Source organism: Aminobacter sp. NyZ550 (assembly GCF_025628925.2).
Lineage (GTDB): Bacteria > Pseudomonadota > Alphaproteobacteria > Rhizobiales > Rhizobiaceae > Aminobacter > Aminobacter ciceronei.
Window position 1 is genome coordinate 224,468 of the sequence record NZ_CP114190.1, and the last position, 108,146, is coordinate 332,613.

Consider the following 108,146-nt stretch of genomic DNA (forward strand, 5'->3'; position numbering starts at 1 on the left):
GCCTGGCCGGCCAGGCGCGCAAGTAACTCGTGGTCCAGCGAACCGTCCGGCCTGTTGGCGCCGAGCACGACACCCGCCAGCCCGGCGGCACGCACCGCGTCGATGTCGGCCAGCAGGGTAACAACATCCGCATCGTCAAAGACGAAGGCACCGGGGCGGGTGCGGATCATTGCATAGACCGGGATCGGCGCCTGGGCGGCAAGCGCCATCAGGCCGGGCGACGGCGTGAGGCCGCCGGTTTCGAGCGCCGCGCACAATTCGATGCGGTCGGCACCGCCTTCAATCGCCGCAGCCAGGCTTTGCGGGCTGTCGACGCAGACTTCGAGACGGATTTTCTCAGACATTGGCGAGCTCCTGGAAACCGACGGCTGCGGCGCCGATGAGGCCCGGTTCGGTGGTCAAGGCGGCCTTGACCACCAGCGGGCCTTGCGCACGCCGCAGCGTGCGGCTGCGCACCTGGTTGTCGAGCGCCTCGATCAGCTCGGGCACGTTGGACAGGCCGCCACCAACGGGAACGATGGACGAGCCGATGATGTTCATGGTCAGCGCCAGCGGAACGCCGACGAGCTCGAGATAGATGCCCATGGTGCGGCGCGCCTTCGGCTCCCCTTCGCGCCAGCGGTCGATGACCTCGGTGCTCGACAGCGCGTCACCGCACAGGAAATGATGCAGCTTCTCGACCCCGCGCGCCCCGCCGATGGTGTCGACGCAGCCGACCTGGCCGCAGCCGCAGGTGAAATGCGGGATGTCGACCGGCGGCGTGCCGACCCTTGTGGCAAGCGCCTGGCCGTGGCCCCATTCGCCGGCGTAACCGCCAGCACCGGTGACCAAGCGCCCGTCGATGACCAGGCCACCGCCGACGCCGGTTCCAAGGATGATGCCGAAGACATTGCGATGGCCGCGCCCTGCCCCTTCAGTCGCTTCCGCCATGGCAAAACAGTCAGCATCGTTGGCGATCCACACCGGCAGGCCGATCTCAGCCTCGAGATCGGCGGCGATGATGCGGCCGTCGACGCAAGGGATGTTGGCGCATTTCAGGCTGCCGGAGGCCGGGTCCACGACGCCGGCGATCGAAATGGCGACGCCCCGTGTTGTGCCGCGATCCAGCGCCACGCGTTCGGCAATAACGGCGGCGAAGGCCGCAAAGTCGTCGAGCGGTGTCTTCACCCGATCGATGATCTCGATTTCGCCGGCCGAGCGCGCCCGGGCGCTTTTTATCGTTGAACCGCCAATGTCGAAGCAGGTAAGCATGAAATCAGTTCCCGGATGGATGAATGCTGCGGGACGTCTGGCCACGGCGCCCGAAAATCAAGACCAAAACTCGCAAAGGCACTTATGGACAGTTCGCGCAAACGACGCACCTCGCCGACCATCGCCGATGTCGCCGAGCTGGCCGGCGTGTCGCGCGCGATCGCCTCGCGGGCGCTGTCGAGCGAAAGCCGTCCCGTCTCCGCCGACAAGCGCGCGCGTGTGCTTGAAGCAGCAGACAAGCTCGGCTTCAAGCCCAATCTTCTGGCCCGCAGCCTGACCACCAAGACGGTCAACCTGATTGCCGTCATCGTCAACCACATCCACGACTTCTCCGACCTCGACCTGTTCGACCTGCTGATCAGCGACATCCAGTCGATCGGCAAGCAGGTGATCTTCCTACGCGTCGGCTCGGTCGAGCGCATCGAGGAGTTCCTGCGCAACGGCGTTGCCTATCATGTCGATGCCGCACTGGTGTTTTCCGACTTCGCCGACGCCGAAAGCGTACGCAAGATGTTCCGCAGCGACGACGTTCTGATGCTCAACGGCATGCATGACGGCTCGTCGCCTTCAGTCGTGCCCGATGAAGCGACCGGCATTGCCGGAGCTGTCGCCGACGCCGCCAGCAAGGGCGTTGCCACCGCAGCGCTTGTGACCGGCCGCGTGTCCTCACCGGTCGAGCAGCAGCGCATCGCCAACTACAAGGCCGAGATGGCCAAGCGCGGCATAAGGCTGGTTGCCGAACTGCGCGGTGATTACTCCTACCAGAGCGGCCGCCACGTCGCGCTGTCGCCTGAATGGCCAACGACCGACGCGGTGTTCTGCACCTCGGATGCGATGGCCATGGGCATCATGGACGTCCACCGCGATGCCTTTCCCGGCAACAGGCCAGAGCGCTTCCGCCTCTATGGCTTCGACAATCTGTCGCTGACCGATTTCGAGGCCTACCCGATCTCGTCGATCGGTTATGACAAGAAGACCTATGTCGGCGAAATCCTGCGCTTCCTGGCGACGCCGGAGCAGTTTGGCAACGGCCACGCCGAGGTGACGGTGCCGACCTTCTTCGTGGCAAGGGCAACGTCCTGAATGCAAAACGGGCAGGCTTCCCGCCTGCCCGCTGCCTCAGCCCTGTCTTACCAGAGCGGGGTCAGTGCCGGCGGGTTGGCTGTTTCGCCCCACCACTTCTTGTAGTTGGTCTCATAAGCGCCGCTCTGGATATAGAGCGCATCCTGTTTAATCTGGGTCATAGCCGGCTGCCTTGAAGTAGTTGGCGCATTCTGCGGGGGTGAAGAGTTCGATGACCGATCCGACCGCGTCCCACAGTGCCGCGATCGTTCTCTCGGCCTTTGCGCGCAGCAGAGCCTTGAGCTTCGAGAATGCGTTCTCGATGGGGTTGAAGTCGGGACTGTAGGGCGGCAGGTAGAGCAGTCTCGCGCCGGCAGCCTCGATCGCATCGCCAATGCCGGCAGCCTTGTGAGCGGGCAGATTGTCCATGATGACGACATCGCCGGGCTTGAGCGTCGGGACCAGTACTTGCTCGACATAGGCGAGGAACACGTTGCCGTTCATGGCGCCGTCGTAGACGAAGGGCGCGGTCATGCCTGTCAGCCGCAGCGCTCCGGTGAAGGTGGTGGTCTTCCAGTGGCCATGCGGCACACCGGCACGGCAACGCTCGCCGCGTGGCGCTCTTCCGCGCAGGCGGGCCATCTTGGTCGATAGTCCGGTTTCATCAATGAACACCAACTGCGCCGGCTCGAGGTCGAGTTGGCCGTCGAACCAGGCACGGCGGCGCATCAGGATGTCGGGGCGGTCCTGCTCCAATGCGTGCGCGGACTTTTTTTATACGTCCAGCCGCGCCGGCCAAGCCAGGCGCTCAGCGCGCTGCGGCTGATCCGCACCGACTGTTCCCCCTCCAGGCGAGCCACCATCTCGTTGAGCGTGATGTCCTTGTGCTCCTCGATCATCCCGACGATGAAGCCTTCATGCGCGTCGAGACTGGAAGCGCGGCGGCGGCCCTGCGGCCGCGGCGCCAGTTCGCCGATCTTCGCCCGCGCAATCCAGCGGATCGCACTCGATACGCCCACCCCGAACCGCGCCGCCGCCTTGCGCGCCGACATGCCTTCGTCTGAAGCCTTCAAGACCCGCAACCGAAGATCTCCGCTCAGTGCCTTCCCCATACTCCACCTCCATCGAGATAGATGTTGAATCAGCACCGAACGCGCCCGTCACTTCACAATCGATTCATCGATTGCGGGACGTGCTCTAGTCGGAGACGAACATGTCGATCCAGCGGACGAAGCCCTCGTCGCCCTTGGCGACAGCGATGCCGATCGGGTCGTTGGAGTGCAGGCCCGGTAGCGTCACCAGGTTCTCGTTCTTGGTGGCGAGATAGTCGAGCAGCGAGGAGTCCTCGATGGCCGCGTCGACGCGCTTCTGCTGCAGCAGCAGCACGCCTTCCGGCGAGAAGTTGTCGGTGTAAACGAGCTCGGCCTCAGGCGCTGCCTTCTTGATGAAGGTCTCGCCGGTCGAGCCGCGGCCGACGACGATCTTCTTACCGGCGAGGCCTTCCAGCGAGGTGATGCCGGCGTCCTTCTGGACGATGATGCGCAGGCCGGCGCGGTTGTAAGGGATCGAGAAATCCACCGATTTGGCGCGCTCGAGCGTCGCCGAGGTGTTGGCAACCGCGATGTCGATCTGGCCCGACACCAGCATCGAGATGCGGGCATCGCCCGACACGTCGACGAATTCGACCGGCACGCCGAGCTTCTCGGCGAGCTGGGTGGCAACGTCGACGTCATAGCCGACCGGGTTGTTCTGGGCGTCGCGGAAGCCGATCGGCTCGCCGCCAAGCGACACGCCGATGCGCACGGTGCCGCGCTCGCGGATCTCGTCGATCTTGCCGGCCTGGGCAGCACCGGTGGCCAAAAGGCCCACGGCCAGGGCCATGCCGGCGATTTTCGTGATCAGGTTCTTCATATTCCCTCTCCCTCGGGTTGTTAGGATGTGAACGGTTCGGCGAAGCGATGTTCCGGTTCGGGCAAATCGGTGTCCCAGAACCAGTATTTGATCTGCTCTTCGCAATTCAGGCTGACGACCTTGTGGTTGCCCTTGGCGTCGAGCGCGTGGATGACGACGCCGGCCAAGAAGCCGTCCTTCAGCTCGCGCAGCTCGTCGATGGCAAGGGCTATGGCCTGCTCCAGCGAATGACCGAGGCGCATGGCGAGCACGATGGTGCGCGCGGTGCCGCAGCGCATGGTCATCTCGCCGGTATGGGTGCAAGCGGCGGCGCCGAAACGGCTGTCGGCGTAGAAGCCGGCGCCTGGGATCGGCGAGTCGCCGAGACGGCCGGGATATTTCCACGCCCAGCCCGACGTCGAGGTCACGACATTGAGCCCGCCAAGGCTGTCCTTGGACAGGAATACTGTGGTGTCGCGTACCCGTTCGGGGTCGGTGATGGTGCGGCTGAGCGGCGCGAGCGCGATGTCGGGGAACTTCGCCAGCTCCTCCGGCGACAGTTCCTTTTCGAGCCGCTGCCACCAGACACGCTTGCTGTCTTCGTAGAGCGTTTCGTCGACGCCGAAGCCGATCTCGGTGGCGAAGCGGCGGGCGCCGTCGCCGGTCAGCATGACGTGCGGCAGCCTCTTCATCACCTCATGGGCGAGCGCTGCCACCGGGATGGTGTCGGGCACCGCACCGACCGAGCCCACTTCGCGCGTCGTGCCGTCCATGACGCCGGCGTCGAACTCCATGCGGCCGAGCATGTTCGGCCAGCCGCCGAAGCCGACCGACCGGACCTTGACCTCGCGCTCGACCTCGCTGATGCCGGCAACCATGGCATCGATGCCGTGGCGGCCAGCCTTCAGAAGTTCGACGCTCTTGGAGAAGCCGGGCCAGGCCTCGGAATTGGCAAGCAGGATCATTTCAGTCTTTACGCATCTTGGAGAGGAACTGGGCCACGCGCGGCAGGGCCATGCCCGTGGCGGAGAAGAAATCTTCGGTCGGCAGGTCGGCGATGAGCTGGCCCTTGTCGAGGAAAGCAATGCGCGACGAAATGGAGCGCGCAAACTCGATCTCGTGGGTGACGAAGACCATCGTCGTGCCGCCCTTGGCGAGATTGGCCAGGATCGACAGCACCTCCGACGTCATCTCGGGGTCGAGCGCGCTGGTGACCTCGTCGAGCAGAAGATAGCTCGGCTTCATCGCCAGCGCCCGGCAGATGCCGACGCGCTGACGCTGGCCGCCTGACAGTTGGGAAGGATAGGCGTCGGCACGCTCGGAAAGCCCGACTGAATTCAACAGCTCGCGCGCCTCTGCCTCGGCCTGCTTGCGCGGCACCTTCAGCACCTCGACCGGGGCAAGTGCCACGTTCTGCACCGCAGTCATGTGCGGATAAAGATTGAACAGCTGGAACACGGTACCCGAACGCTTGCGCGCCTCGGCAAGCTCGCGCGGCTTGGAGACGTCAAAATTGTCGACAGTGATCTTGCCGGCGTCGATCTTCTCCAGGCCGTTGATGCAGCGGATCAGCGTCGACTTGCCCGAGCCGGACGAGCCGAGCACCGAGACGACCTCGCCTTGGCGGATCTCGAGGTCGATGCCGTTGAGGACAGTGGCGGCGCCGAAGGATTTGCGCAGGCCGGTGATGCTGATCATTTACAGACCCTTCCAGGCGGTATGGGCGCGAAGCCGCTTCTCGAAGCGCGCGCCGGCATAGGTCACCAGCTTGGCGGTGAGGTAATAGAGCAGGCCTACGGCGGTCCAGACGATGAACGGCTTCAGCGTGCGCAGGTTGAGAATGTTGCCGACCTTGGTCAGATCCATCACGCCGATGACCGAGATCAGCGAGGTGACTTGCAACTGGTTGACCAGAAGGCCGGTCAGCGGCCCGATGGCGAAGGCTGTCGCCTGCGGCGCGATCACCCGGCGCAGGATCTGCCAACGCGTCAGGCCGAAGACCCGCGCGGCCTCGATCTGGTCGCGACCGACCGACTCGATGGCCGAAACGGCGATGACGTAGATGAAGGCGGCACTGTTGCCCGAGAGCGTGATGACGGCGGCTTCGGTCGGCGTGACGTTGATCTTGAGGAACGCCGGCAGGCCAAAGAACACCAGGAACAGTTGCACCAGGACAGGCGAATTCTTGAGCAGCTCGGCGACGAAGGTGACGAGCTGCATCAGCACCGGCACGCGGTAGAAGCGGACCACCGCCCATGCGGTGCCGATGACGAGGCCGATCAGCGTGGTCGAGACGAACAAGGCCAGCGAAACGCCAAGACCCTGCAGCAGCAGAATGATGTCGAACGGCGTGAAATCCCCGTAGCGCATCAGACGGCTCCCTCTTCCTGGTGACGGTTGAGGTAGCGGTGCAGCATGCCGATCAGGATCGAAACGGCATAGGTCAGCGCGGCGTAGGCGACGAGCAGGACAAAATAGACCTCGAACGGACGGAAGGTGTTCGATGCGACGATCTTGGCGGAGCCGGTCAGTTCGTTGAGCGTGATCGTCGACAGGATCGACGAGGTCAGGATCAGGTTGATGAAGACCGAGCCCAAAGGTCTCACCGAGGCGCGCAGGGCAATCGGCAGAATGATCTTGCGGAAGATTGTGATCTTCCTCAGACCGCTGACCTGCGCTGCCTCGATGACGCCCGGGTCGATTGCCAGGATGCCCGAGCGAATGACGTCAGAGGTGAAGGCGCCGCCGGCGATCGACAGCGCGACGACGCCGGTGGTGAAGGCGTCGATGTAGATGCCGATCTCGGGCAGGCCGAAATAGAAGAAGAACAGCTGCACGATGAACGGGATGTTGCGGAAAATGTCGATATAGACGGCAGCCACCCGGTTGAGCAGCGGCGACGCCGAGGTGCGCATCGCGCCAACGACAAGACCCAGCGCCAGCGAGCCGACGACGGCAAGCGTGCAGGCCTGCAACGTCAGCCACGCCCCTTCCAACAGGAAGGGGATATGCTTGGCAAGGATCGACAGGTCGAACTTCAAGCGGCATGTTCCCCAAAAGTGAAACCGGTTTCACTCTGCAAAACGGCTGAAGCGATGTCAACGCCTCGACAGGCTGAGTTGCAGTTTTTTCATCGGGGAACGTCCCGCCGAGAGCCTCGGTTCGCCGCCCCTGCGACCGGCCGGTGGGACAATGTCTCAACTCTTATGTGTTCGGTTTACAATTTGTTAGGGGCGCTGCCTCGTTTGCGACCAATCGTCATTTTAGCAACCGCTCATTAACCGACACACGTCATCCTTTTTCTACGCATCGGGGACTACCACTGTGAAAAGTATCGTCGCGCTGATCGCGCTATCGGCGTCGTTTGCCTGTACGCTTGCTGCCCAGGCCGGAACGACCATGGAGACCAAGGGTAAGGCTTTTGCGCCGCCCGCATTCGCCTCGTTCTGCGGCCGTGAGCCGGGCCTGTGCAGCACATCCGGCGGCAGCAAGGTTGTTGCCTTGCACGCCGACCTCAAGTCCGAGCTCAAGCAGATCAACCGCGCCGTCAATTCGCGCATCAAGGAACGCAACGATATCGGCGATGACTGGCGCGTGCCGGTTTCATCAGGCGATTGCGAGGATTTCGCGATCCTGAAGAAGCGCGAATTGCTGAAGCGCGGCTGGCCCGGTTCGGCGTTGCTTTTGACGGTGGCGCGCTACCGCGGCCAGGGCCACACGGTGCTGACGGTGCGCACCAACGAGGGCGACCTGATCCTGGACAACCTGACCAGTTCGGTCCGCGACTGGTCCAGCACGCCCTACAATTATTTCGCGCGCCAGGCTCAGGGCAACGGCCGAAGCTGGGAACGCATCGGCGGCGCCAAGCCGGTCACCTCAACCGCCGTGGGCGGCTGACCCAACCGAACCTCTCCGCTCTAGCAGGATGGTCGGCTCACCGTGATAGGTGGTCCGGCCGGTCTCGCGGTAGCCGTTCTTCTCGGCGACCCGCAACGACGCACCGTTTGCCGGATCGATGATGCAGACGGTAGGGCCGGCAAAGCGGCTGTCGGCCCAGCGCACGAACGCCGCGACCGTCTCGCTGGCGATGCCCTTGCCGTGCATGTCAGCGACAAAACCCCAGCCGGCCTCAGGGATACCTTCTATCGAAGGCGTGATGTCACGCTTGAGATCGTGGAAACCCGCTTCGCCGATGAAGCGGCCCGTCGCCTTTTCCTCGATCGCCCAGAAACCGTAGCCAATCAGCGACCATGAACCGGCATGACGGAGGAAACGCTGCCAGCTTTCCTCGCGTGTGCGCGGCTTGGCGATGAAGCGCGTGACGACCGGATCGGCCCACATCCCGGCATAGGCATCGAAGTCTTCAAGCCGATGCGGCCGCAGCACCGTTCGCTCGGTCTCGATGACGGGAATGTCGGCAAGGGAAAAGGCGGCCATCGTCGATCTCCATGGACAATGGCAGCGGGTCTAGCACAGATGGCCGGCAGAACAGCAGGCCAGAACCCAGTGACGCTGTCCGCCAGTGGCCAACCTGTCCTAGTCCGAGAAATGGAACGGCCCGGGCTTCCTCGTGGGGTCTTATCCGAAACCGTCCCTGCTTTCAGAACCATGCTCTAACCGTGCCAGGCCATCCGCATATAGACGTCGCCACGATCGAGCTCATCCAGCATCTGGTCGAGCCGCTTGCGGCGGGTCGTCGCCAGCTTGGCGCGATCGATCCAGCCAAGATAATCATTGCGCTGGTAGTCTGGCCGCCCCTCATAGGCGCCGACCAAGCCACGCGAGACGAGCTCGTTGCGGATCCAGTCGGGCATCAGATTGATCTGTCGTGTCAGCGCCATGGTTGAAACGTGTATTTCCTCAGTCTCTTCGTCAATTCGACAAGTGACAGACAGCTGACATTTGCTGACATCTGCCTCGTCATATGCTTGCCCTACGTCCGTTGCTAAGGTGCCGCGGTCGAGTCGCATCACGAGGCACTGATGACTGACCTTATCCTGACCATCATTCACCACCTCCTGGCATTCTCCCTTGCGGGCGTGCTCGCTGCCGAGGTGATACTGGTTCGCCCCGGGCTCGGCCGGCGCAATCTCGCACTGCTCGGACGCATCGACGCGGTCTATGGTGGACTTGCAGCACTGCTGGTGCTCATCGGCGCGTCACGTGTCTATTTCGGACTGAAGGGCTGGGAGTTCTATATCTACAACCCGACCTTCTGGGCCAAGATGGTGGCGTTCGCGGCCGTAGGCCTGCTGTCGATCGCACCCACGATCCGTATCGCGCGCTGGCGTGGCGCCGGCGGTGGCGAGGCTTATGTCGTCCCGGATGCCGAGATTGCCAGGGTGCGCAACTTCCTCAAGGCCGAGATCGCCGTGTTCGCGCTGATCCCGATATTTGCGGCGGCGATGGCGCGCGGCTACTGAGCCGCCACTTCGGCTTCGGCGACCTCGATCGGGTCGATGTCGTCGAGAGGCACCAGCGGCGCCGGTTCGCTGGTCGACTTGTCAGGCGACTTGCAGATATCGGCGATGACGCAACGCCAGCAGTCGGGCTTGCGTGCCTTGCAGACATAACGGCCATGCAGGATCAGCCAGTGATGGGCATGGCGCATGAACTCGTCAGGGATGATCCTGACCAGCGTATCTTCGACCTGCTCGGGCGTCTTGCCAGGCGCCAGACCGATGCGGTTGCCGATGCGCAATATGTGGGTGTCGACGGCCATGGTGTGTTGGCCGAAGGCCATGTTGAGCACGACATTGGCGGTCTTGCGGCCAACGCCGGGCAGCTCGACGAGCTGGCCGCGGTCGTCGGGCACCGCACCACCATGATCACGGATCAGCACCTCGGACAGGGCGATCACGTTCTTGGCCTTGTTGCGCCACAGACCGATGGTGCGGATGTGCTGGCCCACGATTTCCTCCCCCAGTGCCAGCATCTTCTCGGGCGTGTCGGCGATGGCAAACAGCGCGCGCGTCGCCTTGTTGACGCCGGCGTCGGTCGCCTGCGCCGACAGCACCACCGCAACCAAAAGCGTGAACGCGTTGACGTGTTCGAGCTCGCCCTTCGGCTCCGGCCGCTGGACCGAAAAGCGGCGGAAGATCTCGTGCACTTCGGCCGCCGAATAGAGTGAACGGCGGCGCGTGGCGCGCGGTTTGGCTGCGGCACCGGACGTGCGGCCTTTCGGCAGGGCCTTGGCCTTATCTTTAGGCTTGGGGTTTTTCATCGCCCCTCTATAATTGTCAGGCATGAGCGAGACAAACGCCACTTTTGCCGCCGACGAGCCATTCTTCAAAGCGTTGCTTCTGCCGCACCGCTCGCTCGGGCACACCGGATTCATGATCCTGATGGGTACGCTGACCTTTGGCTGCATGGTCACCGGCGCCATATTTCTCAGCCACGGTGCCTGGCCGATCTTCGGCTTCCTCGGCCTCGACGTCGTAGCCCTTTATGTCGCCTTCCGCCTCAATTATCGCGCCGCGCGCGCCCGAGAGGAGGTCAGCGTCTCCCGCACCAGCCTCGACATCCTCAAGACCGCCCCGTCGGGCAAGTCGGAGCAATACCATTTCAATCCGTTCTGGGCGCGATTCGCAGTTTCCCGTCATGACGAGATCGGCATCACCGGCATGGCGGTCGAGACGCGTGACAACAGCGTGGCGATCGGAAGTTTCCTCAACCCCGATGACCGCGAGAGCTTTGCCACGGCCTTTTCGCGGGCTCTTGCAACCGCAAGGAGCAGATGAGCAGGAATCGGGTGGGAAATACCCACAGCCAACGCGACATTGGCGTCCAAGGAGATCAAGCCATGAACGCCCAGACGCAAATGAAACCTGTCGCCACGCTGCAGCACGACATCACGCCGACCGGTTCGGAGTATGAGACTGTGCGCCGGGTAATCGAAAAAATCAGCCTCGACTATCGCGACCAGCCGTCGCTCGAGACGCTGGCCGCCGAGGTCGGCGAGACACCGACAAGCTTGCAGAAGCTGTTCAGCCGTTGGGCCGGCCTGTCGCCGAAAGCCTTCCTGCAGGCGGTGACGCTCGACCACGCCCGCAAGCTGCTCGACGACGGCCTGCCGCTGCTCGAAACCTCATTCGAGGTCGGCATGTCGGGGCCGGGCCGCCTGCACGACCTGTTCGTCACCCATGAGGCGATGTCGCCGGGTGACTACAAGACACGCGGCGCCGGGCTCACCATCCGCTACGGCTTTCACATCTCGCCCTTCGGCGTGGCGCTTGTCATGGTCACCGCCCGCGGCCTCGCCGGCCTGTCCTTCAACGACGCCGGCGAAGAGCGCGCCGCCTTCGCCGACATGTCCGGCCGCTGGCCGAACGCCACCTATGTCGAGGACATGAGTGCGACGGCCCCTTATGCCGCACACATCTTCGACCCGACGCGCTGGCGCCAGGATCAGCCCTTGCGCGTGGTCATGATCGGCTCCGACTTCCAGGTGCGGGTGTGGGAGGCGCTGCTCAAGATCCCGATGGGTCGGGCCTGCAGCTATTCTGCGATCGCCTCGGAAGTTGGCTCGCCCAAGGCAAGCCGGGCGGTTGGCGCTGCCGTCGGAGCCAACCCGCTGTCGTTCGTCGTGCCTTGCCACCGGGCGCTTGGAAAGTCGGGCGCGCTGACCGGCTACCACTGGGGCCTGACACGCAAGCGGGCTATTCTGGGCTGGGAGGCGGGGCAGCTGACCGCTGCGGACGCGAAAACAGCCGTGGCCCGAACAGGTTGATGCACAGACCGGCGATGACAAGGCTGGAAGCCACCAGCTTCCAGTCCTGCAGCGGCTCGCCCAGCAGCACCGCCGAACCGAGGAAACCGAACACCGGCACCAGCAAGGTGAAGGGCGCAACGGTCGAAACCGGATAGCGCGCCAGGAGCCCGCTCCAGGCCGCGAAGCCGAACAGCGTGGAGAGATAGACGATATAGGCGATCGAGCCGACCGACGCCCAGTCGAGCCCGGTGAAGCTGCTGACGAAATGCTCGGGGTCGAGGACCAGCGCCACGACCAGCAGCGGCGGCAAGGCGAAGAGGCTGCCCCAGACGACGAGGCCGAGCACGTTGGGTGCCGTGGCGGCACGCTGCGAAATCTGCTTGGAAACGACGTTGCCGCCGCCCCAGGCAGCAGCCGCTGCGATCAGCAGCAATAATCCGACCATGGTCACGTCACCACCGACATGCAGCCCAACCAGCCCGACGCCGCCAAACGCCAGCGCAGCGCCGGCCAACTGCCAGGGTGTCGGCCGCTCGCCGAGCAGGATCATCGACAGGCCGATGGTGAAGAACACCTGCAACTGCAGGATCAGCGACGACAGCCCCGCACTCATGCCGATCTTCATCCCCGTGAACAGCAAGCCGAACTGCAACGCAAAAATCAGCAGGCCATAGGTAGCGATCATCGACAGCGGCACGTTCGGGCGCTTGATGAAGAAGACCCACGGGAAGGCAGCCAGGAAGAAGCGGGCGACGCCGAGGGCCAGTGGCGACACCTGCTTGAGGCCGATTTTGATGATGGCGAAGTTGACGCCCCAGATCAGAACAATGCTCAGGGCGAGCAGCAGATGGCGCGGGCGCATGCTTCAATTTTCCTGACGCTATCGATCAAATATTTGAATTTATTGACTTTTTATCCTATACGATGATGACCCGGAGGGAAAGACCTGCCCATTGCGCCGGCTTCGGGTTTCATCTCTGATCACGGTCGATCGCACTCGTTGGCGAGAAGTGCGTTGAGGCGGCTGATGGACTATTGGTTGGTGGAGCGGCATGATCCGCAGATTCGGAAGGAACGCCCATGCCTGCAAAATTTGAAAACACGACCAACACACCGAACCTGATCAACGTGCATATCAACGCGTTGGAGCCGGGGAACCTTATTGTTCGTCTTGAGTATGTGACCTCCCAGGATCATATCGAGCGGGTTCGTCGTGGAGAGGCCACGGCTGAGAGTGTGGAACTTCTGATAAAGCCGCACCAGGCACGGAAAATCGCAGAAGGCCTCGTCCGCCAGGCGGACCTGATCGAAGCGTCAAAGCAACCCAGTGGCGGCTCCAAGCAGTAGCACCAATCTGCAAATGATGACGGCCCGCCTCCGGCGGTGACGAAATCGTGTTCTCGTCTTGGCTCCTTGAAGGTATCGAGTTCCAGGCGACGCTTTTCAAGCTCAATCTAATCAGCTGGTTCGCCAATCTTCATTGGTTGGTTGAGCTTGGCCAACTCGCGCCCGCTGCTGTTGGGTCAACTGCGGGCCTGACGCCGCATAAGCTCGTATGCTTGTGCTGCGCGCCATGGCGAGATTATATCAGCCATCGATCATATTGTTTGAAAGAGACTGCGGCAAAATCTCGCCATGCTTAGTCGATGAGCATATTCTTGCTGCTGTGGACCATAGTCACCTCACGGCTGGTTCAACCGTAACGCACAGATACTTGACGGGATGGCCGCTCAATTCGAGCAAATAATTTGCTGCGACAAAACAATTTATGAAATATACTTTCATTCAACACAGCAAACGAGATTGACGCCGTGTCGAAAATCTCGAATTCATGTAGAATAAATTATATGCATACAAACGAACTTTTGGTCAGAGTTTGGCGTTAATATCAAATTAACCATACTGGATCACCGTCGCCTCCAGGACAGATGCATTTTTTTGCGGTCCCGGAGAGCAGAATGAAATACTGCATTCTCACTGCAGGTCTTGCCGTAGCGGCTTACTCTATTGCCCAGCCGGCGCTCGCGGCCACCGGCAACGTCACCTTCAACGGCACTGTCGCGGCAATCTGCACGCTGGTCGTCACCAACGGCAGCGGCACGATGACGGTGAGCCCAGACCTGCAATCGTTGAGCTCGCACAATGCCGGCGGCGTGGCCGGCACTATCACGGCCACCACAACGGGCAATGTCGCGATCAGCATTGGCGCGCCAACTGCAATCACCGTGCCGCCGGCCGATGTCACCCCGATCACCTGGGCGCCGACCTATTCGGTGGCAGGTGCCCATACGGTTGCGGAAACAGGGGCCTCCTCCAACCTGTCGACGCCCGGCGTCGACACCGTCACCGTCCACCTCACCGGCACCAAGACCGGCTCCGACATCTTCGCCGCCGGCAACTATTCGGCCACCGTCACGGTCACATGCCAGTAACGCCTGCGCAGACAGGAAAGACAGGGAGAGCTTGATGCTACGCAGTCTGGCAATTCCATTTCTCGGAATGGGTCTGGCGGCCAGCCCCGCGTCCGCACAGTCTATGTCGCCGATGCGCGGCGAAGTGACGAGTTTCACCGATGCCTTCGCTGTGCGGGTGTTTCCATCCAACCCCTACAACAAGAAGATCCGGATCGATGTCCGGGTCTACGACCAGAACTTCCAGCCGGTCGACGCCAAGATAGCGCCCGACAGTTTCATGCTGGGGGCAGAGGCGTCACGACCGGTCCTCGTGGTCGTGCCGTTCGACGGCAACAATGAGCGTAAAGTGCGTATATGTACGGAAAGTGTGCCATTTCCAAATGAACAGACGCAGATCAAGGCTCAAATATGCGGAAAATTCCTCGGACAGCGGCGTTTCTGACGCTCACGAGCCTCGCCGCATTGACGCCTTGCGCGTCCTGGGCAGAGGACGTCTACAATCTCAACCAGAACCAGAGCGGCTTCTCCTTGCCGGGCGTGACATTGCCGCAAGGCCAGGACGAGGTGCGCGCCGCGGATGGCACGACCTGCCGTTCGGCCGTATCGGGCAGCGGCGCCTATCTCGATGTCGGCGTGATCCAGGGCAACAACCGCGAGAACAACGACATCGCCACTTATGGCCGCGTCGTCATCCCGATCGGGCGCACGCCGAAACGGCTCGACTGCTCCAAACTTTATGAGCTCGAAGTGGCGCGGCTGCAGATGGAGCTGAAGCTGCTCAAGATGGGGCTGGGTGCACCCGGCGGAGGCGATGTCACCGGCTCGGTGCAGCATTCCAAGGCGGGCTGGGCAGACAGCGGCTGGACCGATGGCAAGACGCCGCCACCAAAACAGACGGGGCAGTGACCATGCGCGCCGGCGCTTCTGTCCTGGGGATCTTGAGCCTCTGGCTCACCGCTGCGCCTGCGCAGGCGGCGATCATCGGCACCTGCACCATCAACGTCCAGACAACGGGCACGCTGTCGCCCAATCCGACGATCAATGTCTTCGGCTCCAGCCAGGCCGGGGGCTCGGCCGCCTCGGTGACAGTGACAACCAGCTCGCTATTGTGCTCGATCCTGAACCTGCTCGACTGCTATGGCCTGTCGGCACCCGCCCCGGTCAACTTCCTCTCGGCGCCAAGCGGCGGCGATGCCAACGTGACCTTCGCCTCCACCTACACGGTGGATAGTGTGACTTATGGCGGCAGCACGATCACGCGGGTGTCAAACGGAACCAGGATCATCCCGGTGAACCTGACAGCCACCAAGTCGACCGGCATATTCCCGGCCGGCACCTACCAGGCCCAGGTCGTCTTCCGCTGCGAATGACCAGGCACCATCTGGCAAGCGACCGCGACACAATGTAGTTTCCGGCTGACTTTTCAGGAGACTGCCGTGATCACCGTTGTCGGATCCATCAACCTCGACCTCATCGCAACCGTCGGCCGCCTGCCCGGCCCGGGCGAGACCGTACCCGGCGGCGACTTCAAGTCGGCGCCCGGTGGCAAGGGCGCCAACCAGGCGCTTGCCGCCGCACGCGCGGGCGCTGAGGTGCGCATGGTCGGCGCGGTCGGCAAGGATGCCTTCGCCGGCGAGGCCGTCGCCTTCCTCAAAAGCGGCGGCGTCGACCTTTCCGGCGTGGCCGAGATCCAGGCCGCCACAGGCATCGCATTGATCCTTGTCGGCGGTGACGGCGAGAACATGATCGCGGTGGTGCCGGGGGCCAACGGTTCGGTGGTGCCGGGCGATCTCGCCAAGGCACAGTTCAAGAAGGGCGACATCGTGCTCCTGCAGCACGAGATCCCGCTTGCGACCGTCGACGCGGCGCTTGAGGCGGCACGCAGTGCCGGCGCCGTGACCATACTGAACACCGCCCCCTTCCGCGCCGAGGCGGCAAGCTTCGTCGGCAAGGCCGACTATGTCATAGCCAATGAAACCGAATTCGACCTCTACGCCGAGGCGCTTTCGCTGCCCGCGGGCGAACGGCCGGAGCGGATGGGCGAATTCGCCCGGAGCACCGGCGCCACTGTCATCGTCACGCTCGGCGGGGATGGTGTCCTGGCGGCAAGGGGCGACGAGCTCATCCATGTCGAGGCGCTAAAGATTACCCCTGTCGACACCGTCGGTGCCGGCGACACCTTCTGCGGTTATCTCGCTGCCGGCCTGTCCGCGGGACTCGACCTCAAGGACGCGCTCCGCCGCGCCGCCGCCGCCGGATCGCTCGCTTGCCTGAAGCCAGGCGCCCAGCCGGCGATCCCGCTGGCCGCCGAGGTGGACACAGCACTCATGGGTTGAGTTCCGCCCACTAGACACGCAAAAACTTCGCGTGCTTAGTGTCGGGCGACCGCCGGAGGAACGGAACATGTCGCTTGAACTCTACGCCGCCTATGTCGTCGCCTGCATCGTCATCGTGCTGATACCGGGGCCGACGGTCACGCTGATCATCGCGTCCAGCATCAGGCATGGCACGCGCGCCGGCCTCGCCAACGCCGCCGGCACGCAGATCGGCGTCGCCATGATGATCGCCATCGTCGGCATCGGCCTCAACCAGATGATCGAGGCGATGGGGCACTGGTTCGAGTGGGTCCGGCTTTTGGGCGCCGCCTATCTGATCTGGCTCGGCATTCAGATGTTCCGCTCGGGAGGCGAGCTCGCCGCCGACGGCACGCCCAGGCGGCCGCGCGGAGGCTTTTTCCTGCAGGGCTTCCTGGTTGCGATCAGCAACCCCAAGACGTTGATCTTCTTCGGCGCCTTCATCCCGCAGTTCATCGACCCGAGCGCCAACTACGCCCAACAGATCGTCATCATGGGCGTCACCGCGATGGTCTTCGCGGCGATGTCGGATTCGGCCTACGCGATTGCCGCAGGCCGCGCCGGCAAGTTCCTGTCGGCCAAACGCCTCAAGCTGATGACCCGCATCTCGGGCACGTTCCTTGTCGGCGGCGGCGTCTGGCTGGCGTTTTCGCGGACGCGGTAGATCTTTCGCCAGATCGGCAATGCGAAAGGGGCGGCCATGTGCCGCCCCTTCTTCCTCCAAACATTGGCAGCTTCACAGCCGGCCGAGGCGCTCGACGAGCAGCGCGAAGAAGCCGTCATGGTCGATGTCGCGCATCACCATGGCGTTCTTCGGACGCTTGGTGACGCCCCACCAGTCGATGACGGTCATGCCCATGGTCAGCTCCGAGGAGGTTTCCACTGTCACATTGCAGTGGCGGCCCTGGAACAGCTCCGGCTTGAGAAGGTAAGCAATGACGCACGGATCATGCAGCGGGCCGCCGTCGGTGCCGTATTTGCCTTCGTCATAGCGTTCGAAGAATTCAAGCATCTGCGCCGTGGCAAGGCCGACCTTGGTGCCGAGTTTGCGGAAGGCGTCGATGCGCTTGGTCGTGGTCAGCGCCTTGTGGGTGACGTCGAGCGGCATCATGACGATCGGCACGCCCGAGCGGAACACCACGTCGGCCGCATGCGGATCGACATAGATGTTGAACTCGGCGGCAGGGGTGACGTTGCCGCCTTCGAAGAAGCCGCCGCCCATCAAGACGATCTCCTTGATACGTGGGGCGATCCTGGGTTCGCGGATGAGGGCGAGCGCGACGTTGGTGAGCGGGCCGAGCGGACACAAAGTGATGGTGCCGGCTTCCTCGCGCATCAGCGTCTCGACGAGGTAGTCGACGGCATGCTGTTCCTGCAGCTTCATTGTGGGTTCGGGCAGGTCGGGGCCGTTCAGACCGGTCTTGCCGTGCACTTCCTCGGCGGTGACCAGTTCGCGGATCAGCGGCCTGATGGCGCCGGAATAGACCTTGATGTCGGGACGGCCTGCCAGCTCGCAGATCTTGCGGGCATTGTTTTCGGTCAGCTTGAGCGGCACGTTGCCGGCGACAGCGGTAATTCCCAGAATGTCGAGCTCGGAGCTCCCCAGCGCCAGCAGAATGGCGACGGCATCGTCCTGACCGGGGTCAGTGTCGATGATTATCTTGCGCGGTACGGGCATTTTCTTTCCTTGTTGGGCAGTTTTTTGCAGTCTTGAAGTTGCCGACGGCGCGGACCATATCAACAACAGACGGGAAAATGCCATCCGGGTTTTTCCGCATTATGTCGCTCTCGGAGGACAAGCTGTAACATGAGCCGTATGACGCCCTTCTCAAGCCCGCTTCTCCTGGGCTTCGACACGATGGAAAAGACGCTGGAGCGCCTTGCCAAGTCGGGCGACAGCTACCCGCCCTACAACATCGAACGCATCAGGGATGCCGATGAACGGAGCGAGAGGCTGCGGATCACGCTTGCGGTCGCCGGTTTCGCCGAAAACGATCTCGAAGTCACCGTCGAGGAGAATCAGCTCATCGTGCGCGGTCGACAGAGCGACGACAAGGAGCGCGAGTTCCTGCATCGCGGTATCGCCTCACGACAGTTCCAACGCTGCTTCGTGCTGGCCGACGGGATGCGGGTGATTGCGGCCGATCTGAAGAACGGTCTGCTCTCGGTCGATCTCGACCGGCCGGAAGCCGAGCGACTGGTACGGAAAATAAACATATCGGTAGCAGACTAAGCACTGCCGATGGCTCTCATGCGGGATGGCCAATACGGCATCCTGGCTAGAAGGAGGCTACAATGCCCAATACTGCCCAGAGACACACGATGACCACGGGCGAGCTCGCCCATCTCGGCGAAGGCTCCGTCGCCTATCTCAGGAAGGTATCCAGCGACGATCTGCGCGGCCGTTTCCCAGGCCTGACCGAGATCGATCCCGGCCTCGAGTTGTGGGCGCTGTTTGCCGCGACCGGCGAACCGATCCTGTTGTCCGATGCCCGTGACCGCGCGCTTGCGGGTGCGATGGAAAACGACCTGACGACCGTAGCCATCCACTAACCTGTAGCCCGCGCTTTCGGCCGGCGACAGGATGGCGAAACGGCAAAGGGCCGCAAGATGCGGCCCTTCCCAAACTTTTCCGAAAAATCGAAATCAGGCGGCGTGCGAAGCCGGCGTTTCCGACAGCAGCGCGTGGATCGCCGCCGCATCACGCGTGCCGCGAATCTTGGCGACCGTATCGGCGTCGCGCAGCACGCGTGCAATGCGCGACAGCGCCTTGAGATGGTCGGCTCCCGCCCCTTCGGGGGCCAGCAGCAGGAAGACCAGATCGACCGGCTGGTCGTCCAGCGCCTCGAAATCGACGGGCGTTTCCAGACGCGCAAAAACGCCGGTGATGCGCTTTACGCCTGCGAGCTTTCCATGCGGGATGGCGATGCCATTGCCGACACCCGTCGAGCCAAGACGCTCGCGCTGAAGGATGGTGTCGAACACCTCCCGCTCGGGGATACCGGAAATCGATGCGGCCCTTTCGGCGAGAAGTTGCAGAAGCTGCTTCTTCGAATTCGCCTTCAAGGCCGGCATGATTGCCGGAGCCTCGATCAGATCACTCAGATCCATGCTGAAATTCCCTTGCTGTGCTCACCGCCGCATTGCCCCAAAACCCCACATGCGGTGGCGGCTACTATCCCTGGGCGACCTTTGCGGTCGAGGGATCTATCCAGCCGATGTTTCCATCAGACCGGCGGTAGACGATGTTGAGGTGCTCATTGCCGGCATTGCGGAAGACCACAACAGGGCTATCCTTGGTGTCGAGTTCGATGACGGCCGATGCAACCGACATCGTCTTCAGAACCATCGTCGACTCGGCAACGATGGCGGGCGCGAAATCTTCGGGCACATCCTCGTCGTCATCGACGAGCGCTGCGACCACCGAATAGGCGACATCGGTCAATTCACCGTTGCCGGCGCCCAGATTGTGCGACTTCAGCCGGCGCTTGTAACGCCTCAGGCGAGTCTCGAGCTTGTCGGCCGCCGCGTCGAACGCGGCAGTCGGTTCCTGTGCGTCACCGGTCGCTTGCAACGACATGCCCGAATCGAGCCGTACCACACAATCGGCGGTGTAGCGCGAGCCGGCCTTCACGACGTTGACGTGCCCGGAGAAGCCGCGATCGAAATACTTGCCGATCGCTTCGCCGATACGTCCCTCAATGCGCGTACGAAACGCATCGCCGACGTCCATGTGTTTTCCTGATATGCGCAGGCTCATCTGAAAACTGACCTTTTCTGTTCAGACTTCAAACCGGTCCGAGTTTATACCCGTGGCAGATGCAAACAAGCGTTGGCTCGCCTGTCACACCAATTTTAAGTCCGAACTTGTCGGCTGATCTTGGGCCACCCGCCGGCAGCCGCAGGCTCGTGTCACAAGCCATCCTGTGCCGCATCTTTCCTTGGTGGGCTGAGCCCTCTTCATGCGGGCGGGCTTCTAGACACTTCATTAAGGATTGTCAATCAAGCGCGGGAGAGGCCTGAATTCCGCGCCTTTCGCCCTAGCCGGCGGCACCTGCCAGCGCGCGTTTTTCACGCCTGCGCTGCACCGACGAGGCGATGTTCATGCCTTCCCGGTACTTGGCGACCGTACGGCGGGCGATGTCGACGCCACTTTTCCTGAGGATATCCACAATGGCATCGTCGGACAGCACGTCGGAGGCCTGCTCTTCCTCGATCATCTGGCGAATGCGGTCGCGCACCGCCTCCGACGAATGCGCGTCTCCACCTTCCGCCGAGGCGATCGAGGCGGTGAAGAAGTAGCGCAGCTCGAACACGCCACGCGTCGTCAGCATGTACTTGTTGGCTGTCACGCGGCTGACGGTCGATTCGTGCATGCCGATGGCATCGGCCACGGTGCGCAGGTTGAGCGGCCTGAGATGGCGCACGCCGTGGACCAGGAAGGCATCCTGCTGGCGCACGATCTCCGAGGCGACCTTGAGAATGGTCTTGGCGCGCTGGTCGAGGCTACGGGTCAGCCAATTGGCGTTCTGCAGGCACTCGCTGAGGAAGTTGCGCTCGGCCGGATCCTTGGTGCGGCCTGTGACCTGGGCGAAATACACCTGGTCGACCAGCACGCGTGGCAGGGTGTCGGGATTGAGCTCCACCGCCCAGCTGCCGTCGGCGGCCTGGCGCACCTCGACGTCGGGCACGATGGTATCGGCTGAGCCGCCGACAAAGGCTCCGCCGGGCCTGGGATCGAGCGCGCGGATCTCAGCCAGCATGGCGAGCAGATCCTCCTCGTCGACGCCGCAGATGCGCTTCAGGCTCTGGAAGTCACGTTTTGCGAGAAGGTCGAGATTGTCGATCAACGCTGCCATCGCCGGATCGAGCCGGTCGCGGCGGATGAGCTGGATGCGCAGGCATTCTGCCAGGTCGCAGGCAAACAGGCCGGCCGGATCGAAAGCCTGGCAATCGGCAAGGACCCTCAGCACGAAGGCCTCGTCGACACCGAAGCGCGCCGCGATCTCGTCGACTTCGCCGCGGAAATAGCCCGCTTCGTCGAGCCAGTCGCTCAATTCGGAGGCAACGAGCCGCTCTACCGGGTCGGTGAAGGCGAAGGATATCTGCTCACCGACATGGTCGCGCAAGGTGACGGCAGCCGCCGCCATGTCCTCCATGTCGAAGCCTTCGGAGCCGCCGCCCGAACCGGCGCCAGAGGTGGCCGACTTCCACTGCATGGCAAGATCGGGGCCCATGCGCTCGACGGCGCCTGGATCGTCGGGGAACAGGTTTTCGAGCGAGGTGTCGAGTTTTTCGGAGATCGCCTCGGAACTCCAGCCGGCCTCGCCTTCGAACCAGTCCTCGCCGGCCGCGCTGGCCTCGCCCTGGGTCTCGATCTTGGGGAACTGGTCGGCCGGCGCGTCGTCAGGCACTTCTGCCCGTTCGAGCAGCGGATTGCGCTCGATCTCGTCGTCGATGAAACGTTCAAGCTCGGTATGGGTGAACTGCAGCAGCCTGATCGACTGCATCAGCTGTGGCGTCATCACCAGCGATTGGGACTGCCGTAGCTGTAGTTTCGCCGACAGCGCCATTGCTCGAAGTGGTCCGATCCCGATCCTGCGCAGCCGAAAACCGGCGCGCTCGCCAGCCGCGATAAAACTGGCCCGGCTTTTGCATGTCAAGCAGATTGGGGATTCGCTATCGCGATTGCCGGCGCATTGCCCGGCAATGGTGAAGGAAGGCTGCGCATTTCGCCGGCACGTTGCGCGCCGGCAGCCAGCCTAGAGCGTAAAGCCCTCGCCGAGATAGAGACGGCGGACGTCGGGGTTGGCGACGACCTCGTCGGCGCGGCCATGGGTCAGCACCTCGCCGGCATGGATGATGTAGGCACGGTCGATCAGGCCCAGCGTCTCGCGGACGTTGTGGTCGGTGATCAGAACGCCGATGCCGCGCTTGGTCAGGTGTCGGACGAGTTGCTGGATGTCGGCGACGGCGATCGGGTCGATACCGGCGAAAGGCTCATCGAGCAGCATGTAGTTGGGCCGGCTCGCCAAGGCGCGCGCGATCTCGAGGCGGCGGCGCTCGCCGCCCGACAAGGCGATCGCCGGCGACTTCCGGAGATGGCTGATGTGGAACTCCTCGAGCAGCGCATCGAGCGACTTCTCGCGCTCCTTGCGGCTCTTCTCCACCACTTCGAGAATGGCGCGGATGTTGTTTTCGACCGACAGGCCACGAAAGATCGAGGCTTCCTGCGGCAGGTAGCCGATGCCGAGACGGGCACGGCGGTACATCGGCATGGCCGTGACGTCGAAGCCGTCGATCTCGATCGTGCCCTGGTCGACGGGAACGAGCCCCGTAACCATGTAGAAGCAGGTCGTCTTGCCGGCGCCGTTGGGGCCGAGCAGGCCGACGGCCTCGCCGGCGCGGACGCCGAGCGTCACGCCCGAGACCACCTGCCGGCCCTTGTAGGCCTTGGTCAGCCCCTTGGCGATCAGCGTGCCCTTGAACTTACCGCTCTTGGCACTGCCTGTTGTCGCGGGCGCGGCAAGTTTTTGCGCCGAGCCAGGCTTCAGACGCGACAACAGCGAGGATGCCTCAGTCATTTATTTCTTCTGCGACCCCGGTGTGATCGACATCATGACGCGACCATTGCCCTTGGTGCCCTTGTTGCAGCCGTCGACCTGGGCAAGCCCGGTCTTCATCTGCACGGTGAGCTTGCAGCCGACCAGCACGTTATCGCCTTCGGACAGCACGACTTCCTTGCCAGACATCACCAGCACCTCGGTCTTCATGTCGAAGGTGCCGCGGTCGCCGGTGGCCACCTGCTTGTCGGACTTCACATAGACCTTGTCGTCGACTTCAAGCCTGTCGATGTTGGCCGAGCCGGTGGCGGCCGAGCCGCCATCCTTGGCGTAATAGACGGTCATCTTGCCCGACTTCATGACAGTCGGGCCCTGGGTGACGCTGACATTGCCGGTGAAGATCGCGAGATTCTCCGATTCGCGGACCTCGAGCTTGTCGCTCTCGATCTGGATCGGCTGGTCGCCCGAGAGCTTGAGACCGGAAAGCCGGCTCTGGCTATCCTGCGCAAAAGCGCCGGCGGTGCACAGCATCACGCCCGCGCATGTTAACGCGGCCAATGACCGCCAAGACCTAATTTGCCGCACTCCCGCCTCCGCTGCCATTCTGCGCCGCCTTCATTCGCGCGGGATCGATGTCCACGCGTACCTTTTTCTCGAACACGACAACCTTGCCGTTTTCGAGCATGGACATCGAATCGGACGTGATCTTTGAACCGTCAAGGCTTATTTCAACCGGTTCGTCAGACTTCATCGCGCCACTGCCCATGTCGAGATACGCCGATTTGAGCTTGGCGACCATACCGTCGCTGGTCTTTACGATTACTTGCTCGGTCAGATTGAGCGTATTGCCCTCGCGGTCGTAGACCCCGCGCGCCGCATCGACCTGGGCGACGTTCTCGGCTGAGATCGGTAGCTTGGCATCGATGCCGAGCAATTCGACGACGCCCTGGTTGGCCGGATCCTGCACGGCACGGTCGGCGGTCATCGAATAAGGCAGGTTGTCGCGGGTGAAGCCGCTGAGTTGGGGCTTGGCCATCACCAGCTTGCCTTCGGAGAAGGCGGCACCTTCCGCCTTGACCTTCAGCGACGGCGGCGCGGCAAGGTAGGTGTAGCCACCGAACAGTGCCGCCAGCGCGAGCGCCGCCAACGGCAAAGCGCGCTTGAGGAAACGGACGCGGCGCGAATGACGCGCTGCGAGGTCGAAAGCATCGGCGCGCGAAGTCGCAAGCGCAATTGCGGTGTCAGCCGCGACGCCGCCTCCGCCGCCACTCGTCTCGATTGGTCGCGCCAACTGCAATGTCCTTCTTCAAACTGTCCAAGCCGCCCTTCAGGCCGGCACGGTGAAGCGGATGAAAGCCACGAAAATATGACCATAAGGTCAAAGAGTTGCGACCGAACGCACTGCTGCCCCGCGTCCGGCTGCCTGGATGCAAACCCCAATATGGCTATTTAGCTTACAAATCCCAACTCCCGCAACGTCAGCTGCGGCAGGAAAGCTGTGGCTCTCGCCAAAGCGTTGCTTTAAAAGCGCTAGCCTGCACAGCATGCGAGGCACGCCATGTCCATGAAAGCCGACGATCTGATCGACCGACGCCGCTTGCGACGCAAGCTGACCTTTTGGCGGGTCGTAGCGTTTCTCATCGCAGCCTTCGCCGTCGTCGGCATGTCGACATGGCTGGCCGGCGAGCGCATTCCGGGCGTGACCGCCAGCCATATCGCCAAGATCCGCATCGAAGGCACGATCACCGAGGACGAGGACCTGCTGCGCCGCCTCGACGAGGTCCGCAAGTCGGCCTCCGTCAAGGGCGTGATCCTGTCGATCGATTCGCCCGGCGGCACCACCGCCGGCGGCGAGGCGATCTACGACGCCGTGCGCAAGATCGCGGCAGAAAAGCCTGTCGTCGCCCAGGTCGGCACGCTTGCCGCATCCGCCGGCTACATGATCGCCTCGGCATCGGACCATATCGTGGCGCGCAAATCGTCCATCGTCGGCTCGATCGGCGTCCTTGTGCAGTTTCCCGACCTGACCGGGCTGATGGACAAGCTTGGCGTCAAGCTCGAGGAGATCAAGTCGTCGCCGCTGAAGGCGGAGCCCAATCCATTCAACCCGACGACCGACGAAGAGCGCGCCATGATGCGCAACATGATCCTCGACAGCTACGACTGGTTCGTCGGTATCGTCGCTGAACGCCGCTCGATGTCGAAGGCCGAGGCCACCGCCCTTGCCGACGGCTCGGTATGGACCGGACGCCAGGCACTCGCCAACAAGCTTATCGACGAGGTCGGCGGCGAGGACCAGGCGATCGCCTGGCTCGGCACCAAGGGCGTCGACGCCAAGCTCGAGGTCATCGAATGGAAGCCGGCCCGCACCGGCAGCTTCCTCCTGCCAAACTCGATTGCCCAGGCCCTTGGCCACGCACTCGGCATGGGCGACGTCTCGTCGGAATTGCTCAAGGAAATCGGCGCCGACCGCTTGTTCCTTGACGGTATGCTGTCGCTCTGGCAGGCTGAAAAAGCTGTCTCAGGCGGCTGAAAAACAAATAAAATCATCACCATCTCGACGGGGACCGAGCACATGATCAAGTCTGAACTGGTGCAAATCATTGCCACACGCAATCCGCATCTGTTCTTGCGGGATGTCGAGAACATCGTCAGCGCCATTTTCGACGAAATCACCGATGCCCTTGCCGACGGAAACCGCGTCGAGCTGCGCGGTTTCGGCGCTTTTTCGGTCAAGAACCGCCCTGCCCGCACCGGCCGCAACCCGCGCACCGGCGAATCCGTCGAGGTCGAGGAAAAGTGGGTGCCTTTCTTCAAGACCGGCAAGGAGCTGCGCGAGCGGCTGAACTCGGCCAAATAGACCGCCAGGCGGCTGCGGCGGCGGGACTTTAAACGGGAAAATACATGTTCAACCGCTTCATGCTCATCGTTGTCTTCGTGCCGGTGGCGATCGTGTTGATCGCGCTTGCCGTGGCCAATCGCGCACCGACTGCGTTCACGCTCGACCCATTCAATCCGGGCAATCCGGCTTTGACCATCCAGGCACCGTTGTTCGTGCTGCTGTTCGTTGCACTGGCGCTCGGGGTGATTCTCGGCGGTGCCGTGACCTGGTTCAAGCAGGGCCGCTTTCGCAAGATCGCTCGCCAGCGCGGCCTCGAGGCCGAAAGCCTTCGCCAGGCAGCCGCCCAGCGGCCGCCGGTTGCCCAGGGCCCGGCCCTGCCGCGCCCCAACTGATCCGCTTGGGCGCGACCACCTTTCAGGGAGAACTTCATGCTGCACTTTTCGGCCGATGACATCGACCGCGCCTTGACCTTTCCGGGATTGGTCGAGACTTTGCGCACGGCCTTTCGCGAGGGTGCGGTGCAGCCCGTGCGTCATCACCACACAGTGGAGCGTGCCAAGGGCACCGATTCGACCCTGCTGCTGATGCCGGCCTGGACTGACTTCAAGGCCGCGGGTGCAGGGGCCGACGGGCATATCGGCGTCAAGATCGTCACTGTCTCGCCCGACAACAACGACATCGCCAAGCCGGCGGTCGTCGGGCTCTATTTGCTGCTCGATGGGATCACCGGCGAGCCGCAGGCGCTGATGGACGGCCCGCGCCTGACCCAATGGCGCACCGCCTGCGCTTCGGCACTAGCCGCGTCCTACTTGGCGCGCGAGGACGCCTCGAAGCTGCTGGTCATCGGTGCCGGCGCCCAGTGCAGGTTCCTGGCACGGGCACATGCCGCCGTGCGGCCGATCAAAGAGATCCGCGTCTGGAACCGGACGCCGGCCAACGCCGAAACGCTTGCTGCCTCGCTGCGCGACGAGGGGTTTGAGGCGACTGCCGTCTCCGACCTCGATGCCGAACTCGGCTGGGCCGACATTATCACCGCCGGCACGATCTCGACCACGCCCCTGGTCAAGGGTGCCAGGCTCAAGCCCGGCGCCCATGTCGATCTCGTCGGCGGTTTCACGCCCGGCATGCGTGAGGCCGATGACGACGCGATCGCCAAGGCGCGAGTCTATGTCGACACCCGCGCCGGCGCCACAAAGGAAGCCGGCGACATCGTCCAGCCGATCGCAGCAGGCGTGCTAACGGCCGACGCCATCGTCGCCGACCTGCATGAACTCGCCCGCGACCAGAAGCCCGCCCGCCAGTCGGCGGACGAGATCACCCTGTTCAAGTCGGTCGGTGCCGCTCTGGAAGATCTTGCCGCCGGCATCGCCGTTTACGAGTCGCTCAAGCCGAAGGCCTGAGCTCCACTTCGTCCACCTCCATGGCTTCCGCAATCAGGCGGAAGTCGTGCGCGCTCAGCGGACAGAGACCGAAACGCAGCTGGTAACCCCAATTGGGCATGGCGGTGACGTCGAGTTGGCCGGCAAGCGCCGCTACGGGTACCTCCCGTGCCGCCGCCCAATCAATATCCTTGCGGGAAGGCGCGAAGCCGCCGCCCATGTCAAACCGATAGGCGTCGCCCGCCCGCACCCAACCAATTGCGGTGAAGGATTTCAGCCCGTCCTTACCGCCCATGACGTTCGCCGGCGAATAATAGACCACCCCGTCTCCGGCACCGATCCGCCGCAGTGGGCCTACCTTGCCATGGCAGACTTGCATGAAGCCGCTGGCCCTGCCGATACGCACATGATCGGCCGAGGCGACGGCCAGCCAATTGCCCGTGCCCATAGCTACACCGCCGCTTCGTCGAGGCAGTAGACACGCAAGCGATGATTGTCAGGGTCGAGCGCGACGAAGGTGCGGCCGAAATCCATGTCGGTTGGCGCCTGCAGGATGTTGAGTCCACGGCTCGCCCAGTCTGAATGGGTTGCGTCAACCGCCCCGGGCGATTCCACGGCAAGCACCAGTTCCGCTCCGCCACCCGCTGCGGACGCCGCCGGCTGAGCGGTGCGGCGCGACCACAAGCCGAGCTTGAAACCGTTGTCGAGCACGAACATGACAAAGGTCGGTGACGTCTCCACCGGCTGGCGGCCGAGCAGCTTGGCATAGAAGGCACCGCTGGCTTCCGGCTTGTCGACATAAAGAATAATGAAGTTGGGGCTGCGCATCGCTGTTCTCCTTGTTGGATGCGGAGAACCCTAGCCGGCACCACTGTCAGATTCTGGCAGTGGCGTTCAAAGCTTCCTTGTGGTGTCGAGCGTCGCCCGCCATTCCTTCAGCATGGCGGCGCGGCGGCGCGGATAGCGAGTGTCGATCGCAGCGAGTTCCGAAATGCGGTCGGCGCGAAAGTGGCGAAAATCCTGGCGCATCTCGCACCACGCCACCATGACGCGGACCTTGTCGAAGAACCCGAGCGCAAAGGGCCAGACGATGCGCCGCGAGCCGGTGCCCGAAGCGTCCTGATAGGTCATCTCTAGCTTGCGCTCGGCGCGGATCGCCTGGCGGATGATGCCGAGATCAGCGCCCTCGCGTGTCGCCTCGGCACTCGGGCCAACCAGAAGGGCCGTGGCGTCAAGCTCCTCGCGCAAATCGTCGGGCAGCACGGCAGCGATCTTGGCGAGCGCATCGGCGGCGGCCGCAGACAGCCTTGTGTCCGGCTGCTTCGCCACCCAGCGCGAGCCGAGCACGATCGCCTCGATCTCCTCGTCGGTGAACATCAGCGGCGGCAGCATGAAGCCGGGCTTCAGCACATACCCCAGCCCCGGTTCGCCCTCGATCGGCGCTCCTTGGCCCTGCAGGGTAGCGATGTCGCGGTAGAGCGTGCGGATCGACACGTCCAGCTCGCCGGCAAGCGTCAAGCCGCTCACCGGCCGGCGGTGGCGGCGCAGGATCTGGATGAGGTCGAGCAGGCGTTCGGAGCGCGACATGATTCTCGGGCGGGTTTGGCAGCACGATAGAGCGGAGACGGCGGCGCCGGAAGGCGGCTGCGAGACGCCCGCGACCGCCCGTCCGGTTGCGGTGTACCGTGGCCTGTGTCAAAAGCGGCCAACCATCCGGAGACGCCGTTCCTTGAAGCATCCGCGCGACAAACGCCGCGACAGCCGCCCGCAGCCGCCCCGCAAGGGCGGTGCCGCTCCCGCACAGACGCGCGACCGCACCGAGCGGCAGCCAGAGCGAAAGCCGGAGCAACGCGCAACCCTGCGCCAGGACCATCAGGCAGAACCAAAGCATCAGGCCGAGCCGAAATCGGAACCGCGCAAGCTTGCCCGCCGCGAAGGCGCACTGCCGGCCGAACGCCTGCCGCTGATCCTCGAGGTTGCGCCGAACGATGACTATGCGCTGCTCGACAGCGGCGACGGCCAGAAGCTCGAACAATACGGCCCCTACCGCATCGTTCGCCCAGAGGGACAGGCGATCTGGCAGCGCGCGCTGCCGGCGAAGGACTGGGACCGCGCCGACGCCGTCTTCACCGGCGACACTGACGAAGAAGGCATGGGCCGCTGGCGCTTTCCGAAGGCGCCGCTCGGCGAAACATGGCCGATGCGTCATGCCGGCTTGTCCTACCAGGGCCGTTTCACCTCGTTCCGCCATGTCGGCGTCTTTCCCGAACAGGCGACGCACTGGGACCACATGGCCCGGTTGATCGACGACGCCAAACGCCCGGTCAAGGTGCTCAATTTGTTCGGCTACACCGGCCTTGCCTCGCTGGTCGCGGCGCGTGCCGGCGCCGAAGTGACCCATGTCGACGCCTCGAAGAAGGCCATCGGCTGGGCCCGCGAGAACCAGGAAATGGCAGGCCTTTCCAGCAAGCCGATCCGCTGGATCTGCGAGGATGCGATGAAGTTCGTTGAGCGCGAGGAGCGTCGCGGCAGCCGCTACGACATCATCCTGTTCGATCCGCCGGCCTATGGCCGCGGTCCCAAGGGTGAGGTGTGGCAGCTGTTCGAGAGCCTGCCGGCGATGACCGACATCTGCCGCTCGATCCTGACGCCGAAGCCGCTGGCGGTGGTGCTTACCGCCTATTCGATCCGCGCCTCGTTCTTCGCCATCCATGCCCTGATGCGCGATACCTTCGCCGGCATGGGCGGCACCATCGAATCGGGCGAACTCGTCATCCGCGAGAAGTCGGCAGGACGGGCGCTTTCGACATCGCTGTTCTCACGCTGGGTGGCCAAATGAGCGAACACCGCACCGGAGCCCCTGGCCGCGTCAAGGAAGTGACCAGCCTGGCCAACCCGCTGGTCAAGGACATCAAGGCGCTCTCGCTGAAGAAATTCCGCGACCAGCAGAACGCCTTTTTGGCTGAAGGCCTGAAGCTGGTGATCGACGCGCTCGACCTCGGATGGACGATCAAGACTTTGATCTTCGCCAAGTCGGCGCTCGGCAATCAGGCAGTCGAAAAGATCGCCGCGCGCACCGTGGCTCTGGGCGGCGACGTGCTCGAAGTCTCGGAAAAAGTGCTGACGGCGATCACCCGCCGCGACAATCCGCAAGCGGTTGTCGGCGTGTTCAGCCAGCGTTTCGTGCCGCTCAAGGACATCAGGCCGAAAGGCAACGACGTCTGGGTGGCGCTCGACCGGGTGCGCGATCCCGGCAATCTCGGCACCGTCATCCGCACCGTCGATGCGGTTGGCGCCAAGGGCGTCATCCTGGTCGGCGACACCACCGACCCTTTCTCACTCGAAACCGTGCGGGCGACGATGGGCTCGATTTTCGCCGTGCCTGTTGCCAAGACGCATCCGGATGCCTTCCTCGAATGGCGCAAGAACTTCCCCGGCACCGTCGCCGGCACGCATCTCAAGGGCGCCGTAGACTACCGGTCCGTCGATTTTGGCAACCGCCCGGTCCTGTTGATGATGGGCAACGAGCAGCAGGGCCTGCCCGACAATCTCGCCGATGCCTGCGACAAGCTTCTGCGCATCCCGCAGGCGGGCCGCGCCGATTCGCTCAATCTGGCTGTCGCTACCGGCGTCATGCTGTTCGAAATCCGGCGCGGCGCGCTGAAGCTTTAGTGCATGACCCCAAAAATCAGTTTCGATTTTTGGAAAGGATCATGCACGAAATAAAACTGTTACGGCGTCACATGCGTGCCCAGAAGGGTACGCGGCGCTGAAGGAGGCCGCTGTTGAAGCCAGTCGCAGTCTACGGGATCGTCGCAGCTCTTGCCGTGGCACTCGACCAATGGATCAAGGTGCTCGTCGAGGCCAATCTCGTCATGCACGACAAGGTCGACCTGCTGCCGTTCCTGGCGCTCTATCGCACCTACAACACCGGCATCGCGTTCTCGATGTTCTCCAATGTCGGCGACACCGGCCTGATCGTGCTGACGACTGTCGTCGTCGCCTTCGTCACCTTCCTCGCCATCAAGACCACGCCGGCGCAGGTGATCTCGCGCTTCGGCTTTGCGCTGATCGTCGGCGGCGCGCTGGGAAACCTCATCGACCGCACCGTCTACGGCCACGTCATCGACTACATATTGTTCCACACGCCGGTGTGGTCTTTTGCCATCTTCAACCTGGCGGATGTGTTCATTTCGGTGGGCGCAGCGCTGGTGGTGCTGGATGAATTCATCGCCTGGCGGCGCAGCCGCAGCGAACCCAAGGCGGCCGACAAATAGGTCGATCAAGTCACAATACAATATGTGACAGATCCGTGAGGTCATCCGCAGCTTACCCACAGACTTGACTAAGCGGTTAAGATTTTTTTCACTAAGGTCGCAATCGGGTCCAAGGTCTGCCACAATCGCTCATCATGGTGCGTTTGGTGGACGGGCCGAAAGGTACCGACTGAACTGTCTGGCGGCTACGCGGCGTAGATTTGCGGGTCAAAACGACAGGTGGGGGAGCTCGCTATTCCGAGCACTTGGGGCCTGAGTGGAGAGTTGCTAGTGAAAATGCCCTTCGGGTTGGGCGCAGCCAATCAGCCGCGCTCCGCGATGATGTTTATGAAAGCCGAGCCGGCTTCCTGGCGCGAGAACGCGCCGAACCGCGGCTTGGTTTGCGGTGTATTGGCAATGACCGCCCTGATGAGTGTAACCGCCGTCTCCGCCCTCTTCATCGTGCCTCATATGGGCCAGAACTCGGCCGACACCGTGCAGGAAGCCAGGCAGGTCGAGACCGAGCCATCCAAGGAAAAGATCACCACCATCATCGCCGAGCCAACCGGCCGCAAGAGCCGCGTCGCTTCCGCTGCCAGCTCGATCATCGTTTCGGATGCTGCCGCCGAGGAAGCCTCCGACATGCCATTGGCCGCCGACCCGCGATGGGCGCAGGTGGTCAAGGCGGGCGCAACCCAACCGCTCGAAGCCATGCCGGCCATTCCCGGCGCCGAAAAGGTTATCGCCAAGGACCCGACCGAGACGGCGGCACTCGCGCTGACCGACACCAACGCCAAGACCGATCCGGCCGAAACCGCAGCAGTCAAGGCGATCGACGCCGAGGCGAAGCCTGCCGAGGCCCGCGAGGGCGGCAAGGCTGCCGTCATCAAGCGCTCGGTCAACATGCGCGCCAAACCGCAAAAAGGCGGCGCGGTGCTCGGCGTCATTCCGGCCAAGACCTCAGTCGAACTGGTTTCCTGCACCCAATGGTGCGAAATCGTTTTCAACGGCAAGCGCGGCTACGTTTACAAGAGCTACGTCCAGTAATCGCAGTATTTCCCGGCCGTCCTATTGCTAAAAAGCACGACCGCTAAAATTCGATCTATCTGCCAAAATCTTCCCTAAGCTCTCGGTGCTAGGCTTCCGCCATGATGACGGAATCTGGCACGACGGGAGAAAAGACGACGCAAGGCGCGGCCATCGCCGACACCGATGCCCAGTCGCACCGCCGTATCATCACGCCGCCACCGCTTGCCCCCGCTTTGCCGAAGGAGCCGCCGCGCGGCCTCTATTTCGCGATCATCGTCGCGGTGCTGGTGCTGTCGGGCCTCGCGCATCTGACCGGCGCGCCTGTTTTCATCAGCGCCAGCCTGTTTGCCATCGGCCTCGCCGGCATGGTGCTGTTGTCGCGCAGCCTGGGCGAGCGCGCGCGAGCCGCGGAAGAGATCACCGAGAACGCTTCGCGCAACCGGGCCGAGATCGAGACCCTTGCCGACCGGATGTGGGAGCTGCAGGAAAGCGAAGAGCGCTTCCGCGGCCTCATCGACGCGCTTGGCGATCTTGTCGTCCATCGCGACCGCGACGGTCGCATCGTCTATGCCAACAAGGTGTTCGCCGGACTCATCGGCCAGGACCCGCGCGATCTCGCCGGCCGCACGCTTGCCGAACTCGGCGTCGATGTCGGCGTGGTGCCGGACGCCGCCTTCTCAGACGGCGAATGCCTGAGCTCTACCGATGTCGGCATCCGCTCCAACGGCGTCGTGCGCTGGTTCTCGTGGATCGAGCTTTCGGTGCGCGACAAGGCCAGCAACGCAGTGTCGCACCGGGCCATCGCCCGCGACATCACCGCCCGCAAGCGCGCCGAAGCCGCCCTTATCGGCGCCCGCGAGCGCGCCGAATATGCCAGCCAGGCGAAGTCGCGCTTCCTGGCAACCGTAAGCCACGAGATCCGCACGCCGATGAACGGTATCATGGGCATGGCCAAGCTTCTGCACGACACCGAACTGTCGCCCGAGCAGCGCACCTATGTCGGCGCCGTCTCGACCTCGGCCAGCGCGCTTCTGGCGCTGATCGAGGACCTGCTCGACTACTCCAAGATCGAGGCGGGCCGCTTCGATCCCGAGCCCCAGCCGATGTCGCCGCGCGAGATCGCCGACAGTGTCGTCGAGCTTTTGGCGTCGCGCGCATTCGCCAAGGGCATCGGGCTCGGCTGCCATGTCGCGTCCAACGTGCCGCAGATGATCTCGGCCGATCCTGGCCGCGTCCGCCAGGTGCTGCTCAACCTGATCGGTAACGCCATCAAGTTCACCGACGCCGGGGGCGTCCGGCTCAGCGTCAAGCGGACCGGCGACGACCATCCCGGCAAGATCCGCTTCACAGTGAGCGATACCGGCCCCGGCCTGCGTCCCGAGGACGTCGAGCGCATCTTCGAGGAGTTCGAGCAGGCCGACGGCACCTCAACACGCTCGCATGGCGGCGCCGGGCTCGGGCTCGCCATCTCCAGACGGCTGGTCACCGCCATGGGCGGCACGATCACCGTCACCAGCCAACCCGGCGAAGGCTCGCAATTCGCCTTCGAACTGCCGGCTTTTGGCGCAACCGATACGCCCCAGACCAATGCCGATGCGCTGGCCGGCCGATGTGCCGTCATCCTGTCAAGAAACACCACCGAGGCAGAAGCACTGGCCGAAACCATTCGCGCGCATGGCGGCCGCGCCGACATTGCGGTGACGCCCGAACAGGCCGCCGCATTCGCCGAAGGCTGCAACGCGCTGCTGGTCGACGCCGCGCTCGAGGACAATGACGGCCGTCTGCTCAAGCAATTGCGCGAAACCGGCTTCTCCGCCAGCGAGGCGATCACGTTGATCGCGCCGACCGACCGCGGACTGCTCGGCGAACTGCGCGCCAGCGGCTATGCCACCTTCCTGGCCCGGCCGGTTCGCGGCGAGACGCTGCTGCGGATACTTCTGGCGAATCAGGGCGTGGTGCCGGGCAAGCCGCAGCTTGCCAGCCGTCGCGCTGCGGCCAAGCCCGCGAATCATTCGCAGCTTCGCGGCCTGTCGGTGCTGATCGCCGAGGACAACGACATCAATGCCATGCTCGCCCGCGCCGTGCTGGTGAAAGCAGGCCATCGCGTCGACGTCGTCAACAATGGCAAGGCCGCCGTCGAAGCGGTGACGGGCGCCAGCCGCAAGCGGCGCTACGATGTCGTGCTGATGGACATGCATATGCCCGTGATGGACGGATTGGACGCCATTTCGGCCATTCGCAGGCATGAGGAGCAGCATGGCCTGGCTGCCGTGCCGATCATGGTGCTGTCCGCCGACAGCCAGGAAAAAACCCGCCACGCGGTGCTCGCCCATGGCGCCAGCGGCTTCGTCACCAAGCCGCTCGACCCCGATGTCCTGATCAATCTCGTCGAGCAGCGGGCCGCTGCGTGAACTAAATCACGGTGATTTTCCTAGCCGGCTACTCGACGTTGCTTGCCCGCCCAGACTTGCCGCGACAGGTTGATCACGATACTGTCACAATCCTGTAGCACCGACACCGTATCCCCGCGCCAGGAGGGATGGCTCGAAGGAGAATCACCCGTGCATACAGCCTTGCCGGACAGTGACACTCAGAAAGCCAACGGCGCCAAGGTGACAGTGCCTTCCAAACCTTTACTGCCAGGGACGCCGCTCGGACGGATCGGGACGCTTGAGGTTCGCCTCGCCCGGGACGAGGCGGAAATCGCCGCCGCCCAGGAAGTGCGCTACCGCGTGTTCTTCGACGAACTCGGTGCCAGGAAGCAGGCGCTGCACTCGATCGAGCGGCGCGACGCCGACCGGTTCGACGATATTTGCGATCACCTGCTGGTCTTCGATACCTCGATCAATGGCCCCGAGCATCGCCGAATCGTCGGCACCTATCGCCTGCTGCGCCAAGAGCGCGCAACGGCGGCCGGCGGCTTCTACTCCGACGACGAGTTCGAGCTGAACAAGCTCATCGCCCGCCATCCCGGCCAGCGCTTCCTCGAACTCGGCCGTTCCTGCGTGCTGCCCGAATACCGCTCCAAGCGCACCATCGAGGCGCTGTGGCAAGGCATCTGGGCCTATCTGAACCGCTATGACATCGACGTCATGACCGGTTGCGCATCGTTCCACGGCACTGTGCCCGCAGCGCATGCCGAGGCGCTGACCTATCTCGCCCATCACTGCCGCACCAGCGCAGACTGGGACGTGCGGGCAGTTGCCGGACGCTATTGCGCCATGGACCTGATGCCGATCGAAGCAGTCAACGCCAAGTCGGCGATCGCTGCGATGCCGCCGCTGATCAAGGGTTATCTGCGCGTTGGCGCCAAGATCGGCGACGGCTGCGTCATCGACCACGACTTCGGCACGACCGACGTCTTCATCGTCATGCCGGTCAAGGAAATCGGCGCCCGCTACATCAACTATTACGGCGGCGAAACCCAGCGCTTCGCCGCCTAGTGCCATGACCGACGACCTCCGGCCTGCCTTCGACAAGCTGCTAGCTGCGGCCGAAGGACTGGCTGAGGTGGTCGAAGGCACCTCCTACGGCACGCCGTCGCTTCACGTCCGCAAGAAATTCCTCTGCCGCGTCAAGGATGCCGACACGGTGGCGGTGGTGTGCGCGCTCGAGGAAAAGGAGATGCTGATGGAGGCCGATCCGCATCTCTATTTCGAGACCGCCCACTACAAGGGCTGGCCGGTGTTCCTGGTGCGCATCCACGACATTCCAGCCGATCAGCTGAGGACAAGGCTCGAACACGCCTGGTTGAGGCAGGCACCGAAGAGCCTGCTCAAGGCGCGGCAAGCAGCCGGCTGACGAACAGGGACGAGGCGCAGATGGCAGGCGCTGGTGAGCACGGACGGACGGACACGGGATCGCGCCTCATCAAGGCTACGCCCGACATCATCTACCGGGCGCTGATCGAGCCGCAAGCCGTGGCGAGCTGGCGTCCGCCACAGGGCATGCGCGGCGAAGTCCTGGCCTTCGACGCGCGCGAGGGCGGCACCTTTCGTATGGCCTTCATCTATGAAGACGAGCATGGGCACGGCAAGACCACCGACAATGCCGATGTCTTCGAGGGCCGTTTTGCCAAACTGATTCCTGGCCGCCGCGTCATCGAGCTCGTCGAATTCGAATCGGACGACCCGTCCTTTGCCGGGACCATGCGGATCGTGACGACACTGGAACCGGTCGAAGGCGGCACACGGGTCACCGTCAGCTGCGAAAACGTGCCCCCGGGCATCAGCGAGGACGACCATCGCGAGGGCATCGCCTCGTCGCTTGAAAACCTCGCGGCCTTCGTCGAAGCCCGCTAAGGGTGCCAGTCGCGCGAGGCATCTGATCAGCCGCAGGTATCGGAAGCGAGATCGTTGACCCGCTGCTCCCTGACGGCGTCGGCGATGTTGGCCATCAGCGCCAGGCAGACCAGCATGCAGGTCCCGGCGACCAGCAGCCGCAACGGTTTTCTGAAATGCCTGCCGTTGAGGACCGCGCCCGCGCCATAGATCGCCAATCCGAGAGTGCCGAAGAGCAGCACCGGGCCAGGGCCGTCGCAGTCGATGCCGGCGCCGCCCCAAGCAGTATACTCGTTCGCTGGCATCAGCCCGAACAAGGCGATGGGCAGTGCGACGACAAGGCCCACATAGCCAAGGATAGCTATGAGGCGGTGCGGCTGGTTCTGCCCGGTCATGCCAGCGGCGCCCCGGCGAAGGCGGTCATTGAGGCGTGGGCGGCGCATGCATGGCGTCCGCCGCAGGGGGCCGGCGCAACGCGTCGGCGGTTGCCAGCTCGTCGACGGCGGCAACGCCGCTCGCGTCGATCTGCGCCTCGCCTTGGGTGATCAGACGGGCGCCGCGCTGGTTGCGGGCGTGAATCCACAACCAGTTGATGGCGACGCTCAGCCGCGCCCGCGAGCCGATGAGGAAGTAGATATGGGCGATGCCCCACAACCACCACGCCAGCGCCCCTTTCAGCTTGATCCATCCGAAATCGATGACCGCGCGTCGCTTGCCGATCTGCGCCAGGCTACCCTGGTGGCGGTAGCGGAACGGCCGCGGCCCGGCGTCGCCGCGCAGCCGAGCCTTGATGCTGGAGGCGACGTGCTGGCCCTGCTGCTTGGCGGCGGGAGCGATGCCGGGCGCCGGCCTCCCGTCCGGCCCGTTCACCGTCACCGTGTCGCCGACGGCGAAGATCTCGGCGTGGCCGGGCACCGTCAGGTCGGGCATGACCTGGAGACGGCCGGCCCTGTCGGCCGGGGCACCGAGCCATTCGGCGGCGGGCGATGCGCGAACACCGGCGGCCCAGATGATGGTCTTCGTCGCCAGCCTGGTGTCGCCATAGGTGACGCTGTCGGCGTTGCAGTCGGAGACGGCGCGACCGAGTTCGACCTCGATGCCGAGCTTGCGCAGCGAGCGCAACGCATATTCGGAAAGGTCGTCGGGGAACCCGCCAAGGACGCGCGGACCGGCCTCGATCAGCACCACCCGCGCCTTGCCGGTGTCGATGTTGCGGAAATCGCGCGGCAGCGTGTCCCGCGCCAGTTCGGCGATCGTTCCGGCCATTTCCACCCCGGTGGGGCCGGCACCGACGATGACGAAGGTCAGCAGTGCCGCCTGCTTTTCCGTATCTGTCTCCCGTTCGGCGCGTTCGAACGCTACCAGGATGCGGCGGCGGATGGTCGTTGCGTCCTCGAGCGTCTTCAGGCCGAGCGCAAAGGGCTCCCACTCGTCGTGACCGAAATATGCGTGCCGCGCCCCGGTCGCCAGCACCAGGCTGTCATAGGGTACCGTCTCGCCACCTTCGAGCAGAACGTGGCGCCGTTCGGCATCAACGCCGGTGACGCTGGCCAGGATTGTTGTCACGTCCGGCCTGTTCCAGACCAGCGAACGGATCGGCCAGGCGATCTCTGAGGTGGCCAGCGAAGCCGTCGCTACCTGGTAGAGCAGAGGCTGGAACAGGTGATGGTTGCGCCGGTCGATGAAGGTGACGCTGACTGCTGCGCCTGCCAGCCCCTTGACGACCTCAAGCCCGCCGAAGCCGGCGCCCACGACCACCACGCGATGCTGCATCTGACCTGTCCTCTGCTTCGTCGGCACATAGTAGAACCGGCGCCGCGGACAGGTATAGAGCCAGCTTTCTCAGGGAATATCTTCGGGGCGGCGGCCGGGACGGCTGCGATAGGCAGGAAAGGTCCAGCCGAACCTCAGCGCACCGCCACGCACCATGAAGGCCGCGACGAAGGCAACGACGGTCGACAACTCAGTCGGCAATTCCGCCAGTTCGGCAAGCGTGTAGATGGCGGCGCCCGTCATCGCCGCGGAAACATAGATCTCGGGCTTCAGCAGCACCGACGGCTCGCCTGCAAGCAGATCACGCAGGATGCCGCCGAAAGTGGCTGTCAGCATGCCCATGATGATGGCGACGGTCGGCGACCCCGTGGCCTCCAGCCCCTTGGCCGCGCCGATGGCGGCATAGGCGGCCATGCCGAGCGCATCGAGCCAGAGCAGCAGCTTGTAGCGGGATTCGACAAGATGGGCGGTGAAGAAGACCAGCACCGCGACCGAAGCACAGACCAGCACATAGGCCGGATTGATCACCCAGAAAACCGGCAGGCCGAGGATGACGTCGCGAACGGTGCCGCCGCCGATGCCGGTAAAGCTCGCCAGGAACAGGAAGCCGATGACGTCGAGCTCCTTGCGCGAGGCGGCAAGCGCACCTGTGGCGGCAAACACCGCCACGCCGGCATAGTCGAGGTAGAGCAGAGGGTTCATGGAAGGAGCGAATAGGGAGTGGTGAATCGCGCGTAGGGAAAGAACATTGCAGCCCCCCTGTCTTTGGGGTCACTGTAGCGATGAATTCCCTGTTCGCTACTCCCTATTCGCTATTCGCTTTTCAGGCGTCTTTCTCGGCCTGCTCGTTGACCGGGCCAGGTTCGGCCGGGGCATCGGCGACATGCTTGGGGCCGCCCTTGGCAACGCCGACCATGGCCGGGCGCAGCACGCGGTCGCCGATGGTGTAGCCGGACTGGGCGACATGCACGACCGTGTTGGCGGCGACGTCGGGGTTCGGCACTTCGAACATCGCCTGGTGAAAGTTCGGATCGAACTTCTCACCCAGAGGGTCGAGCTTGCGCACGCCGTGACGCTCCAGCGCCGACAGCATCGACCGCTCGGTCACCTCGACGCCCTCGATCAGGCTGGCCAGTCCAGCACCGCCAGCTGTCTTGGCATCGTCCGTGACGGCCTCGATCGCCCGGCGCAGGTTGTCCGAGACCGACAGCATGTCGCGGGCGAAATTCGCGACCGAATAGGCGCGGGCATCCTGCACGTCGCGCGCGGTACGGCGGCGCAGGTTTTCCATCTCGGCCGCGGCGCGCAGGGCGCGGTCCTTCAGCTCCTCGTTTTCCTTGAGCAGCCTTACGAGGGCTTCATAATCACCTTCGACGCTGCCTTCGATCTTGTCGGCCTGGGCCTCGGCAGTCGCGGCTTCGTCGAGCACGCGTTCGTCTTTTGCCTGATCGCTCATCGCCATTTCCCGTTGTTTGGACACGTTCTAAGTTGCGCCCGATATCGAGGTTTGGGTGCCAAAAATCAAGGGGCAAGGGCCGCCGGGACCGGATGCCGCGCCTTTCGGCGCCTCATCGCCGGTGCGGCCGGCACCAGCCATTCAATGTTAATTCAAGTTTTACCATCCGGGCCGACCATGTCTGCGGCGGGCAAGCAATGTGGGAACCATTTGCATCTGGCGGGAGTTTTGCCAGCGAAAACAGGTCTCGATCATGTCCAGCGCACGCATCAGCAAGACAGCAGCCAAGGTGGCGACGAACATCAGGCGAGAGCTGGCCTCCGAAAGCAATCTGCGCGTGCTGGAAGCGCTGCCGGCGTTCCGGGCCGACGAACATCTGCCCAAGAAACTGCGCCGCCTGCTCGACAGGCTGGATGCCGCCGAGCACGACAAGCCGCTTCGCAAGATGCTCCGCAGAAGCTAGCGCGCTGCGCGCTTCAGTCCAGGGTTCCAGCCATTTTCCCGTCGCTCTGCGGCGCTCAGGTCGCGCTGCGGCGCCAGGAATACTTCGCGCCTTCCCCAGGCGTTGCCGCCGGCTTGGCGGTCGGCTGGTAGTAGAGCGGCAAGCCGCCGACCTGGCCGGCCTCGAGCCGTTTCAACAGCACTGGGTGCGACACCTCGAATTCGTTGAAGCCGACGCGCAACATGTGGGGCAACTGATCGATCAGCACCTGGCCGGTGGCGCGCACCACACCTTCGAAGTCGTGGCGGCTGCGCAGCAATTCGGCCTTGGAGAAGGACCGGCCGTCGTTGAAGGCCGGAAAGGCAAGCGCCACCAGCGACAAGTGGGCGAGATGGTCGATGATCTCCTCGAGCTGGTCGCCGGGCTGCAGCAACACGCCGAGACGTTCCTTTGCGGCTTCGCGCTGTTCGGCCGAAAGCTCGAGAAAGGCCTGAAGCGGCAGGATCACCCGGCTGTTGCCGGAAAGCGCGCTCGCATCCTCGGCATGGGTCCAGCCATCGTCCCTGAAGCCTTCTGGTGTCCAGAGGCGCGGCGCCGGTGTCGCTTCGGTCATGAAAAAGAACTCCTAAAGTGATGCGTCGGTCAGCGACTGTTCGAGACCCGAAAGATGGATGCCGCACTCGGTCTTGGCCTGTCCGGCCCAGCGTCCACTGCGCGCGTCCTCGCCCGGTTTGACGATCTGCGTGCAGGGAAAGCAGCCGATCGAAAGGTAACCATAGGCGACCAGCGGGTTCTCGCGCAACGCGTGCTTGCGCATGTAGTCGGCGAGGTCGGAGGTGGTCCAGCGCGCCAGCGGATTGATGCGGAAGCGGGGGCCGACCTGCTCGAACACCGGCAGGGCCGCGCGTGTGGCGGCCTGGAAACGCTTGCGGCCGGTGAACCAGGCCCGGAACGGCTCGACGCCACGCGCCATCGGCTCGACCTTGCGCACGTCGCAGCAGGCGTCGGTGCTCGTCTGGTGCAGATTGCCGGTCGGATCGATGCGGGCAAGTGCTGCCTCGTCGGGCGTGACGATGCGAATGTCGGTCAGGCCAAAATCGGCGGCCAGTGCATCGCGATAGTCGAGCGTCTCGCCGAAGTGCTTGCCGGTGTCGAGAAAGATCACCGGCAGCTTGCGGTCGACCTCTGAAATCATGTGCAGCAGCACGGCTGAATCCGCCCCGAAGGACGAGACGGCCGCAATCTCGCCGACAAAGCGCTCGGTGGCAGTGCGCGCGATGACTTCGACGGGTGACAGATGCCCGTAGAGCGCGTCGAGCGCCACAGCCTCGGCCAGAACCTGAGCTTCGGTCCCGGCGTCAGGCTGCCTTGGCTTCGCTAGCATAAAGCGCCTCCTTGAACGGCGCTGGGCCGACACGGCGATAGGCGTCGAGGAACTTTTCCGAACGGTCGAGGCGGATGCCGAGATAGGTCTCGACGATCGTCTCGATGGCGTCGGTGATCTCTTCCGGGCCGAAGCCGCGGCCGATGATCTCGCCGACCGAGGTGTGCTCGTCGGCCGAGCCGCCGAGCGTCACCTGGTAGAGTTCCGCGCCCTTCTTCTCGACGCCGAGGATACCGATATGGCCGACGTGGTGGTGGCCGCAGGCATTGATGCAGCCGGAGATCTTGAGCTTCAGCTCGCCGATGTCGCGCTGGCGTTCCAGCGAGGCAAAACGCCTGGAGATTTCCTGAGCCACCGGGATCGATCGGGCGTTGGCCAGGGCGCAATAGTCGAGGCCCGGGCAAGCGATGATGTCGCTGATCAGGTTGGAGTTCGACGTCGCGAGCTCGATCGCCACCAGCGCGTCATAGACCGCCTTGAGGTCGGCGCGAGCGACGTGCGGCAGGATCAGGTTCTGCTCGTGGCTGACGCGGATCTCGTCGAAGCCGTATTTCTCGGCGATGTCGGCGACAGCCTCCATCTGGCTGTCGGTGGCGTCGCCCGGCACTTCGCCGATGCCCTTGAGCGAGATCGTCACCGCGGCGTAGTCGGGATTGCGGTGGGTGAAGACGTTCTGGTCGACCCAGTCGCCAAAACTCCTGGAATCGAGCCGAGCCAGCTTGACGGCCTCGTCGCCTCCCGGCCGAGCCGTCAGCGCCGGCGGCGCAAAATAGGACTGGATCGCGGCGACATCGGCCTCGGGCAGCCTGAGTTCGCCGTCCTTCAGTGCCTGCCACTCATGCTCGACCTGGCGAACGATCTCGTCGACGCCGGTCTCATGGACCAGGATCTTGATGCGCGCCTTGTACTTGTTGTCGCGGCGACCGTGCAAATTGTACACGCGCAGGATCGCGGTGGTGTAGGACAACAGGTGCTCTTCCGGCAAGAAGTCGCGGATCTTCTTGGCGACCATCGGCGTGCGGCCCTGGCCACCGCCGATATAGACGGCAAAACCAAGCTCGCCCTTGTCGTTCTTCTTCAGATGCAGGCCGATGTCGTGGGTCTGGATGGCGGCGCGGTCGCGCTCGGCACCCGTCACCGCGATCTTGAACTTGCGCGGCAGATACGAGAACTCCGGATGCACCGACGACCACTGCCGCAGGATCTCGGCATAGGGACGCGGGTCGGCAGCCTCGTCGGCGGCAGCACCAGCGAAGTGATCGGCCGTGACATTGCGGATGCAATTGCCCGAGGTCTGGATGGCGTGCATCTCGACCGAAGCGAGGTCGGCGAGGATCGCAGGAATATCCGACAGTGCGGGCCAGTTGAACTGGATGTTCTGGCGCGTGGTGAAGTGACCGTAGCCCTTGTCGTATTTGCGGGCGATGTGGCCGAGCATGCGCATCTGCTTTGAACTCAGCGTGCCGTAAGGCACGGCGATGCGCAGCATGTAGGCGTGCAGCTGGAGATAGACGCCGTTCATCAGGCGCAGCGGCCGGAACTGATCCTCGGTGATCTCGCCGGCAAGGCGACGCTCGACCTGGTCGCTGAAATCGGCGACGCGGGCCTTCACGAAATCATGGTCGAACTCGTCGTAACGGTACATGGTCGTCTTCCGGTCTGTGTTCAGGCGGCGCCGGCGGCGGGCCGGGCTTGCTTGCCAAGGTCGAGGCGATTGCTGGGACCAGCGGCGCGGATGACCTCGCGCAGCCTGAGCGGCTGGATCGCACCGTTGACGACGCTGACGTCGATGAGGTTGACGTCAACGACTTCGTTGTTGTCGTAGGCGGCCTTGCCGATCGCCTCCAGGCGAGCTTCGCCGGCCTTGTCGCCGACGGTCTCGGCGACATCGATTGTCTCTGCCCAGGTACCGTCGGCCGCGAACCACACAGCCTCGCCGTCGGTCAGCCTGTTGGCGGTAAGGATTTTCATGCCCTGCTTCCTTCGAGCGCCGCGCGGGCGGCCTGTTCGTGCCTGTGTGCCGCGAGCGGCTCGGAAAGTTCAAAGTTGGCGCCGGCGACCGCATCGCCGATGATCGTCATGACCGGGCCGTCGAGATCGCTGCGCGTTTCGAGCGACGGCAGGTCGGCGAGCGTGCCGTGAAAGCGGCGGCGGTTCTTCAGGCTGGCGTTCTCGACGACGGCCACCGCCGTATCGGGCGACAGCCCGGCGTCGATCAGGCGGCCGGCGACGTCGGCGGCGACCGAGCGGCCCATATAGACGGCGACCGTCGCGCCTGAGATGGCGAGTTTGGCCCAGTCGGGCAGCGAACCGCCCTTGAGGTCGTGGCCTGTCGTGAACACCATCGAGGAGGTGACGCCGCGCAGCGTCAGCGGCAACTCGAAGTCGGCGGCGGCGGCGAAGGCCGAGGTAACGCCCGGCACGACCTCGTAAGACACGCCGGCATCGCGCATCGCCTGCATTTCCTCGCCGGCGCGGCCGAACACCAGCGGGTCGCCCGACTTGAGGCGGACGACGCGCTTGCCGGCCTGCGCCAGCTCGACCAGCAGGTCATTGATCTCGGATTGGGTCTTGGAGTGGCAGCCCTTGCGCTTGCCGACCGGCAGGCGCTCGGCATCGCGACGGCCCATCGAGATCACCGCCTCGGGAACCAGCGCGTCATGGACAATGACGTCGGCTTCCATCAAAAGGCGATGGGCGCGTAGCGTCAGAAGATCCTCGGCGCCAGGACCGGCGCCGACGAGCGCAACGTGACCCTTGATCGCGCCTTTCTGCAGCAAAAGCTCGGTCGCCGCGTCATGCGCCTCGGCAAGCTGGCCGTTGTCGAGCGCACGCGCCGGCGCGCCTTCGAAGAATTCGCGCCAGAAGCCGCGGCGGACATTGCCCCTGGGCAGCAGGCGCTCGACGGCGTCGCGGAAGCCGGCGCCAAGCGTCGCCAGTGCGCCGAGCTGCGGCGACAGCATGCGGTCGACGCGGGCGCGGATCATCTGGGCCAGGACAGGCCCTGCCCCTTCGGTGCCGATAGCAACGGCGACCGGCGCACGATTGACCAGAGCGGGGGTAAAGAAATCGCAGAGCTCGGGACGGTCGACGGCGTTGACCGGAATGCCCAGTTCACGCGCATCGACAGAGATGCGACGGTCGAGCGCCTCGTCGCCGGTCGCAGCGAACACCATCACGGCGCGCTCGATCAGCGAGGCGTCATAGGGCGCATGGATGCGGGTCGCGCCGTTGGCGGCGATCCAGTCGCGCAGATGCGGCTCGACATGGTCGGCGATGATGCGGATTTCGGCGCTCGACTGGGTAAGCAAACGGGCCTTAGCCAGCGCCTCGTCGCCACCGCCGACGATGACCACGGCTTCGCCTTCGACCTTGAGGAAGATCGGGAATGCGTTGAGCTTGGCGGCAGCTGGGGTCATGACGCAGGGTTCCGGAATGTCTGCCATTTTTAGCCGCCCTTGCTGCGCTGCAGAAGAAATGCACTCGCGCGCGCCGAGAAGGGAGGCAATCGCTTTTGCCCGCCCTGATGCCTCAAGAGAAAATTATTCCAACTGCTGGTCGACGCACATGTTTCCGAGCTACGCCTGCGACAATGCCCGCAAATGTCAGGCTGACCGCCCGCAGCCCTTGAAATCGCCGGAGTTACAAGGGTTGGCGATGCCCCACTTGTGCCGAGACGCGGTACCGAACCGAAAAGCCGCCCGGATGCGTTTTTCCTAATTTCTACTAAGTTAGTAGAATTAAGCGTGACGGCGCTCAATCCTCGATTTGCCACTTGTCCGGAACATCCATCAACCGTCGACGTTCCGCAAAAGGGGCTGACAGCAGAAGGAGCACGACATGACCCACCTCAAACTGAAGCACGGCATCTGGGTGCTGGTAGCGGATGGCGAAAAGGCGCTGTTCCTGAAGAACCGGGGCGACACCAAATACCCCAACCTCGAGGTCGTGCGCGAGATGGAGCAGGACAACCCGCCGACGCGCGAACAGGGCAGCGATCGTCCCGGCCGCTCCAGCGACGGGCCCTCGATCCACCGCAGCGCAGTCGACGACACCGACTGGCACCGTATCGCCAAGGAGCGCTTCGCCGACGAGATCGCTGCCCGGCTGTACACATTTGCCCATGCCGGCGATTTCCGCGAGATCATCTTGGTGGCACCGCCGCTGGTGCTCGGCGAGTTGCGCAAGAAGCTGCACAAGGAGGTCGACGTGCGCGTTGCGGCGGAGATCGCCAAGACGCTGACCAATCACAGCGTCAGCGACATCGAGACCATCCTGATGGCGGCCTGATCCCCGCTGTCGTTCAGAACTCCAGTCCTTGCGTGCCGGCAGCGATTGCCGGCACTTTTCTTGATATCGGCCAAGTTTCTTGGCCGCTTAGGGTTGCGCATGCGCGCCTGCGTCCACCATATTGGAAATGCAGCGGATTTCGCCGCTGCATCCCAAAACAATGCTCATTTTCGAAAGGTGCCGCCGGGACAATGCCGCATGACACGCCCCTCATCGCAACCATCGTCGCCGGTCTGGGGCTGGCATTCATCTTCGGCGCGCTCGCCAATCGCTTCAAGGTTCCGCCGCTCGTCGGCTATCTGATCGCCGGCGTGCTGGTCGGGCCGAACACGCCCGGCTTCGTCGCCGACCAGGAGCTGGCGCTTGAGCTCGCCGAGATCGGCGTCATCCTGCTGATGTTCGGCGTTGGCCTGCATTTCTCGCTCAAGGACCTGCTCTCCGTCCGCGCCATTGCGGTGCCCGGCGCAATCGTCCAGATTGCCTTTGCCACGGCGCTTGGCGCAGGCCTTGCCTGGATGCTCGGCTGGTCGCTTGGCGCCGGCCTCGTCTTCGGCCTGGCGCTTTCGGTCGCCTCTACCGTCGTGCTTTTGCGCGCGCTGCAGGAGCGGCGGATGATCGAGACCGAACGCGGTCGCATCGCCGTCGGCTGGCTGATCGTCGAAGATCTCGCGATGGTGCTGGCGCTGGTGCTGCTGCCCGCGCTTGCCGGCGTACTCGGCGGCGAAGCTCAGACGACCGAGACTCCCAACATCCTTGCCCTGCGCTTCGATTTCGGCGTCTGGGGCGTCATCGGCCTGACGTTGGCCAAGGTCGCGGCCTTCGTCGTGGTCATGATGGTCGTCGGCCGCCGGGTCATCCCGTGGGTTCTGCACTACGTCGCCCACACCGGCTCGCGCGAACTGTTCCGCCTGTCGGTGCTGGCGATCGCGCTCGGCGTCGCCTTCGGTGCCGCCAAGCTGTTCGGCGTCTCGCTGGCGCTGGGCGCCTTCTTCGCCGGCATGATCATGAGCGAATCCGAGCTCAGCCATCAGGCGGCGGAGGAAACGCTGCCGCTGCGCGACGCGTTTTCGGTACTGTTCTTCGTTTCGGTCGGCATGCTGTTCGACCCGACCAGCCTGCTCAGCAACACCTGGCCGATCCTTGCCACGCTGTTCATCATCATCATCGGCAAGTCGGTCGCCGCCTTCCTGATCGTGATTGCCTTCGGCTATCCGGTGGCGACAGCGCTGATCATCTCGGCCAGCCTCGCGCAGATCGGCGAGTTCTCGTTCATTTTGGCCGAGCTCGGCGTGGGGTTAGGCCTATTGCCCGAAAAAGGCCGTGACCTGATCCTTGCGGGCGCCATCCTGTCGATCGTACTCAACCCGGTGGTCTTTGCCGGCGTCGCGCGGTTGAAGCCGTGGCTGGAAAAGCGCTCGGGCAAGGTGCCGGAAACAGTCGAAGCCGTGCCGATCGGCCCGGCCACCGAGCCCGGCGAAGTCGCCACCACCACGCCAGTGGCATCGGCCAAGGTCGACGACGACACGCCGCCGCCGACAAAACTCACCGACCACACCATCCTGATCGGCTACGGCCGCGTCGGCTCGCTGGTCGGCCAGTCGCTCAAGGACGCCGGCCTGCCCTTCCTGGTCATCGAGGACTCGGACAAGACCATCGCCAAGCTGATGGCAGACGGCGTCGAGACTGTCGCCGGCAACGCGGTCAAGGGCGAGGTGTTCGGCGCGGCCAATGCCGCCGGCGCCAGGCGTCTGATCCTAGCCATCCCCAATGCCTTCGAGGCCGGCCAGATCGTGCTTAAGGCCAAGGCCGCCAACCCCGGCATGCTGATCATCGCTCGTGCCCATTCCGACGCCGAGGTCGAGCACCTGACCGGGCTCGGCGCCGACAAGGTGATCATGGGCGAGCGCGAGATCGCCCGCGGCATCGTCGAACAGGTACTGGAAGGTTCGGGCAAACCGCCGGCCAACGATCCAGAACCCGACGCCCCGCCGGCGGCGGCCTGAGCCGGCCGAAGCAAAGCCCTCCAAAGCAAAAAAGGCCGCAATCAGCGCGGCCTTTTTCATTGGCGCGCGGGCAAAGCCCGCAGCCTTCCTCAGAGGAAGGGGAACGGCATGACGAAGTTGGGCTGATAGGTGTCCATCGTCGCGCCATTGCGATCTTCGTCGATCAGCGTGCTGCTGCCGAAGCTGGCGCGCAGGCCGACCATCACCTTGTGCGAATCGAAGCTTGCCTCGCCGAAACCTTGCGAGATCGAGATGTTCTCGTACTGGTAGCGGCCGAACACCGACCAGGGCGTGCCGTCAAAGCGGTAGGTCGCCTGCAATGCTGCGGCGATGGTGTCGAAATCGGCCTCCAGGCCACCCTGGCTCAGGTTGGCGCGATGGAAGCCGAGCTCGCCGTCGAAACGCAGATTGTCCTGGGCGAAATAGCGCACGACGCCGCGAATGCCCATGAGATCGACGTCAAAAGGCAGGAAGTCGGATTCGAGGGCACCGTAATAGGCCTGCGCATAAAGCGTCACGTTGCCGAAATAGGCCTGGGCCTCGGGGCCCACCTTCCAGCTCCAGAGGTCCTCATCCGAGCCGCCTGAAAATCCGTAGGTGCTGGCCTGGACGAAGCCGCCGAAAGCGTAGGAAGCCGGGTCGCGCCAGAAGATGTGCGCCGCACCACCAACGCCGTGCAGGCTGTTGCCGTCCTGGCCGACGGCATCGACGGTGAAGTCGCCCTGGGCGTTCCAGCGCTCGGCAAACGGCACGTTGATGCGCGCCGCGCCACCGGCTGCCCACAGGGTCTCGTCGGAGAATTCGCTGATCCACAGCCCGCCGCCATAGATCTGGCCGTAGCCGGAGACCTGGCGGACGGTTTCCTCGACCGGTTGCGTCGGGTCGGCGGCGAAAGCCGGCGTCGCGAGCACGACGAGCCCAGCGGCAGCGAGCAGTTTCTTCATGGATAGCCCCTCGTCAAAAAATGCGATGCAACATTTCATATCGCTAATTTACGCAAGGGAAAGATAACAGAACCCGACCAAGCACAACCCTGGCTGGTTTTCCGGCAACAGTGATACATTGCAGCAACAGGCGGTCACACCGGCGCGCCCTTGCCCGCTCCAAGCTGCCCCCTTGCGGACATCCGGGGCAGACATCTTGGCGACGCCAAGCGCGCAGAGATGACGACTCAGCGCGAAAAAGACTGAAGCGAACCGGTCAGCAGGAACGGTGCCCCGACGATGCGGACCTTGCGCGTCGTCGCCGGCGCTTCGGGTACGAAAATCGGTGACGGTACCGTCGAGAAACAGTTCGGACTTGGCTTGCGGCAGCGGGATCACCGCCGCCTCCATATTCTTTGGGATGACCGTCCGCGCCCGCATCTCGTCGGCGCGGCGATAATAGCGTGGCAGGTCGCAGCCGTGGAAATCGGCCATTTCGCGATAAGCGAAAGCAGGTGGCAGGTCCCTGTAGGACTGGCGCGTCCTCACCGAAACCATCTCCTCGGTTTCACGCCCGATGTCGTCAAGCTCATAGACGTCCATTGCCTTGTCGTTGCAGATGTAGCGGCAACGATCGAGCGTGTTGTCGTATTAGCCGGCATTGACGAACTTGGCGTTAGGCGCCGGGAGAATAGTACCCGTCCTTGAGCCGCACGCAGTAGAGCATCGCCAGCCCGGCATATGACAGGGGCCTGTCCGACTTGCCCGGTCTGCGCGCACCATCTGGCTGCAGCCCAATGCCGACATACGCGCCCTGATCGCAGCGCCGTTGCCTCGGCGCGGTGCGGCCTGGATTTCGCGCTCGACGGCGACAGCTCGCAGCGAGCGAGCCGCCCCGTGAGGCTGCGGCGAGTGGTTTCGGCAGTCAAAGTATGTTGAGTGAGATATCGACCCGGAGGAGTTGAGTCCCGTCCTTGCTCCAAGTCGAAGCCGAATTCATGCCATAGGGGATCGATCCAAACAGCCGTCGAAATACCCCGCGTGTCGGAAATTTCGGACCATTCTTGCGGATAGAGTAGGAGCCATGAACATGCTGGGTGCCGTCATAACTGATGTTTGGACGTGCGCTGCTGAACGACTTGGGCACTGTGAAGCCTTGGGCTTCGAACCATTTCGTTGCATGCGAAATGTTTTTGTAGGAAGCAAGAAGCCTGAACATGCAGACCTCGGCCTCACTCACGTTGTTGATGCGGTCCCAATCCATCTGCTCAAGGTAATTTGGGGAGGCCTTATCGGCGTTCCTCGACAGGCAGGATGCCACGTCGGGAAAATCCATCAACGCCACCTTCCGAGCTGCGGACATCTTCCGCAAAGGCACGGGCGGCGTTCCCAAGCCGGGTTCGCTTACGTAGCTTACCCACAGCAGTTTTCCTCCATAGTAGCCGTAGCTCACTGCTTGGGCAGCAAGATAGGCAACGACTGCGTAAGCGAGATAGGTTCCGGGCTTGAACCCCTGCTGACTCTTTTGTTCACGCCAAGCCGAAATCCAGTCGCCCGCCGACTTACCGACCGACAGCCAGTAAAAGTAGCCTGCGGCCGGCGCCGAAACCGCCGCAGCCAGCAAGTTTGCTCGCCCCAGGAACAGCCCTCCGGCTATCCAGACGAGAAAGTAGGGCCACTGCTTTTGCACACCGCGCAGTTCCATGATGGTGAGCATGAAAAGCAATGGCGCAGCACCAAAGAAGACGTACGCTGGCGCACGAAATACAACGCCCCACCACAGCGCGTGTAATGGGAAGCCATTTGCGACAGGCAGTGCGTTTACGAACTCAAACAATGCGGCAAAGATCACGATCCCCATGACGGCGCAAAATGCCATACGGAGAATTCGGAGCAATATCGTCATAACATCCCCATGAAATATTCGATGTTCTGAAAACTCATAGCATCAAATGAATACTTCACCGATCGTCAACAACAACCGTCGGGGATATTTCCGGAAAGCATCATGACCGATAGACGTCCGCGCACGTCTGTTGCGAACGTCACAGACATACGCAGATCATCAGGGATTTGGAGTGCCTAGTTCCCCAGAAGCACGTCCAGGATCGACGTTTCGCGGCGCTGGGTCGGACCGCCGACTTCGCCGGGAGGAACCGGGCGGCCGCCGCCGACATCTGCGGGCGGCACGGGTCGGCCGATCGAGGCGGTGGGTTGGTCCTGCCGGACGTTGACGGCGCCGACCTGCTGCTTTGCCGGCTTCGGCGCTGGCGGGAAGGTGTTTTCATCCATTTGCTGGGCCGGCTGGTCGTCAACGGCGACGTCAGGTGCCCCGCTGCCCGGTGTCCACGAGCCCGGAAGCGCCGCCACCGGCACGCCTTCGTGGGCTGCAACCATGAATTCGTGCCAGGCCAGCGCCGGCAGTGCGCCGCCGGTGACCTTCTTCATCGGTTTGCCGTCGTCATTGCCGAACCACACGCCGGTGGTCAGGTTGGCGGTGAAACCAACGAACCAGGCATCGCGCGAGTTCTGGCTTGTGCCTGTCTTGCCGGCTGCCGGCCAGGCAAAGGCAGCCTTCTTGGCCGTACCCTCCTCGACCGCGCCGGTCATCATCGCGTTCATCATGCCGACGACCTCGGGACTGATCACCCGCGGCCCGCCTCCAGCCGTGTTCTCGTAGAGCACCTTGCCGTCGGTGGTGGTGACACGGCGGATGATGTGGACTTCGGGCCGGTAGCCGCCATTGGCGAAAGGCACGTAGGCAGCGGTCAGCTCGAGCGGGGTTACCTCGGATGTGCCGAGCGAGATCGATACGTTGGGCTGCAACTCGGATTCGATGCCCATGCGATGGGCTGCCTCGACGACAGCGTTGGGCCCGACTTCCATGGCGAGCTGTGCCGCCACCGAATTCAGCGACTTCGCCAGGGCCGTCTTCAGCGTCACCCGGCCATAATATTTGCCGTTGTAGTTTTCCGGCGTCCACTTGCCGATCTTGATCGGCGCGTCGTTGCGCATACTGTCGGGGGTGCGGCCCTGCTCAAGTGCCGCCATGTAGACGAAGGGCTTGAACGCCGAGCCCGGCTGGCGCCGCGCTTCGGAAGCGCGGTCGAACTGGCTGGTGGCATAGTCGTAGCCGCCGACCATGGCGCGCACGGCGCCGGTATTGTCGATCGACACCAGCGCGCCCTGGCTGACATTCAGCTTCTGGCCGTTCTCGTCGACGAGCCGCCGGATCGATTTTTCGGCAATCTCCTGCAGCGTCATGTCGACTGTCGTGTCGACGACGATGTCCGACTGCACTTCGCCGATGAGCTCGGGCAACTCCTGCATGACGCGGTCGGCGACGTAGTTTTCCGAACCGGTCCAGAACGAGGCGACACGGGTCGCCGGCGCATTCATTGCGTTGGCCAGTTCCTTGTCGCCGATCATGCCCTGGTCGCGCATGGCGGCAAGGACCAGTTGGGCGCGGTCGCCCGCGGCCTTGGGATCGCGTGCCGGCGACAGCCGCGACGGCGCCTTGAGCAGGCCGGCCAGAAGTGCCGCCTCGGCCAATGTCACGTCGCGCGAGGACTTGCCGAAATAGCGCCGCGAGGCGGCCTCCACGCCATAAGAACCGGAGCCGAAAAACACCCGGTTGAGATACATCTCAAGGATCTGGTCCTTGGTGTGCTTCTGCTCCAACCACATTGCCAGGAGCACTTCCTGGACCTTGCGCTCCAACGTGCGGTCGGGCTTCAGGAACAGGTTCTTGGCCAGCTGCTGGGTCAGCGTCGAGCCGCCCTGGGTGAAGCGGCCATTGAGGAACCGCGTCGACACGGCCCGCGCCAGGCCAATCGGGTCGAAGCCGAAATGCGAATAGAAGCGCTTGTCCTCGATCGCGATCACGGCTTGCGGGATGTAGGGCGACATCTGGTGCAGGCCGACGGCCTCGCCACCGGTCATGCCGCGATTGGCGACGAGCTGGCCGTCGACGCCGACGATCTTGATGTTGGGCGAGCGGTCGGGAATGGCCCAGGTGGTGGCGCTGGGCATCTTGGCGCCGTAGTAGACGACGATGCCGGCAGCGGCGATGCCGCCCCAGATGGCAAGAACGAAGCACCAGTAGACCAGGCGACCGAAGATGCCGAACAGGCCGCGCTTGGGCTTGCGCGAGCGGCTGCGGCCGCGTTCAGGCGCGCGGCCCTTGGACGACTTGCGCTTGGCGGGCTGCTTGCGGCGGCTGGGCACGACGCGGTCCTCCTCGCGCACCGAAAAGACGTCGTCCTCCGCATCATTGCGCGGTCCATCGAAGCTGGGCTCGATGCGTCTGTCGTTCCGGTTCGCCATACCTGTTTGTCCGGCCCCCATGCCAATGGCGTTCCGGTTGGACAGTAAATGCGGCGATTTAAGGAGGCCTTAAAACGGTTTCTCGTTAAGCATCGGACAATCAATAAGTTAGCTAACGCACGTTACCGCTCGTTACCGCTTCGTTCGCAACAATGGCGTGCTAAGTCGCCCTGGCTCAAAAGCAGGGCGGGGAACGGCGATTCTCTCTGTAGCCTATTGAGGTCGGATCTAGGACGGCCATTTCCACAAGAATATTGTTAACCAGATACTTCGAATTTCGAGCGCAAATTGGTTCATGATAGGATGGCGTGGGGAAATGGGGGGACGACGAATATGGGTCAAGCTGCAACAATTCTCAGCAATGACAATAAGGACGGCGACCGCGTTGCGAACTCCATAAGTGACAGGCTTTCGCAGGAATTGGTAATAGCACTCGTCGGCCCTGTCGCATCAGGTGTGTCTACAACTGCGCGGTATCTAAAAGACATTCTAACGCAGAAATTTCAGTACGACGTTCCTGAGATCATCAAACCGAGCACTATCATCAAAGCTGAGGCTCACCGTGTTAAGGTGAAGGTCGACAGTTCACGGAAATTGAGTGATTACATTGGTGAAATGCAGGACGCTGGAAATGACCTTCGGGCAAGGTTCGGCGGTGACTATCTTGCAGAAAAATCTGTTGAGCAGATTGTAAAGCATCGCCGGAAGGTCGGCGGATACCGGGGCGAACTTCTGATGCCTGGTAGGAGGGCCTATATTATTGATTCTTTAAAGAATACTGAAGAATTAGATTTATTGAGAACCATATATGGTGAAACACTTTGTGTGTTTGGCGTCTTTGCTCCCGATGATATCCGAAAGCTTCGGTTGATCAACGATGGAGTTGATGAAGCGGAAGTAAATAAAATAATTAACCGCGACCAGAATGAGGTTGCTACGTTTGGCCAAAAAACTCGAAAGATATTCGTTGAGGCTGATTTCTTCCTTTGCAATGACCAAAAGAAAGAAGAACTACAATCTCGAGTTGATCGGCTACTGGATATCATCTTCAACACCAGCATCAGAACTCCCACCCGAGCAGAATCGGCAATGTACGAGGCGACATCTGCCGCATCAAATTCCGGCTGCATGTCTCGACAGGTAGGCGCGGCCATCGTTTCAAACAGCGGGGAGCTAATTTCAGTTGGATGGAACGACGTCCCAAAATATGGGGGCAGCCTATACAGCGAAGACGACCAGTCGACTTGGAGTTCGGACAACAAGAGAATGGAAGATAACGACCACCGCTGCTTCAAATGGGCTCAAAGAATTTGCCACAATGAAACACGAAGAACGTCAATAGTCGACGGAATTATTGATCGCATCATGTCGTCTGGTTTCATACGTAAAGATGCAAAGCGCACCGACGTGGCAAAGCTGCTTTCTGGAACGGCTGTTGACGACTTAATTGAATTTTCTCGTTCAATCCACGCAGAGATGGATGCAATTCTCGCGGTAGCCAGAGAAGGCAAGCACTCTCTTGTCGGATCAACTCTTTATACGAACACATACCCTTGCCATAACTGCGCCCGCCACATTGTCGCTGCAGGTATACGAAGCGTGGTTTACATACAACCATATCGGAAAAGTCTTGCCACAGCCCTGCATGCGGACTCAGTGTCAGAAAACCCAAATGACAAAACAAAGGTCGTTTTCAGACAATTCGATGGCGTTGCTCCCCGCAATTACCTCCGCCTTTTCCAACAAAAAAATGATCGAAAACGTGATGGAAAGGTCATTTCAGTGGACCACAAGTCAGCGATTCCTGTGTTCAGGATGGCACTTGATTCCCCAGCCGAATACGAGTCTAAGGTAATCGCCGATCTGACAGATAAGGAGCAGACGCTCGTCGGATAGAGGAGTAGCGCCATGTCCAAACGTGATAGCGGTCAGAACCAAGATCAACTCGCCTTCGACCAGATTTGGAATGAGAGCAGGTGCGAGTCGATTAACAATAGCGGGGTTGTACCTAACAACATCGTTGTTTTCACGGATTCTCTCACGATTGCCGTGAGAAAAGCGGCGGTTGATCGGGTGGCTCGGTCGGGAATTTTTGCAGTTCCCGTTAGCAAGCGGACTTGACCCTTCAAGAGACGCGGCAGTAATCGCACGCCGCGTTTAGATGTGTAGGCAGTCTTACCCAAACAGTGAGACGCTTGTTCATCTTGACTAAGCTCCTTACTTGCTCGTGTTTGTGTCCCTTCGTTTCAAACGGGCCTCCGCAAACCTATCTGCCGCCGCCAGAACAGCGCGGTCATAAACCGTCCGAAAATCTCGCTTGAGCCGACTGACGTGCCGGCTGTTCGCGAGGTGGTTGCGGAAACCGTCCGCCGTGAACTTGAAGCACGCGAACAGCATTCCACCAACAGCGAGCCGGCCTATCAATCTCGCGTCGCCCAAGGTTCGCTTGCCTCGATCCTTGGGGCGATGGCCCTGATCGCCGAGCTGTGGACGAACGGCATACCCGACGCGCCCACGCTCTACGTTGCCCCGGTTACGATCCTCGTCGGCGCGGCATGGGCGCTCTATGGGCGCTTCGCCGCCAAGAAGCCGTTCGGCGCATAGAGCTAGGGTAGTTGGGGGTGAGCGAAAGAAGCACTGACCTGTTGCTCGGCCGCATGGAGGGACAGCTTGAGGCTATCCTTGACCGCATGGACCGAGCCGACGAAAGTCGCGCGGGCGTACACCGTCGGCTCGACGAGTTCGTCCACCGTCTAACGCGCGTTGAGGCCGACCTCATCGCGGTCAAGCATAGCCAGGCAAATATGCAGGCCGTGACCGATGATGTCGTCAACCTGCGCATACAAGCGCAAGGCGCGGGGACTGCCGGCCGATGGTTGCTCAAGGCTGGCATAGGGATTGTGGGCGGCGCAGGTTGGTTGCTTGGCCTCTACACCTGGCTAACCGGCCGCCCGCCGCCGTAGCGCCCGGCGATAATCCTCGCCCCGCTGCCGAAAGGTGGCGGGGCTTCATTCCATGTCGGGGACTGTTCCAGCCAGAAATAGCGTAGTCGGCTCGCCATATTCTCCGATTGCCGGATTGGCATCGCGGCTCCATGCGATGACGCCGGCATGCTTGCTCGCGAGCGCCTGCGCCGTTCGCTTCGCCCGCTCCTCGCTTTGCTGTTCTGCAGGCCCGAACGTGGCCTGCAACTCGCCCTCCTCGTCGCGATCGAACGCGGCGACGACGATAAGTTTCGGCATCTTCTGTTGTGGCGTTATGCACTCTGCCATGACGTCAGGTCCCAAGATTTTGATGTCGCATAATAGCGCCACCGCTTGACCGCGCAAGGGATTTGTTCCTATTTCGTTCTCATGGAGATCGAGACGTTAGGGCAGCATGTGCGCACTCGGTGCAAGTCAGCATGTATTGCGCGTTTGGCCCGTATACCAAGGGCATGCAGCGCGGCCGCGAGTGCAACTACCGGCTCGCCCTCGATATGCCGACGTTGATCGCAACGCGCGGCCTGAACTTTCCCCTCGCCCGCCTGGCTATCCGTTTGCGCTGCCCACGTTGCGGCTCGGATGAGGTCCGCGTATCGTTTTCGTATCCATCTGCGGCCGGCTCGGGGCGTGCCTCTGGAGGGTTGGCATCGGGGGCGTAGCATTGGGTAAGAAAGAAACAATCAGCGTTTCGATCCACGACCTGCGGGCAAGGCTGGCTCGGTTGCGAAGATCAGACTTAGCCTCGTTGACCGTGGGGCAAGTCCAACAGCGCATTTCGCTGATTTTAGATCAAATTCCGCTGCGTTCCTATAGGTGGGAACTGACAGGACTCTACAGGGCGCGGCTCCGCTTGCCTGGCCAAAGCTTCAATCATGCGAGAGAGCTGTGGTATCCGCCGGCTTCAGTGGCAAGAATGGGGCGCCTGAATGAGGAAGGCAAACCGGCCTTCTACGCGGCGAACACCCCTCACACTGCAATGTTTGAAATGCGCCCCGAAGTCGGGCAGTTGCATACCGTCTTGTTGGCCCGGACGCTTGACAGCATCCCCGTCTCGATGCGGGGGCCTTTCCTCGGTGTCACGCAATCTCTTTCGACTGACACCGATGCGCTGCGGCGCCGAATAGCGGGCGCGGACGCTGCCTTGCGGGACAAGCTAGGTCCTGGCGACTACAAGAAATACGAACTCGTGGATCGCTGGTTAACCGATGCGATTACCCAACTCGTCCCGCCCGAACGGAGCGAGATGTATAAGCCAACGGTCGCGCTAGCGAACTTACTGTTTCGCGCTCCGCTGGACGCCATAAGCTATCCAAGCGTCGCGACGGCGCACAACGGAACCAACGTTTGCATACCGCCATCGCTTGCGGATCGCCTTTTTGTCCCCGCAGAGGCGTGGGAGTTCGTGATTGATCACGTCATACATCACCCCGAAACAAGCAAAGCACTGTACCGGGTGAAGGCGATAAGGAAATCGACCTCGATCGCTGCAGATGGTTCGATAAGTTGGGGTCCGCCTGGAGTTGGAGTCGGCGCGGCCGAAATGGAGGTGTTCGCCCGTGACAAGTTGAAAAGCTTGAGCGAGTGGAAGGGCGAATAGCGAGGGTGGCGACGTGCCCGACGCGCAAGAATTCGGGCAACATTTCGGGCAACAATCCAAAGCCAACTTCGTTGAATTTGCTATACTTTTTTAGGCAGCCTCGCGACCGAAACGCCTCTTCTGGGCACCAACTTATGTGTGGAAACGGGTAACGCCTCCGAACAAAATCAATCACTTAGTGATAAGGAGGCCTTAAACAACCGGAGCTGCCGCCCTGTGGGCAAGGCGCAACGGCCGCGCTGTGGATAGGGGTGACCGAAACAGCAAAACCGCCGTCCTTGCGGGCGGCGGTTTGGCGGTCGGTCCATGTCACTGCGGGATCGGGTCAGGACGCGGATCGTTCGGCTTGTCGGGGCGGTCGCTGCCCTTGTAGCAGGGGCTCGAGGGATCGTTCTTATCGCAGCAATTGCTGCTCTGCAGATAACGCGGATCCTTCGGCTTCCATTCGCAGCGGCGGATCTCTGTCGACTGGCACGCGGTCACCGCCGAAGCGGCGACGACGGCCAGAATGATGTTGCGGAATACACTCATGGTTCTCTCCTTTGAAATGAATTTTCCCACCTCACGAGACTGGGTCGCAGCCAAGGGCGAAATGGTTCAAAAGAGATTTGAGATTTTTTACGCTGCCTCTAATCGGTAGCAGGACAGGGCGTCGGCGCCAAGATGATGACCCCCAACGTGGCGTTGGACCTGCATCGGAAGCAGCTTGGAGGTCGGCGGCAGTGGCTGCCGCTTCTATGGTCCGGTCGTCTTGTTGAGGGCAGCCGAGACCCGCTCGCGCAGCATCTCGGCGATGTCTGTGGCCATGTGCAGGCGGACACGGCCGCCGCGGGCATCGACGAGCGTCACGGCGACGCCGTCCAGCGTGTCGTCCTTGGCAGCCTCCACGGCCGCCACCATGAACTCATGTTCCTTGCGATCGGTTTTTTCGGCCATGGCTAAGCTCCCTGGCTGGCAAAACCGATCATACGCCTATTCGTCGTCTTCGTCGCTGCCGCCTGATTTGGCCCAGGAGTGCGGGCTGATGCGTTTCTGGGTGTCGCTGTCGACATAGGCCCACCAGCCGGTGTCGCTGTCGTCCCATTGCCCGCCTGATGCCTTCAGGCGGTCCAGCGACCGGTACTGCGCAACCGATTCATTTTCCTGGCCGTCGCGGTCGGTCCAGTAGACCGTAACCTTGGAGCCATCGGTAGGTGCGGAAGCGATCGGCAGTTTGGCGCTCATCTGGGTCTCTCGGATTGCTGCTGGCGGATTGCTGGCCAACGATAGACGACCGCGCGGCCCGGTAAAGCCACGCGGCGGCAAAAGTCAGCGACGGCTGAGCAGGGCAGCGACAAGGCCGAAGACCGCGACACCGACTAGCGCCGTCGTCATCGGATTGTCCTGGGCGGTTTTCTGCGCCACGCGCGCCTGCTTGCGCATCGCCGGCAAGGCATCGGTGAAGCGGTCGTACAAACCTTCGTAAAGCTCTGAAGCGCTTTCACGGCTGTCGGCAAGGGCTGCGGAGCCGCGCTTGGACATCGCCTTGGTCAGCGAAGCGACCTGCTTGGTCAGCTGGGAAACCTGTTCTTCGAGGTCGGCCTGGATTTCTTCACGGGTGGAAGCCATTCGGATGCGTCCTTTCATCTGGTACGCATCCAAACGGCTCAGGCAGGCTGTTGTTCCCTCGAGGAGCATCACAGGCAATTCGCCAGCCCGGCCGCCTGCAACGACCACCAGGCTGGAGCTTCACCATATCAGGACCTTAGAACTCAGCTATGGGCGAAGATGTCTTCTTCGTCCCAGCCCATCAGGTCGAGCTTGGCGCGGGTGGGCAGGAAGCGGAAGCAGGCCTCGGCTTCCCTGCTGCGGCCATCGCGCTCCAGCCTAGCGGCGAGCACGTCGCGCAGCCGGTGCAGGTAGAGCACATCGGAGGCGGCGTATTCGAGCTGCTCCGGCGATAGCGTCTCTGCCGCCCAGTCCGACGACTGCTGCTGCTTGGACAGCGACACGCCCAAAAGCTCGTTGCAAATGTCCTTCAGGCCGTGGCGGTCGGTATAGGTACGGACCAGGCGCGAGGCGATCTTGGTGCAGAACACCGGCTCCGCCATCACGCCGAAGGCGTTGTAGAGCACGGCGATGTCGAAGCGGCCGAAATGGAACAGCTTGGTCACCTTGCGGTTCTTCAGAAGCGCGGTGAGGTTCGGCGCCTTCTTCTGGCCCGGCGCGATCTGGATGACGTCGGCGGTGCCATCGCCCGGCGAAATCTGGACGACGCAAAGGCGGTCGCGATGCGGGTTCAGCCCCAGCGTCTCGGTGTCGATGGCAACGGCATCGACGTCGTAGTGCTGGAGGTCGGGAAGGTCGTGCTTGTGAAAGCGGATGGTCATGCGTGTCTCCGATCGCGGCTTGGCAACTCAGTTGCCGCGATCGGAGGAAAAATCAATAGAAACCTCGGTTTCTGGCTCACTTGCGCGTCAGCGCCTCGAGAATACGCGCCCAGGAGCGCTGGCCCTTGTGGAACGAGGCCAGATCGTATTTCTCGTTCGGCGAGTGGATGCGGTCGTCAGGCAAAGCGAAACCGACAAGCAAAGACTCCATGCCAAGGAAGCTCTGGAAGTCGCCGACGATCGGGATCGAGCCACCCATGGCGAGCATTACGGCCGGCTTGGGCCACTCGTCCGACAGCGCATCCTTGGCCTTTGCCAGGAACGGCGAGTCGTAGGACAGCTGGATTGCCGGCCCGGCGCCATGCTCGTGGAACTCGACGCTGCAATCGGCCGGAATGCGCGCCTTCACGAAGTCGCGGAAGGCGGCACGGATCTTGTCGGGGTTCTGCTTGTGCACGAGGCGGAACGACACCTTGGCCGACGCTTCGGCGGCGATGACGGTCTTGAAGCCCTTGCCGGTGTAGCCGCCTGATATGCCGTTGAACTCGGCGGTCGGGCGGGCCCAGACCAGCTCGAGGATCGACCGGCCCTTCTCGCCCGAAGGGATCGACAGACCGATCTCGCCGAGGAAGTTTTCCGCCGTCTCGCCGAGCGTTTCCCACGACTTCAGCACCTGCGAGGGCGTCTCCTCGACGCCGTCATAGAAGCCGGGAATGGTGACGCTGCCATTGTCGTCATGGATGGCTGCCAGCACCTTGGACAGGATGCGCACCGGATTGGCGGCGGCACCGCCATATTCACCCGAATGCAGGTCGCGGTCGGCGGCCTTGACGATCACCTCCTCACCGACGAGGCCGCGCAGGCCGACGCAGATGGCGGGCGTCTGGCGGTCCCACATGCCAGTGTCGCAGACCATGGCGAAATCGGCCTTCAACTCCTCGGCATTGGCCTCGAGGAATGGCTTCAGCGACGGCGAACCGGACTCCTCCTCACCCTCGAACAGCAGCGTAATCCTGCATGGCAGGCCGCCATGCACTTCCTTCCAGGCGCGGCAGGCCTCGACGAACAGCATCAGCTGTCCCTTGTCGTCGGACGAGCCGCGGCCGGTGATGACCTTGATGCCGCCGGCGATCTCCTTGATCTTGGGATCGAAGGGATCGTCTTCCCAGAGGTTAAGTGGGTCGACCGGCTGCACGTCGTAGTGGCCGTAGAACAGTACATGCGGCGAGCCGGCGGGGCCGTCGTGGTGGGCGACCACCATCGGATGACCTGGTGTGTCGCGCACGCTGGCGTCGAAGCCGATGGTCTTGAGGTCGGCGACCAGCCATTCGGCGGCCTTGCGGCAGTCGCCAGCAAAGGCCGGGTCGGTGGAGATCGACTTGAGGCGGAGCAGCTCGAACAGGCGCTCCAGGCTCTGGTCGAGATTCTTGTCGAGGCGATCGAGAACGGGTGCGACAACGGACATTGGGGTGCCTTTCGATTCTTCTGGCGCGCAACCTAGTGGGCCGATGTGAAAACGAAAAGGCGGCAGGATTGGGCCAGCGGTCAACGCTGCGAAAGCTCTCTGGCAAGCGGACAAAAAAGTGCCGCCGTGGTGGAGGGGGGAGCCACGGCGGCACATTCTTAAACGGTGCGGCAGCCCGGAGAGGGGGATGAGGCTGCCGCAGGGTCCGGATAGGCGGGGGACGGGCCTGAGACCGGACTTCGGCAAAAACTGCCGATGCCCTACATTTGTTCCTTTGAACGTGGCGATTCAAGGGCACGAAGATTACACTTTTGTAACATGCGCGTGATCGGACCGCAGCCCTGCTCAGCCCTTGCCGCGCGCGCGACGGTACTGTTCGACAGGCATTCCGCCGACGCCCCAATCCTCCAAATCGACTTCATTTATTACCACGAACGTCGTCGTCGGATCCTTGTCGAGAACGTCGACGAGAAGATCGGTTGTGCCCTTGATCAAGGCGGCTTTCTGCTCCGGCGTCACGCCTTCACGGGTAATCTTGATATTGACGTAGGGCATTCTTCTGCTCCCGTTCCCGGCGGCTCACTAGGACTGCAGGTCGAAGTGAAAAACCTTTGACATGATCTGCCAGCGGCCATCGAGCTTCACCAGCGTCAGGAAGTCGGTGAAATGCTTGCGCCCGATGGCGCAGTTGAGCTTGGCGAAGGCCGTCACCGGACCGGCGAACTCGATCGACACGATGCGATCAGTGCGCACCTCCGACCGGGTCGCCGGCGAGGCCGCTTGTCGACGATGGGGAAATACTCGTCCATGGTCAGCCGCAGCAGCTCGCCTTCCGTCGCGCAGGCGTAGATCGCCTGTTGGTGGAAAATCCTCGTCAGCCGCTTGGTGTCGCTGAAGTAGAGCCCGTCGAAATAATCCGTGAGCGCATCGGCGACTTCGGCATAGGCCGTGGCGTGGTCGGCGGCGGTCATGCCAGGCCCTCGGCGGCCATCGCGGCAACGACGGACGGGCGCTGATGCACGCGCTCGACGAAGGCCGACAGGCGTGGCCAGCGTGCAAGGCCGATCCCTGTTGGGCCGGTCCATCTGGCGACGACAAACAGATAGGCATCGGCAACCGAGAAATGGTCGCCGAGCAGGTAGGCACGGCCATCGGCGAACTGCCTTTCCATATGGTCGAGGCGATTGCCGACATTCGCTTCCGCCGCGTCCTTGGCTTCGCCCGTGGCTCCGTGAAACAGCGGCCCGAATGCCTTGTGCAGTTCGGATGCGATGAAGTTCAGCTGCTCCTGCAGCCTCGCACGGGCAAGCGTGCCCGGCTCCGGCGCCAGGCGCCGCGCGCCGTTGCTGTCGGCGAGATACTGGACAATCGCTGCGCCCTCAGTCAGCACCTCGCCATCGCCGAGCCGAAGCGCCGGCACATAGCCCTTGGGGTTGATGGCGCGGAAATCCGCCCCAGTTTCGGTCGTCTTGGTCTCGACGTCGACACGCTCGACGTCGAACTGCCCGCCCAGTTCGTGCAGCACGATGTGCGGTGAAAGCGAGCAGAATCCGGGTGTGTAATAGAGCTTCAAGTGAGGTTTCCTTGCGCCTGAAACGTTAAGGTCATGTTTGCAGGCGAAGGGCTAACAGATAATCGTTACCTCTGGATACCAGGTAACTTGAGGTGATCTTCATTATCGGGTATCCAGGCGGTAACGGCAGTTTCGCCGCAGTAACCCGACGATTACTGAGGTGCTCGAGCCATGGCGCTGAAACTTCGCAGAAACCGCGCTCCCGAGCCGCCCGAGGCCTGTCCGCTCAGCGAATGCATGTCGCTGCTCGGCGGCGCCTGGACACCCAACATCATCTGGTACCTCAGCGCCGGCCCGCGCCGCTTCGGCGAGCTGCGCCACGACATCCCAGCTATTTCGGCAAAGGTGCTGACCGGACGGCTGCGCGATCTCGAGGCCAAAGGCGTTTTGTGGCGCCGCGTGATGCCGACGTCGCCGCCCTCGGTGGAATACGGGCTGACCGACCTCGGCACCGAGTTCCAGCCGGCGATCGCGGCTATCGTGGCGATCGGGCACAAGATCAAGCAGCGCCAGGCCGCCCATGGCCAGTCCGACGACATGGCGATGCCAGCCTCCTGACATGGACACGGTCTGGGCTGGCGGCCAATGTCAGTTGCCGAGGCCGCGCCCCTTTGCACAAGGATGCTGGCCGCCTAGTCTTGGGCAAATCAGCCAATCCAACTCCGGAATGAACAGTCCATGCCCGTGCATGTCCGAGCCGCCCTGCCTCAAGACGCCAGCGCCATGGCCCGAATCCTGAACGAAATCATCGACATCGGCGGAACCACGGCGCATCGCGAGAAGTTCGATGACCAGCGCATCATCGACTACTTCATCTCGCCGAAACTCGGAATCAGCTGCTTCGTGGCGCTGGAGGGCGAGCAGGTGCTGGGGTTCCAGTCGCTCGACTGGTCCGACCCAGACTGGCCGGGCGATCGGCTGCCCCCCGACTGGGGCGTCATTGCAACCTTCGTCGATCCGCACGCGCACAAGCGGGGCGCCGGAAGGGCGTTGTTCGCCAACACGGTGGAAGCTGCGAAAAATGCGGGTGTCAGCTTCATCGACGCAACCATCCGCAAGGAAAACACCGGCGGCCAGGCTTATTACGGAGGCATTGGCTTTACCGACTATAGCGAGAGCGCCGAGACCGTCTCAAAGCGTTTTGCGCCGCAATAAGAGGCGCCAAGATCGCCCTCCGGCGCTTGAATGTTGCCGGTCGCAGCGCGTCAGCCGCCACCTTGTCGGTGTCGACGTGACGACCCGCAACAGATGGTGTCAACGACTTGTCAGTAGACGGCGGCAAAGCCCGCTTGACCATGGACAGCCGCGCTGTGCCAAGCTACCCGTATCGCCATGAAAAAAGGCGATCATCTCTTCCTAGTCGACGGCTCCGGCTACATCTTCCGCGCCTATCACGCGCTGCCGCCGCTGACCCGTAAGTCAGACGGCCTGCCGGTCGGCGCGGTGTCCGGTTTCTGCAACATGTTGTGGAAGCTGATGCTCGACGCGCGCAACACCGAAGCCGGCGTGGTGCCGACCCATTTCGCCGTCATCTTCGACTATTCGTCCAAGACCTTCCGCAACGAGCTCTATCCTGAATACAAGGCCAACCGCTCGGCGCCGCCAGAAGACCTGATCCCGCAATTCGGCCTGATCCGCCAGGCGACAAAAGCTTTCGACCTGCCCTGCATCGAGATGGAGGGCTTCGAGGCCGACGACCTGATCGCAACCTACGCCAGGCTCGCCTGCGAGGCAGGCGGCGACACCACCATCGTCTCGTCCGACAAGGACCTGATGCAGCTCGTCGGTCCCAGCGTGTCGATGTACGACCCGATGAAGGATCGGCAGATCAACATTCCCGAGGTCATCGAGAAGTGGGGCGTGCCACCGGAGAAGATGATCGACCTGCAGGCGCTGACCGGCGACTCGGTCGACAACGTGCCGGGCGTTCCCGGCATCGGCCCAAAGACGGCAGCACAATTGCTCGAACAGTTCGGCGACCTCGACACGCTTCTCGCCCGCGCCTCCGAGATCAAGCAAGACAAGCGCCGCCAGTCGATCATCGACAACACCGAAAAGGCGCGCATTTCGCGCGAGCTGGTGCGGCTCAAGATCGATGTGCCGGTGACCGACGGGCTCGAAGATTTCGTGCTGCAGCCGCCCAACGGGCCGAAGCTGATCGGCTTCCTCAAGACGATGGAATTCACGTCGCTGACGCGCCGCGTCGCGGAGGCCACGGGCACCGAGGCGGGCGAGATCGAGGCCGTGCCGGTATCAGTGCAATGGGGCGCCGACGCGCATGGACCGGACGTCGGAGCGGGCGCAACACCTGCAGCGGCACCCGCCGCAGGTCCCGCCGCGCGTGCGAACGGCGGCAGCATCTCTGCCGCAGTGCCCCCGTCCGCCCCTGCCGACGGCGGCACCGCGCTCGACACGCCTACCGACCTCGCCAACAAGATCGCTGCAGCCGCAGTCTCGGAAAAATTCGACCACGCCGCCTATGTCACGATCCGTGACCTCGCGACACTGAAGGCCTGGGTGGCCGAGGCGACCGAGGCCGGCGTCATGGCATTCGACACCGAGACCAGCTCGCTCGATCCGATGCAGGCCGAGCTCGTCGGCATTTCTTTCGCCACCGCACCGGGACGCGCCGCCTATGTGCCGCTCGCCCATAAGAGCGGACGCGGCGACCTGCTCGGCGGTGGCCTGGTCGAGAACCAGATTCCGGTGCGCGACGCCCTAGCCACCCTCAAGCCGCTACTCGAAGACGGTTCGGTGCTGAAGATCGCGCAGAACCTGAAATACGACCTGGTGGTGATGAACCGCCACGGCGTCGACATCAGTCCGTTCGACGACACGATGCTGTTGTCCTACGTGCTCGACGGCGGCACCAATGGCGGCCACGGCATGGACCCGCTGTCGGAAAAATGGCTCGGCCACACGCCGATCGCCTTCAAGGACATCGCCGGCTCGGGAAAGAACTTCGTCGGCTTCGACCAGGTCGACATCGACAAGGCGACCGCCTATGCCGCCGAGGATGCCGACGTGACACTGCGCTTGTGGCGCGTGCTGAAGCCACGCCTCGCCGCCAAGGGGCTGACCTCGGTCTACGAGCGGCTGGAGCGCCCGCTGGTGCCGGTGTTGGCCGAGATGGAGCAGCGCGGCATCTCGGTCGACAGGCAGATCCTGTCGCGGCTGTCGGGCGAGCTCGCCCAGGGTGCCGCGCGGCTTGAAGACGAGATCAACACGCTTGCCGGCGAGCGCTTCAACATCGGATCGCCCAAGCAGCTCGGCGACATCCTGTTCGGCCGCATGGGCCTGCCCGGCGGCACCAAGACCAAGACCGGCCAGTGGTCGACCTCGGCGCAGGTGCTCGAGGATCTCGCCGCCGAAGGCCACGAGCTGCCGCGCAAGATCGTTGACTGGCGCCAGCTGACCAAGCTGAAATCGACCTATACCGACGCCCTGCCCGGTTTCATCAACCCCGAGACCAAACGCGTCCACACCTCCTACGCGCTGGCCGCCACTACCACCGGCCGGCTGTCGTCGTCGGATCCTAACCTGCAGAACATTCCGATCCGCACCGCCGAAGGCCGCAAGATCCGCACCGCCTTCATCGCCGACAAGGGCAACAAGCTGATCTCGGCCGACTACAGCCAGATCGAGCTGCGCGTGCTTGCCCATGTCGCCGACATTGCCCAGCTCAAGCAGGCTTTCGCCGACGGCGTCGACATCCATGCCATGACGGCATCGGAAATGTTCTCGGTGCCGGTCGAGGGTATGCCGTCGGAAGTGCGCCGCCGCGCCAAGGCAATCAACTTCGGCATCATCTACGGCATCTCGGCCTTCGGCCTCGCCAATCAGCTGTCGATCCCGCGCGAGGAAGCGTCCGACTACATCAAGAAGTATTTCGAGCGCTTCCCCGGCATCCGCGCCTATATGGACGAGACCAAGGCGTTCTGCCGTGACAACGGCTATGTCGAGACCATCTTCGGCCGCCGCATCCACTATCCCGAAATCCGCTCGTCGAACCCGTCGGTACGCGCCTTCAATGAACGCGCCTCGATCAACGCCCGCCTGCAAGGCACCGCAGCCGACATCATCCGCCGGGCGATGATCCGCATGGACGACGCACTGATCGCGGCCAAGCTGTCGGCGCGCATGCTGCTGCAGGTGCACGATGAACTGATCTTCGAAACTGTCGAGAATGAGGTCGCAGCGACGATCCCTGTAGTTCGGCACGTGATGGAGAACGCGGCCATGCCGGCCGCGTCGATGTCGGTGCCGCTGCATGTCGACGCCAACGCCGCCGACAGCTGGGACGAAGCGCACTGAGATGGAGTTCGCGGCGGCATCTGACCTGCCGACGCTGCTTTCCTTTTCCCTGACCTCTGTCATCATCGAGCTGACACCGGGGCCAAACATGACCTATCTGGCACTGGTGTCGGCTGGCGAAGGCCGCCGCGCCGGCTTCGCCACGGTGGCCGGTATCGCGCTCGGTCTCGCCACCATCGGCGTGGTCGCGGCACTTGGCGTCACCGAATTGATCCAGTCATCGCACCTGCTCTACGAGGGTCTGCGCTGGGCCGGCGTATTGTTCCTGCTCTTTCTCGCCTATGAAGGCTGGCGCGGTCTGGGCGACGTGGTATCCGAAGGCAACGATGCCGACCGGCGCTATTTCACCCGCGGGCTGGTAACCAACCTTCTGAACCCGAAAGCGGCGGTGTTCTATGTCGCTGTGCTGCCGACCTTCATCATCGCCGACAAGCCGGTGCTGTCGCAGACGCTCACGCTGACCGCCATCTATGTCGCGGTCGCGACCATCATCCATGCATTGATCGTGGCACTGGCAGGGACGCTCGAGCCCTTGCTCAACAACCCACGGATTGAGAAGGTCGCGCGAAAGTTCCTGTCGGCGCTGCTGGCGGCCGTGGCCGTCTGGTTCGCGTTTGCGACGGCACGCTAAGCTGGTTCAGGCGGCGATCGCAGCACATTTGGCGCAGGTACCGCGGAACTCGATGACTGCCTTCTTGGCGACGAAGCCGGTCGATCCAACCCAGTGATCGAGCTGCTTGCCGATCGTCTCGTCCGAGATCTCGGTCACCTGGCCACAGGTGTCGCAGATGGCAAAGGCCGTCATGCGGTGGTTGTGATGGCTATGGTCGTGCGGCTCGGAGCAGGCGACGAAGGCATTCAGGCTTTCGAGGCGATGGACGAACCCGTCCTTCATAAGCGCTTCAAGGGCGCGATAGACCTGCAGTGGCGCGCGAAAACCCTCGTCGCGCAACTGGTCGAGCAGCGTGTAGGCGCTGAGCGGTCCGGTCGCCACTTCGAGTTTCTCCAGAACCTTCTGCTGGTTCTTCGTCAGCGTAACCCGCGCCGCCATCTTTCCGCTTTCACCTTCCTCGGCCGGGCCGATGCCCGGACGGAACAATCCACCGCCTAAGATGGCGACTGGACACGGGTTTTGCTAGCGCGTCCGGCCGGCAAAGACAATCTGCCCCAAAAGCAAACGGCGGGAACGCCCGCCGCCTGCATGTTTCGAACCTTCAGAGCACCAGCTTATTTCTTCTGCCGCGCCGGCCCTTCGCGCTCGGACGAGCGGGCCCACAGGTTGATGTCGGCCTCGCGGGCATAGGTGTCGATCTCGGCCAGTTCCGCATCGGTGAAGATTGCGTTCTTCAGCGCGCCGACACAGTCCTCGACCTGCTCGGGACGGCTGGCGCCGATCAGTGCCGAAGTGACGCGGCCGCCACGCAGCACCCAGGCCAGCGCCATCTGCGCCAGCGTCTGGCCGCGGCGTTCGGCAATACCGTTCAGCGCACGGATGTTGGCGAGGTTCTTGTCGTTGAGGAAGGCCGGGCGCAGCGACTTGCCCTGCGATGCGCGGCTGCCTTCCGGCACGCCGCCGAGATATTTGCCGGTCAGCATGCCCTGTGCCAGCGGCGAGAACACGATCGAGCCGATGCCCAACCCGTCGAGCGCGTCGAGCAGGCCGTCATCCTCGACCCAGCGGTTGATCAGCGAATAGCTCGGCTGGTGGATCAGGCAGGGCGTACCGAGCTGGCGCAGGATGTCGGCCGCCTCGCGGGTGCGCTGGGCATTGTATGAGGAGATGCCGGCATAAAGCGCCTTGCCGGAGCGCACGGCATGGTCGAGCGCACCCATCGTCTCTTCGAGCGGGGTGTCCGGGTCGAAGCGGTGCGAATAGAAGATGTCGACATAGTCGAGGCCCATGCGCTTCAGGCTCTGGTCGAGACTCGCCAGCACATATTTGCGGCTGCCCCACTCGCCGTAGGGACCGGGCCACATGTCGTAACCGGCCTTGGTCGAAATGATCATCTCATCGCGGAGACCGGCAAAGTCGGTGCGCAGGATGTCGCCGAAGGCGGTCTCGGCCGAGCCGGGCGGCGGGCCATAATTGTTGGCAAGGTCGAAGTGGGTGATGCCGAGGTCGAAAGCCTTCTGGCAGATGGCGCGCTTGGTCTTGTGCGGCGTGTCCTCGCCGAAATTGTGCCACAGGCCGAGCGAGATCGCCGGCAGCTTGAGCCCCGACTTGCCGCAGCGATTGTAGACCATGTTTTCGTAACGGTTCGCAGCCGGCTGCCAGGTCATGATGCTGTCCTCGAATGGAAAGGGGAATCGGCCGATAGGCCGTTCCCCTGTCTTAGCCTATTTCGACGGTGCCAGCAGCCCCCTTGCAGCAGCCGGGCCGAGCGGTGCGGGCCGCTCGCAGGTCGTCTGCATCTCGACGAACTTCTTCGTCTCGCCTGACTTGAGGATACCGGTCATGATGTCGATGACGTGGTTGGCGAGTTCCAGCGAACAGCGATGCGGCCTGCCCTGCATGATTGCCAGCGCCATGTCGGCGAGACCCGCCGTGCGGTAATTGGCCATCATGCCGTGCGGATGCTTCTCGTTGGCAACCGAGAAGGGGTGGTCCCATTTCGGCAGCGTCTTCACAGGCTTTTCGCCCCTGGTGTAGCTGAGATCACCGCCGAAGAAATTGGGGTCCGGCATGTGGATGGTGCCCTGCTCGCCATAAAGCTCCATCGGCGCGTGGCCGCTGTTCCAGACATCCCAGCTGGCATTGAAGGTAAAGACAGCGCCGTTCTCGAACTCCATCAGCGCAAGGATCGTCGTCGGTGTCGTCACCGGAATCTTCTCGCCAGCGCGTGGCTTCGACAAGATGGTTCGCTCCTTCGCCGGGATCGACGACAGTGCAGCCACGCGGGCAACCGGCCCGATCAACTGGACCAGATTGGCGATGTAATACGGTCCGAGATCGAGGATCGGCCCGCCGCCCGGCTGGAAGAAGAAGTCGGGGTTGGGATGCCAGTGCTCCATGCCATGGCTCATCACGTGGCAGGTGCCCGAGGTGATCCTGCCGAGCTTGCCGGTGTCGATCAAGTGCCGCGCCAGTTGATGTGAGCCGCCGAGGAAGGTGTCGGGCGCCGAGCCGATGCGCACGCCCTTCTTGTCGGCGCGCTTCTTGAGGTCGAGCCCGTCCTTGATGGCCAGCACGAATGGCTTTTCCGAATAGACGTGCTTGCCGGCTTCGATTGCCTGCCTCGACACCTCGTAGTGCACCGCCGGAATGGTCAGATTGACGACGATGTCGATGTCGTCAGATGCCAAAAGCCCTTCGACCGTCTCGTCGCGCAGCTTGAATTCCTTCGCCTGTGCCTTGGCCGCATCCATGTTGATGTCGGCGCAGGCACGCATCTCGATGCCTTTGAATTCAGGCGCATGCTTGAAGTAGGTCTTCGAGATGTTACCGCAGCCGATCACCCCGACGCCGAGTTTCCTTGCCATATGCTGTTCCCCCTAGAAGGTCTTGGCGGCTGCGATCGAGCGGCTTGCGAAGCGCTCGAAATCGGCCGGGTTGTCGTGTTCCATGACAAAATACTTCGCCGGCGTGTTCTTGCGCAAAGCCGTCACCAGCCCCGCCCAGTCGACCGTGCCGTGTCCGACGTCGGACCAGCCGTCCTCATCCGTCGCCAAGCCTTGAGGCGCGATGTCCTTGACGTGGACAGCCAGGATGCGCGGGCCGAACTCCTCGATCCAGTGCAGCGGGTCGGATCCGCCGCGGATCACCCAGGCGACGTCCATTTCCCAGCCGACCTCAGGGGCGGCCTCCAGGATCACGCGTTGTGGCACCACGCCGCCAACCGGCACGAACTCGAAGTCATGGTTATGCCAGGCAAAGTCGAAACCTGCTTCTTTGGCCTTTGCGCCAATGGCAGCAAGACGCCTGCCGAATGCCCGCCAGCCATCCGCGTCGGTAGGCCGTTCCGCCGGCTCGAGCCACGGGCAGGCGATCAGCTTCATGCCGAGCGTCCTGGCGATGCCTGCCGCCTTGGCGAAATCCTGCTCCAGAAGGTCGATGCCGAAATGGCCGCTCGGCATGGCCAGACCGTTCTTGTCGAGCTCGGCGCGGAACGCCGCGGGCTCTTCGTAGACGGCGCCAAAGCCCTCGACTTGGGCGTAACCGAGGGCGCCGAGCGTCTTGAGCACATTCTGCCAGGGTTGAAAGTTGCGGGCGCTGTAGAGTTGGAATGACCAGTCCATGGTTCTGTCCGTTTGTTTGGGAGGGGATTTCACATGCGGCTGCCGCTCTGGCCGTCGAACAGCGAGGCGCGCGCTGGATCGAAGCCGATGCGCAGCTGATCGCCCGACGCCAGATGGCGTTCGGCCTCGACGCGGAAGGCGAAACTCTGGCCGCCAAGCTTCGTCCAGACCAGCGTGTCCGAACCCATCGGTTCGACCAGCTCGACCCTGGCGTCCACTTGAAAGGGCATGGCAGCAGCGGCATCGCCCGTGGCAATGTGCTCCGGCCGCACGCCGAACACCGCCTTGCCGGGCTTAGCCGCGTCGCCAAATCCGTAGCGGCCGAGCGGTATCTTTGTGTCTGTCGCGACGAATGTCGGCGCATCGCCCTCAACCTCGCCGTCGAGAAAGTTCATGCCGGGCGAGCCGAGGAAGCCGGCGACGAAGCGATTGACCGGTTTGTTGTAGATCACCTGCGGCGCGTCGAGCTGCTGGATCACGCCGCCCTTCATGACGGCGATGCGGTCGGCCAGCGTCATCGCCTCGATCTGGTCGTGGGTGACGTAGATCATGGTGTTGGCGAGTTTCTGGTGCAGCCGCTTGATTTCGACGCGCAGCTCCGAGCGCAGTTTGGCGTCGAGATTGGACAGTGGCTCATCGAACAGGAACACGTCGACATCACGTACCAGCGCCCGGCCGATCGCCACGCGCTGGCGCTGCCCGCCCGACAGCGCCGCCGGCTTGCGCTGGAGCAGCGGCTCGATCTGCAGGATCTCGGCTGCGCGGGCGATACGCCTTGCGATCTCGTCCTTCGCCATGCCTGCCGTCTTCAGGCCGAAGGACAGGTTTCCCTCCACCGTCATCTGCGGATAGAGCGCATAGGACTGGAACACCATGCCGATGCCGCGATCCTTGGGCTCCTCCCAGGTGACGTTCTTGCCCTTGATGAAGATCTGCCCTTCGGACACGTCGAGCAGGCCGGCTATGCAGTTGAGCAGCGTGGACTTGCCGCAGCCGGAGGGACCGAGCAACACCAGGAACTCGCCCTCGGGCACGTCGAGGTTTAGCTCCTTGAGCACATCATAAGCGCCGAAGCTGAGCGAAACGTCCCGGACCTGGACACTCGTCATCGCCTCACCCCTTCACCGCGCCGGCGGCGATGCCGCGGACGAAAAGCTTGCCTGAAATGAAGTAGATGACGAGCGGGACCAGTCCGGTCAGAAGGGTGGCTGCCATGTTGACGTTGTACTCCTTCACGCCCTGTACGGCGTTGACGATGTTGTTGAGCTGGACCGTCATCGGATAGGTGTCGGGCTTGGTGTAGACGATGCCGAACAGGAAATCGTTCCAGATGCCGGTGACCTGCAGGATGATCGCCACGACGAAGATCGGCAACGACATCGGCAGCATGATCCTTAGATAGATCGTCCAGAAGCCGGCACCGTCGACACGAGCCGCCTTGAACAGCTCCTCCGGCAGCGAGGCGAAATAGTTGCGGAACAACAGCGTCAGGATCGGCATGCCGAAGATGGTGTGCACCAGCACCAGGCCCCACAGCGAGCCATAGAGGCCGATCTCGCGCAGCACGATGACTACAGGATAGAGCATCACCTGGTAGGGAATGAAGGCGCCGACGACGAGCACGGTGAAAAACACCTCGGCGCCCTTGAAGCGCCAATTGGCCAGCGCGTAGCCATTGATCGAGGCGATTGATATCGACAGGAACACCGACGGCACGGTGATCATCACCGAGTTCCAGAAGCCGCGCGACAGCCCGTCGCAGTTGAGCCCGGTGCAGGCCGTCGACCAGGCCTTGACCCACGGCTCGAAGGTGATCTCGACCGGCGGCGAGAAGATGTTGCCGAGCCGTATCTCGGGCATGCCCTTCAGTGACGTCACCACCATCACATAGAGCGGCAGCAGGTAGTAGACGGCGACAAGCGCCAGCGTGCCGTAGATGAAGATGTTGCGGCGGGAGAAGCGGCGGCGCGGCCTGGGGCCACGCGGTCCCGACAGCGCGCTTGCGCGGGCGGGCATGGCGCTTGCCACGGCAAGTTCGGGGGCGGCGCGCAGAAGCTGCTCAGCCATGGCGGCGCCTCCTGGCGAATTCGAGATAGGCCCAGGGCACGATGACGATGACGACCGACAGCAGCATCATTGTCGAGGCGGCGAAGCCCTGCCCCAGATTCTGCGCCAGAAACATGTAGTTGTAGACGTATTTGGCCGGCACTTCGGAAGCGATGCCGGGGCCGCCGCTGGTCTGGGCGACAACGAGGTCGTAGACCTTGACGATGCCGCTGGCGATGATCACCAACGTGGTGACAAGCACCGGCCGCATCATCGGGATGACGATGAAGACATAGGTCTTCCAGGTCGGGATGCCGTCGACGCGCGCCGCCTTCCAGATGTCGCCGTCGATGCCGCGCAGGCCTGCCAGCATCAGACACATGATCAGCCCCGTGCCCTGCCACAGCCCGGCGATCAGAATGCCGTAGATGACGATGTCGGCATTGTAGAGCGGGTCGAAGGTGAAGCTTTCCCAGCCGAGATTGCGAACCACCTGCTGGATGCCGAAATTTGGATTGAGGATCCACTGCCACGCCAGCCCGGTGACGATGAAGGACAGCGCGAAAGGGTAGAGAAAGATGGTGCGGAAGGTGTTCTCGAAACGGATCTTCTGGTCCATCAGGGCAGCCAGCACAAAGCCGATGACCAGTGAAAAGACCAGCGTGCAAACGCCGTAGATGGCGAGGTTCTCGACCGCCACCAGCCAGCGCGGCGTCGCCCACAGTCGCTCGTACTGGTCGAAGCCGACGAAGCTGGCGCGGGGCAGCAGTTTGGAGTTGGTAAAGGAATAAAACACCGTCCACGCCGTGCCGCCGACGAAAATGACCAGCGCGGTCAGGATCATCGGGATCGAGGCGATCTTGGCATTCAGGTTGCGAAACAAGCTGAATGGTCGGCCCTGATACGTCGGGGTCATCGGTCGGCACCCATCCGGATCGTCAGCCAATCTGCCGGTCCCGACATGTCGGGGCCGGCAGAACGCCGCTGACAGGACTGCAGCATCTCAGGCAGGAACCGGGTCGGGAAGCCCGGATGCCCTGCCCTAGTCCGCAGCGGCGATGATTTCGGCAAAGCGCTTCTGCGCGTCCGCTGCCGAAAGCTCCTTGTTGGCGAAGAACTCGACGAACAGGTCGTTGACCTGGGTCACGCCATCGGCCGACATCAACTGGTCGGGCGCCGGGATGATGTTGCCCTTGGCGAGAATCTCGAGCCCCTTCTTCATGCAGTCATTAGCGGCGTTCAGGTCGACGTCGCCGCGCACCGGCAGCGAGCCCTTTTTGAGGTTGAAGGCAACCTGGGTCGCCGGCGACAGCATCACCGAGGCAAGCGCCTCCTGTGCCTTGGCCTTTTCAGGATCGGTCTGCTTGGGGAAGTAGAAGGCATCGCCGCCGGTCGAGATGATCTCGTTGACGCCGAGGCCGGGCAGGCAGGTGTAATCCTTGCCGGCAACCTGGCCAGCGACCTGGAACTCGCCCTGAGCCCAGTCGCCCATGATCTGTCCGCCGGCCTTGCCGTTGATGACCATGCTTGTCGCCTGGTTCCACTCCTGGACGTTGGACCTGGCCGACATCTGGCGCGCCTGGTCGGCGGCGGCGAAGACCTTGGCCATTTCGGCGCCGGCAGCCAAAGTCGCGTCCTTGTCGCCAAACACTTTCTGGAACGTTTCCGGACCGGCAAGTGCGACGAGGATGACCTGGAAGGCGAGCGTCGTCTGCCAGGGCTGCTGGCCGATGGCGAGCGGTACGATGCCCGCCTTTTCCAGCGCCGGCGCCGCTGCGACGAACTCGTCCCAGTTCTTCGGTACCGCCACGCCGGCGTCGGCAAAGGCCTTGTTGGACAGCCACAGCCACTGCTGCGAATGGATGTTGACCGGCACGCAGTAGATCTTGCCGTCCAGCGTGCAGCCGTCGAGCAGGCTCTTGGGGTGGATGAACTTTGTCCAGCCCTCCTTCTGTGCCAGTTCGGTGAAATCGCGCATCAATCCAGCCTGGACGAGCTCTTCCGCCTGGCGGCCATGATTGAACTGGGTTGCGCCCATCGGATCGCCGCCGGTGATGCGCCCGATCATGATCGGGCGAGCGATGTCACCGGAACCGGCGATGGCGCCGTCGACCCATTTGTTGCCGGTGGCATCGAAGGCCTTGGCGAGTTCGGCAACTGCCGCCGCCTCGCCGCCGGAGGTCCACCAGTGCGTCACTTCGAGATCGGTCGCGGAGGCTGAACCTGCAGCCCCAAACACGACGCTTGCTGCGAATGCAGCTGTCGTCAGCCTATAACGCATCGTACTCCTCCCTGAATCTGAAACGTTACAGGTGCGGACGTTAGGCGAAGTTTTTGGTCGCTGCAATGGGTGTGCGATATTTTCTTCGCGAGCCGAACTAAAGCCAGGAGAAGCAGCAGCCCTGTTTGCGCGGGCAAGTCGCGCCGCAACGCAGCATTTCCAAGCAAATCATGCAGATGAATCAACAGTCGACAGCCATTTTGCAGCGCACGGTCACGCCTGAGCCGGCGACCGTGGGGCTCTCCAAAAACACCGTGAATCGGCACAATCTGAAACGTTACAGCTCTCGAAGGAAAGCGCTTGTCAGGTCCATCATGCAAATGCGATATCCGCCGAGCAGGGATCACGGTGGGCAATGGCCATGAACGACAAGACACCGCCGGATGAAAATGCCGACCAGGCCGCTGGCGGCGAGGCCAATCCGCCGACGCTTAAGACCATCGCCTTCATGACCGGCCTCGGCGTCACCACCGTGTCGCGCGCGCTCAAGGACGCCCCCGAAATCGGCGCGGCGACCAGGCAGCGCGTGCAGCTCGTCGCCCGCCAGATCGGTTACCGGCCAAACCGCGCCGGCGTGCGCCTGCGCACCGGCAAGACCAATGTCATCAGCCTGGTGCTCGACACCGAGGAGCAGGTCGGCGGCTTCGTCTCGGACCTCATCTACGGCATCTCCGAGGCGCTGGCGCAGACTCCCTATCACCTGGTGGTGACACCCTATTCGCGCAACAACGATCCGCTGGAGCCGGTGCGTTATGTCGTCGAGACGGCGTCGGCCGACGGCGTCATCATCTCGCGCACCGAACCCGACGACAAACGTGTGCGTTACATGACCGAGCGCGGCATGCCTTTTGCCACCCATGGCCGCACCCATATGGGCATCGACCATGCGTTCCACGATTTCGACAACCATGCCTATTCAATCGAGGCGGTGAAGAAGCTCGCAGCGCTCGGGCGCAAGCGCCTGGCGCTGCTCGCCCCGCCCTCGAACCTCAGCTACTACCATCACATGCGCGACGGCTTCGCTGACGCCCTGATGGAACACGGATTGAGCGAAGTGCCGTTCCCGATGGCCACCGTCGACCATTCCATCGAGGACATTCGAAAGCAGACCGTCGAGCTGATGCGCCGACCCAACCGTCCAGATGCCTTCGTCAGCGGCGCGGGGGCCGGCACCTTCGCGCTGGTCGCCGGCATCGAGGAGGCCGGCTTCCGGATCGGCCAGGACGTCGACATCGTTTCCAAGCAATCGTCAAAACTGCTGCACCTGCTCAGACCGCAGCTCTACGTCGTCAATGAAGACGTGCGGCTGGCGGGCGCCGAACTCGCCCGCGCCGTGCTCGGCCGCATCGCCGGGCGCGACATCGGTGCCCTGCAGAGTGTCAGCAAGCCCAAGGCGGTCGAGGCTTACGAGACACCCGGATCAGGAAAAGACGACAACACCTGAGCAGCCCTCTCCCCGTATACGTGGCGAGGGGGGCCGCGTCGCGGCAGCTTCCCGTCTCCCCATTCACCGGGAGACGCTGTCAGCAGGCGGATGAGGGGCAGCGCTGCCCGACACTTCCCTGAGGACGCTAACTGCCGCTACCCCACGGCCCGTGGTGCGCGCCCGGCTCGTCGATGCGCTCGAAGCCGTGAGCGCCGAAGAAATCGCGTTGCGCCTGGGTGAGATCGGTCGAGCCGCGACCCTGGCGATAGCCGTCGAAATAGGCCAGCGCCGACGACAGCGCCGGCACCGGCAGCCCGGCCTCGGCGGCGCGGGCGACGATGCGGCGCAGCGACGGATGCGCCTTGCCCATGATCTCGACAAAGGCCGGCACCATCAAAAGATTGGTCGACCGATCGGCCTTGCCGAAAGCTTCGGCGATGGTGTCGAGGAACTGCGAACGGATGATGCAACCGGCGCGCCAGATCTTGGCGATGGTCGGCATCGGCAGGTTCCAGCCGAATTCCTTCGACGCGCCGGCCATCGCGGCGAAGCCTTGCGCATAGGCAGCAATCTTGCCGGCAAACAGTGCAAGCTCGAGATCGCCGAGTACCTCGTCCTTGTTGCCGGCGAATTTCAGCGTGTTGGCGCCGTAGGCCTTTTCCGCCGCCAGCCGTTCATCCTTCATCGACGACAGCACGCGTGCCGCGACCGCCGCTTCGATGGCTGTCGCCGGGATGCCAAGCTGCTGTGCCTCGATGACCGACCACTTGCCGGTGCCCTTCTGACCGGCGCGGTCGAGGATGATATCGACCACCGGCTTTCCGGTCTTGGGATCGTCGGCTTCGAGCACCGACGCGGTGATTTCGATCAGGTAGGATTCGAGCCGGCCCTTGTTCCAGCCGGCAAATACCGGCGCGATCTGCTTCGGCGTCATCGACAGCCCGTCGCGCAGGATGCCGTAGATCTCAGCGATCATCTGCATGTCGGCATATTCGATGCCGTTGTGGATGGTCTTGACGAAATGGCCGGCGCCGTTCGGCCCGAGCCAGGCGGCGCAGGGCTCGCCCTTGTACTTGGCCGAAATCGCGGTCAGCACGTCCTCGACGCGGGCATAGGATTCGGGCGTGCCGCCGACCATGATCGAGGGGCCGTGGCGCGCGCCCTCTTCACCGCCCGAGACACCCATGCCGATGAAGGTCAGGCCCGAGCCGTCGAGCTCCTTGAAGCGGCGCATCGTGTCGCGGAAATTGGCGTTGCCGGCATCGATGATGATGTCGTTGGCGGCGAGAACCGGGCGCAGGGCTGCGATCTGCTGGTCGACCGGATCGCCGGCCAGCACCATGATGATGATCGGTCGCGGCGGGCGGATGGCGGCGGCCAGTTCCTCGATCGAGCCGCAGGGCACGACCATGTCGCGCAAGGCGCCTGCGGATTCGACAAACGCCTGCGTCCGGGCCGGTGTGCGATTGAAGACAGCGATACGATGGCCTTTTTCGGCGATGTTCAGCGCCAGGTTCGAGCCCATCGTGCCCAATCCGATCAGTCCGATTTCGGCTTTTTCCATGGTCGCTGGTCCTGTCTGCTGATTGCTGTCGTCGAAGACGCGGCATGATTGACCGCGCTTTTGCCGAGGTCAACTCGCCGCCCGACGCGCCTTGTCGCCGGACGATCAACTCGTCGTGGCCTGACCTTGCGTCATCAGTCCTTGCGGCGGCGGCCGTAGAGCTCGAGCCGGTGATGGACGATGTCGTAGCCGAGCTGGCGGGCGATTTCCTGCTGCAGCTGCTCGATGCGATCGGAGCGGAATTCGATGACGTCGCCGGTGTCCATGTCGATGAGATGATCGTGGTGATCGCCGCCAGCCTGCTCGAAGCGCGATGGCCCGCCCTCGAAGGCATGGCGGTGAATGGCCCCCATCTCCTCGAGCAACTTCATGGTGCGGTAGACTGTCGAAAGCGAGATGCTCTTGTCGACCTGTTCGGCGCGGCGGAAGATCTCCAGCGCGTCGGGATGGTCCTCAGTTTCACCCAGAATGCCAAGGATGATCTTGCGCGGCCGCGTGATGCGGATGCCCGCCTTGCGCAGCGCCTTTTCGTAGTCCGGCTTCTTGGGGGCATGTTTCACAGGCATCTTCGTCATGGCGCGACTATGTGCCAGATGACACTCAGTTGCAAAAGATTATGTCGCCGTTCATCCCCAGGTGAAGTGGGGCGATGCGTGTCCCCCGCGTGGGAGCAAGTGGAAGACGGCCCGCGCTTTACGAAGCCACCCCTCCCCGCCGTGATCCTTCGCACCCCCCCTCTGGCCTGCCGGCCATCTCCCCCACAAGGAGGGAGATTAGTCTCGTCGCCAGGGGCGCTCATTCTGCCACGTTGCATCAAAAAGGCCCCGAGATGTTGGCGACGCTGGCGATCGGACGGATCGCGGCATAGCCGATCTGTGGGAGCCAAAAAGAAGCCAAAAGCGTCAACAAGCTATCCACGCATCGACCATCCTGATTGCCGTCGCCCGCGCAACAAGGCCACTTCGGAAGGTTCAGCAAGCGATAGCCACATCTCTACTTGCAAACGATTTGCAATTGCATTGACAGGCGCACCAACTGCCATTAGGTAAGGCACCGTAGCTGCCGCCCCTTCGGTGCGGCATTCTGAAACGGGATTACCATGACAGCACTTCGCACCACCCTCGCCGCCATCGCTCTGCTTGCGGCGGCGCTCGGGCTTTCGGCCTGCTCTCAGGACAGCGCGGCGGGCGGCAAGATGAAGGTGGTGACCACCTTTACCGTGATCGCCGACATCGCCCGCAACGTCGCCGGCGACGCAGCCGAGGTGGAATCGATCACCAAGCCCAATGCCGAGATTCACAACTACCAGCCGACGCCGGGCGACATCCTGCGCGCCCAGAAGGCCGACCTCGTTTTGTGGAACGGCCTGAACCTCGAACTGTGGTTCCAGAAGTTCTTCGAAAACCTCGACGGCGTCAGCCAGGCCGTCGTCTCCGATGGCGTTGTGCCGATGGGCATCGCCGAGGGTCCCTATACGGGCAAGCCCAACCCGCATGCCTGGATGTCTCCAGAGGCGGCGCTGATCTATGTCGAGAACATTCGCAAGGCCTTCGCCGAGAAAGACCCTGAAAACGCCGAGGTCTACGCCAGGAACGCCGCCGCCTATGCCGAGAAGATCAAGGCGACGGTGGCGCCGATTCACAAGGCCATCGAGACCATCCCTGCCGAGCGCCGCTGGCTCGCCACCAGTGAAGGCGCCTTCTCCTACCTGGCGCGCGACTTCGGGCTGAAGGAGGTCTATCTTTGGCCGATCAATGCCGACCAGCAAGGCACTCCCCAGCAGGTGCGCAAGGTGATCGACCTCGTCAAGGCCAACGGCATTCCGGCCGTGTTCAGCGAAAGCACCGTGTCGTCGAAGCCTGCCGAGCAGGTCGCACGGGAGACCGGGGCAAAATATGGCGGCGTGCTCTATGTCGACTCGCTGAGCGATGAGAGCGGCCCGGTGCCGACCTATCTCGACCTGTTGAGCGTCACCACTCAGACCATCGTCAAGGGACTGACCCAATGACTGCACCCATGAAAGGGCGGCCCCAGGCGGAGGCCGCCCCGGGCGACGGGCTCAACGTCTCCAATATCTCGGTGACCTACCGCAACGGCCACACCGCCTTGCGCAACGCCTCATTCGCCATTCCGCGCGGCACCATCACCGCGCTCGTCGGCGTCAACGGCTCGGGCAAGTCGACCCTGTTCAAATCGATCATGGGCTTCGTGCCGCTGGCGTCAGGCAGCGTCGAGATTTTAGGCCAGCCGGCACGCGAAGCGCTGAGGAAAAACCTCGTCGCCTATGTGCCGCAAAGCGAGGACGTCGACTGGAATTTTCCAGTCCTTGTCGAGGATGTCGTCATGATGGGCCGCTATGGCCACATGAATTTCCTCCGCATGACGCGCGGCATCGACCGCGAGGCGGTGCACGCAGCGCTCGAACGCGTTGGCATGGCCGACTTCCGCAAGCGCCAGATCGGCGAACTGTCGGGCGGGCAGAAGAAGCGTGTATTCCTGGCCCGCGCGCTGGCGCAGGAGGGCGAACTCATCCTGCTCGACGAACCCTTCACCGGCGTCGACGTGCGCACCGAAGAGGCGATCATCGCGCTTTTGCAGGGCCTGCGCGACGAAGGTCGGGTGATGCTGGTGTCGACCCACAATCTGGGTTCTGTGCCACGCTTCTGCGACCGCGCCGTCCTGATCAACCGGACCGTTCTGGCGGCCGGGCCGACTTCTGAAACCTTCACCAAGGCCAACCTCGAAAAGGCCTTCGGCGGCGTGCTGCGCCAGTTCATCCTCGGCGGCTCCGAACTGCATGACGATGCCGATACGCGACAGGTGACGGTGCTGACCGACGACGAGCGCCCCTTCGTCATCTATGGCGACGGAAACGGCAATGACGGCGCCGACAAATCGGGTGGGCGCCGGAAATGATCTCCACGCTGATCGAGCCGTTCGGCTACGGCTACATGCTCAACGCCATGTGGGTGTCTGCACTCGTCGGCGGCGTCTGCGCCTTCCTGTCGGCCTATCTGATGCTCAAGGGCTGGTCGCTGATCGGCGACGCGCTTTCGCATTCGATTGTCCCAGGCGTCGCCGGCGCCTACATGCTCGGCCTGCCCTTCGCGCTCGGCGCGTTCCTGTCGGGCGGGCTGGCGGCGGGCACCATGCTGTTTCTCAACCAGCGCACCAAGCTGAAGGAGGACGCCATCATCGGGCTGATCTTCACCTCCTTCTTCGGGCTTGGCCTGTTCATGATCTCGCTGTCGCCGGCCTCGGTGAACATCCAGACCATCGTGCTCGGCAACATCCTGGCGGTGACGCCTGCCGACACGTTGCAGCTTGTCCTGATCGGCGGCATTTCGCTGGCGATCCTGCTCGCCAAATGGAAAGACCTGATGGTCGCCTTCTTCGATGAGAACCACGCGCGCTCGATCGGGCTGAACCCTGATTTGCTCAAGGTGCTGTTTTTCATGCTGCTGTCGGCCTCGACGGTGGCGGCTTTGCAGACAGTGGGCGCCTTCCTGGTCATCGCCATGGTGGTGACGCCGGGGGCGACGGCCTATCTGCTCACCGACCGGTTTCCCCGATTGATCATCATCAGCGTGGCGATCGGCAGCGTGACCAGCTTTGCCGGCGCCTATGCCAGCTACTTTCTGGACGGCGCGACCGGCGGCATCATCGTGGTGGCGCAGACGCTGATCTTCCTGGTCGCCTTCGTCTTCGCACCCAAGCACGGGTTGCTTGCGGCGCGGCGACGGGCGCGGCTGGAACTGGAGGCTGGGGCATGATCGAAACCCTCGCCCTGCCCTTCGCCTTCCCGTTCATGCAGCAGGCTTTCGCCATCTCGCTTTTGGTTGCGGTGCCAATGGCACTGTTGTCTTGCTTCCTAGTGCTCAAGGGCTGGTCGCTGATGGGTGACGCCATCAGCCATGCGGTGTTGCCCGGCGTCGTGCTGGCCTACATCGCCGGCCTGCCGCTGGCGGTCGGCGCCTTTGCCGCCGGCATGACCTGCGCGCTGGCGACCGGCTATCTCAAGCAGAACAGCCGGATCAAGGAAGACACCGTCATGGGCATCGTCTTCTCCGGCATGTTTGGCCTCGGCATCGTGCTCTACACGAAGATCCAGACCGACGTGCATCTCGACCATATCCTGTTCGGCGACATGCTCGGCGTGAGCTGGAGCGATGTCGGCCAGACGGCAGCCATCGCGCTGGTGGCAACAGGTGCCATCGGCTTCTTCCGCCGAGATCTTTTGCTTCATGCCTTCGACCCACAGCACGCGCAGGCCATCGGCCTGCCGGTCAGGCTGCTGCATTATGGGCTGCTGACGATACTGTCTTTGACCATCGTCGGCGCGCTGAAGGCCGTCGGCATCATCATCGCCATTGCCATGCTGATCGCCCCCGGCGCAATCGCCTACCTGCTCACCGACCGCTTCGAGCGCATGCTTATGGTGTCAGTGCTGGTGGCGGTGTCTTGCTCGTTGTCGGGCGTCTATCTCAGCTTCTTCATCGACAGCGCGCCGGCGCCAACCATCGTGCTGCTGATGAGCCTGACATTCGTCGCGGCGTTCTTTGTCTCCAAGCGGCGGACGGCGATCAGGCAGAAACAGGTGGCGGTAGAGTGAACAGCATACCTTCCCCTTGTGGGGAGGGCCGAGCAACAGAGCCGAGCGGGTTGGGCGTAGGAGTTCCCACGCTCACCACACCCGGCCTTTTTGGGTCACCCTCCCTGCAAAGGGGACGGCAAGGCGTTTACGCAGCTGCAGCCGTCAGCCGGCGGCGGGCAAAGGAATGACCCTCACTGTCGAAGATATGCAGTTCGTCGGGACTGGCGGCGAGCCGAATCTTGGCACCGCGCTTGACCTCGACATTGCCGGGCAGCTTGGCCACCAGCGGCTGGTCCGCGCGACCGATGTCGACATAGACCAGTTGGACCTCGCCGAGCTGCTCGACATAGTCGACGAGCCCCTCGAACAGGTAGTCGTCACCGGTCGCAACATAGAGATCCTCGGGTCGCACGCCGAAGCTGACTGGCTTGCCCTGGGCCTCAGAGGGCGTCGCCACCGGAACAGAGCTCTTGTGGCCACCGACATGGCTGACAAGGCTCGTCTCGCCCGTCCTTTCGATGGTACCGGCAACGATGTTCATCGCCGGCGAGCCGATGAACTGGGCGACGAACAGATTGCCGGGATGCTTGTAGAGCTCCATCGGCGAACCGACCTGCTCGATGCGGCCGTCCTTGAGCACGACGATCCGGTCGGCCAGCGTCATCGCCTCGACCTGGTCGTGGGTGACGTAGATCATCGTTGTGTTGGGCATCGATTCCTTGAGCTTGGCAATCTCGATGCGGGTGGCGACGCGCAAGGCGGCATCCAGGTTGGACAGCGGCTCGTCGAAGAGGAAGACCTTCGGGTTGCGCACGATGGCGCGGCCGATGGCGACACGCTGACGCTGGCCGCCGGACATCGCCTTGGGCAGGCGGTCGAGATATTTGGTCAGCTGCAGGATTTCGGCCGCGGCGCGCACCCGCTTGTCGATCTCGGCCTTGCTCTCGCCAGCGATCTTCATGCCGAACGCCATGTTGTCGTAGACGGTCATGTGCGGATAGAGCGCGTAGGACTGGAACACCATGGCGATACCGCGCTTGGACGGCGGCACGTCGTTGACCTTCTCGCCGGCGATGTACAGTTCACCGCCGGTGATCTCCTCCAGGCCTGCGATCGAACGCAACAGCGTCGACTTCCCGCAGCCCGAAGGTCCGACGAAAACGATGAACTCGCCCGACTTGATGTCGAGGTCGATGCCATGAAGAATGTTGAGATTGCCGTATGACTTCTTGACGTCCCTGAGCGTTAGATCGGCCATGGTTTCCTCCCAGTACCTAATTTGCGGTCAGACGAAGCGCCCGAACCAGGCGCCGTAACCACCGAGCCGGACTGCGCCGGCGTTGGCATTTCCATCGAGCCCATGCCCCGGCAAGGGCTGCAGACCACGACCTCCGAGGTCGATGTTAGCCGGCGCGCTGCCAAGATTGAAGACGCAGACGACCTCCTCGTTGCCTTCGCGACGGGTGAAGGCGACGACGTCGTCTTCTGCCTTGAGGAAGGCGATCTCGCCCTTGGCGAGCGCCGGATGTGAACGGCGGAAGGCCAGGAAGCGCCGGTAGTGCTCAAGCAGCGAGGCCGCATCACCCTCCTGGGTGTCGACAGCCTTCGCCAGATGATCCGCGGGCACCGGCAGCCAGGGCTTCGCCCGGGAGAAGCCGCCATTGACGGCGTCCTTATTCCACACCATTGGCGTGCGGCAGCCGTCGCGGCCCTTGAACTCGGGCCAGAAGCGGATGCCGTAAGGGTCCTGCAGATCCTCGAAGGTGAGGCTGGCTTCGGTCAGGCCAAGCTCCTCGCCCTGATAGATGCAGACCGAACCGCGCAGCGACATCAGAAGCGCCGAGATCACTTTGAGATAGGCGGTGCGGTCGGCCTCGCCCATGCCCCAGCGCGAGGCGTGGCGGACGACGTCGTGGTTGGAGAAGGCCCAGCACGACCAACCGTCGCTGGCCGCCTTGCCGAAATCTTCGAGCACCGTGCGCACCTTGGCGGCCGAGATCTTTTCCGGCGCCAGGAAGTCGAAGGCGTAGCACATCTGCACCTTGTCGCCGCCGGCGGTGTAGGACGCCACGACCTCGAGACCGCGCTGGGAATCGCCGACTTCGCCAACGGCTGCGGCCGCCGGATACTCGTCGAGCACGGCGCGGAAGCGGGCGAGGAATTCAAGATTCTCCGGCCGGCTCTTGTCGTAGATGTGGTCCTGGAAATTGTAGGGGTTTACCGCGGGTGCCGTCTGGTCGTTGCGCTGTTCCGGCGGCAGCGCCGGATTGTCCTCGAGGCCTGCCGAGTGGAAGTAGAAATTGATGGTGTCGAGGCGAAAACCGTCGACGCCACGGTCGAGCCAGAAGCGGGTAACGTCGAGCAGCGCGTCCTGGACGTCGCGGTTGTGGAAGTTGAGGTCGGGCTGCTCGGCGAGGAAGTTGTGCAGGTAATACTGCATGCGCCTGGTGTCCCACTGCCATGCAGAGCCGCCGAAGATCGACAGCCAGTTGTTGGGCGGGCTGCCATCGGGCTTGGCGTCGGCCCACACGTACCAGTCGGCCTTGGCATTGTCGCGGCTGGCGCGACTTTCCTTGAACCAGGCGTGCAGATCGGAGGTGTGCGAGATGACCCCGTCGATCATCACCTTGAGGCCGAGGCGGTGGGCTTCTGCGATCATAGCGTCGAAGTCGGCGAGCGTGCCGAACATCGGGTCGATGTCGAGATAGTCCGAAATGTCGTAGCCGAAATCCTTCATCGGCGACTTGAAGAAGGGCGAGATCCAGACGGCATCCGCACCCAGGGAGGCGATGTGCGGCAGCCGGTCGATGATGCCCCTGAGGTCGCCGATGCCGTCGCCGTTCGAATCCTGATAGCTGCGGGGGTAGATCTGGTAGATCACCGCCCCGCGCCACCAGTCGCGATCGACAGCGGTTTCAGGGTTTTCGAACTTGCGCATTGCGGCTTGCATCTGAGCTAGCCTCCCTTGACTGAGCCCGCGAGCAGGCCGCGGACGAAATAACGTTGAAGCGAGAAGAACACGATCAACGGCACGATGATGGTGACGAAGGCCGAGGTGGTGAGGATTTCCCAGTCGCCGCCGCGCGAACCGAGCAGGGCATTGAGCTTGCCGGTCAGCACCAGCTGGTCGGAGCCCGAGCCAAGGAAGACCATCGCCACCAGCAGATCGTTCCAGACCCACAGGAACTGGAAGATGGCAAAGGAGGCGAGCACCGGAAAGGACAGCGGCAGCACGATCTTGACGAAGATCTCGAAGTCGCTGGCGCCATCGATGCGCGCCGATTCCATGATCTCGCGCGGCAGGCCGGCAATGTAGCTGCGCAGGAGATAGATCGCGAAGGGCAAGCCGAAGCCTGTATGCGCCAGCCATATGCCGAGATAGGTCTTGGCAGGCACGCCGAAGAACAGGCCGACGCCATTGTAGAGCTTGAGCAGCGGAATGAGGGACATCTGCAGCGGCACGACGAGCAGGCCGATGATGACGGCGATCAGCAGCGCGCGGCCGGGAAAACGCATCCAGGCAAGCGCATAGGCAGCATAGGCGGCGATCAGGATCGGAATGATTGTCGCCGGAATGGTGACCGTCAGCGAATTGATGAAGGAGCGTCCGATGCCTTCCGAAAACAGCACTGTGCGGTAGTTGTCGGTGGTGAAGCGCGGCGGCGCCGAGGCCGAGAAATAGACACGCTGGCCACGGGTGATCTCGAAGGCCTTGGGCGACGACATCACGTAGGAGCCGTCGTCATTGACCTGAAGCGTCACGCCCTCTCCGAGGTCGGCGGCAGTGCCGGCTTCGAATTGCGTCGGCTGCTGCGCCTTGGTGCCGAAGGCGGTCACGGTGCGTGCGTCGCCGGCGCCGAACAGATTGCCCATGATCAGGAACTTGCCGTCCTTCTCGACCTGCTTGTCGGCGGCGTCGGTGCGCCCGGCCTCGGTCTGAGACGAAGTCGACAACGCCGTCCACCAGCCCGAGACGATGAGCTGATCCTTGTCGCGCAGCGAGCTGACCAGGATGCCGAGCGTCGGGATGGTCCAGATGGCAACGAAGACCAGCACCGCGATGTGGACGCCGAAGCGGCCGATGAAGGATTTTCCCCTTGAACTGGCCATGTCAGTGTCCTCCCCCACCTTCACGATTGGCCTGGCGGATGTTCCAGATCATGATCGGCACGACGGCGAGCATGATGATGACGGCAATCGCCGCACCGCGGCCGAAGTCGCCGCCACCGCGGAACATCCAGTCGAACATCAGATTGGCCAGCACCTGGCTGTTCCACTGGCCGTTGGTCATGGTCAGCACGATGTCGAAGACCTTGAGCACCAGGATGGTGATGGTGGTCCAGACGACCGCGATCGTGCCCCAGATCTGCGGCACCATGATCTTCCAGAAAATCTGGAACGGGTTGGCGCCGTCGATGACGGCGGCCTCGATGGTCTCCTCCGGAATGCCGCGCAGGGCAGACGACAGGATGACCATGGCAAAGCCGGTCTGGATCCAGATCAGGATGACCATCAGAAAGAAGTTGTTCCAGAACGGCGTCGAGATCCACACCTGCGGATTGCCGCCGAGATACTGCACGGCGGCGTTCAGGATGCCGATCTGGGTCTGGCCCTCGGCCCGATACTCATAGACGAACTTCCAGATGACGCTGGCGCCGACGAAAGAGATGGCGAGCGGCAGAAAGACCAGGCTTTTGGCGATGTTGCCCCACCAGATCTTGTCGGTGAGCACGGCGATGATCAGGCCGAAGAAGGTGCAGGCAGCCGGTACGACGGCGAGCCACAACAGGTTGTTGAAGATCGAATTGCGGAACTCGCGGTCGCCGAAGGCCCAGCTGTAGTTGGCAAGGCCGACGAAGTTCTCGCCCCCACGGTCCATGAAGGACAGCCTGAGTGTCTCGATCACCGGATAGACAAGGTAGACGGTGACGATCAGCATCGCCGGGCCGACGAACAACCATGGCCGGATCAGGCCCTGGCGACGCAGATTGTCGACGGCGGCAGCGCCTGAAACGCCACGCGAGGGAAAGACCGCGTCGAGGATCTTGTTGGCGCCCCAGTAATAGACGACGCAACCGCCGACGCCGACGATGATGGTGAAAATGGCCGAAAGTATCTGTGCCGTCATGGGAATCATTCCCTTTCAACCGGCCCTTTTCAACGGGCCCTTTTCAACGGACTTGTTTGCGCAGACTTGAAAGGAAGTCCCCTCACCCGCTCTCCGCGACACGCCGGGGCACCGCTCCCGGCGGGAGGGGGAACCGGGTCGGGGCCGCCGGTGCCTCCCCCGACGAGGGGAAGGCGTCCGCGAAGCGGCAAGGCGAGGGGACTAGCTTGAACGCTTACTTGATCGCGTCCCAGCTCTTCTGGATGTCGGCTGCGACATCGGCTGCGGGCTTGCCTCCGACGAGGTCGATCATGCCGGTCCAGAAGGCGCCGGCGCCGATCTTGCCCGGCATCAGGTCGGAACCGTCGAAGCGGAAGGTCGAGGCGTTGACCAGGATGTCGCCCTGCTTCTTCAGCGCTTCGTTGCCATAGGCTTCCTTGTTCGCCGTCTTGAGCGGGGTCAGGAAGCCCGACTGCGCCATCCAGATCTCGTGGGCGAGCGGCATCTTCAGGAAGTCGATGAAGGCACGCGCGGCCTTGGAGTCCTTGGCGATGGTGAACAGCGTGCCGCCGCCGAGTACGGGATTGCCGAGCTCGGGCTTGGCGGCGACGGGCGGCAGGTAGAAGAAGTCGGCATCCTCGCCGAGCTTGGTGCCTTCCGGGAAGAAAGACGAGATGAACGACGCCTGGCGGTGCATGTAGCACTTCGGCGGCACGGCAAAGAGGCCCTTCGGGCTGTCGCGGAAGTCGGTCGCGGCGACCGCCGCCTTGCCGCCATCGACATATTTGTCGTTGGTGGCAATCTTGGCGAAGATGTCGAGCGCGTTGACGACGGCCGGATCGTTGAACGGAATCTCGTTCCTGGTCCACTTGTCATAGACGTCGGGCGCCTGGGTGCGCAGCATGATGTCTTCGACCCAGTCGGTGGCCGGCCAGCCGGTGGCGCCACCCGAACCCAGACCGATGCACCACGGCACGCCGCCATCGGCGACGATCTTGTCGGTCAGCGCCTGCATCTCTTCCCAGGTCTTGGGAACCTCGTAGCCGGCTTCCTCAAAGTTCTCCGGCACATACCAGACCAGCGACTTCAGGTCGGCCTTGAACGGGAAGCCGTAAAAGCCGGGCTTGCCGTCCTTGTCCTTGTAGGTGCCAAGATCGACCCAGGACTGGCCGGCGCCGTAGTTCTCCTTGACGAAATTGGCAGTGCCCTCGTCGAGCGGCGTCAGCAGGCCCTTGGAGGCCAGATCCTGAATCAGGCCCGGCTGCGGCAGGATGGCGATGTTGGGCGGGCTGCCAGCCTGGGTGTCGATGACGATCTGCTGTTCGTAGTTCTCGGACGACGAGTAGTTGATCGTCGCGCCGGTGGCCTCGCTGAAATAGTCGAGCACCGAACGGGCCAGTGCCTCGTCTTCACCGCGCCATGGCCCGAAGATCGAGAGCGTCTCGCCCTTAAGGTCGACCTTCTTGAGTTCGTCGAAATTTGCCCAGGTGAAGCGGGCGTCCTCGCCCGGTTTGAACTTCAGCTCCGCCGAAGCGGGCGCGCTCAGGGCGACGGCGGCAAAAGCCACGCCCAGCAACAGGGTCTTCCTCATGGTCTTCCTCCCAGTGGATCGAAAACTCCGGACGGAACCTCCATTCCGCCCGCCTGCACCGCCCCGAACTGTGCCCCAGACTTGCATGAGCTGCAACTGCTTCACACAACGGCATTTCAAAGCGCTTTGGATTGCTGCATCACGCCACCGGAATTGTCAGGAGTCAAGAGGCTCGCTCAACTAATCGATTTAAGTTCGACAGAAGTGTGCGCTGCAGCATGCTTTTTGGGTGCCGCACGAGTAGATTTCGCTTCAAAGCAAGCAATTCGGCAGCTATTCTTGCCGGCAACACGCAGCTGCTTCGCCCGACATCAGGCAGAAGCCCGATTGAAAGCGCTTTGAGAATCGGAGCCGAGGTGAACCTCAAGCAATTGTCGCTGATGCTCGAACTCTCGCAGACGACGGTGAGTCGTGCGCTGAACGGCTATCCCGAGGTCAGCGAGGAGACGCGTCGGCGGGTTACCGATGCCGCCAAGCGCCACGGCTACCGGCCGAACCCGAGTGCGCGCCGGCTGGCGACCGGCAAGGCAGGGATGATCGGCTACGTCATGCCCACGGGAGCCTCGGTCGACATCGATCCGCATTTCGTCGAATTTCTCTCCGGCCTCGGCGACTATGCCCGCGGCCACGAACTCGATCTTGTGCTGAGCCCGGCGGATGCCCTGGACGAAGAAACCACTTACCGGCGCATCGTCGCCAACAAGCAGGTCGACGCGCTCTATATCTCGGCGCCCTACAATGCCGACAAGCGCGTGGCGCTTGCCCACCAACTCGGCATCCCCTTCATCGTGCATGGCCGCAGCGAAGGCCTCGATTTCGACTATCCGTTCATCGACATCGACAATGAAGGCGCCTTTCATGACGCGACGCGGCTGCTCGTCCAGCTCGGTCACAAGCGGGTGGCGCTGATCAATGGCGACGACACCCAGACCTTCGCCATCTTCCGCGAGCGCGGCGTGAGGCGAGCGCTGGCCGAAAGCGGGCTGGTGCTGGAACCGAAGAACATCCGTTCGGAGATCATGACCGAGGAAAACGGCTACCGCGCCGCGCGTCGGTTGCTCGAGGGGCCGGAGGCGCCGACGGCGATCGTCTGCTCCAGCCTGCTGATGGCGCTTGGCATCGTACGCGCGGCGCGCGACCTCAATCTTTCGATGCCGCGGGATCTCTCGCTGGTCAGCCACGACGACGTGTTCCATTGGCTGAAGCCGGAGCATTTTTCGGTGCCGCTGACGACGACACGCTCATCGATCCGCGCCGCGGGCGCCCGCGTCGCCGAAAGACTGGCGGCGCGCATTTCGGGGCTGGAAGACGGCGCACGCGGCGAGGTCTGGCCGGTCGACCTGGTTGTGCGCGGATCTATTTCAGGCGCGAGATAGAAACGGCCAGGCTATTCCTGCGGCATCTCGGCGGCGTTGTAGACGTGGCGGGCGGCCAGCAGGGCGGCGAGTTCGCTGTCTCCGGCAATCACCGCGCGCAGGATGCCGGCATGTTCTTCCCAGTTCTGGCGGCCGCGGCGCTTGCTGATCGGCGCGAACAGCATCACCGTGCGGTCGCGCAGCGAGCGCACCATGTCCTGCAGCACGGAATTGGCGGCGACGGTTGCCAGCGCCTCGTGGAACTCGGTGTTCTGGCGCGACAGCAGCACCGGATCGTCGGTGTCGGCGAGCTTGGCGCCGTCGTCGAGGATGCGCTGCAGGGCGGCGATCTGTTCGGGATCGTGGCGCTTGGCCGCGAGCTTGGCGTTGAGCGCCTCGAGCGTGGCGCGAACTTCGACCAGCTCGCGCTTCTGCTCCTCGCTGAAGACGGTGACGGAAGCGCCGCGCCGCGGCTCGATGGTGACGATGCCTTCGGCGGCGAGCTCGCGCAGCGCCTCGCGCACCGGCATGCGCGACACGCCCATCTCCTCGGAAAGGCGGCCCTCGACCAGTCTTTCGCCGACGCCGATTTCGCCGCTGACGATGCGCTCGCGCAAGGCGGCGGTGATCAGCTTGGTGAGCGGAGCGTGGATTTCCCCGAGTACGACGGTCATGGTCTTACACTTCCTGTGGCAAGGGTCGAATCAACCTGCGGAAGCAACGCCTTGTGCCGGATGATATAGCGTCCGGGCTTTGGAGTACAATATTCAATCCGCACCACCCAACGGCTGCATTGCCGGCCACGGTGCGAGCCGGTTTGCGCCATGGAGCGGCCCAAACAGCATACCGTCGATGTCGATGGTCATTGCCTTCGCGGCAGCGGGTGGCAACTCGGAGTTGAGCGCAGGCCAATCAAGAGCTGACGTTGCCGGCGTGCCGTGGCGAACGAACGCCGCCCAGGCGGCCATCGTGGCGTTGGCTACGGCTTCGGCCGTATCGGCACCGATCTTGGGTGCAAGATGCGGATGGCGATGGGTGCCGAAAACGAACGGCACGCAGGCGGCGTGCGGCGTGCCGCCGGTGACCGCGAGGGGCCAGGCGAAATCGTAGAGGAAAGCGGGTGAGCCGCGCCGTGCATGGCGCGTTGCATAGCGCAAGATCGGCGCGCGGAAGACGAGGTCGGAGTAGATGGCGAGCCATATCGCGGCGGAGCCGGCGCCCGGCATGGCCGCGCGGTAGCCGGCGAGGATCGCCGCGGGCGAAGGCGCCGGCTTGAACGGGTAATGCAGCGCAATCAGCCGCGCCAGCGCCGCTTCGAATGGCGCACCCGGCTCGGGCGGCGTCAGTGCCGAAAGCTTGGTGCCGTCGGGCAGAGCGAGGTCATACCAGAACTTCGCCTCGTCGCGGGTGAAGCCGATCAGCAGCGGCACGTCGGCGAGCACCCCGTCATGCGGCCAGGCATGCACCAGCCTGCCATCGAGCGTGGGCGCGGTGCGCGGCCGGGGAAACCGTCTGGCGAAGTCGACATCGCGCAGCAGCGCAGCTTCGCGGCGGACGAAGTCGGAACCGTCGAGATCGCGCAGGCCGGCGACCGAGGTGCCCAGTGCCGCAGCCACCGCCTCGGTGTATTCGGCGGCATCGTCGAGCCCGACGAACATCGGTGGTTGGAACAGCGGAGGGCTTTGGGCGATGACACCGCCAAACAACCCCTCACAGTCCGGGTTCTGCGCGATCAGCACGACATTGGCGGCGCCAGAGGATTGGCCAGCTATCGTCACCTTGCGCGGATCGCCGCCGAAGCCGGCGATGCTGTCGCGCAGCCAGCGCAGGCTCGCGATCTTGTCCTGCATGCCCCAGTTGGCGCATGTGCCGGTTTCGGGGTCGGTGAGTTCGGGATGGGCAAGACCACCCAGCGGGCCGAGACGGTAGTTGACGGTGACGACGACAATGCCGTGTTCGCGGGCGAGGCGAAAACCGTCACAGGCGGCAGCGCCGCCATGGCCATTACGCGTCGCCCCGCCATGGAACCAGACCAGCACCGGCGCGTCGCAGGCATCGGCAGGCGCCCAGACATTCAGCGTCAAGCAGTCCTCGTCCATGCAGGCGATCGGCTCGGTGAGCCAGGTCTGGCTGCCGGCGAGATGCTGCGGTGCCGCCGGACCGATGTGGTCGACACGCCGTATGCCGGCCCAACCAGTCGCTGGCCTTGGCGACCGCAACCGCAGAGCACCGACGGGCGCCGCCGCATAGGGAATGCCGAGGAACCGGTCGACGCCGTCATGCCGTTGCCCGGCGAGGCTGCCGGCGGGCGTTTCGACTGCGATCTCCATGCTGCCCTCGCCCTACCAGCCGTTCGCCGCTACTCGGCCGGCACGAGCGTGTGCTGGAAATTGAAGGCGTCGGCGTAGATGAAGCCGGGATTGGCGCCGTTCTCGACGAACAGTTTCCTGGCGCTCGAAATCATCTTGGGCGAGCCGCATATGTAGATCGCGTGCTCGGAAAAATCGCCGATGTCCTCGGCGGCGACCTCCTGGACATAGCCTTGCCGCCCTTGCCAGCCCGGACCGGGCCGCGACAGCACCGGCACATACTGGAAGTCACACAGACGCTCGGCCCAGGACTGGATCTCGTCATGCAGATAGAGGTCGTCCTCGGTACGCATGCCCCAATAGAGCGACACAGGCGGGCAGTCGGGATCGTCCATCAGCGATTCCAGTATGCTCTTGATCGGCGCCAGCCCCGTGCCCGTCGCCACCATCAGCAACGGGCGAAAATCCTCCTTGCGGCAGCAGAACAGGCCATGCGGCAGCTCGACGTCAAGCCGGTCGCCGGGGCCGAGCCGCGGCAACTGGCCCGCGGTGAAGTGACCGTCACGTACGCGTCGAATGTGCAGATCGACGGTCTTGCCGTTGGGCACCGAAGCCATCGAAAAGCTGCGCTTGTTGCCGTCGCCGAGCAGCACATTGAGATATTGCCCTGGCCGGTAGACAAGCTGTTCCGCGCCGGGAAGTGCCAGCGTCAGGTGCACGACGTCGCGGCCGACATTGCGGACAGACTGGATGGTCGCGGTATACCGTTCTGGATCGGAGCACGGCTCCATCGGCCGTTCGGTCGAGATCAGCAGGTCGCTCTCCGGCCGCGCCTGGCAGGCAAGGGCGAAGCCCTCTTCCTCGTCCTCCGGGGACAGCGCCAGCGGGTATTCCTCATAGCGGACGCAGCCTTCCATCAGCCTGATACGGCAGGTGCCGCAGCCACCCTCGGTGCAGTCGTGCAGCAGCTGTACGCCCTGGCGGATCGCCGCCATCAGCACGGATTCCTCGGAGGCAACGGTAAACTGGTCCTCGGTTTCGAGGACGCGCACAACATGGTCCATCCATGTCTCCACTACGGTTGGGATGCGGCGCTGCCGCTTCGGTCACTTCTTGATGTCGGCCTGCACCATGACCTTGTGCCCCTTGGGCTCGAGCAACGCCGCAAGTGCTGCGAGTGCAGCTATGCCGCAGGCGATGTCCTGCTCGCCATTGCCGCCGCTCAAGCCGACGCCGCCGATGACCTCGCCATCGACGACGACTGGAAAGCCACCAACAAAGGCGGCGAAGCGGCCCTCGAAGCTGAGCTGGATGCCGAAGGCCTCGTTGCCGGGCAGTGCCGGGCCGTTGGGCGGGGTGGTGAACAGGTGCGTCGAGCGCTTGTGGCCGGCAGCGGTGAAGGCCTTGTTCCAGGCGATCTGCGGGCCGGTGACGCGCGCGCCGTTCATGCGCTCCAGCGCGATCGGGTAGCCGCCGTCATCAGCGATGCAGACAGTTTCGGGAACGTTGAGTTCCAGCGCCTTGGCGACCGCCGCGGCCACCATCACGCGGGCTTCTTCGAGTTCGAGTTTCAGGACCTGTTTCACGTCGGTATCGTCCGGCAATTGTTGATATTTTGGGCCACCGAGGGAACGCACGCGGCGTTGCCGCCCCGCGCGCTCCCACTGTGGCGGGATCAGGCGGCGAGTAGCTCGTCGAGCGGCAGTTCGGCCGCGACATAGTCGTTGTAGAGGGCGGTGGTGTAGAGCAGCCGCATCTGCGCGCCGACCTCGCAGATCTTGAGGCATCGCTGCTGCATCTCGACCGTGCGGGCATGCTCGAGCACGATCTGGTAGCCGCGCTCGCCATGGATCTCGTCGGACACGATGTGCAGGTCGAAGAACTCGACCTCCTCGTCGGTAAAGCCATATTTGTCGCGCAGGGTCGGCGTCTGCTTGCGGTAGATCGACGGCACCTGGGATTCGAGGCCGACCACCAGTCCGGCAACGGCGACGATCGGATCCTCACGCATCGCCACCGCATAACACCAACTCTGCAGGGCGCGGGTGGTCGGCGACATGTTGTCGGGATCGCGCATCCTGTCGCCCGACGTGCCGCAGGCTTCGCCGAAACGGACAAGCAGATCGGTGTGGCGGTCGCCGCCGATCTCTTCCTCATACATGTTGGCGAGCAGGAAATCCTTGGCCTCGACATAGCCCTCCGGCATGCGGGCGTAGATGTAGCCGAGGTAGTCCGCGAACGGCCCGACATAGTGGTAGTGGTTCTCCGCCCAACGGGCGAGATGGTCGCGGCTGAGCTTGCCGCTGGCCCAGCCGACGCTGAACGGAGACTTGTTGGCGCTCTTGCCCTTGATGGCGTTTTCGAGCGCGGTGCGGAACTCGTCCGGGTTCATTGCAACGGTCATTCACTGTTCCCCTTGAGGTGTCGTCTGCAGGTCATTTTGGAATACTGTATACCAAAATGACCTGAGCGCAAGGGGCGGTAAAGGATACTCTGGGGTAGTGTGTCGCGCCGGACTGGCCATGCCGCGGAAGTTCCGCTAGCTTTCCTGCATCCGAAACATTCCGGTGAACCTTTTTGCGGCCAACAACGACCAAGCAGACAGGAGCCCGGCGGTAGCACCGGCCATGAACATCGCATCTGACCCCATGTCCGATCGTGATCTCGTGAGCCGCGTCGCAAACGGCGACCGCGCCGCTTTGCGGCTCCTGTTCACGCGGCACCACGCACGGGTCTACCGTTTCGTGGCGCGCCAGACGGGGTCGGAAGCGATGGCGGATGACGTAGCCAATGAAGTGTTTCTCGAATTGTGGCGCCAGGCGCCGAAATTCGAAGGCCGTTCGGAAGTCTCGACCTGGCTGCTCGGCATAGCGCGCTTCAAGGCGCTGTCGTCGATGCGCAAGCGCAAGGAAGAGTGGCTTGACGACGACGATGCGGCTGCAGTGCCCGACGACAACGACACACCCGAAGTGGCGACGATGAAGCAGGACAAGGGTGCGGCCCTGCGCCGCCTCGTCGACACGCTCGCCGACGAGCATCGCACGGTCATCGACCTTGCCTATTACCATGGCAAGTCGGTCACCGAGATTGGCGAGGTGCTCGACATTCCTGTCGCCACCGTAAAGACGCGGATGTTCTATGCCCGCAAGAAGCTCGGCGAAGCCTTGAAGGCCGCCGGATACGACAGGGGCTGGCCATGAGCGCTGCCGAGAAGATGTCGCGCCGCGACGAGATCGAAACGCTGCTGCCCTTCTACCTGAACGGCACGCTCGAAGGTTCCGAGCTGGCAACCGTGGAGGACTGGCTGGCCAGTGATCCCGAGGCACCCGCCGCCCTCGAAGCCGCCGAGGCCGAATTCTCCGGCACGATGGCCGCCAACGAGGCGATCCGCCCGCCCGCCGATGCGCTGAGCCGCTTCTCCAAGCTGCTCGACGCCGAAGCCGGGCCGGTGCGCGAGCCGCAGGCACAGTCGCTGCTGTCGCGGGTATGGGAACGCTTCATGGGCCTGCCGGTCGGCGTCGCCTGGGGTGCTGCGGCCGCACTGCTTGCTCTGGTCATGGTGCAGTCGGTGCTCGAACCCGGCGGCCGCGGCAACGACGTTCAGGTCGCCGGAACCGGCGAGGACCAGACCAAGCTGCCCTTCGCGCTGGTAACCTTCAAGCCCGACGCCAGAATGGCCGACATCGCCACCCTGCTCGGCGACAATGGCGCCTCGATCATCGACGGCCCGACGGCCAGCGGCGTGTTCCGCATCGCCATCCCGTCCGAGACGGTCGCCGATTACGACCACATCGTTGGCGTCATTGCGGCGGCACCCTTCGCGGATACGGTGACGGCAGGAAGGAAACCCGAGGGATGACCACGTCAGGGCTGATAACACGGCTTGTGCTGGCGGCGGCGTTGTTCGCCGCCACGCCTGTTTTTGCCCAGACTAACGACCCCAACCTGACGCCGCAACAGCTCGACTGCCTTAACCAGACAACGGCAGCCGGCAATGCCAATTGCCTGCAGCCGGGCGGCGCCGCACCTGGCGGCACCACCCCGGGAGGCCCCTCAGGCAGCGTCGGCCTGCCCGGCGCCGTCGGGCTGCCCGAGCTGATCGTCGACCTGTTCCCCAATCCCGGCGATTTTCCCGGCGTCGCCTCAGGCGGCCAGCCGGCGACACCGGTGCCGACACCCAACCCGCTGCGCGATCCGGCAGGCGGGGCTGCGCCTTCTAGTGGGCAGGCGGGATCTCCGCCGCCGGCCCCTCCAGCAGCCGATGCGACGCCGCCCGGCCCCGCCATCACCGCCGCGCCGCGCGCCATCTCGGGCAATTTCGTGCCCGACGAGGTGCTGGTGACGGTATCAGGCGATGCCACCGACGCCCAGGCGCTCGCGGCCGCCTACGGCCTCGAAATCCGTTCGCAGCGCCAGTCGACGCTGCTCGGCACCAGCCTCGTGCGTTTCGGCATTCCCGACGGCCGTCCGGTCGGCGTGGTGCTGGCGCAGCTCGCCGGCGACGGCCGCACCAGCGAGCGCGAACCCAACCACATCTACGAACTGCAGCAGGCAGCAGCCGCTCCGAGCTTCGCCTTCCAGCGCATCTCGCTCGACGAGGCGGCGGCGAATGGCGAGAACGTCAATGTTGCAGTCATCGATACGGCGATCGACGAAACCCATCCGGCGCTCAAGGGCGCCATCGTCGAGAGCTTCGACGCCATGCCAGGCGTTGCCGTCACCGCCCGCGACCACGCCACATCGGTGGCCGGGCTGATATCAGGCACCGGCGACTTCAAGGGCATGGCACCGGGCGCGAAAATCTTCCACGCCCGCGCCTTCGAGGGCGGCAAGTCGACGATGGAGATCATCCTCAACGCCCTCGACTGGGCCGCCGAGCAGAACGTCCAGATCGTCAATATGAGCTTCGTCGGACCCAAGAACGCGCTGCTGGAGCAGGCGAGCCGCGGGGCGCGTGCGCGCGGCATGATCCTCGTCGCCGCCGCCGGCAACAACGGTCCGGGCGCGCCTTATGGCTACCCCGCCGCCTACAAGGGCGTGATCGCGGTGACGGCCACCGACGCCAAGGACGCGATCATGAAGCAGGCCAATCGCGGGCCTTATGTCTATATCTCGGCGCCCGGCGTCGACCTGATGGCGCCGGTCGGCGGCGGCACCGACCTGGTCACCGGCACGTCCTTTGCCGCTGCCGTCGTCAGCGGTGCGATCGCCAACCTTTTGCATATCGAGCCGAAGCGCAGCGCCGACTCGATCGAAAAGGCTCTGGCGAGCACCGCCACCGACCTCGGCGACAAGGGCCGCGACACCGATTTCGGCTTCGGCCTGATCAACACCAGGGCAGCGGAAGCGGCAAAAGAATAGGTGCCATATCTATAAGAGGCAGCTTGCGCAACGCGCCGGAGCTACCTCCATGAACCAGCCCTGAGATAAACCGCGTTATCTACTTGACACACCAATGCGCCTCGGCGCCATGCAGGAAATTTACTGTGTTCATTATAATACTTCTCAATCGTTGCAGGCGACAACCAACAGTTGTACATGGTTTTCCATGCGCAACGCTCCTCTTTTCGCAGCCGCCAGCCTGGGATGCTTGATCATCGCTGCCTATGGCATGGCGTCGCCACAGGCCGTGGCCGTCAGTTCCTGGCCGCCGTTCAAGAAGGCGATGTGCGCCAGCCTGGTGGAGAGCTACCATGACAGCGGCACACGGCCGCCATATGGCACGCCGGAGTACAAGCGCTACGCCGAATGCTATCTCATCGTTTGCGGCACCCAGCTGGGCTGGTGATGGCATCACCATGCCACCGGTCGCGCCACGACACGGCCAGTGCAAACCAAAATCACCTGATATAGCTTTCGCTGTTTAAGAAGTTGCTTGAAACTTTTTTGCGCCACCTAACCTGTAGATCGTATATTTATTTTCGACTGACATTTGACGATTGCACTTGTCCTGTTGCAGTACGCGGCCTGTTCTTATTATTGCTTCAATCAATTTCCGCACCGGGACGAACGACATGATCCGCAAAGTATTCTTGCTTGGCCTTTCTGCAATTGTCGCGGGCTGCACGACCATGTCGCAAGGCGGGTACAAGACTGCACAGACGGCACTGGCCGGCAGTCCTTCGCTCAAGCGCGAGATCATGGCAAGCTGCGTCAAAGACGAGAACGCGCGCTCGGCCAAAGACAAGGCCGAGATGGCGGCGGTGTTCAACATCAACCCGGCCAACTACGCCCAGACGTTCTGCAAGCGCATGATCAACGGCATGGCCAGCAACCGCATCACCTACCAGGACTACCGCAACATCGATTCCGCCACCGCCGACAACAGCAAGCTGATCCGCGTCCTGCAAGGGCGCTGATCACAGCCGGACCGGCCAAATGCGCCCATCGCAACAGGAGGCTTGCTCAGCAATGCGCAGAACAGTTCTCACCATGCTGCTGTTGGCGCCGCTTCCCGCGCAGGCGACCTCCAACCACAGCCCCCACCAGATTTGCCATCTCCGCGGGTCGTGGGCCGCCGTCGTCATGACGGCCCGGCAGGCAGGCCTTCCATTGAGCGGCCAGTTGCATCTGGAGAAGGCGCCCGGCGCCGGCACACGCGACGAAATCCTCGCTGCCTACGAACATCCCCGCTTCTCGACGGCGCCAATGCAGCAACGCGCCATCGAGGACTATCGCAACGAAGTCGAACTGCGCTGTTTCAAAAACCAATAGCAGGCAGCCCGCCTGCCGCAGAGATTAGCCAGCATCGCAATGCTTGGCGTCCTGCCTTGAGCCCGCCGCAATCGGACCTATAGCTCCGCGCCATCATGACCTGTTCTTTTGAGTCCCGCTAAAGCCCCGCTTCACGCATCGCGTGGACCGGGGCCGTGTCAAGCCAAACCGGTGAGCCCCTGGCTCGCCACAGTGGATGACACCCGGTGCTTAGGCATCGGGACTGCGGACTCATACAATCATGAATATCTCGAAGAAGGAGCGCAAAGCGCTCGAAGTGCTGTCGTTCGGCGGCACCATTATCCTTGAAAAAGACGCCAGGAACCGGCCGCTGGAAGCCTCGTTCGTCACCCGGGAAGGCTGGTCCCTCGACGGCGCCGGCCTCGCCGAATTCAAGGTGCTGAAGGCGAAACGTCTGGTGGTCTCCCGCAACGGCGGCAACTACACCATATCAAGGGAAGGCGTGGTCAGCCTGCAGCAGGCACGCCAGGCGGCGAAGAAGGGATAGCCCATCTGGTGTCGGGGTATGGCAATCGCCGGTCCCAGCATCTGCCGGCAAGGTCCTGCTCAGTCCAGGCCGACGATCCGCTTGTAGGCGAGACCCGCCAGGGCAATGTCCTGCAGGCCGACGCCGACTGATTTGTAGATGGTGATCTCGTCCTCGCTGGTGCGGCCGCGTACCTTGCCGGCGAGGATTTCGCCGAGCTCGACGACCTTGTCCGAAGTCAGCGCCCTGGGATCGGCCAACACGAGATCGCCTGCCTCGCGCAGGCTCTGCTCGCGCCATTCGACTGTCACAAGCGAGGCACGCGCCATAGCCCGGTCGTCGAGCTCGCGCGTATTGGGCAGGCTCGAGCCGACGGCGGCGATGAAACAGCCTGATTTGAGCAGGTCGCCCGAAAACAGCGCGGATGGCGAACGCGAAGCGGCGACTAGGATGTCGGCTTCCGCGGCCGCCTGTTCGGCCGTGGCCAGTCGTGTGGGGATGCCGCAGGCGGCTTCAAGTTCTACCGCCGATGCAGGATCGGACGAGCGGCTGACAAGCAGCACTCGCCGGAGCGGGAAGGCCTCGGCCATCTGCACCGCATGGGCTCGTCCGAGCGGACCGGAGCCGAAGACGGAGAGCGTCGAGGCCTCCGGCCTGGCGAGGTGCTGGGCCGATATGACCGAGCAGCCGGCGGTCCGGAGCCTGGTGATGGCGCCGGCATCGAAGGTGGCGAGCGCGCGGCCGTCGACCGAGGAGAACAGCAGGATGATGAAGGAAAACTGGCCTTTGATGGTGGTGTAGACCTTGGCGCCGACCACCTCCTGGCCGGGGATGACCGCGCCCAGGGTCGACAGCTTGACGCCGCCGGCCTCGCTGCGGATGCGCGCCTGCATCGCCGCCTCCTCGCGGCCGAAACGCAGAAAGGCATCGGCCAGCACCTCGCGCGCCTCGGCGGCGGAGACGGCAGCCTCGACCAGCTCGTCTGATATGTGGGGCAGGCTCATGGGACGACCGTCCTCGCGAGGATGCCGAGCGCGCCGAGGCCGGACATGGTGAGCAGCAGTAAACGCACGCCACGCGGCGAAAAATAGCAGTGGAACCGGCCGGAGACGAAGAAGCCACCGAGCATCAGCGGGAACAGCAGGATGCCAAGCCAGAGCTGCGGCAGGGTGAAACGGTCGACATATGCCAACATCAATAGCGACAGGATGGCGCCGGCGAAGAAGACGCAGCTGATGGTCGCCCGCATCTGGCGCGGCGGCACATATTGCATGACTATGGCAAAGGGCGGCGCACCGGACGAGGTAATCGTGCCCATCAGGCCGGAGGCGAGGCCGGCGATCGCCATGTTCGGGTGAGACGCCCTGACCTTCCAGCCGGCGAAGCTGAGGCCAACACCGGCGAGGATCAACAGCGCAAAGACGATCGAGAATGCACTGGTCGGCAGGGCGGCGAGCGTGGCGCCGGCAAGCAGCGTGCCGCCGGCACGTCCGGCCATCAATGTCGTCACGCTCGGCCAGTCGACGGCATCGAAATCGCGGAGCAGGCCGAGCAGTGCCAGGCCGGCGCCCAACACCAGCAGCGGCCCGGGCGCCATCTCGGGAAAGAACAGCACCGCGAGCGGCGCCGAGACCATGGCAAAGCCGAGCCCGCCGATGCCCTGGAGCAAAGCCGCGATGAAGACCATGGCGCCCATGCCGACGAGATGGCCCGGCACGAAGTCGCCGGGCATCAGCTCAGTCAGGGACTGGAGCATGTCAGGCCCCAAGATAGATGCTCTTGATGCGGCTGTAGAAGTCCATGACGTTGGCCCCGCCCTGCTCCTTGGCCGTCTGATTGCTCGAATGCTTGAGGCCGCCGAAAGGCGCGTTGAGTGACACACCGGTTGTCGGGCTGTTGACCTTGACGATGCCGTGCTGGGTCTCGCGGGCGAAGCGCAGCACCGACGGCAGATCACCCGTCACCAGCGACACGGCGAGGCCGTATTCGGTGTCGTCGGCCAGCTTGATCGCCTCGTCGAGGCTGTCGATCGGGCGCACCGCGACGACCGGCCCAAAAATCTCCTCACGCCACAAACGGCTGGTCTCCGGCAGGTCGGAGACGACGGCAGGCCGGACGAAATAGCCATGCGCCAGGTTCGAGTCGGCCTCACGCAGCGCATCGCCGCCGACGACCCGGCCGCCCTCTTCGCGGGCGATGCCGACATAGGCCAGTACCTTGTCGTATTGCACGCGGGTGGCAAGCGGCCCCATCTGCACGCCTTCTGCCATGCCCGGGCCGACCTTGATGGCGGAGGCCGATTTTTCGAGCCGCGCCACCAGTTCGGCATAAAGCGGGCGGGCGACGAGCACGCGGCTGGTGCCGGTGCAGGCCTGGCCGGTGAGCCCGAAGGCGCCGCGCTCGATGGTGGCGACGGCCTTGTCGATGCCGGCGTCGACCAGCACGACGGTCGCGTTCTTGCCGCCCATTTCAAGCTGGACGCGGGTGTCGGTGGAGAGCGACGCCGCGATCTGCTTGCCAACCGCATAGGAGCCGGTGAAGGTCAGCGCGTCGACACCGGCGCTTGCGGTGATCGCCTGACCGACCTTCGCGCCCTTGCCCTGGACGAGCGCCACGAGCTTTGGTGGCAGGCCGGCCTCAAGCAGCACCTCGACGAGGCGCTGGCCCATCAGCGGCGTGATTTCGGACGGCTTGAACACGACGCCATTGCCGGCGGCGAGTGCCGGGCCGAGCTTGCGGGCGGCCATCGACAGCGGGAAGTTCCACGGCGTGATGACTGCGACCACGCCGACCGGCTGGCGCAGCGACAGCACCAGTTGTGCGCTGTCGCTCGGGTAAGTCTCGCCATTGAGCCGCAGCGCCTCGCCGGCATAGAGGCGGAAGTTGGCGGCGATGCGCCGGGCCTCGTTGCGTGCCTCGGTCAGCGTCTTGCCTTCCTCGCGGGTCAGCTCGGTGGCGATCTCGTCGGCGCGTCGGGCCATGATGTCGGCGGCGCGGAACAAAACGTCGGCGCGAACCTCTGGCGACTGCGCCGCCCAGGCCGGCCAGGCGGCCGAGACGCCTGAGATGGCGGCAGTGACATCGGCAGCGTCAGAATCCGGGAACAGGCCGATGAGGTCGCGCTCGTCGGCGGGATTGCGGTCCTCGAAGGTGGTGCCGCCAAAAGCTGGCTGCCACTCGCCGGCGATGTAGTTCAGGTGTCGCTCTGTCATTGGTCGTTTGCTTTCGGGGAGTCGTTTGCTTCGGCGGTCGTTCTGCTTCGAGAATGCGCCTCGGCGCACCCTGCTCAGCGTCCTTTTGGCACCCAGGAGACGGCGACATCGCCGAGCACGAAGGTCTGGCAGGCCATGCGGAAACCGGCGGCAAGATCGTCTGAAGTCAGGTGGTTGCGTTCCTTGGGCTTGACGGCATCGGTGTTCTCGATGCCGGTCTCGATCCGGCACTTGCAGGTGCCGCACAGCCCGCCGCCGCATTTGAAGGGGATGCCCCCCTTCTCGCGCAGCGACACGCGCAGCAGATTGCTGTTTTCGGGCGCGGACACCTGCTTGTTGTCGTTGGTGATGAAGGTGATGTTGATCATCGGCGCGTTCGATGCTGTTGGCCGGTCAGACCAGCTTGAGCTGGATGTCCATGCTGCCGTAGGTGGTGAGCGTCTTGAGCTCGTGGCGGGCGTCCTCGACGGACGAGAATTTCTCGAACAGCTTGCACGGCACGTTGTTCTCGATTTGCGGCGGCTCGTCCTCGACGATGCGGATGCGCGTCTGGTCCTGGTCGGTCAGCTTGGCGATGGTGAAGCTGGCGCGCTTGCGGCCGTAGAAGATGTAGTCGTAGGTTTCGACCGGCTGCACGCCGGGGCTCATTTCGGTCCGGAACTCGCCCGGCTTGGTCGTCAGAACCACATACATATCGTCCACCTCATGCTGATTGCTGGTCACGCCGACACCACCGAAGCGTTGCCGGCAAACTGTTCGGGAAGTGCCGCGCCCCTCCGGCGTGGCGAACTCACTTTGTCTTGCGCAATTCCGGACGGAAAACCGCAGCTAGGCTTGCTCCGTCACCTTCTCCTGGCGGAGTTCGATGTCGTTCTTGATCCACAGCTGGCAGACGAGCCGAAAACCCTCGTCGATCTTGTCGCCGAGCTGCTTCTTCTCCTTCCAGTTGGGCGGGGGCAGGTGCTCGGCGCCGGCAAGGATGCGGCTGGCGCAGGTGCCGCATTTTCCCATGCCGCATTTGTAAGCGAGGTGCGGATAGGGAAACTGCTTGATGCCGGCGCGGACGACGAGGTTGGTGTCCTCCTTGACCTCGCCTGAGAAGGCCTCACCCTTGCTATGGATCACGACTGTCGGCATGTGCGTGCCTCAAACCCCGCCGATGCCGGCGAGTTCGGGTTCCATCGGCGCAACGCGGCCGAGCTTCACATCCTCGGCAACATAGTCGTTGTAGAGGGCCGTGGTGTAGAGCAGGCGCATCTGGGCGCCGACCTCGCAGATCTTGAGGCAGCGTTCCTGCATCTCGACCGTACGCGCATGCTCAAGCACGATCTGGTAGCCGCGCTCACCATGGATTTCGTCGGACACGATGTGCAGGTCGAAGAACTCGACCTCCTCGTCGCTGAAGCCGTAACTGTCGCGCAGCGTCGGCGTCTGCTTGCGATAGATCGACGGCACCTGGGATTCGAGGCCGACCACCAGTCCGGCAACGGCAACGATCGGATCCTCACGCATCGCCACCGCATAACACCAGCTCTGCAGGCCGCGTGTCGTCGGCGACATGTTCTCCGGGTCGGTCATGCGCTCTCTGGATGTGCCACATGCTTCGCCGAAACGGATCAGCAGGTCGGTGTGGCGGTCGCCGCCGATCTCTTCCTCATACATGTTGGCGAGCAGGAAATCCTTGGCCTCGACATACTGCTCAGGCATGCGGGAATAGATGTAGCCGAGGTAATCCGCGAACGGCCCGACATAATGATAGTGGTTCTCGGCCCAGCGCGAGAGATGGTCGCGGCTCAGCTTGCCGCTGGCCCAGGCGAGGCTGAATGGCGACTTGTTGGCGCTCTTGCCCTTGATGGCGTTTTCCAGCGCGGTGCGAAATTCGTCCGGGTTCATCGGCTTGGTCATGCGGTTCCCCTGTCTTCGATATGTCAAACTCGATTTAGAATACTGTATACCAAATTGACATCGGCGCAAGTCGCATTCTACTGTCGTGCAGGTGATCACGGCGACATCACGCATACAGTATGTTGCAAGGGCGATGATCGAAGGCCTGAACCAGGATTGGAACGACAGCGATGGACAGCTCCGAGACACACGGCAACGCAGGCGTTCGCAGCGAAACCGCGATGGTGGCGACCGGGCACCCGCTCGCCGCCCGCGCCGCCCAGGACATGCTGGCCGCAGGCGGCACCGCGGTCGACGCGGCCATCGCCGCGGATGCAATCCTCGGCGTCGTCGAGCCAATGGCGACAGGCATCGGTGGCGACCTTCTGGCGATGCTGGTTGAACCAGACGGCCATGCCATCAGCTACAATGGCACCGGCCGCTCGCCGGCCGCATTGTCGGTCGAGGCGTTGGAAAAACTGCCGAACCGGCGCATCCCCGAACGACACGGACTGTCGGTCACCGTGCCCGGCGCGGTGCGCGGATGGTTCGACCTGCATGCCCGCTTTGGCCGCCTGCCCTTTGCCCAATTGATCGCTCCAGCCATCGCGCTCGCCGCCGACGGTTTTGCCGTCCTGCCGATCACCGCGCGCGAATGGGCCGTGTTCGAGCCGGTGATCAAGCTCGACCCGGTTGCAGGAAAACTCTACAGCGCCGGCAGCACGCCGCGCGAAGGCGAACGCTTCGCGAATCCCGAGCTGGCGGCAATGTTGCGGGCAATCGCCGCCGATGGGCCGGATGCCTTCTATCTCGGTACCCCGGCCCGCCAAGCAGCGGCAGCGAACCAGACCAGGGGCGGGCTGCTGACGGCAGAGGATTTCGCCAACCATCGCGGCGATTTCGTGCTGCCGCTCGAACGAAAGTTCCGTGGCCTGACCGTGCTCGAATGCCCGCCCAACACCCACGGCATGGCCGTGCTCGACGCGCTGGAGGAACTCGATGCCTTGCCGCTCGACCGGGATGATCCGACGACCACGCGTGCCATGGTCGAAGCAGTCGGCCGCGCCATGGCCAAGGCCAAGAAAATCGTCGCCGATCCATCGGGCAACACGGTCTGCACAGTTGTCGTTGACAAGGATGGCCTGGCGGTGACGCTGATGAGCAGCATCTTCAAGCGTTTCGGCTCCGGCATCGCCGTGCCCGGCTGCGGCTTCGTGCTGCAGAATCGGGGCTTAGGCTTTTCCGAACCGGGCCACATCAACGGGCCGGGGCCGTCGAAGCGGCCCTACCACACGGTAATCCCGGCGGCGACGTTGAAGGACGGCCGCTTCCATGCCGGCTTCGGTGTCGTCGGGGGCGCCATGCAGCCGCAAGGCCACGTCCAGATGATGGTCCGTCTGGCCGCCTGGG

At 63.3% G+C, this 108,146-nt stretch carries 123 protein-coding genes and 1 pseudogene (2 of these 124 running past the window's edge); 52 read left to right on the forward strand and 72 right to left on the reverse strand.

Annotated elements, in window-relative coordinates; translation table 11 throughout:
• Together N7E70_RS01080 and N7E70_RS01085 are read right to left on the reverse strand one after the other, a co-directional pair.
• Window positions 1–344 carry the 5' portion of a copper homeostasis protein CutC gene (locus N7E70_RS01080; protein ID WP_067954803.1) on the reverse strand. It extends 382 nt beyond the left edge of the window, so the window shows 344 of its 726 coding nt (coding positions 1–344); its start codon is at window positions 342–344; the stop codon falls past the left edge of the window.
• A complete protein-coding gene (locus tag N7E70_RS01085; protein WP_067954805.1) occupies window positions 337–1,251 on the reverse strand; it encodes an ROK family protein in 915 nt (304 codons plus the stop codon). Before N7E70_RS01085 ends, N7E70_RS01080 begins: the two co-directional genes overlap by 8 nt.
• A gap of 84 nt (window positions 1,252–1,335) precedes the next feature.
• Here N7E70_RS01085 and N7E70_RS01090 point away from each other — a divergent pair, with 84 nt between their 5' ends.
• Window positions 1,336–2,334: a LacI family DNA-binding transcriptional regulator gene (locus tag N7E70_RS01090; protein ID WP_067954807.1), complete on the forward strand. Its 999-nt coding sequence runs from the start codon at window positions 1,336–1,338 to the stop codon at window positions 2,332–2,334.
• Between the two features lie 147 nt (window positions 2,335–2,481).
• On the opposite strand, the gene N7E70_RS01095 is transcribed toward N7E70_RS01090, so the two are convergent.
• The 6 genes from N7E70_RS01095 to N7E70_RS01120 all read right to left on the reverse strand — a co-directional run bounded on the left by N7E70_RS01095 (window position 2,482) and on the right by N7E70_RS01120 (window position 7,244).
• Window positions 2,482–3,425 (reverse strand): IS630 family transposase gene (locus tag N7E70_RS01095; protein ID WP_263005224.1). Its coding sequence is split into 2 segments (ribosomal slippage): window positions 2,482–3,089 and window positions 3,089–3,425, totalling 945 coding nucleotides; the frame shifts between segments, so codons are not numbered across the junction.
• An 85-nt stretch (window positions 3,426–3,510) separates the two neighbouring features.
• Window positions 3,511–4,224 (reverse strand): transporter substrate-binding domain-containing protein, encoded by a 714-nt coding sequence (locus N7E70_RS01100; protein ID WP_263005225.1) that lies wholly within the window; start codon window positions 4,222–4,224, stop codon window positions 3,511–3,513.
• Window positions 4,225–4,244: 20 nt separating this feature from the next.
• Window positions 4,245–5,168, reverse strand: a complete 924-nt coding sequence (locus N7E70_RS01105; RefSeq protein WP_067954815.1) for an isoaspartyl peptidase/L-asparaginase — start codon at window positions 5,166–5,168, stop codon at window positions 4,245–4,247.
• A gap of 1 nt (window position 5,169) precedes the next feature.
• A complete protein-coding gene (locus tag N7E70_RS01110; RefSeq protein WP_067954817.1) occupies window positions 5,170–5,901 on the reverse strand; it encodes an amino acid ABC transporter ATP-binding protein in 732 nt (243 codons plus the stop codon).
• Complete coding sequence (locus N7E70_RS01115) at window positions 5,902–6,573, reverse strand: amino acid ABC transporter permease (protein ID WP_067954820.1); 672 nt, start codon at window positions 6,571–6,573, stop codon at window positions 5,902–5,904.
• Window positions 6,573–7,244, reverse strand: coding sequence for an amino acid ABC transporter permease (locus tag N7E70_RS01120; RefSeq protein ID WP_067954822.1), 672 nt, complete (start codon window positions 7,242–7,244; stop codon window positions 6,573–6,575). The genes N7E70_RS01115 and N7E70_RS01120 overlap by 1 nt, the downstream gene beginning before the upstream one ends.
• A gap of 283 nt (window positions 7,245–7,527) precedes the next feature.
• On the opposite strand from N7E70_RS01120, the gene N7E70_RS01125 reads away from it, so the two are divergent.
• A complete protein-coding gene (locus tag N7E70_RS01125; protein WP_067954824.1) occupies window positions 7,528–8,100 on the forward strand; it encodes a transglutaminase-like cysteine peptidase in 573 nt (190 codons plus the stop codon).
• Here the strand turns inward: N7E70_RS01125 and N7E70_RS01130 are convergent.
• Both N7E70_RS01130 and N7E70_RS01135 read right to left on the reverse strand, forming a co-directional pair.
• A complete protein-coding gene (locus N7E70_RS01130) occupies window positions 8,080–8,640 on the reverse strand; it encodes a GNAT family N-acetyltransferase (RefSeq protein WP_154384577.1) in 561 nt (186 codons plus the stop codon). The two genes, N7E70_RS01125 and N7E70_RS01130, sit on opposite strands and share 21 nt — an antisense overlap.
• Window positions 8,641–8,816: 176 nt before the next feature.
• A complete protein-coding gene (locus N7E70_RS01135; RefSeq protein WP_263005226.1) occupies window positions 8,817–9,044 on the reverse strand; it encodes a YdeI/OmpD-associated family protein in 228 nt (75 codons plus the stop codon).
• A 141-nt stretch (window positions 9,045–9,185) separates the two neighbouring features.
• On the opposite strand from N7E70_RS01135, the gene N7E70_RS01140 reads away from it, so the two are divergent.
• Entirely contained in the window at window positions 9,186–9,626 is a 441-nt protein-coding gene (locus N7E70_RS01140; RefSeq protein ID WP_263005227.1) for a DUF2214 family protein, read from the forward strand.
• On the opposite strand, the gene nth is transcribed toward N7E70_RS01140, so the two are convergent.
• Complete coding sequence (nth, locus tag N7E70_RS01145) at window positions 9,620–10,426, reverse strand: endonuclease III (protein WP_269441436.1); 807 nt, start codon at window positions 10,424–10,426, stop codon at window positions 9,620–9,622. The two genes, N7E70_RS01140 and nth, sit on opposite strands and share 7 nt — an antisense overlap.
• 22 nt (window positions 10,427–10,448) lie before the next feature.
• Here nth and N7E70_RS01150 point away from each other — a divergent pair, with 22 nt between their 5' ends.
• Together N7E70_RS01150 and N7E70_RS01155 are read left to right on the forward strand one after the other, a co-directional pair.
• Window positions 10,449–10,943, forward strand: coding sequence for a DUF2244 domain-containing protein (locus N7E70_RS01150; protein WP_192319057.1), 495 nt, complete (start codon window positions 10,449–10,451; stop codon window positions 10,941–10,943).
• Between the two features lie 62 nt (window positions 10,944–11,005).
• The gene (locus N7E70_RS01155) at window positions 11,006–11,932 is read left to right on the forward strand and encodes a methylated-DNA--[protein]-cysteine S-methyltransferase (protein ID WP_263005332.1); all 927 of its coding nucleotides are present in this window, start codon (window positions 11,006–11,008) and stop codon (window positions 11,930–11,932) included.
• On the opposite strand, the gene N7E70_RS01160 is transcribed toward N7E70_RS01155, so the two are convergent.
• Entirely contained in the window at window positions 11,862–12,776 is a 915-nt protein-coding gene (locus tag N7E70_RS01160; protein WP_263005333.1) for an EamA family transporter, read from the reverse strand. The two genes, N7E70_RS01155 and N7E70_RS01160, sit on opposite strands and share 71 nt — an antisense overlap.
• 218 nt (window positions 12,777–12,994) lie before the next feature.
• On the opposite strand from N7E70_RS01160, the gene N7E70_RS01165 reads away from it, so the two are divergent.
• From N7E70_RS01165 to N7E70_RS01195, 7 genes are all read left to right on the forward strand, one after another.
• Entirely contained in the window at window positions 12,995–13,261 is a 267-nt protein-coding gene (locus N7E70_RS01165; protein WP_263005334.1) for a hypothetical protein, read from the forward strand.
• 611 nt (window positions 13,262–13,872) lie between these two features.
• Window positions 13,873–14,346 (forward strand): hypothetical protein, encoded by a 474-nt coding sequence (locus N7E70_RS01170; protein ID WP_263005335.1) that lies wholly within the window; start codon window positions 13,873–13,875, stop codon window positions 14,344–14,346.
• Between the two features lie 34 nt (window positions 14,347–14,380).
• On the forward strand, window positions 14,381–14,770 hold the full coding sequence (locus N7E70_RS01175) for a hypothetical protein (protein ID WP_067954844.1): 390 nt from the start codon (window positions 14,381–14,383) through the stop codon (window positions 14,768–14,770).
• Entirely contained in the window at window positions 14,737–15,234 is a 498-nt protein-coding gene (locus tag N7E70_RS01180; protein ID WP_067954846.1) for a hypothetical protein, read from the forward strand. The genes N7E70_RS01175 and N7E70_RS01180 overlap by 34 nt, the downstream gene beginning before the upstream one ends.
• A gap of 32 nt (window positions 15,235–15,266) precedes the next feature.
• A complete protein-coding gene (locus tag N7E70_RS01185) occupies window positions 15,267–15,698 on the forward strand; it encodes a hypothetical protein (protein ID WP_246790358.1) in 432 nt (143 codons plus the stop codon).
• Window positions 15,699–15,764: 66 nt separating this feature from the next.
• Window positions 15,765–16,664 (forward strand): ribokinase, encoded by a 900-nt coding sequence (locus N7E70_RS01190; protein ID WP_067954849.1) that lies wholly within the window; start codon window positions 15,765–15,767, stop codon window positions 16,662–16,664.
• A gap of 67 nt (window positions 16,665–16,731) precedes the next feature.
• Window positions 16,732–17,346: a LysE family translocator gene (locus tag N7E70_RS01195; protein ID WP_067954851.1), complete on the forward strand. Its 615-nt coding sequence runs from the start codon at window positions 16,732–16,734 to the stop codon at window positions 17,344–17,346.
• 72 nt (window positions 17,347–17,418) lie between these two features.
• Here the strand turns inward: N7E70_RS01195 and N7E70_RS01200 are convergent, their stop codons facing one another.
• Window positions 17,419–18,360 carry a nucleoside hydrolase gene (locus N7E70_RS01200; protein ID WP_263005336.1) on the reverse strand — a complete coding sequence of 314 codons (942 nt, stop codon included), beginning with the start codon at window positions 18,358–18,360 and terminating at the stop codon, window positions 17,419–17,421.
• A gap of 129 nt (window positions 18,361–18,489) precedes the next feature.
• Between N7E70_RS01200 and N7E70_RS01205 the strand changes: the two genes are divergently transcribed.
• Entirely contained in the window at window positions 18,490–18,915 is a 426-nt protein-coding gene (locus N7E70_RS01205) for an Hsp20 family protein (RefSeq protein ID WP_154384569.1), read from the forward strand.
• Window positions 18,916–18,977: 62 nt separating this feature from the next.
• Window positions 18,978–19,235 (forward strand): DUF1150 family protein, encoded by a 258-nt coding sequence (locus N7E70_RS01210; RefSeq protein ID WP_067954857.1) that lies wholly within the window; start codon window positions 18,978–18,980, stop codon window positions 19,233–19,235.
• Between the two features lie 93 nt (window positions 19,236–19,328).
• On the opposite strand, the gene ptsN is transcribed toward N7E70_RS01210, so the two are convergent.
• From ptsN to lptC, 6 genes are all read right to left on the reverse strand, one after another.
• Window positions 19,329–19,793 carry a PTS IIA-like nitrogen regulatory protein PtsN gene (gene ptsN, locus N7E70_RS01215; protein WP_067954859.1) on the reverse strand — a complete coding sequence of 155 codons (465 nt, stop codon included), beginning with the start codon at window positions 19,791–19,793 and terminating at the stop codon, window positions 19,329–19,331.
• Window positions 19,794–19,857: 64 nt separating this feature from the next.
• Window positions 19,858–20,442 carry a ribosome hibernation-promoting factor, HPF/YfiA family gene (hpf, locus tag N7E70_RS01220; RefSeq protein ID WP_067954861.1) on the reverse strand — a complete coding sequence of 195 codons (585 nt, stop codon included), beginning with the start codon at window positions 20,440–20,442 and terminating at the stop codon, window positions 19,858–19,860.
• Window positions 20,443–20,722: 280 nt separating this feature from the next.
• Window positions 20,723–22,255: an RNA polymerase factor sigma-54 gene (rpoN, locus tag N7E70_RS01225; RefSeq protein ID WP_263005337.1), complete on the reverse strand. Its 1,533-nt coding sequence runs from the start codon at window positions 22,253–22,255 to the stop codon at window positions 20,723–20,725.
• Between the two features lie 189 nt (window positions 22,256–22,444).
• Window positions 22,445–23,266: an LPS export ABC transporter ATP-binding protein gene (gene lptB, locus N7E70_RS01230; protein ID WP_067954865.1), complete on the reverse strand. Its 822-nt coding sequence runs from the start codon at window positions 23,264–23,266 to the stop codon at window positions 22,445–22,447.
• Window positions 23,267–23,776 (reverse strand): LptA/OstA family protein, encoded by a 510-nt coding sequence (locus tag N7E70_RS01235; RefSeq protein ID WP_172582912.1) that lies wholly within the window; start codon window positions 23,774–23,776, stop codon window positions 23,267–23,269.
• Between the two features lie 40 nt (window positions 23,777–23,816).
• Window positions 23,817–24,536: an LPS export ABC transporter periplasmic protein LptC gene (lptC, locus tag N7E70_RS01240; RefSeq protein WP_067954867.1), complete on the reverse strand. Its 720-nt coding sequence runs from the start codon at window positions 24,534–24,536 to the stop codon at window positions 23,817–23,819.
• A gap of 267 nt (window positions 24,537–24,803) precedes the next feature.
• Here lptC and sppA point away from each other — a divergent pair, with 267 nt between their 5' ends.
• The 4 genes from sppA to N7E70_RS01260 are packed head-to-tail and all read left to right on the forward strand — an operon-like array spanning window position 24,804 to window position 27,487.
• Window positions 24,804–25,778, forward strand: coding sequence for a signal peptide peptidase SppA (gene sppA, locus N7E70_RS01245; protein ID WP_263005338.1), 975 nt, complete (start codon window positions 24,804–24,806; stop codon window positions 25,776–25,778).
• A gap of 42 nt (window positions 25,779–25,820) precedes the next feature.
• The gene (locus tag N7E70_RS01250; RefSeq protein ID WP_055981346.1) at window positions 25,821–26,105 is read left to right on the forward strand and encodes an integration host factor subunit beta; all 285 of its coding nucleotides are present in this window, start codon (window positions 25,821–25,823) and stop codon (window positions 26,103–26,105) included.
• 44 nt (window positions 26,106–26,149) lie between these two features.
• Window positions 26,150–26,479, forward strand: coding sequence for a LapA family protein (locus N7E70_RS01255; protein WP_067954871.1), 330 nt, complete (start codon window positions 26,150–26,152; stop codon window positions 26,477–26,479).
• A gap of 36 nt (window positions 26,480–26,515) precedes the next feature.
• Window positions 26,516–27,487, forward strand: coding sequence for an ornithine cyclodeaminase family protein (locus tag N7E70_RS01260; RefSeq protein WP_067954874.1), 972 nt, complete (start codon window positions 26,516–26,518; stop codon window positions 27,485–27,487).
• Here N7E70_RS01260 and N7E70_RS01265 read toward each other — a convergent pair.
• The 3 genes from N7E70_RS01265 to N7E70_RS01275 form a co-directional block, all read right to left on the reverse strand.
• Entirely contained in the window at window positions 27,471–27,914 is a 444-nt protein-coding gene (locus N7E70_RS01265; protein WP_263005339.1) for an EVE domain-containing protein, read from the reverse strand. The genes N7E70_RS01260 and N7E70_RS01265 overlap by 17 nt on opposite strands.
• 2 nt (window positions 27,915–27,916) lie before the next feature.
• Window positions 27,917–28,294 carry a VOC family protein gene (locus tag N7E70_RS01270; RefSeq protein WP_263005340.1) on the reverse strand — a complete coding sequence of 126 codons (378 nt, stop codon included), beginning with the start codon at window positions 28,292–28,294 and terminating at the stop codon, window positions 27,917–27,919.
• A 66-nt stretch (window positions 28,295–28,360) separates the two neighbouring features.
• Window positions 28,361–29,053: a helix-turn-helix transcriptional regulator gene (locus N7E70_RS01275; protein WP_154384564.1), complete on the reverse strand. Its 693-nt coding sequence runs from the start codon at window positions 29,051–29,053 to the stop codon at window positions 28,361–28,363.
• Between the two features lie 142 nt (window positions 29,054–29,195).
• Here N7E70_RS01275 and N7E70_RS01280 point away from each other — a divergent pair, with 142 nt between their 5' ends.
• From N7E70_RS01280 to N7E70_RS01315, 8 genes are all read left to right on the forward strand, one after another.
• Window positions 29,196–30,305, forward strand: a complete 1,110-nt coding sequence (locus N7E70_RS01280) for a class I SAM-dependent rRNA methyltransferase (protein ID WP_263005341.1) — start codon at window positions 29,196–29,198, stop codon at window positions 30,303–30,305.
• Entirely contained in the window at window positions 30,302–31,138 is an 837-nt protein-coding gene (locus tag N7E70_RS01285) for a TrmH family RNA methyltransferase (protein ID WP_067954883.1), read from the forward strand. Before N7E70_RS01280 ends, N7E70_RS01285 begins: the two co-directional genes overlap by 4 nt.
• A 113-nt stretch (window positions 31,139–31,251) precedes the next feature.
• Window positions 31,252–31,743: a signal peptidase II gene (lspA, locus tag N7E70_RS01290; protein ID WP_067954885.1), complete on the forward strand. Its 492-nt coding sequence runs from the start codon at window positions 31,252–31,254 to the stop codon at window positions 31,741–31,743.
• A gap of 396 nt (window positions 31,744–32,139) precedes the next feature.
• Window positions 32,140–32,769, forward strand: coding sequence for an SH3 domain-containing protein (locus N7E70_RS01295; RefSeq protein ID WP_169808288.1), 630 nt, complete (start codon window positions 32,140–32,142; stop codon window positions 32,767–32,769).
• A gap of 101 nt (window positions 32,770–32,870) precedes the next feature.
• Window positions 32,871–35,162, forward strand: coding sequence for a PAS domain-containing hybrid sensor histidine kinase/response regulator (locus tag N7E70_RS01300; protein WP_263005342.1), 2,292 nt, complete (start codon window positions 32,871–32,873; stop codon window positions 35,160–35,162).
• Between the two features lie 201 nt (window positions 35,163–35,363).
• Entirely contained in the window at window positions 35,364–36,194 is an 831-nt protein-coding gene (locus N7E70_RS01305; RefSeq protein WP_246787043.1) for a GNAT family N-acetyltransferase, read from the forward strand.
• A gap of 4 nt (window positions 36,195–36,198) precedes the next feature.
• On the forward strand, window positions 36,199–36,552 hold the full coding sequence (locus N7E70_RS01310) for an MmcQ/YjbR family DNA-binding protein (RefSeq protein WP_263005343.1): 354 nt from the start codon (window positions 36,199–36,201) through the stop codon (window positions 36,550–36,552).
• Window positions 36,553–36,572: 20 nt separating this feature from the next.
• A complete protein-coding gene (locus tag N7E70_RS01315; RefSeq protein ID WP_263005344.1) occupies window positions 36,573–37,052 on the forward strand; it encodes an SRPBCC family protein in 480 nt (159 codons plus the stop codon).
• A 26-nt stretch (window positions 37,053–37,078) separates the two neighbouring features.
• On the opposite strand, the gene N7E70_RS01320 is transcribed toward N7E70_RS01315, so the two are convergent.
• The 4 genes from N7E70_RS01320 to grpE form a co-directional block, all read right to left on the reverse strand.
• A complete protein-coding gene (locus N7E70_RS01320) occupies window positions 37,079–37,426 on the reverse strand; it encodes a hypothetical protein (protein ID WP_263005345.1) in 348 nt (115 codons plus the stop codon).
• A 25-nt stretch (window positions 37,427–37,451) separates the two neighbouring features.
• The gene (locus N7E70_RS01325; protein ID WP_083948264.1) at window positions 37,452–38,804 is read right to left on the reverse strand and encodes an NAD(P)/FAD-dependent oxidoreductase; all 1,353 of its coding nucleotides are present in this window, start codon (window positions 38,802–38,804) and stop codon (window positions 37,452–37,454) included.
• A gap of 69 nt (window positions 38,805–38,873) precedes the next feature.
• On the reverse strand, window positions 38,874–39,506 hold the full coding sequence (locus N7E70_RS01330; protein ID WP_192319107.1) for a trimeric intracellular cation channel family protein: 633 nt from the start codon (window positions 39,504–39,506) through the stop codon (window positions 38,874–38,876).
• Between the two features lie 121 nt (window positions 39,507–39,627).
• Window positions 39,628–40,260 (reverse strand): nucleotide exchange factor GrpE, encoded by a 633-nt coding sequence (grpE, locus tag N7E70_RS01335; protein ID WP_067965778.1) that lies wholly within the window; start codon window positions 40,258–40,260, stop codon window positions 39,628–39,630.
• A 253-nt stretch (window positions 40,261–40,513) separates the two neighbouring features.
• Here grpE and N7E70_RS01340 point away from each other — a divergent pair, with 253 nt between their 5' ends.
• Window positions 40,514–40,723 carry a hypothetical protein gene (locus tag N7E70_RS01340; protein ID WP_067954900.1) on the forward strand — a complete coding sequence of 70 codons (210 nt, stop codon included), beginning with the start codon at window positions 40,514–40,516 and terminating at the stop codon, window positions 40,721–40,723.
• Window positions 40,724–40,778: 55 nt separating this feature from the next.
• Here the strand turns inward: N7E70_RS01340 and N7E70_RS01345 are convergent, their stop codons facing one another.
• The 5 genes from N7E70_RS01345 to cysG are packed head-to-tail and all read right to left on the reverse strand — an operon-like array spanning window position 40,779 to window position 45,505.
• Window positions 40,779–41,315 (reverse strand): DUF934 domain-containing protein, encoded by a 537-nt coding sequence (locus N7E70_RS01345; protein WP_067954902.1) that lies wholly within the window; start codon window positions 41,313–41,315, stop codon window positions 40,779–40,781.
• A 12-nt stretch (window positions 41,316–41,327) separates the two neighbouring features.
• Complete coding sequence (locus N7E70_RS01350; protein ID WP_067954904.1) at window positions 41,328–42,086, reverse strand: phosphoadenylyl-sulfate reductase; 759 nt, start codon at window positions 42,084–42,086, stop codon at window positions 41,328–41,330.
• Window positions 42,061–43,731 carry a nitrite/sulfite reductase gene (locus N7E70_RS01355; protein ID WP_067954905.1) on the reverse strand — a complete coding sequence of 557 codons (1,671 nt, stop codon included), beginning with the start codon at window positions 43,729–43,731 and terminating at the stop codon, window positions 42,061–42,063. The genes N7E70_RS01350 and N7E70_RS01355 overlap by 26 nt, the downstream gene beginning before the upstream one ends.
• Window positions 43,732–43,751: 20 nt before the next feature.
• Window positions 43,752–44,057 (reverse strand): DUF2849 domain-containing protein, encoded by a 306-nt coding sequence (locus tag N7E70_RS01360; RefSeq protein ID WP_067954908.1) that lies wholly within the window; start codon window positions 44,055–44,057, stop codon window positions 43,752–43,754.
• The gene (gene cysG / locus N7E70_RS01365; protein WP_067965779.1) at window positions 44,054–45,505 is read right to left on the reverse strand and encodes a siroheme synthase CysG; all 1,452 of its coding nucleotides are present in this window, start codon (window positions 45,503–45,505) and stop codon (window positions 44,054–44,056) included. Before cysG ends, N7E70_RS01360 begins: the two co-directional genes overlap by 4 nt.
• A gap of 421 nt (window positions 45,506–45,926) precedes the next feature.
• On the opposite strand from cysG, the gene N7E70_RS01370 reads away from it, so the two are divergent.
• Together N7E70_RS01370 and ybaL are read left to right on the forward strand one after the other, a co-directional pair.
• Window positions 45,927–46,376, forward strand: a complete 450-nt coding sequence (locus N7E70_RS01370) for a baeRF12 domain-containing protein (RefSeq protein WP_067954909.1) — start codon at window positions 45,927–45,929, stop codon at window positions 46,374–46,376.
• 191 nt (window positions 46,377–46,567) lie between these two features.
• The gene (ybaL, locus tag N7E70_RS01375; RefSeq protein WP_154384558.1) at window positions 46,568–48,379 is read left to right on the forward strand and encodes a YbaL family putative K(+) efflux transporter; all 1,812 of its coding nucleotides are present in this window, start codon (window positions 46,568–46,570) and stop codon (window positions 48,377–48,379) included.
• 89 nt (window positions 48,380–48,468) lie between these two features.
• On the opposite strand, the gene N7E70_RS01380 is transcribed toward ybaL, so the two are convergent.
• The 4 genes from N7E70_RS01380 to N7E70_RS01395 form a co-directional block, all read right to left on the reverse strand.
• Window positions 48,469–49,323: a hypothetical protein gene (locus N7E70_RS01380; protein WP_263005348.1), complete on the reverse strand. Its 855-nt coding sequence runs from the start codon at window positions 49,321–49,323 to the stop codon at window positions 48,469–48,471.
• A gap of 48 nt (window positions 49,324–49,371) precedes the next feature.
• On the reverse strand, window positions 49,372–49,905 hold the full coding sequence (locus N7E70_RS01385) for a DUF2865 domain-containing protein (RefSeq protein ID WP_269441437.1): 534 nt from the start codon (window positions 49,903–49,905) through the stop codon (window positions 49,372–49,374).
• 322 nt (window positions 49,906–50,227) lie between these two features.
• Window positions 50,228–51,208: a hypothetical protein gene (locus N7E70_RS01390; protein WP_263005349.1), complete on the reverse strand. Its 981-nt coding sequence runs from the start codon at window positions 51,206–51,208 to the stop codon at window positions 50,228–50,230.
• Window positions 51,209–51,384: 176 nt separating this feature from the next.
• The gene (locus N7E70_RS01395; RefSeq protein ID WP_154384556.1) at window positions 51,385–53,628 is read right to left on the reverse strand and encodes a transglycosylase domain-containing protein; all 2,244 of its coding nucleotides are present in this window, start codon (window positions 53,626–53,628) and stop codon (window positions 51,385–51,387) included.
• A 333-nt stretch (window positions 53,629–53,961) separates the two neighbouring features.
• Here N7E70_RS01395 and N7E70_RS01400 point away from each other — a divergent pair, with 333 nt between their 5' ends.
• The 4 genes from N7E70_RS01400 (at window position 53,962) to N7E70_RS01415 (ending at window position 56,591) form a co-directional block, all read left to right on the forward strand.
• On the forward strand, window positions 53,962–55,524 hold the full coding sequence (locus tag N7E70_RS01400; RefSeq protein WP_263005350.1) for an anti-phage dCTP deaminase: 1,563 nt from the start codon (window positions 53,962–53,964) through the stop codon (window positions 55,522–55,524).
• 12 nt (window positions 55,525–55,536) lie between these two features.
• Window positions 55,537–55,749, forward strand: a complete 213-nt coding sequence (locus N7E70_RS01405) for a hypothetical protein (RefSeq protein ID WP_269441438.1) — start codon at window positions 55,537–55,539, stop codon at window positions 55,747–55,749.
• Window positions 55,750–55,959: 210 nt separating this feature from the next.
• Window positions 55,960–56,232: a hypothetical protein gene (locus N7E70_RS01410; RefSeq protein WP_263005351.1), complete on the forward strand. Its 273-nt coding sequence runs from the start codon at window positions 55,960–55,962 to the stop codon at window positions 56,230–56,232.
• 17 nt (window positions 56,233–56,249) lie between these two features.
• Entirely contained in the window at window positions 56,250–56,591 is a 342-nt protein-coding gene (locus N7E70_RS01415; protein ID WP_263005352.1) for a DUF1515 domain-containing protein, read from the forward strand.
• A 45-nt stretch (window positions 56,592–56,636) separates the two neighbouring features.
• Here N7E70_RS01415 and N7E70_RS01420 read toward each other — a convergent pair whose 3' ends face one another.
• A complete protein-coding gene (locus tag N7E70_RS01420; protein WP_263005456.1) occupies window positions 56,637–56,900 on the reverse strand; it encodes a hypothetical protein in 264 nt (87 codons plus the stop codon).
• A 373-nt stretch (window positions 56,901–57,273) separates the two neighbouring features.
• Here N7E70_RS01420 and N7E70_RS01425 point away from each other — a divergent pair, with 373 nt between their 5' ends.
• A complete protein-coding gene (locus N7E70_RS01425) occupies window positions 57,274–58,209 on the forward strand; it encodes an RES family NAD+ phosphorylase (RefSeq protein WP_263005353.1) in 936 nt (311 codons plus the stop codon).
• Between the two features lie 309 nt (window positions 58,210–58,518).
• On the opposite strand, the gene N7E70_RS01430 is transcribed toward N7E70_RS01425, so the two are convergent.
• The 9 genes and pseudogenes from N7E70_RS01430 to gstA form a co-directional block, all read right to left on the reverse strand.
• Window positions 58,519–58,740: a hypothetical protein gene (locus tag N7E70_RS01430; RefSeq protein ID WP_067954921.1), complete on the reverse strand. Its 222-nt coding sequence runs from the start codon at window positions 58,738–58,740 to the stop codon at window positions 58,519–58,521.
• Window positions 58,741–58,944: 204 nt separating this feature from the next.
• Complete coding sequence (locus N7E70_RS01435; RefSeq protein ID WP_154384555.1) at window positions 58,945–59,145, reverse strand: hypothetical protein; 201 nt, start codon at window positions 59,143–59,145, stop codon at window positions 58,945–58,947.
• A gap of 36 nt (window positions 59,146–59,181) precedes the next feature.
• Window positions 59,182–59,433, reverse strand: coding sequence for a hypothetical protein (locus N7E70_RS01440; protein WP_067954926.1), 252 nt, complete (start codon window positions 59,431–59,433; stop codon window positions 59,182–59,184).
• A gap of 84 nt (window positions 59,434–59,517) precedes the next feature.
• The gene (locus N7E70_RS01445; protein WP_067954928.1) at window positions 59,518–59,817 is read right to left on the reverse strand and encodes a hypothetical protein; all 300 of its coding nucleotides are present in this window, start codon (window positions 59,815–59,817) and stop codon (window positions 59,518–59,520) included.
• 143 nt (window positions 59,818–59,960) lie between these two features.
• A complete protein-coding gene (locus tag N7E70_RS01450) occupies window positions 59,961–60,578 on the reverse strand; it encodes a ribonuclease D (RefSeq protein ID WP_192319133.1) in 618 nt (205 codons plus the stop codon).
• A gap of 76 nt (window positions 60,579–60,654) precedes the next feature.
• Window positions 60,655–62,043 (reverse strand): M20/M25/M40 family metallo-hydrolase, encoded by a 1,389-nt coding sequence (locus N7E70_RS01455; RefSeq protein WP_263005354.1) that lies wholly within the window; start codon window positions 62,041–62,043, stop codon window positions 60,655–60,657.
• A 345-nt stretch (window positions 62,044–62,388) separates the two neighbouring features.
• Window positions 62,389–62,598, reverse strand: coding sequence for a tautomerase family protein (locus tag N7E70_RS01460; RefSeq protein ID WP_154384551.1), 210 nt, complete (start codon window positions 62,596–62,598; stop codon window positions 62,389–62,391).
• A gap of 27 nt (window positions 62,599–62,625) precedes the next feature.
• Window positions 62,626–63,128 (reverse strand): annotated as a pseudogene (locus N7E70_RS30880) (nuclear transport factor 2 family protein).
• The gene (gene gstA / locus N7E70_RS01475; protein ID WP_154384550.1) at window positions 63,011–63,616 is read right to left on the reverse strand and encodes a glutathione transferase GstA; all 606 of its coding nucleotides are present in this window, start codon (window positions 63,614–63,616) and stop codon (window positions 63,011–63,013) included. The pseudogene N7E70_RS30880 and the gene gstA overlap by 118 nt, the downstream one beginning before the upstream one ends.
• 171 nt (window positions 63,617–63,787) lie before the next feature.
• Here gstA and N7E70_RS01480 point away from each other — a divergent pair, with 171 nt between their 5' ends.
• The 4 genes from N7E70_RS01480 (at window position 63,788) to N7E70_RS01495 (ending at window position 68,561) form a co-directional block, all read left to right on the forward strand.
• Window positions 63,788–64,174 carry a winged helix-turn-helix transcriptional regulator gene (locus N7E70_RS01480; RefSeq protein WP_154384549.1) on the forward strand — a complete coding sequence of 129 codons (387 nt, stop codon included), beginning with the start codon at window positions 63,788–63,790 and terminating at the stop codon, window positions 64,172–64,174.
• Between the two features lie 165 nt (window positions 64,175–64,339).
• The gene (locus tag N7E70_RS01485) at window positions 64,340–64,771 is read left to right on the forward strand and encodes a GNAT family N-acetyltransferase (protein WP_185910227.1); all 432 of its coding nucleotides are present in this window, start codon (window positions 64,340–64,342) and stop codon (window positions 64,769–64,771) included.
• 177 nt (window positions 64,772–64,948) lie between these two features.
• The gene (polA, locus tag N7E70_RS01490; RefSeq protein ID WP_263005355.1) at window positions 64,949–67,930 is read left to right on the forward strand and encodes a DNA polymerase I; all 2,982 of its coding nucleotides are present in this window, start codon (window positions 64,949–64,951) and stop codon (window positions 67,928–67,930) included.
• 1 nt (window position 67,931) lies between these two features.
• On the forward strand, window positions 67,932–68,561 hold the full coding sequence (locus N7E70_RS01495) for a LysE family translocator (RefSeq protein WP_263005356.1): 630 nt from the start codon (window positions 67,932–67,934) through the stop codon (window positions 68,559–68,561).
• Between the two features lie 6 nt (window positions 68,562–68,567).
• Here N7E70_RS01495 and N7E70_RS01500 read toward each other — a convergent pair whose 3' ends face one another.
• The 8 genes from N7E70_RS01500 to N7E70_RS01535 all read right to left on the reverse strand — a co-directional run bounded on the left by N7E70_RS01500 (window position 68,568) and on the right by N7E70_RS01535 (window position 76,493).
• Window positions 68,568–68,981 (reverse strand): Fur family transcriptional regulator, encoded by a 414-nt coding sequence (locus N7E70_RS01500; protein ID WP_115733516.1) that lies wholly within the window; start codon window positions 68,979–68,981, stop codon window positions 68,568–68,570.
• A 176-nt stretch (window positions 68,982–69,157) separates the two neighbouring features.
• On the reverse strand, window positions 69,158–70,210 hold the full coding sequence (mgrA, locus tag N7E70_RS01505) for an L-glyceraldehyde 3-phosphate reductase (RefSeq protein ID WP_263005357.1): 1,053 nt from the start codon (window positions 70,208–70,210) through the stop codon (window positions 69,158–69,160).
• A 57-nt stretch (window positions 70,211–70,267) separates the two neighbouring features.
• Window positions 70,268–71,410 carry a Gfo/Idh/MocA family protein gene (locus N7E70_RS01510; RefSeq protein ID WP_263005358.1) on the reverse strand — a complete coding sequence of 381 codons (1,143 nt, stop codon included), beginning with the start codon at window positions 71,408–71,410 and terminating at the stop codon, window positions 70,268–70,270.
• Between the two features lie 12 nt (window positions 71,411–71,422).
• The gene (locus N7E70_RS01515; RefSeq protein WP_154384544.1) at window positions 71,423–72,166 is read right to left on the reverse strand and encodes a sugar phosphate isomerase/epimerase family protein; all 744 of its coding nucleotides are present in this window, start codon (window positions 72,164–72,166) and stop codon (window positions 71,423–71,425) included.
• Window positions 72,167–72,195: 29 nt separating this feature from the next.
• Window positions 72,196–73,275, reverse strand: a complete 1,080-nt coding sequence (locus tag N7E70_RS01520; RefSeq protein ID WP_154384543.1) for an ABC transporter ATP-binding protein — start codon at window positions 73,273–73,275, stop codon at window positions 72,196–72,198.
• Window positions 73,276–73,279: 4 nt separating this feature from the next.
• Window positions 73,280–74,182, reverse strand: coding sequence for a carbohydrate ABC transporter permease (locus tag N7E70_RS01525; RefSeq protein WP_263005457.1), 903 nt, complete (start codon window positions 74,180–74,182; stop codon window positions 73,280–73,282).
• 43 nt (window positions 74,183–74,225) lie between these two features.
• Complete coding sequence (locus tag N7E70_RS01530) at window positions 74,226–75,128, reverse strand: carbohydrate ABC transporter permease (RefSeq protein ID WP_154384542.1); 903 nt, start codon at window positions 75,126–75,128, stop codon at window positions 74,226–74,228.
• A 126-nt stretch (window positions 75,129–75,254) separates the two neighbouring features.
• Window positions 75,255–76,493, reverse strand: coding sequence for an ABC transporter substrate-binding protein (locus N7E70_RS01535; protein WP_263005359.1), 1,239 nt, complete (start codon window positions 76,491–76,493; stop codon window positions 75,255–75,257).
• Between the two features lie 355 nt (window positions 76,494–76,848).
• Here N7E70_RS01535 and N7E70_RS01540 point away from each other — a divergent pair, with 355 nt between their 5' ends.
• Window positions 76,849–77,937, forward strand: coding sequence for a LacI family transcriptional regulator (locus tag N7E70_RS01540; RefSeq protein ID WP_263005360.1), 1,089 nt, complete (start codon window positions 76,849–76,851; stop codon window positions 77,935–77,937).
• 127 nt (window positions 77,938–78,064) lie between these two features.
• On the opposite strand, the gene gndA is transcribed toward N7E70_RS01540, so the two are convergent.
• Window positions 78,065–79,483, reverse strand: coding sequence for an NADP-dependent phosphogluconate dehydrogenase (gndA, locus tag N7E70_RS01545; protein WP_263005361.1), 1,419 nt, complete (start codon window positions 79,481–79,483; stop codon window positions 78,065–78,067).
• Window positions 79,484–79,617: 134 nt separating this feature from the next.
• Window positions 79,618–80,058, reverse strand: coding sequence for a Fur family transcriptional regulator (locus tag N7E70_RS01550; protein WP_263005362.1), 441 nt, complete (start codon window positions 80,056–80,058; stop codon window positions 79,618–79,620).
• Between the two features lie 620 nt (window positions 80,059–80,678).
• Here N7E70_RS01550 and N7E70_RS01555 point away from each other — a divergent pair.
• From N7E70_RS01555 to N7E70_RS01570, 4 genes are read left to right on the forward strand one after another with little or no spacing between them, the layout of a single operon-like run.
• Entirely contained in the window at window positions 80,679–81,491 is an 813-nt protein-coding gene (locus N7E70_RS01555; protein WP_246340588.1) for a metal ABC transporter substrate-binding protein, read from the forward strand.
• Window positions 81,488–82,399, forward strand: coding sequence for a manganese/iron ABC transporter ATP-binding protein (locus tag N7E70_RS01560; RefSeq protein ID WP_442866485.1), 912 nt, complete (start codon window positions 81,488–81,490; stop codon window positions 82,397–82,399). Before N7E70_RS01555 ends, N7E70_RS01560 begins: the two co-directional genes overlap by 4 nt.
• Window positions 82,396–83,256, forward strand: coding sequence for a metal ABC transporter permease (locus tag N7E70_RS01565; RefSeq protein ID WP_263005363.1), 861 nt, complete (start codon window positions 82,396–82,398; stop codon window positions 83,254–83,256). Before N7E70_RS01560 ends, N7E70_RS01565 begins: the two co-directional genes overlap by 4 nt.
• Window positions 83,253–84,095: a metal ABC transporter permease gene (locus tag N7E70_RS01570; protein WP_067954978.1), complete on the forward strand. Its 843-nt coding sequence runs from the start codon at window positions 83,253–83,255 to the stop codon at window positions 84,093–84,095. The genes N7E70_RS01565 and N7E70_RS01570 overlap by 4 nt, the downstream gene beginning before the upstream one ends.
• Window positions 84,096–84,222: 127 nt before the next feature.
• Here the strand turns inward: N7E70_RS01570 and N7E70_RS01575 are convergent, their stop codons facing one another.
• The 5 genes from N7E70_RS01575 to N7E70_RS01595 all read right to left on the reverse strand — a co-directional run bounded on the left by N7E70_RS01575 (window position 84,223) and on the right by N7E70_RS01595 (window position 90,775).
• Entirely contained in the window at window positions 84,223–85,335 is a 1,113-nt protein-coding gene (locus N7E70_RS01575; protein ID WP_263005364.1) for an ABC transporter ATP-binding protein, read from the reverse strand.
• Window positions 85,336–85,362: 27 nt separating this feature from the next.
• Window positions 85,363–87,015, reverse strand: coding sequence for a beta-galactosidase BglA (gene bglA / locus N7E70_RS01580; RefSeq protein WP_371746536.1), 1,653 nt, complete (start codon window positions 87,013–87,015; stop codon window positions 85,363–85,365).
• Between the two features lie 17 nt (window positions 87,016–87,032).
• Entirely contained in the window at window positions 87,033–88,187 is a 1,155-nt protein-coding gene (locus N7E70_RS01585) for a carbohydrate ABC transporter permease (protein WP_067954984.1), read from the reverse strand.
• A 1-nt stretch (window position 88,188) separates the two neighbouring features.
• Window positions 88,189–89,205 (reverse strand): carbohydrate ABC transporter permease, encoded by a 1,017-nt coding sequence (locus N7E70_RS01590; RefSeq protein WP_067965784.1) that lies wholly within the window; start codon window positions 89,203–89,205, stop codon window positions 88,189–88,191.
• Window positions 89,206–89,419: 214 nt separating this feature from the next.
• On the reverse strand, window positions 89,420–90,775 hold the full coding sequence (locus N7E70_RS01595) for an ABC transporter substrate-binding protein (RefSeq protein WP_263005365.1): 1,356 nt from the start codon (window positions 90,773–90,775) through the stop codon (window positions 89,420–89,422).
• A 356-nt stretch (window positions 90,776–91,131) separates the two neighbouring features.
• On the opposite strand from N7E70_RS01595, the gene N7E70_RS01600 reads away from it, so the two are divergent.
• Window positions 91,132–92,151: a LacI family DNA-binding transcriptional regulator gene (locus N7E70_RS01600; protein WP_263005366.1), complete on the forward strand. Its 1,020-nt coding sequence runs from the start codon at window positions 91,132–91,134 to the stop codon at window positions 92,149–92,151.
• An 11-nt stretch (window positions 92,152–92,162) separates the two neighbouring features.
• Here N7E70_RS01600 and N7E70_RS01605 read toward each other — a convergent pair whose 3' ends face one another.
• The 5 genes from N7E70_RS01605 to N7E70_RS01625 all read right to left on the reverse strand — a co-directional run bounded on the left by N7E70_RS01605 (window position 92,163) and on the right by N7E70_RS01625 (window position 96,843).
• Entirely contained in the window at window positions 92,163–92,804 is a 642-nt protein-coding gene (locus tag N7E70_RS01605; RefSeq protein ID WP_067954987.1) for a GntR family transcriptional regulator, read from the reverse strand.
• A gap of 93 nt (window positions 92,805–92,897) precedes the next feature.
• Window positions 92,898–94,460 (reverse strand): carboxylesterase/lipase family protein, encoded by a 1,563-nt coding sequence (locus N7E70_RS01610; protein WP_263005367.1) that lies wholly within the window; start codon window positions 94,458–94,460, stop codon window positions 92,898–92,900.
• A gap of 29 nt (window positions 94,461–94,489) precedes the next feature.
• Window positions 94,490–95,503: a 2Fe-2S iron-sulfur cluster-binding protein gene (locus N7E70_RS01615; protein WP_263005368.1), complete on the reverse strand. Its 1,014-nt coding sequence runs from the start codon at window positions 95,501–95,503 to the stop codon at window positions 94,490–94,492.
• Window positions 95,504–95,545: 42 nt separating this feature from the next.
• Window positions 95,546–96,025: a GlcG/HbpS family heme-binding protein gene (locus N7E70_RS01620; RefSeq protein ID WP_067965788.1), complete on the reverse strand. Its 480-nt coding sequence runs from the start codon at window positions 96,023–96,025 to the stop codon at window positions 95,546–95,548.
• Window positions 96,026–96,114: 89 nt separating this feature from the next.
• Window positions 96,115–96,843 carry a TenA family transcriptional regulator gene (locus N7E70_RS01625; protein WP_067954995.1) on the reverse strand — a complete coding sequence of 243 codons (729 nt, stop codon included), beginning with the start codon at window positions 96,841–96,843 and terminating at the stop codon, window positions 96,115–96,117.
• A 223-nt stretch (window positions 96,844–97,066) separates the two neighbouring features.
• Here N7E70_RS01625 and N7E70_RS01630 point away from each other — a divergent pair, with 223 nt between their 5' ends.
• The 7 genes from N7E70_RS01630 to N7E70_RS01660 all read left to right on the forward strand — a co-directional run bounded on the left by N7E70_RS01630 (window position 97,067) and on the right by N7E70_RS01660 (window position 101,661).
• The gene (locus tag N7E70_RS01630) at window positions 97,067–97,639 is read left to right on the forward strand and encodes a sigma-70 family RNA polymerase sigma factor (protein WP_067965790.1); all 573 of its coding nucleotides are present in this window, start codon (window positions 97,067–97,069) and stop codon (window positions 97,637–97,639) included.
• A complete protein-coding gene (locus tag N7E70_RS01635; RefSeq protein ID WP_263005369.1) occupies window positions 97,636–98,298 on the forward strand; it encodes an anti-sigma factor in 663 nt (220 codons plus the stop codon). The genes N7E70_RS01630 and N7E70_RS01635 overlap by 4 nt, the downstream gene beginning before the upstream one ends.
• On the forward strand, window positions 98,295–99,800 hold the full coding sequence (locus N7E70_RS01640) for a S8 family serine peptidase (protein WP_263005370.1): 1,506 nt from the start codon (window positions 98,295–98,297) through the stop codon (window positions 99,798–99,800). Before N7E70_RS01635 ends, N7E70_RS01640 begins: the two co-directional genes overlap by 4 nt.
• Before the next feature lie 94 nt (window positions 99,801–99,894).
• Window positions 99,895–100,227, forward strand: a complete 333-nt coding sequence (locus N7E70_RS01645; protein WP_263005371.1) for a hypothetical protein — start codon at window positions 99,895–99,897, stop codon at window positions 100,225–100,227.
• 226 nt (window positions 100,228–100,453) lie between these two features.
• Window positions 100,454–100,798 carry a hypothetical protein gene (locus N7E70_RS01650; protein WP_263005372.1) on the forward strand — a complete coding sequence of 115 codons (345 nt, stop codon included), beginning with the start codon at window positions 100,454–100,456 and terminating at the stop codon, window positions 100,796–100,798.
• A 52-nt stretch (window positions 100,799–100,850) separates the two neighbouring features.
• Window positions 100,851–101,153: a hypothetical protein gene (locus N7E70_RS01655; RefSeq protein WP_263005373.1), complete on the forward strand. Its 303-nt coding sequence runs from the start codon at window positions 100,851–100,853 to the stop codon at window positions 101,151–101,153.
• A 241-nt stretch (window positions 101,154–101,394) separates the two neighbouring features.
• On the forward strand, window positions 101,395–101,661 hold the full coding sequence (locus N7E70_RS01660; RefSeq protein WP_263005374.1) for a YjhX family toxin: 267 nt from the start codon (window positions 101,395–101,397) through the stop codon (window positions 101,659–101,661).
• 59 nt (window positions 101,662–101,720) lie between these two features.
• Here the strand turns inward: N7E70_RS01660 and N7E70_RS01665 are convergent, their stop codons facing one another.
• From N7E70_RS01665 to N7E70_RS01695, 7 genes are all read right to left on the reverse strand, one after another.
• Window positions 101,721–102,644, reverse strand: coding sequence for an ornithine cyclodeaminase family protein (locus tag N7E70_RS01665; protein WP_263005375.1), 924 nt, complete (start codon window positions 102,642–102,644; stop codon window positions 101,721–101,723).
• Window positions 102,641–103,396: a sulfite exporter TauE/SafE family protein gene (locus N7E70_RS01670; RefSeq protein WP_263005376.1), complete on the reverse strand. Its 756-nt coding sequence runs from the start codon at window positions 103,394–103,396 to the stop codon at window positions 102,641–102,643. Before N7E70_RS01670 ends, N7E70_RS01665 begins: the two co-directional genes overlap by 4 nt.
• A 1-nt stretch (window position 103,397) precedes the next feature.
• Window positions 103,398–104,852: an aldehyde dehydrogenase family protein gene (locus tag N7E70_RS01675; protein ID WP_263005377.1), complete on the reverse strand. Its 1,455-nt coding sequence runs from the start codon at window positions 104,850–104,852 to the stop codon at window positions 103,398–103,400.
• Between the two features lie 74 nt (window positions 104,853–104,926).
• Complete coding sequence (locus tag N7E70_RS01680; RefSeq protein WP_067955016.1) at window positions 104,927–105,220, reverse strand: 2Fe-2S iron-sulfur cluster-binding protein; 294 nt, start codon at window positions 105,218–105,220, stop codon at window positions 104,927–104,929.
• A gap of 25 nt (window positions 105,221–105,245) precedes the next feature.
• Window positions 105,246–105,575, reverse strand: a complete 330-nt coding sequence (locus N7E70_RS01685) for a ferredoxin (RefSeq protein WP_246765368.1) — start codon at window positions 105,573–105,575, stop codon at window positions 105,246–105,248.
• Between the two features lie 105 nt (window positions 105,576–105,680).
• Window positions 105,681–105,989, reverse strand: coding sequence for a 2Fe-2S iron-sulfur cluster-binding protein (locus tag N7E70_RS01690; protein ID WP_067955019.1), 309 nt, complete (start codon window positions 105,987–105,989; stop codon window positions 105,681–105,683).
• Window positions 105,990–105,998: 9 nt separating this feature from the next.
• A complete protein-coding gene (locus N7E70_RS01695; RefSeq protein WP_154384526.1) occupies window positions 105,999–106,757 on the reverse strand; it encodes a TenA family transcriptional regulator in 759 nt (252 codons plus the stop codon).
• Window positions 106,758–106,927: 170 nt separating this feature from the next.
• Between N7E70_RS01695 and N7E70_RS01700 the strand changes: the two genes are divergently transcribed.
• Window positions 106,928–108,146: the 5' portion of a gamma-glutamyltransferase family protein gene (locus tag N7E70_RS01700; RefSeq protein WP_263005378.1), read on the forward strand. 254 nt of this gene lie beyond the right edge of the window; the window shows 1,219 of its 1,473 coding nt (coding positions 1–1,219); the start codon lies at window positions 106,928–106,930; its stop codon lies off the right edge, out of view.

What these genes read in the sequence shown, in the direction of transcription:
- N7E70_RS01480 (WP_154384549.1), top strand. Translation starts at nt 63,788, where the DNA reads ATGGCGCTGAAACTTCGCAGAAACCGCGCTCCCGAGCCGCCCGAGGCC.
- N7E70_RS01445 (WP_067954928.1), bottom strand. Translation starts at nt 59,817, where the DNA reads ATGGCTTCCACCCGTGAAGAAATCCAGGCCGACCTCGAAGAACAGGTT.
- ptsN (WP_067954859.1), bottom strand. Translation starts at nt 19,793, where the DNA reads ATGGATCTGAGTGATCTGATCGAGGCTCCGGCAATCATGCCGGCCTTG.
- N7E70_RS01355 (WP_067954905.1), bottom strand. Translation starts at nt 43,731, where the DNA reads ATGTACCGTTACGACGAGTTCGACCATGATTTCGTGAAGGCCCGCGTC.
- N7E70_RS01485 (WP_185910227.1), top strand. Translation starts at nt 64,340, where the DNA reads ATGGCCCGAATCCTGAACGAAATCATCGACATCGGCGGAACCACGGCG.
- N7E70_RS01670 (WP_263005376.1), bottom strand. Translation starts at nt 103,396, where the DNA reads ATGCTCCAGTCCCTGACTGAGCTGATGCCCGGCGACTTCGTGCCGGGC.
- N7E70_RS01175 (WP_067954844.1), top strand. Translation starts at nt 14,381, where the DNA reads ATGCTACGCAGTCTGGCAATTCCATTTCTCGGAATGGGTCTGGCGGCC.
- N7E70_RS01560 (WP_442866485.1), top strand. Translation starts at nt 81,488, where the DNA reads ATGACTGCACCCATGAAAGGGCGGCCCCAGGCGGAGGCCGCCCCGGGC.
- N7E70_RS01450 (WP_192319133.1), bottom strand. Translation starts at nt 60,578, where the DNA reads ATGACCATCCGCTTTCACAAGCACGACCTTCCCGACCTCCAGCACTAC.
- N7E70_RS01640 (WP_263005370.1), top strand. Translation starts at nt 98,295, where the DNA reads ATGACCACGTCAGGGCTGATAACACGGCTTGTGCTGGCGGCGGCGTTG.
- N7E70_RS01130 (WP_154384577.1), bottom strand. Translation starts at nt 8,640, where the DNA reads ATGGCCGCCTTTTCCCTTGCCGACATTCCCGTCATCGAGACCGAGCGA.
- N7E70_RS01605 (WP_067954987.1), bottom strand. Translation starts at nt 92,804, where the DNA reads ATGACCGTCGTACTCGGGGAAATCCACGCTCCGCTCACCAAGCTGATC.
- bglA (WP_371746536.1), bottom strand. Translation starts at nt 87,015, where the DNA reads ATGCGCAAGTTCGAAAACCCTGAAACCGCTGTCGATCGCGACTGGTGG.
- mgrA (WP_263005357.1), bottom strand. Translation starts at nt 70,210, where the DNA reads ATGACCTGGCAGCCGGCTGCGAACCGTTACGAAAACATGGTCTACAAT.
- N7E70_RS01615 (WP_263005368.1), bottom strand. Translation starts at nt 95,503, where the DNA reads ATGGACCATGTTGTGCGCGTCCTCGAAACCGAGGACCAGTTTACCGTT.
- N7E70_RS01495 (WP_263005356.1), top strand. Translation starts at nt 67,932, where the DNA reads ATGGAGTTCGCGGCGGCATCTGACCTGCCGACGCTGCTTTCCTTTTCC.
- N7E70_RS01285 (WP_067954883.1), top strand. Translation starts at nt 30,302, where the DNA reads ATGAGCGAACACCGCACCGGAGCCCCTGGCCGCGTCAAGGAAGTGACC.
- N7E70_RS01140 (WP_263005227.1), top strand. Translation starts at nt 9,186, where the DNA reads ATGACTGACCTTATCCTGACCATCATTCACCACCTCCTGGCATTCTCC.
- hpf (WP_067954861.1), bottom strand. Translation starts at nt 20,442, where the DNA reads ATGAGCCTGCGCATATCAGGAAAACACATGGACGTCGGCGATGCGTTT.
- N7E70_RS01550 (WP_263005362.1), bottom strand. Translation starts at nt 80,058, where the DNA reads ATGACGAAGATGCCTGTGAAACATGCCCCCAAGAAGCCGGACTACGAA.
- N7E70_RS01680 (WP_067955016.1), bottom strand. Translation starts at nt 105,220, where the DNA reads ATGATCAACATCACCTTCATCACCAACGACAACAAGCAGGTGTCCGCG.
- N7E70_RS01100 (WP_263005225.1), bottom strand. Translation starts at nt 4,224, where the DNA reads ATGAAGAACCTGATCACGAAAATCGCCGGCATGGCCCTGGCCGTGGGC.
- N7E70_RS01110 (WP_067954817.1), bottom strand. Translation starts at nt 5,901, where the DNA reads ATGATCAGCATCACCGGCCTGCGCAAATCCTTCGGCGCCGCCACTGTC.
- N7E70_RS01150 (WP_192319057.1), top strand. Translation starts at nt 10,449, where the DNA reads ATGAGCGAGACAAACGCCACTTTTGCCGCCGACGAGCCATTCTTCAAA.
- N7E70_RS01510 (WP_263005358.1), bottom strand. Translation starts at nt 71,410, where the DNA reads ATGGCAAGGAAACTCGGCGTCGGGGTGATCGGCTGCGGTAACATCTCG.
- N7E70_RS01085 (WP_067954805.1), bottom strand. Translation starts at nt 1,251, where the DNA reads ATGCTTACCTGCTTCGACATTGGCGGTTCAACGATAAAAAGCGCCCGG.
- N7E70_RS01675 (WP_263005377.1), bottom strand. Translation starts at nt 104,852, where the DNA reads ATGACAGAGCGACACCTGAACTACATCGCCGGCGAGTGGCAGCCAGCT.
- N7E70_RS01135 (WP_263005226.1), bottom strand. Translation starts at nt 9,044, where the DNA reads ATGGCGCTGACACGACAGATCAATCTGATGCCCGACTGGATCCGCAAC.
- N7E70_RS01650 (WP_263005372.1), top strand. Translation starts at nt 100,454, where the DNA reads ATGATCCGCAAAGTATTCTTGCTTGGCCTTTCTGCAATTGTCGCGGGC.
- N7E70_RS01625 (WP_067954995.1), bottom strand. Translation starts at nt 96,843, where the DNA reads ATGACCGTTGCAATGAACCCGGACGAGTTCCGCACCGCGCTCGAAAAC.
- N7E70_RS01105 (WP_067954815.1), bottom strand. Translation starts at nt 5,168, where the DNA reads ATGATCCTGCTTGCCAATTCCGAGGCCTGGCCCGGCTTCTCCAAGAGC.
- N7E70_RS01385 (WP_269441437.1), bottom strand. Translation starts at nt 49,905, where the DNA reads ATGGACGTCTATGAGCTTGACGACATCGGGCGTGAAACCGAGGAGATG.
- nth (WP_269441436.1), bottom strand. Translation starts at nt 10,426, where the DNA reads ATGAAAAACCCCAAGCCTAAAGATAAGGCCAAGGCCCTGCCGAAAGGC.
- N7E70_RS01325 (WP_083948264.1), bottom strand. Translation starts at nt 38,804, where the DNA reads ATGCAGCATCGCGTGGTGGTCGTGGGCGCCGGCTTCGGCGGGCTTGAG.
- N7E70_RS01695 (WP_154384526.1), bottom strand. Translation starts at nt 106,757, where the DNA reads ATGACCAAGCCGATGAACCCGGACGAATTTCGCACCGCGCTGGAAAAC.
- N7E70_RS01250 (WP_055981346.1), top strand. Translation starts at nt 25,821, where the DNA reads ATGATCAAGTCTGAACTGGTGCAAATCATTGCCACACGCAATCCGCAT.
- N7E70_RS01265 (WP_263005339.1), bottom strand. Translation starts at nt 27,914, where the DNA reads ATGGGCACGGGCAATTGGCTGGCCGTCGCCTCGGCCGATCATGTGCGT.
- rpoN (WP_263005337.1), bottom strand. Translation starts at nt 22,255, where the DNA reads ATGGCGCTGTCGGCGAAACTACAGCTACGGCAGTCCCAATCGCTGGTG.
- N7E70_RS01520 (WP_154384543.1), bottom strand. Translation starts at nt 73,275, where the DNA reads ATGACGAGTGTCCAGGTCCGGGACGTTTCGCTCAGCTTCGGCGCTTAT.
- N7E70_RS01460 (WP_154384551.1), bottom strand. Translation starts at nt 62,598, where the DNA reads ATGCCCTACGTCAATATCAAGATTACCCGTGAAGGCGTGACGCCGGAG.
- N7E70_RS01395 (WP_154384556.1), bottom strand. Translation starts at nt 53,628, where the DNA reads ATGGCGAACCGGAACGACAGACGCATCGAGCCCAGCTTCGATGGACCG.
- N7E70_RS01340 (WP_067954900.1), top strand. Translation starts at nt 40,514, where the DNA reads ATGTCCAGCGCACGCATCAGCAAGACAGCAGCCAAGGTGGCGACGAAC.
- N7E70_RS01200 (WP_263005336.1), bottom strand. Translation starts at nt 18,360, where the DNA reads ATGCCCGTACCGCGCAAGATAATCATCGACACTGACCCCGGTCAGGAC.
- N7E70_RS01635 (WP_263005369.1), top strand. Translation starts at nt 97,636, where the DNA reads ATGAGCGCTGCCGAGAAGATGTCGCGCCGCGACGAGATCGAAACGCTG.
- N7E70_RS01270 (WP_263005340.1), bottom strand. Translation starts at nt 28,294, where the DNA reads ATGCGCAGCCCCAACTTCATTATTCTTTATGTCGACAAGCCGGAAGCC.
- N7E70_RS01180 (WP_067954846.1), top strand. Translation starts at nt 14,737, where the DNA reads ATGCGGAAAATTCCTCGGACAGCGGCGTTTCTGACGCTCACGAGCCTC.
- N7E70_RS01090 (WP_067954807.1), top strand. Translation starts at nt 1,336, where the DNA reads ATGGACAGTTCGCGCAAACGACGCACCTCGCCGACCATCGCCGATGTC.
- N7E70_RS01390 (WP_263005349.1), bottom strand. Translation starts at nt 51,208, where the DNA reads ATGACGATATTGCTCCGAATTCTCCGTATGGCATTTTGCGCCGTCATG.
- N7E70_RS01295 (WP_169808288.1), top strand. Translation starts at nt 32,140, where the DNA reads ATGACCGCCCTGATGAGTGTAACCGCCGTCTCCGCCCTCTTCATCGTG.
- polA (WP_263005355.1), top strand. Translation starts at nt 64,949, where the DNA reads ATGAAAAAAGGCGATCATCTCTTCCTAGTCGACGGCTCCGGCTACATC.
- N7E70_RS01570 (WP_067954978.1), top strand. Translation starts at nt 83,253, where the DNA reads ATGATCGAAACCCTCGCCCTGCCCTTCGCCTTCCCGTTCATGCAGCAG.
- N7E70_RS01205 (WP_154384569.1), top strand. Translation starts at nt 18,490, where the DNA reads ATGAGCCGTATGACGCCCTTCTCAAGCCCGCTTCTCCTGGGCTTCGAC.
- N7E70_RS01260 (WP_067954874.1), top strand. Translation starts at nt 26,516, where the DNA reads ATGCTGCACTTTTCGGCCGATGACATCGACCGCGCCTTGACCTTTCCG.
- N7E70_RS01320 (WP_263005345.1), bottom strand. Translation starts at nt 37,426, where the DNA reads ATGACCGGGCAGAACCAGCCGCACCGCCTCATAGCTATCCTTGGCTAT.
- ybaL (WP_154384558.1), top strand. Translation starts at nt 46,568, where the DNA reads ATGCCGCATGACACGCCCCTCATCGCAACCATCGTCGCCGGTCTGGGG.
- N7E70_RS01565 (WP_263005363.1), top strand. Translation starts at nt 82,396, where the DNA reads ATGATCTCCACGCTGATCGAGCCGTTCGGCTACGGCTACATGCTCAAC.
- N7E70_RS01525 (WP_263005457.1), bottom strand. Translation starts at nt 74,182, where the DNA reads ATGCCCGCCCGCGCAAGCGCGCTGTCGGGACCGCGTGGCCCCAGGCCG.
- N7E70_RS01590 (WP_067965784.1), bottom strand. Translation starts at nt 89,205, where the DNA reads ATGACGGCACAGATACTTTCGGCCATTTTCACCATCATCGTCGGCGTC.
- N7E70_RS01160 (WP_263005333.1), bottom strand. Translation starts at nt 12,776, where the DNA reads ATGCGCCCGCGCCATCTGCTGCTCGCCCTGAGCATTGTTCTGATCTGG.
- N7E70_RS01165 (WP_263005334.1), top strand. Translation starts at nt 12,995, where the DNA reads ATGCCTGCAAAATTTGAAAACACGACCAACACACCGAACCTGATCAAC.
- N7E70_RS01435 (WP_154384555.1), bottom strand. Translation starts at nt 59,145, where the DNA reads ATGGCCGAAAAAACCGATCGCAAGGAACATGAGTTCATGGTGGCGGCC.
- N7E70_RS01115 (WP_067954820.1), bottom strand. Translation starts at nt 6,573, where the DNA reads ATGCGCTACGGGGATTTCACGCCGTTCGACATCATTCTGCTGCTGCAG.
- N7E70_RS01665 (WP_263005375.1), bottom strand. Translation starts at nt 102,644, where the DNA reads ATGAGCCTGCCCCACATATCAGACGAGCTGGTCGAGGCTGCCGTCTCC.
- N7E70_RS01440 (WP_067954926.1), bottom strand. Translation starts at nt 59,433, where the DNA reads ATGAGCGCCAAACTGCCGATCGCTTCCGCACCTACCGATGGCTCCAAG.
- N7E70_RS01630 (WP_067965790.1), top strand. Translation starts at nt 97,067, where the DNA reads ATGAACATCGCATCTGACCCCATGTCCGATCGTGATCTCGTGAGCCGC.
- N7E70_RS01350 (WP_067954904.1), bottom strand. Translation starts at nt 42,086, where the DNA reads ATGCTAGCGAAGCCAAGGCAGCCTGACGCCGGGACCGAAGCTCAGGTT.
- N7E70_RS01585 (WP_067954984.1), bottom strand. Translation starts at nt 88,187, where the DNA reads ATGGCCAGTTCAAGGGGAAAATCCTTCATCGGCCGCTTCGGCGTCCAC.
- N7E70_RS01405 (WP_269441438.1), top strand. Translation starts at nt 55,537, where the DNA reads ATGTCCAAACGTGATAGCGGTCAGAACCAAGATCAACTCGCCTTCGAC.
- N7E70_RS01530 (WP_154384542.1), bottom strand. Translation starts at nt 75,128, where the DNA reads ATGACCCCGACGTATCAGGGCCGACCATTCAGCTTGTTTCGCAACCTG.
- N7E70_RS01540 (WP_263005360.1), top strand. Translation starts at nt 76,849, where the DNA reads ATGGCCATGAACGACAAGACACCGCCGGATGAAAATGCCGACCAGGCC.
- N7E70_RS01300 (WP_263005342.1), top strand. Translation starts at nt 32,871, where the DNA reads ATGATGACGGAATCTGGCACGACGGGAGAAAAGACGACGCAAGGCGCG.
- N7E70_RS01195 (WP_067954851.1), top strand. Translation starts at nt 16,732, where the DNA reads ATGTCGCTTGAACTCTACGCCGCCTATGTCGTCGCCTGCATCGTCATC.
- N7E70_RS01500 (WP_115733516.1), bottom strand. Translation starts at nt 68,981, where the DNA reads ATGGCGGCGCGGGTTACGCTGACGAAGAACCAGCAGAAGGTTCTGGAG.
- gndA (WP_263005361.1), bottom strand. Translation starts at nt 79,483, where the DNA reads ATGGAAAAAGCCGAAATCGGACTGATCGGATTGGGCACGATGGGCTCG.
- N7E70_RS01345 (WP_067954902.1), bottom strand. Translation starts at nt 41,315, where the DNA reads ATGACCGAAGCGACACCGGCGCCGCGCCTCTGGACACCAGAAGGCTTC.
- N7E70_RS01370 (WP_067954909.1), top strand. Translation starts at nt 45,927, where the DNA reads ATGACCCACCTCAAACTGAAGCACGGCATCTGGGTGCTGGTAGCGGAT.
- N7E70_RS01555 (WP_246340588.1), top strand. Translation starts at nt 80,679, where the DNA reads ATGAAGGTGGTGACCACCTTTACCGTGATCGCCGACATCGCCCGCAAC.
- N7E70_RS01315 (WP_263005344.1), top strand. Translation starts at nt 36,573, where the DNA reads ATGGCAGGCGCTGGTGAGCACGGACGGACGGACACGGGATCGCGCCTC.
- N7E70_RS01690 (WP_067955019.1), bottom strand. Translation starts at nt 105,989, where the DNA reads ATGCCGACAGTCGTGATCCATAGCAAGGGTGAGGCCTTCTCAGGCGAG.
- N7E70_RS01455 (WP_263005354.1), bottom strand. Translation starts at nt 62,043, where the DNA reads ATGTCCGTTGTCGCACCCGTTCTCGATCGCCTCGACAAGAATCTCGAC.
- N7E70_RS01210 (WP_067954857.1), top strand. Translation starts at nt 18,978, where the DNA reads ATGCCCAATACTGCCCAGAGACACACGATGACCACGGGCGAGCTCGCC.
- lptB (WP_067954865.1), bottom strand. Translation starts at nt 23,266, where the DNA reads ATGACTGAGGCATCCTCGCTGTTGTCGCGTCTGAAGCCTGGCTCGGCG.
- N7E70_RS01400 (WP_263005350.1), top strand. Translation starts at nt 53,962, where the DNA reads ATGGGTCAAGCTGCAACAATTCTCAGCAATGACAATAAGGACGGCGAC.
- N7E70_RS01535 (WP_263005359.1), bottom strand. Translation starts at nt 76,493, where the DNA reads ATGCGTTATAGGCTGACGACAGCTGCATTCGCAGCAAGCGTCGTGTTT.
- N7E70_RS01595 (WP_263005365.1), bottom strand. Translation starts at nt 90,775, where the DNA reads ATGAGGAAGACCCTGTTGCTGGGCGTGGCTTTTGCCGCCGTCGCCCTG.
- N7E70_RS01360 (WP_067954908.1), bottom strand. Translation starts at nt 44,057, where the DNA reads ATGAAAATCCTTACCGCCAACAGGCTGACCGACGGCGAGGCTGTGTGG.
- N7E70_RS01170 (WP_263005335.1), top strand. Translation starts at nt 13,873, where the DNA reads ATGAAATACTGCATTCTCACTGCAGGTCTTGCCGTAGCGGCTTACTCT.
- N7E70_RS01310 (WP_263005343.1), top strand. Translation starts at nt 36,199, where the DNA reads ATGACCGACGACCTCCGGCCTGCCTTCGACAAGCTGCTAGCTGCGGCC.
- N7E70_RS01235 (WP_172582912.1), bottom strand. Translation starts at nt 23,776, where the DNA reads ATGCTGTGCACCGCCGGCGCTTTTGCGCAGGATAGCCAGAGCCGGCTT.
- N7E70_RS01430 (WP_067954921.1), bottom strand. Translation starts at nt 58,740, where the DNA reads ATGAGTGTATTCCGCAACATCATTCTGGCCGTCGTCGCCGCTTCGGCG.
- N7E70_RS01330 (WP_192319107.1), bottom strand. Translation starts at nt 39,506, where the DNA reads ATGAACCCTCTGCTCTACCTCGACTATGCCGGCGTGGCGGTGTTTGCC.
- N7E70_RS01610 (WP_263005367.1), bottom strand. Translation starts at nt 94,460, where the DNA reads ATGGAGATCGCAGTCGAAACGCCCGCCGGCAGCCTCGCCGGGCAACGG.
- N7E70_RS01655 (WP_263005373.1), top strand. Translation starts at nt 100,851, where the DNA reads ATGCGCAGAACAGTTCTCACCATGCTGCTGTTGGCGCCGCTTCCCGCG.
- cysG (WP_067965779.1), bottom strand. Translation starts at nt 45,505, where the DNA reads ATGACCCCAGCTGCCGCCAAGCTCAACGCATTCCCGATCTTCCTCAAG.
- N7E70_RS01155 (WP_263005332.1), top strand. Translation starts at nt 11,006, where the DNA reads ATGAACGCCCAGACGCAAATGAAACCTGTCGCCACGCTGCAGCACGAC.
- N7E70_RS01275 (WP_154384564.1), bottom strand. Translation starts at nt 29,053, where the DNA reads ATGTCGCGCTCCGAACGCCTGCTCGACCTCATCCAGATCCTGCGCCGC.
- N7E70_RS01575 (WP_263005364.1), bottom strand. Translation starts at nt 85,335, where the DNA reads ATGGCCGATCTAACGCTCAGGGACGTCAAGAAGTCATACGGCAATCTC.
- N7E70_RS01660 (WP_263005374.1), top strand. Translation starts at nt 101,395, where the DNA reads ATGAATATCTCGAAGAAGGAGCGCAAAGCGCTCGAAGTGCTGTCGTTC.
- sppA (WP_263005338.1), top strand. Translation starts at nt 24,804, where the DNA reads ATGTCCATGAAAGCCGACGATCTGATCGACCGACGCCGCTTGCGACGC.
- N7E70_RS01255 (WP_067954871.1), top strand. Translation starts at nt 26,150, where the DNA reads ATGTTCAACCGCTTCATGCTCATCGTTGTCTTCGTGCCGGTGGCGATC.
- N7E70_RS01645 (WP_263005371.1), top strand. Translation starts at nt 99,895, where the DNA reads ATGCGCCTCGGCGCCATGCAGGAAATTTACTGTGTTCATTATAATACT.
- N7E70_RS01420 (WP_263005456.1), bottom strand. Translation starts at nt 56,900, where the DNA reads ATGGCAGAGTGCATAACGCCACAACAGAAGATGCCGAAACTTATCGTC.
- grpE (WP_067965778.1), bottom strand. Translation starts at nt 40,260, where the DNA reads ATGAGCGATCAGGCAAAAGACGAACGCGTGCTCGACGAAGCCGCGACT.
- N7E70_RS01380 (WP_263005348.1), bottom strand. Translation starts at nt 49,323, where the DNA reads ATGAAGAAACTGCTCGCTGCCGCTGGGCTCGTCGTGCTCGCGACGCCG.
- N7E70_RS01515 (WP_154384544.1), bottom strand. Translation starts at nt 72,166, where the DNA reads ATGGACTGGTCATTCCAACTCTACAGCGCCCGCAACTTTCAACCCTGG.